This is a genomic window from Burkholderia sp. GbtcB21 (assembly GCF_019091065.1).
In the GTDB taxonomy this organism is placed as follows: domain Bacteria; phylum Pseudomonadota; class Gammaproteobacteria; order Burkholderiales; family Burkholderiaceae; genus Burkholderia; species Burkholderia pyrrocinia_C.
This window is the reverse complement of record NZ_JAGXKA010000002.1, coordinates 1-114,981: the sequence shown is the minus strand read 5'-3', so window position 1 is coordinate 114,981 and position 114,981 is coordinate 1. Positions and strand designations below refer to the sequence as shown.

The 114,981-nt window shown below is 66.6% G+C and carries 101 protein-coding genes, 2 tRNA genes, 1 pseudogene and 1 riboswitch; of the genes and pseudogenes, 63 read left to right on the top strand and 41 right to left on the bottom strand.

The window, feature by feature from the left end; genetic code table 11:
• Positions 1-26: 26 nt before the first annotated feature.
• The 5 genes from KVT39_RS04765 to thiC form a co-directional block, all read right to left on the bottom strand.
• On the bottom strand, positions 27-1,307 hold the full coding sequence (locus tag KVT39_RS04765; RefSeq protein ID WP_034183176.1) for an EAL domain-containing protein: 1,281 nt from the start codon (positions 1,305-1,307) through the stop codon (positions 27-29).
• Between the two features lie 481 nt (positions 1,308-1,788).
• Positions 1,789-2,715 carry a DMT family transporter gene (locus tag KVT39_RS04760; protein WP_034183177.1) on the bottom strand — a complete coding sequence of 309 codons (927 nt, stop codon included), beginning with the start codon at positions 2,713-2,715 and terminating at the stop codon, positions 1,789-1,791.
• Positions 2,716-2,859: 144 nt separating this feature from the next.
• Positions 2,860-3,108 (bottom strand): hypothetical protein, encoded by a 249-nt coding sequence (locus KVT39_RS04755; RefSeq protein WP_034183178.1) that lies wholly within the window; start codon positions 3,106-3,108, stop codon positions 2,860-2,862.
• Positions 3,109-3,314: 206 nt separating this feature from the next.
• On the bottom strand, positions 3,315-3,527 hold the full coding sequence (locus KVT39_RS04750) for a glycine zipper 2TM domain-containing protein (RefSeq protein WP_034183179.1): 213 nt from the start codon (positions 3,525-3,527) through the stop codon (positions 3,315-3,317).
• A gap of 259 nt (positions 3,528-3,786) precedes the next feature.
• Positions 3,787-5,718, bottom strand: a complete 1,932-nt coding sequence (gene thiC, locus KVT39_RS04745) for a phosphomethylpyrimidine synthase ThiC (RefSeq protein ID WP_034183180.1) — start codon at positions 5,716-5,718, stop codon at positions 3,787-3,789.
• A 123-nt stretch (positions 5,719-5,841) separates the two neighbouring features.
• A riboswitch (TPP riboswitch) is annotated at positions 5,842-5,958 on the bottom strand.
• 270 nt (positions 5,959-6,228) lie between these two features.
• Here thiC and KVT39_RS04740 point away from each other — a divergent pair.
• The 3 genes from KVT39_RS04740 (at position 6,229) to KVT39_RS04730 (ending at position 8,100) form a co-directional block, all read left to right on the top strand.
• Entirely contained in the window at positions 6,229-6,480 is a 252-nt protein-coding gene (locus tag KVT39_RS04740) for a pentapeptide MXKDX repeat protein (RefSeq protein ID WP_217588017.1), read from the top strand.
• A gap of 169 nt (positions 6,481-6,649) precedes the next feature.
• Entirely contained in the window at positions 6,650-7,282 is a 633-nt protein-coding gene (locus KVT39_RS04735) for a cytochrome b/b6 domain-containing protein (RefSeq protein ID WP_217588015.1), read from the top strand.
• Between the two features lie 29 nt (positions 7,283-7,311).
• Positions 7,312-8,100 (top strand): molybdopterin-dependent oxidoreductase, encoded by a 789-nt coding sequence (locus tag KVT39_RS04730; RefSeq protein WP_034183183.1) that lies wholly within the window; start codon positions 7,312-7,314, stop codon positions 8,098-8,100.
• Positions 8,101-8,167: 67 nt separating this feature from the next.
• On the opposite strand, the gene KVT39_RS04725 is transcribed toward KVT39_RS04730, so the two are convergent.
• Both KVT39_RS04725 and KVT39_RS04720 read right to left on the bottom strand, forming a co-directional pair.
• Positions 8,168-8,449, bottom strand: a complete 282-nt coding sequence (locus KVT39_RS04725; RefSeq protein ID WP_034183184.1) for a helix-turn-helix domain-containing protein — start codon at positions 8,447-8,449, stop codon at positions 8,168-8,170.
• The gene (locus KVT39_RS04720; protein WP_034183185.1) at positions 8,446-8,799 is read right to left on the bottom strand and encodes a type II toxin-antitoxin system RelE/ParE family toxin; all 354 of its coding nucleotides are present in this window, start codon (positions 8,797-8,799) and stop codon (positions 8,446-8,448) included. The genes KVT39_RS04725 and KVT39_RS04720 overlap by 4 nt, the downstream gene beginning before the upstream one ends.
• A 515-nt stretch (positions 8,800-9,314) precedes the next feature.
• On the opposite strand from KVT39_RS04720, the gene KVT39_RS04715 reads away from it, so the two are divergent.
• On the top strand, positions 9,315-10,487 hold the full coding sequence (locus KVT39_RS04715; protein WP_217588013.1) for an EamA family transporter: 1,173 nt from the start codon (positions 9,315-9,317) through the stop codon (positions 10,485-10,487).
• 21 nt (positions 10,488-10,508) lie between these two features.
• Here the strand turns inward: KVT39_RS04715 and KVT39_RS04710 are convergent, their stop codons facing one another.
• The 7 genes from KVT39_RS04710 to KVT39_RS04680 all read right to left on the bottom strand — a co-directional run bounded on the left by KVT39_RS04710 (position 10,509) and on the right by KVT39_RS04680 (position 17,772).
• Positions 10,509-11,708, bottom strand: a complete 1,200-nt coding sequence (locus tag KVT39_RS04710; protein WP_217588011.1) for an MFS transporter — start codon at positions 11,706-11,708, stop codon at positions 10,509-10,511.
• Between the two features lie 225 nt (positions 11,709-11,933).
• Positions 11,934-12,758, bottom strand: coding sequence for a phosphodiesterase (locus tag KVT39_RS04705; protein WP_217588010.1), 825 nt, complete (start codon positions 12,756-12,758; stop codon positions 11,934-11,936).
• Between the two features lie 86 nt (positions 12,759-12,844).
• The gene (locus tag KVT39_RS04700; protein ID WP_152855269.1) at positions 12,845-13,876 is read right to left on the bottom strand and encodes an ABC transporter ATP-binding protein; all 1,032 of its coding nucleotides are present in this window, start codon (positions 13,874-13,876) and stop codon (positions 12,845-12,847) included.
• Positions 13,877-13,883: 7 nt separating this feature from the next.
• Positions 13,884-14,792, bottom strand: a complete 909-nt coding sequence (locus KVT39_RS04695; protein ID WP_034183189.1) for an ABC transporter permease — start codon at positions 14,790-14,792, stop codon at positions 13,884-13,886.
• Between the two features lie 10 nt (positions 14,793-14,802).
• Positions 14,803-15,627, bottom strand: coding sequence for an ABC transporter permease (locus KVT39_RS04690; protein WP_217588009.1), 825 nt, complete (start codon positions 15,625-15,627; stop codon positions 14,803-14,805).
• A 17-nt stretch (positions 15,628-15,644) separates the two neighbouring features.
• On the bottom strand, positions 15,645-16,673 hold the full coding sequence (locus tag KVT39_RS04685; protein ID WP_072435914.1) for an ABC transporter substrate-binding protein: 1,029 nt from the start codon (positions 16,671-16,673) through the stop codon (positions 15,645-15,647).
• A 73-nt stretch (positions 16,674-16,746) separates the two neighbouring features.
• A complete protein-coding gene (locus KVT39_RS04680) occupies positions 16,747-17,772 on the bottom strand; it encodes a substrate-binding domain-containing protein (protein WP_217588008.1) in 1,026 nt (341 codons plus the stop codon).
• 1,014 nt (positions 17,773-18,786) lie between these two features.
• On the opposite strand from KVT39_RS04680, the gene KVT39_RS04675 reads away from it, so the two are divergent.
• From KVT39_RS04675 to KVT39_RS04640, 8 genes are all read left to right on the top strand, one after another.
• Positions 18,787-20,019, top strand: a complete 1,233-nt coding sequence (locus KVT39_RS04675; RefSeq protein ID WP_105390781.1) for a 3-methyl-2-oxobutanoate dehydrogenase (2-methylpropanoyl-transferring) subunit alpha — start codon at positions 18,787-18,789, stop codon at positions 20,017-20,019.
• Positions 20,020-20,021: 2 nt separating this feature from the next.
• Positions 20,022-21,062 (top strand): alpha-ketoacid dehydrogenase subunit beta, encoded by a 1,041-nt coding sequence (locus KVT39_RS04670; RefSeq protein WP_217588002.1) that lies wholly within the window; start codon positions 20,022-20,024, stop codon positions 21,060-21,062.
• Between the two features lies 1 nt (position 21,063).
• Positions 21,064-22,374 carry a dihydrolipoamide acetyltransferase family protein gene (locus KVT39_RS04665; protein WP_217588001.1) on the top strand — a complete coding sequence of 437 codons (1,311 nt, stop codon included), beginning with the start codon at positions 21,064-21,066 and terminating at the stop codon, positions 22,372-22,374.
• Positions 22,375-22,379: 5 nt separating this feature from the next.
• Positions 22,380-23,771, top strand: a complete 1,392-nt coding sequence (gene lpdA, locus KVT39_RS04660; RefSeq protein ID WP_217588000.1) for a dihydrolipoyl dehydrogenase — start codon at positions 22,380-22,382, stop codon at positions 23,769-23,771.
• A 393-nt stretch (positions 23,772-24,164) separates the two neighbouring features.
• Positions 24,165-24,794: an NAD(P)H-binding protein gene (locus KVT39_RS04655; protein WP_217587999.1), complete on the top strand. Its 630-nt coding sequence runs from the start codon at positions 24,165-24,167 to the stop codon at positions 24,792-24,794.
• Positions 24,795-24,941: 147 nt separating this feature from the next.
• On the top strand, positions 24,942-25,619 hold the full coding sequence (locus KVT39_RS04650; RefSeq protein ID WP_131946836.1) for an SOS response-associated peptidase family protein: 678 nt from the start codon (positions 24,942-24,944) through the stop codon (positions 25,617-25,619).
• A 304-nt stretch (positions 25,620-25,923) separates the two neighbouring features.
• Positions 25,924-27,354, top strand: a complete 1,431-nt coding sequence (locus KVT39_RS04645; protein WP_217587998.1) for a cytosine permease — start codon at positions 25,924-25,926, stop codon at positions 27,352-27,354.
• Positions 27,355-27,515: 161 nt separating this feature from the next.
• Positions 27,516-28,586 (top strand): porin, encoded by a 1,071-nt coding sequence (locus KVT39_RS04640; RefSeq protein ID WP_175750051.1) that lies wholly within the window; start codon positions 27,516-27,518, stop codon positions 28,584-28,586.
• Between the two features lie 56 nt (positions 28,587-28,642).
• Here the strand turns inward: KVT39_RS04640 and KVT39_RS04635 are convergent, their stop codons facing one another.
• Positions 28,643-29,599 (bottom strand): LysR family transcriptional regulator, encoded by a 957-nt coding sequence (locus tag KVT39_RS04635; protein ID WP_034183237.1) that lies wholly within the window; start codon positions 29,597-29,599, stop codon positions 28,643-28,645.
• Positions 29,600-29,791: 192 nt separating this feature from the next.
• Between KVT39_RS04635 and KVT39_RS04630 the strand changes: the two genes are divergently transcribed.
• Genes KVT39_RS04630 through KVT39_RS04620 form a run of 3 tightly spaced genes read left to right on the top strand, consistent with a single transcriptional unit; the run spans position 29,792 to position 33,453 of the window.
• Positions 29,792-31,102 (top strand): MFS transporter, encoded by a 1,311-nt coding sequence (locus KVT39_RS04630; protein WP_217587997.1) that lies wholly within the window; start codon positions 29,792-29,794, stop codon positions 31,100-31,102.
• Between the two features lie 31 nt (positions 31,103-31,133).
• Positions 31,134-32,405: a Zn-dependent hydrolase gene (locus tag KVT39_RS04625; protein WP_217587996.1), complete on the top strand. Its 1,272-nt coding sequence runs from the start codon at positions 31,134-31,136 to the stop codon at positions 32,403-32,405.
• Positions 32,406-32,430: 25 nt separating this feature from the next.
• On the top strand, positions 32,431-33,453 hold the full coding sequence (locus KVT39_RS04620) for a histone deacetylase family protein (protein ID WP_217587994.1): 1,023 nt from the start codon (positions 32,431-32,433) through the stop codon (positions 33,451-33,453).
• A gap of 48 nt (positions 33,454-33,501) precedes the next feature.
• Here the strand turns inward: KVT39_RS04620 and KVT39_RS04615 are convergent, their stop codons facing one another.
• Both KVT39_RS04615 and KVT39_RS04610 read right to left on the bottom strand, forming a co-directional pair.
• Positions 33,502-34,707: an MFS transporter gene (locus tag KVT39_RS04615; RefSeq protein WP_034183241.1), complete on the bottom strand. Its 1,206-nt coding sequence runs from the start codon at positions 34,705-34,707 to the stop codon at positions 33,502-33,504.
• Between the two features lie 753 nt (positions 34,708-35,460).
• Positions 35,461-36,372, bottom strand: a complete 912-nt coding sequence (locus tag KVT39_RS04610) for a LysR family transcriptional regulator (protein ID WP_034183242.1) — start codon at positions 36,370-36,372, stop codon at positions 35,461-35,463.
• A gap of 156 nt (positions 36,373-36,528) precedes the next feature.
• Between KVT39_RS04610 and KVT39_RS04605 the strand changes: the two genes are divergently transcribed.
• On the top strand, positions 36,529-37,449 hold the full coding sequence (locus tag KVT39_RS04605) for a pyridoxal-phosphate dependent enzyme (protein ID WP_217587993.1): 921 nt from the start codon (positions 36,529-36,531) through the stop codon (positions 37,447-37,449).
• A 364-nt stretch (positions 37,450-37,813) separates the two neighbouring features.
• Here the strand turns inward: KVT39_RS04605 and KVT39_RS04600 are convergent, their stop codons facing one another.
• Both KVT39_RS04600 and KVT39_RS04595 read right to left on the bottom strand, forming a co-directional pair.
• Positions 37,814-38,956, bottom strand: coding sequence for a DUF2242 domain-containing protein (locus KVT39_RS04600; RefSeq protein WP_175750083.1), 1,143 nt, complete (start codon positions 38,954-38,956; stop codon positions 37,814-37,816).
• A 228-nt stretch (positions 38,957-39,184) separates the two neighbouring features.
• Entirely contained in the window at positions 39,185-40,078 is an 894-nt protein-coding gene (locus KVT39_RS04595; RefSeq protein ID WP_105390791.1) for a LysR family transcriptional regulator, read from the bottom strand.
• A 108-nt stretch (positions 40,079-40,186) separates the two neighbouring features.
• Between KVT39_RS04595 and KVT39_RS04590 the strand changes: the two genes are divergently transcribed.
• Both KVT39_RS04590 and KVT39_RS04585 read left to right on the top strand, forming a co-directional pair.
• Positions 40,187-40,942 (top strand): TerC family protein, encoded by a 756-nt coding sequence (locus KVT39_RS04590; RefSeq protein ID WP_131946846.1) that lies wholly within the window; start codon positions 40,187-40,189, stop codon positions 40,940-40,942.
• A 91-nt stretch (positions 40,943-41,033) separates the two neighbouring features.
• Positions 41,034-41,345 carry a zf-TFIIB domain-containing protein gene (locus KVT39_RS04585; protein ID WP_034183247.1) on the top strand — a complete coding sequence of 104 codons (312 nt, stop codon included), beginning with the start codon at positions 41,034-41,036 and terminating at the stop codon, positions 41,343-41,345.
• A 117-nt stretch (positions 41,346-41,462) separates the two neighbouring features.
• Here the strand turns inward: KVT39_RS04585 and KVT39_RS04580 are convergent, their stop codons facing one another.
• Complete coding sequence (locus tag KVT39_RS04580) at positions 41,463-41,873, bottom strand: Hsp20/alpha crystallin family protein (protein WP_105393003.1); 411 nt, start codon at positions 41,871-41,873, stop codon at positions 41,463-41,465.
• A 16-nt stretch (positions 41,874-41,889) separates the two neighbouring features.
• Positions 41,890-42,330, bottom strand: coding sequence for an Hsp20/alpha crystallin family protein (locus KVT39_RS04575; protein WP_034183249.1), 441 nt, complete (start codon positions 42,328-42,330; stop codon positions 41,890-41,892).
• 246 nt (positions 42,331-42,576) lie between these two features.
• On the opposite strand from KVT39_RS04575, the gene KVT39_RS04570 reads away from it, so the two are divergent.
• Positions 42,577-43,494 (top strand): 3-hydroxyacyl-CoA dehydrogenase NAD-binding domain-containing protein, encoded by a 918-nt coding sequence (locus tag KVT39_RS04570; protein WP_217587991.1) that lies wholly within the window; start codon positions 42,577-42,579, stop codon positions 43,492-43,494.
• A 54-nt stretch (positions 43,495-43,548) separates the two neighbouring features.
• Here the strand turns inward: KVT39_RS04570 and KVT39_RS04565 are convergent, their stop codons facing one another.
• Together KVT39_RS04565 and KVT39_RS04560 are read right to left on the bottom strand one after the other, a co-directional pair.
• Positions 43,549-43,827 (bottom strand): DUF4148 domain-containing protein, encoded by a 279-nt coding sequence (locus KVT39_RS04565; protein ID WP_129514200.1) that lies wholly within the window; start codon positions 43,825-43,827, stop codon positions 43,549-43,551.
• Positions 43,828-44,002: 175 nt separating this feature from the next.
• Positions 44,003-44,851, bottom strand: coding sequence for a LysR substrate-binding domain-containing protein (locus KVT39_RS04560; protein ID WP_034183252.1), 849 nt, complete (start codon positions 44,849-44,851; stop codon positions 44,003-44,005).
• Between the two features lie 329 nt (positions 44,852-45,180).
• Between KVT39_RS04560 and madL the strand changes: the two genes are divergently transcribed.
• From madL to KVT39_RS04505, 11 genes are all read left to right on the top strand, one after another.
• The gene (gene madL / locus KVT39_RS04555; protein ID WP_034183253.1) at positions 45,181-45,576 is read left to right on the top strand and encodes a malonate transporter subunit MadL; all 396 of its coding nucleotides are present in this window, start codon (positions 45,181-45,183) and stop codon (positions 45,574-45,576) included.
• Positions 45,577-45,587: 11 nt separating this feature from the next.
• Positions 45,588-46,355, top strand: a complete 768-nt coding sequence (gene madM, locus KVT39_RS04550) for a malonate transporter subunit MadM (protein ID WP_034183254.1) — start codon at positions 45,588-45,590, stop codon at positions 46,353-46,355.
• Between the two features lie 132 nt (positions 46,356-46,487).
• On the top strand, positions 46,488-48,134 hold the full coding sequence (mdcA, locus tag KVT39_RS04545) for a malonate decarboxylase subunit alpha (protein ID WP_034183255.1): 1,647 nt from the start codon (positions 46,488-46,490) through the stop codon (positions 48,132-48,134).
• A gap of 10 nt (positions 48,135-48,144) precedes the next feature.
• Positions 48,145-48,459: a malonate decarboxylase acyl carrier protein gene (gene mdcC / locus KVT39_RS04540; RefSeq protein WP_069617090.1), complete on the top strand. Its 315-nt coding sequence runs from the start codon at positions 48,145-48,147 to the stop codon at positions 48,457-48,459.
• A complete protein-coding gene (locus KVT39_RS04535) occupies positions 48,456-49,391 on the top strand; it encodes a biotin-independent malonate decarboxylase subunit beta (RefSeq protein WP_034183257.1) in 936 nt (311 codons plus the stop codon). The genes mdcC and KVT39_RS04535 overlap by 4 nt, the downstream gene beginning before the upstream one ends.
• Complete coding sequence (gene mdcE, locus KVT39_RS04530) at positions 49,378-50,085, top strand: biotin-independent malonate decarboxylase subunit gamma (RefSeq protein WP_217587989.1); 708 nt, start codon at positions 49,378-49,380, stop codon at positions 50,083-50,085. The genes KVT39_RS04535 and mdcE overlap by 14 nt, the downstream gene beginning before the upstream one ends.
• Entirely contained in the window at positions 50,072-50,740 is a 669-nt protein-coding gene (mdcG, locus tag KVT39_RS04525) for a malonate decarboxylase holo-[acyl-carrier-protein] synthase (RefSeq protein ID WP_217587987.1), read from the top strand. Before mdcE ends, mdcG begins: the two co-directional genes overlap by 14 nt.
• On the top strand, positions 50,737-51,603 hold the full coding sequence (mdcB, locus tag KVT39_RS04520) for a triphosphoribosyl-dephospho-CoA synthase MdcB (protein WP_217587985.1): 867 nt from the start codon (positions 50,737-50,739) through the stop codon (positions 51,601-51,603). The genes mdcG and mdcB overlap by 4 nt, the downstream gene beginning before the upstream one ends.
• Positions 51,600-52,532: a malonate decarboxylase subunit epsilon gene (gene mdcH, locus KVT39_RS04515; protein ID WP_175750042.1), complete on the top strand. Its 933-nt coding sequence runs from the start codon at positions 51,600-51,602 to the stop codon at positions 52,530-52,532. Before mdcB ends, mdcH begins: the two co-directional genes overlap by 4 nt.
• Before the next feature lie 117 nt (positions 52,533-52,649).
• On the top strand, positions 52,650-53,171 hold the full coding sequence (locus KVT39_RS04510) for a phospholipase D-like domain-containing protein (protein WP_034183261.1): 522 nt from the start codon (positions 52,650-52,652) through the stop codon (positions 53,169-53,171).
• A 124-nt stretch (positions 53,172-53,295) separates the two neighbouring features.
• Positions 53,296-53,964, top strand: a complete 669-nt coding sequence (locus tag KVT39_RS04505; RefSeq protein ID WP_034183262.1) for a phosphoribosyltransferase — start codon at positions 53,296-53,298, stop codon at positions 53,962-53,964.
• On the opposite strand, the gene KVT39_RS04500 is transcribed toward KVT39_RS04505, so the two are convergent.
• A complete protein-coding gene (locus KVT39_RS04500) occupies positions 53,951-55,174 on the bottom strand; it encodes a polyhydroxyalkanoate depolymerase (protein WP_105392998.1) in 1,224 nt (407 codons plus the stop codon). The genes KVT39_RS04505 and KVT39_RS04500 overlap by 14 nt on opposite strands.
• Before the next feature lie 165 nt (positions 55,175-55,339).
• On the opposite strand from KVT39_RS04500, the gene KVT39_RS04495 reads away from it, so the two are divergent.
• Together KVT39_RS04495 and KVT39_RS04490 are read left to right on the top strand one after the other, a co-directional pair.
• Positions 55,340-55,969, top strand: coding sequence for a glutathione S-transferase family protein (locus KVT39_RS04495; RefSeq protein ID WP_034183264.1), 630 nt, complete (start codon positions 55,340-55,342; stop codon positions 55,967-55,969).
• A 192-nt stretch (positions 55,970-56,161) separates the two neighbouring features.
• Positions 56,162-56,359: a hypothetical protein gene (locus KVT39_RS04490; protein ID WP_034183459.1), complete on the top strand. Its 198-nt coding sequence runs from the start codon at positions 56,162-56,164 to the stop codon at positions 56,357-56,359.
• 109 nt (positions 56,360-56,468) lie between these two features.
• Here the strand turns inward: KVT39_RS04490 and proP are convergent, their stop codons facing one another.
• The gene (proP, locus tag KVT39_RS04485) at positions 56,469-57,953 is read right to left on the bottom strand and encodes a glycine betaine/L-proline transporter ProP (RefSeq protein WP_034183265.1); all 1,485 of its coding nucleotides are present in this window, start codon (positions 57,951-57,953) and stop codon (positions 56,469-56,471) included.
• A 542-nt stretch (positions 57,954-58,495) separates the two neighbouring features.
• Between proP and KVT39_RS04480 the strand changes: the two genes are divergently transcribed.
• A complete protein-coding gene (locus KVT39_RS04480) occupies positions 58,496-58,828 on the top strand; it encodes a YnfA family protein (RefSeq protein WP_034183266.1) in 333 nt (110 codons plus the stop codon).
• 27 nt (positions 58,829-58,855) lie between these two features.
• On the opposite strand, the gene dnaQ is transcribed toward KVT39_RS04480, so the two are convergent.
• The 3 genes from dnaQ to KVT39_RS04465 are packed head-to-tail and all read right to left on the bottom strand — an operon-like array spanning position 58,856 to position 60,881.
• Positions 58,856-59,590 (bottom strand): DNA polymerase III subunit epsilon, encoded by a 735-nt coding sequence (dnaQ, locus tag KVT39_RS04475; RefSeq protein ID WP_105392997.1) that lies wholly within the window; start codon positions 59,588-59,590, stop codon positions 58,856-58,858.
• Between the two features lie 38 nt (positions 59,591-59,628).
• On the bottom strand, positions 59,629-60,072 hold the full coding sequence (rnhA, locus tag KVT39_RS04470) for a ribonuclease HI (protein WP_034183268.1): 444 nt from the start codon (positions 60,070-60,072) through the stop codon (positions 59,629-59,631).
• The gene (locus KVT39_RS04465; protein ID WP_034183269.1) at positions 60,069-60,881 is read right to left on the bottom strand and encodes a class I SAM-dependent methyltransferase; all 813 of its coding nucleotides are present in this window, start codon (positions 60,879-60,881) and stop codon (positions 60,069-60,071) included. The genes rnhA and KVT39_RS04465 overlap by 4 nt, the downstream gene beginning before the upstream one ends.
• Positions 60,882-60,899: 18 nt before the next feature.
• Between KVT39_RS04465 and gloB the strand changes: the two genes are divergently transcribed.
• The 8 genes from gloB to KVT39_RS04425 all read left to right on the top strand — a co-directional run bounded on the left by gloB (position 60,900) and on the right by KVT39_RS04425 (position 71,413).
• Positions 60,900-61,706, top strand: coding sequence for a hydroxyacylglutathione hydrolase (gene gloB / locus KVT39_RS04460; RefSeq protein ID WP_105392996.1), 807 nt, complete (start codon positions 60,900-60,902; stop codon positions 61,704-61,706).
• 151 nt (positions 61,707-61,857) lie between these two features.
• Complete coding sequence (locus tag KVT39_RS04455) at positions 61,858-63,426, top strand: transglycosylase SLT domain-containing protein (RefSeq protein ID WP_034183271.1); 1,569 nt, start codon at positions 61,858-61,860, stop codon at positions 63,424-63,426.
• A 164-nt stretch (positions 63,427-63,590) separates the two neighbouring features.
• On the top strand, positions 63,591-64,808 hold the full coding sequence (locus KVT39_RS04450) for a nitrate/nitrite transporter (RefSeq protein WP_217587984.1): 1,218 nt from the start codon (positions 63,591-63,593) through the stop codon (positions 64,806-64,808).
• 390 nt (positions 64,809-65,198) lie between these two features.
• On the top strand, positions 65,199-66,344 hold the full coding sequence (gene carA / locus KVT39_RS04445) for a glutamine-hydrolyzing carbamoyl-phosphate synthase small subunit (protein WP_072435871.1): 1,146 nt from the start codon (positions 65,199-65,201) through the stop codon (positions 66,342-66,344).
• 37 nt (positions 66,345-66,381) lie between these two features.
• On the top strand, positions 66,382-67,041 hold the full coding sequence (leuE, locus tag KVT39_RS04440) for a leucine efflux protein LeuE (RefSeq protein WP_034183274.1): 660 nt from the start codon (positions 66,382-66,384) through the stop codon (positions 67,039-67,041).
• Between the two features lie 49 nt (positions 67,042-67,090).
• A complete protein-coding gene (gene carB, locus KVT39_RS04435) occupies positions 67,091-70,345 on the top strand; it encodes a carbamoyl-phosphate synthase large subunit (RefSeq protein WP_034183275.1) in 3,255 nt (1,084 codons plus the stop codon).
• A gap of 118 nt (positions 70,346-70,463) precedes the next feature.
• Positions 70,464-70,940: a transcription elongation factor GreA gene (greA, locus tag KVT39_RS04430; RefSeq protein WP_021163362.1), complete on the top strand. Its 477-nt coding sequence runs from the start codon at positions 70,464-70,466 to the stop codon at positions 70,938-70,940.
• A gap of 14 nt (positions 70,941-70,954) precedes the next feature.
• Complete coding sequence (locus KVT39_RS04425) at positions 70,955-71,413, top strand: DUF4149 domain-containing protein (protein WP_006497614.1); 459 nt, start codon at positions 70,955-70,957, stop codon at positions 71,411-71,413.
• Positions 71,414-71,461: 48 nt separating this feature from the next.
• Here the strand turns inward: KVT39_RS04425 and KVT39_RS04420 are convergent, their stop codons facing one another.
• Positions 71,462-71,989 carry a YhbY family RNA-binding protein gene (locus tag KVT39_RS04420; RefSeq protein WP_034183276.1) on the bottom strand — a complete coding sequence of 176 codons (528 nt, stop codon included), beginning with the start codon at positions 71,987-71,989 and terminating at the stop codon, positions 71,462-71,464.
• Positions 71,990-72,182: 193 nt separating this feature from the next.
• Between KVT39_RS04420 and KVT39_RS04415 the strand changes: the two genes are divergently transcribed.
• The 11 genes from KVT39_RS04415 to phoR all read left to right on the top strand — a co-directional run bounded on the left by KVT39_RS04415 (position 72,183) and on the right by phoR (position 84,422).
• Positions 72,183-72,845, top strand: coding sequence for an RlmE family RNA methyltransferase (locus tag KVT39_RS04415; protein ID WP_034183277.1), 663 nt, complete (start codon positions 72,183-72,185; stop codon positions 72,843-72,845).
• A 166-nt stretch (positions 72,846-73,011) separates the two neighbouring features.
• Positions 73,012-74,910: an ATP-dependent zinc metalloprotease FtsH gene (gene ftsH / locus KVT39_RS04410; RefSeq protein ID WP_034183278.1), complete on the top strand. Its 1,899-nt coding sequence runs from the start codon at positions 73,012-73,014 to the stop codon at positions 74,908-74,910.
• 28 nt (positions 74,911-74,938) lie between these two features.
• Positions 74,939-75,880: a dihydropteroate synthase gene (gene folP / locus KVT39_RS04405; RefSeq protein WP_175750036.1), complete on the top strand. Its 942-nt coding sequence runs from the start codon at positions 74,939-74,941 to the stop codon at positions 75,878-75,880.
• A gap of 28 nt (positions 75,881-75,908) precedes the next feature.
• The gene (glmM, locus tag KVT39_RS04400) at positions 75,909-77,264 is read left to right on the top strand and encodes a phosphoglucosamine mutase (protein WP_034183280.1); all 1,356 of its coding nucleotides are present in this window, start codon (positions 75,909-75,911) and stop codon (positions 77,262-77,264) included.
• A 454-nt stretch (positions 77,265-77,718) separates the two neighbouring features.
• A complete protein-coding gene (gene pstS, locus KVT39_RS04395) occupies positions 77,719-78,753 on the top strand; it encodes a phosphate ABC transporter substrate-binding protein PstS (protein ID WP_034183281.1) in 1,035 nt (344 codons plus the stop codon).
• A gap of 94 nt (positions 78,754-78,847) precedes the next feature.
• Positions 78,848-79,834, top strand: a complete 987-nt coding sequence (gene pstC, locus KVT39_RS04390) for a phosphate ABC transporter permease PstC (protein ID WP_034183282.1) — start codon at positions 78,848-78,850, stop codon at positions 79,832-79,834.
• A complete protein-coding gene (gene pstA / locus KVT39_RS04385; protein WP_105392992.1) occupies positions 79,831-80,724 on the top strand; it encodes a phosphate ABC transporter permease PstA in 894 nt (297 codons plus the stop codon). The genes pstC and pstA overlap by 4 nt, the downstream gene beginning before the upstream one ends.
• 15 nt (positions 80,725-80,739) lie before the next feature.
• Complete coding sequence (gene pstB, locus KVT39_RS04380) at positions 80,740-81,588, top strand: phosphate ABC transporter ATP-binding protein PstB (protein ID WP_034183284.1); 849 nt, start codon at positions 80,740-80,742, stop codon at positions 81,586-81,588.
• 18 nt (positions 81,589-81,606) lie between these two features.
• On the top strand, positions 81,607-82,311 hold the full coding sequence (gene phoU, locus KVT39_RS04375; RefSeq protein WP_034183285.1) for a phosphate signaling complex protein PhoU: 705 nt from the start codon (positions 81,607-81,609) through the stop codon (positions 82,309-82,311).
• 32 nt (positions 82,312-82,343) lie between these two features.
• Positions 82,344-83,045 (top strand): phosphate regulon transcriptional regulator PhoB, encoded by a 702-nt coding sequence (phoB, locus tag KVT39_RS04370; protein ID WP_027787869.1) that lies wholly within the window; start codon positions 82,344-82,346, stop codon positions 83,043-83,045.
• A gap of 57 nt (positions 83,046-83,102) precedes the next feature.
• Positions 83,103-84,422 (top strand): phosphate regulon sensor histidine kinase PhoR, encoded by a 1,320-nt coding sequence (gene phoR, locus KVT39_RS04365; protein ID WP_034183286.1) that lies wholly within the window; start codon positions 83,103-83,105, stop codon positions 84,420-84,422.
• 129 nt (positions 84,423-84,551) lie between these two features.
• Here the strand turns inward: phoR and ppk1 are convergent, their stop codons facing one another.
• Entirely contained in the window at positions 84,552-86,615 is a 2,064-nt protein-coding gene (gene ppk1 / locus KVT39_RS04360; RefSeq protein ID WP_034183287.1) for a polyphosphate kinase 1, read from the bottom strand.
• A gap of 279 nt (positions 86,616-86,894) precedes the next feature.
• Between ppk1 and ppx the strand changes: the two genes are divergently transcribed.
• Positions 86,895-88,409 (top strand): exopolyphosphatase, encoded by a 1,515-nt coding sequence (gene ppx / locus KVT39_RS04355; RefSeq protein WP_034183460.1) that lies wholly within the window; start codon positions 86,895-86,897, stop codon positions 88,407-88,409.
• An 89-nt stretch (positions 88,410-88,498) separates the two neighbouring features.
• Here the strand turns inward: ppx and KVT39_RS04350 are convergent, their stop codons facing one another.
• Both KVT39_RS04350 and KVT39_RS04345 read right to left on the bottom strand, forming a co-directional pair.
• The gene (locus KVT39_RS04350; protein ID WP_105393004.1) at positions 88,499-88,933 is read right to left on the bottom strand and encodes a hypothetical protein; all 435 of its coding nucleotides are present in this window, start codon (positions 88,931-88,933) and stop codon (positions 88,499-88,501) included.
• Positions 88,934-89,224: 291 nt separating this feature from the next.
• Positions 89,225-89,301 (bottom strand) — tRNA-Pro (locus KVT39_RS04345).
• Positions 89,302-89,458: 157 nt separating this feature from the next.
• Between KVT39_RS04345 and sixA the strand changes: the two genes are divergently transcribed.
• Positions 89,459-89,920: a phosphohistidine phosphatase SixA gene (sixA, locus tag KVT39_RS04340; RefSeq protein ID WP_034183462.1), complete on the top strand. Its 462-nt coding sequence runs from the start codon at positions 89,459-89,461 to the stop codon at positions 89,918-89,920.
• Positions 89,921-90,090: 170 nt separating this feature from the next.
• Positions 90,091-90,897 carry a GNAT family N-acetyltransferase gene (locus KVT39_RS04335; RefSeq protein ID WP_034183288.1) on the top strand — a complete coding sequence of 269 codons (807 nt, stop codon included), beginning with the start codon at positions 90,091-90,093 and terminating at the stop codon, positions 90,895-90,897.
• Positions 90,898-91,107: 210 nt separating this feature from the next.
• On the opposite strand, the gene KVT39_RS04330 is transcribed toward KVT39_RS04335, so the two are convergent.
• Positions 91,108-91,278, bottom strand: a complete 171-nt coding sequence (locus KVT39_RS04330) for a hypothetical protein (RefSeq protein ID WP_174419115.1) — start codon at positions 91,276-91,278, stop codon at positions 91,108-91,110.
• Positions 91,279-91,414: 136 nt separating this feature from the next.
• Between KVT39_RS04330 and KVT39_RS04325 the strand changes: the two genes are divergently transcribed.
• Positions 91,415-91,591 (top strand): hypothetical protein, encoded by a 177-nt coding sequence (locus tag KVT39_RS04325; protein ID WP_165948090.1) that lies wholly within the window; start codon positions 91,415-91,417, stop codon positions 91,589-91,591.
• Between the two features lie 19 nt (positions 91,592-91,610).
• Here the strand turns inward: KVT39_RS04325 and KVT39_RS04320 are convergent, their stop codons facing one another.
• From KVT39_RS04320 to KVT39_RS04300, 5 genes are all read right to left on the bottom strand, one after another.
• Positions 91,611-92,981: an MATE family efflux transporter gene (locus KVT39_RS04320; RefSeq protein WP_217587981.1), complete on the bottom strand. Its 1,371-nt coding sequence runs from the start codon at positions 92,979-92,981 to the stop codon at positions 91,611-91,613.
• Positions 92,982-92,991: 10 nt separating this feature from the next.
• A complete protein-coding gene (locus KVT39_RS04315) occupies positions 92,992-93,315 on the bottom strand; it encodes a DUF2288 domain-containing protein (RefSeq protein WP_105392990.1) in 324 nt (107 codons plus the stop codon).
• Positions 93,316-93,387: 72 nt separating this feature from the next.
• Entirely contained in the window at positions 93,388-95,007 is a 1,620-nt protein-coding gene (locus KVT39_RS04310; RefSeq protein ID WP_217587980.1) for an acyl-CoA synthetase, read from the bottom strand.
• A gap of 368 nt (positions 95,008-95,375) precedes the next feature.
• Positions 95,376-96,077, bottom strand: a complete 702-nt coding sequence (locus KVT39_RS04305; RefSeq protein ID WP_034183293.1) for a peptidoglycan DD-metalloendopeptidase family protein — start codon at positions 96,075-96,077, stop codon at positions 95,376-95,378.
• 133 nt (positions 96,078-96,210) lie between these two features.
• Complete coding sequence (locus KVT39_RS04300; protein ID WP_217587977.1) at positions 96,211-97,122, bottom strand: aldose epimerase; 912 nt, start codon at positions 97,120-97,122, stop codon at positions 96,211-96,213.
• A 479-nt stretch (positions 97,123-97,601) separates the two neighbouring features.
• Between KVT39_RS04300 and KVT39_RS04295 the strand changes: the two genes are divergently transcribed.
• Positions 97,602-98,432, top strand: coding sequence for an undecaprenyl-diphosphate phosphatase (locus KVT39_RS04295; RefSeq protein ID WP_034183295.1), 831 nt, complete (start codon positions 97,602-97,604; stop codon positions 98,430-98,432).
• 183 nt (positions 98,433-98,615) lie between these two features.
• A tRNA-Arg gene (locus tag KVT39_RS04290) sits at positions 98,616-98,692 on the top strand.
• A 139-nt stretch (positions 98,693-98,831) separates the two neighbouring features.
• Here the strand turns inward: KVT39_RS04290 and KVT39_RS04285 are convergent.
• Positions 98,832-99,614: a hypothetical protein gene (locus KVT39_RS04285; protein ID WP_217587975.1), complete on the bottom strand. Its 783-nt coding sequence runs from the start codon at positions 99,612-99,614 to the stop codon at positions 98,832-98,834.
• Positions 99,615-99,745: 131 nt separating this feature from the next.
• Between KVT39_RS04285 and KVT39_RS04280 the strand changes: the two genes are divergently transcribed.
• Together KVT39_RS04280 and KVT39_RS04275 are read left to right on the top strand one after the other, a co-directional pair.
• Positions 99,746-100,675, top strand: a complete 930-nt coding sequence (locus KVT39_RS04280; protein ID WP_217587972.1) for a hypothetical protein — start codon at positions 99,746-99,748, stop codon at positions 100,673-100,675.
• Positions 100,672-101,124, top strand: coding sequence for a hypothetical protein (locus KVT39_RS04275; RefSeq protein ID WP_217587970.1), 453 nt, complete (start codon positions 100,672-100,674; stop codon positions 101,122-101,124). The genes KVT39_RS04280 and KVT39_RS04275 overlap by 4 nt, the downstream gene beginning before the upstream one ends.
• A gap of 374 nt (positions 101,125-101,498) precedes the next feature.
• Here the strand turns inward: KVT39_RS04275 and KVT39_RS04270 are convergent.
• A protein-coding gene (locus tag KVT39_RS04270) for an IS3 family transposase (RefSeq protein ID WP_217587968.1) occupies positions 101,499-102,598 on the bottom strand; the annotation gives its coding sequence in 2 pieces (ribosomal slippage) (positions 101,499-102,346 and positions 102,346-102,598; 1,101 coding nt in all).
• A 295-nt stretch (positions 102,599-102,893) separates the two neighbouring features.
• On the opposite strand from KVT39_RS04270, the gene KVT39_RS04265 reads away from it, so the two are divergent.
• From KVT39_RS04265 to KVT39_RS04255, 3 genes are read left to right on the top strand one after another with little or no spacing between them, the layout of a single operon-like run.
• Positions 102,894-111,980 (top strand): hemagglutinin repeat-containing protein, encoded by a 9,087-nt coding sequence (locus KVT39_RS04265; RefSeq protein ID WP_217587966.1) that lies wholly within the window; start codon positions 102,894-102,896, stop codon positions 111,978-111,980.
• Positions 111,977-112,447: a hypothetical protein gene (locus KVT39_RS04260; protein ID WP_254640353.1), complete on the top strand. Its 471-nt coding sequence runs from the start codon at positions 111,977-111,979 to the stop codon at positions 112,445-112,447. Before KVT39_RS04265 ends, KVT39_RS04260 begins: the two co-directional genes overlap by 4 nt.
• 58 nt (positions 112,448-112,505) lie before the next feature.
• Entirely contained in the window at positions 112,506-114,266 is a 1,761-nt protein-coding gene (locus KVT39_RS04255) for a ShlB/FhaC/HecB family hemolysin secretion/activation protein (RefSeq protein ID WP_217587964.1), read from the top strand.
• Between the two features lie 290 nt (positions 114,267-114,556).
• Here KVT39_RS04255 and KVT39_RS04250 read toward each other — a convergent pair.
• Positions 114,557-114,981, bottom strand: a pseudogene (locus KVT39_RS04250) (hypothetical protein); the annotation flags it as partial.

Sequence of the window (114,981 nt, the reverse complement as noted above, 5' to 3'; positions counted from 1 at the left end):
CGAACGCCCGCCGCCGCGCCGGCCGGCTAGCGCATCACGGTTCCCGCGCTGTCGAGCACGAAGTCGACGCAGAACACGACGAGCCGGCTCTGCGCGCGGATCGCGACGGCGGCCGTGTAGCAGTCGCGGCCTTCCGTCAGCGAGAAGTGCGGGCCCATCAGCGCGACGCGCCCGGGCGCGGCGATCGCGCGCTGGAAGTACGGGCGGCGCGACCAGTTGCTGTGGGTTTCCGGGAACAGCGGCGACAGGCGGGTGGCGCTCGCCTGGCCGTCGTCGGGGGGCGCGCCGATCGACGGCAGGAACTGCTCGCCGATCTCGTCGGTGACGAACACGCGGCGCGCGGCCGGCACCGCGAACACGCGTTGCGCGGCATCCTGCAGGTTGCCGCTCGCGGAAAACGCGGCTGCGCCCGTGAGCACGAGCCGCTCGATCGCGTCGAAGCCCGGCTGCTCGGCGATGGCCGGCGTGTGCCGGCGCGCGATGAAGCGCTTCCACGCGGCGTCGAGCATCGCGGGCGCGGCCGCGCTCGCGTGCGCGATCGATGTATCGGGCTGGCCGAACTGGAAGCCCTGCACGAAATCGATGTCGGCTTCCATCAGCGCCTGCAGCGCGTCGTCGCTTTCGACGCCCTCGGCAAGCACCATCGCGCCGGCCTGGTGCAGCATCGACACGAGGTGATGCATGATACGGCGGTCGTCGGCCGACCCGGTCGAGCGCTCGACGAGCGAGCGATCGAGCTTGACGATGTCGGGCCGCGCGCGCCACACGCGGTCGAAATTCGAGAATCCCGTGCCGAAATCGTCGATCGCGATCAGGAAGTCGCGATGCTGGATCATGTCGATCGTGCGGGCGAGCGCGGCTTCGTCGCGCGACGGCTGTTCGACGACTTCCAGCACGATGCGGTTCGGCGGCAACCCGAAATGCCGGCACAGCGCCTCGACGAACTCGCGCTGCACGAGGCCCGAGTCGAGCACGCGCGGCGTCACGTTCAGGAACAGCCAGCCGTCGCCGATGCCCTGCGCGACGAAATTGGCCGTGTGCAGGCAGCGCGCGAGCCGGTCGAGCAGCAGCGCATCGGCGTCGGCGCGCGTCTTGTCGAAGAGGGCGGTGGGCGAGACCAGCGCGCCGTTCGCGTCGACGACGCGCAGCAGCGCCTCGTAGCCGACCACGCGCTTGTGCGTGATCGACAGCACGGGCTGGAATACGCTGCGCAGCGTCGTGGTGCGATAGGTGGCGAGCCAGCCGCCGGGCGTCAGCGTGAGGCGTTCGAGCAGGGAATCGAGCGACAGGTCGTGGGCGGGCTTCATGTCAACGGTGCCCGGGGGCGAGCGGCGGGGCGGCAGTGCGCTGCCACACTGAAGCAGTCGCATGCGCAGGCGGACGCGAAAGAACGTGGGGCATCGTGACCGCCTTCTGCGGATGAGTGTTCCGAGTGTAACGGGAATGCGGCGCCGCGCGTATCAGGGAAACTCCACACGCACGCGGTACGCGGCCGCGGCCATGGCGGCGCGCAGCGATGACCGGCGCCGCCCGAGTGCGCGCGGTGCATCACCGCCACGAAGCGAAGGGCGCCGCGCAAGCACATGACAATCCGGTGGCATGGTGCGATGGCATGACCCGTGCGTCGCCGCCGCATGGTGTGCGTGGCGGCGCGGGAAAACCCGCGGCGGGCAGCCCCGCGCGCGGGCGGGCGCGCCGTCGGATGAATGCCGGCGCGCCGGGGGAACCGGTTGCGCTCGGCCGCCGGTGGTCACCGCACGACGGCCGGCAGCGCGCGCGCCCTGATTCTCAGGTTGCTTCGCCGCTACGCGGCCCCAGACCGGGAATCCGCTTGATCACGCCGGTCGCGAGCGCGGTGCCGACGAGCACGATCGCGCAGCCTTCGATCATCACGGCCGACACGTGTTCGTCGAGGAACAGCGCGCCCCACAGCAGGCCGAACACCGGGATCACGAACGTCACGGTAATCGCGCGGGCGGGGCCGACATGCGCGATCAGGTAGAAGAAGATGAAATACGCGATGCCCGTGCATGCGATGCCGAGGCCGAGCACGGCGCCCCATGCGTGCGCGCCGACCGACGCGGCCGGCCAGGTGGCGATCGCGAACGGCAGCAGCAGGACGGTCGAGCCGATCATGCTGCCGGTCGCGTTGACGAGCGGGTCGACGCCGCTGAGCTTGCGCTTCGTGTAATTGGCCGCGATGCCGTACAGCAGCGTCGCGCCGAGCGCCGCGGCGGCGGCAAGCGCCGTCGTGCCGGCGCCCGTGTCGCCGTGCGCATTCGCGATCTGGTTCCACACGAGCGTGATCACGCCGGCAAAACCGATCACGAGGCCGAGCGCGCGCGGCAGCGACAGTTTGTCCTTCAGCCACAGGTAGGCCACGAGCGCGCCCCACAGCGGCGTCGTCGCGTTGATCACCGACGTCAGGCCGGCCGACAGCGTCAGTTCGGCGAACGCGAACAGGCAGAACGGTATGCCCGAGTTCAGCGCGCCGACGACGAACAATGGCCATGCATGACGGCGCAGCCGCGCGCCGAGATCGGCGGGTTTGAAGCGCGTCAGCGCAAAGCCGGTGAGAAACAGCGCACCGATGCCCACGCGCAGTGCCATCAGCGGCGCGACGCCGAAATCGATCACGCCGATCCGGATGAACAGGAACGAAGCGCCCCACAGGGCAGCGAGCACGGTCAGCAGAATGGCGTTCTTGGGTGACATCGAGCGTGAGGGCGAGGGACGGGATGCGGTGAATCTTACACTGCGTTACCACGCCGTCGTTTCACGATTCGATGAAATGGCAAGAAACGGGAAATGCCGCCGGAAGCAGCCGCGGGACTGCCGGCTGCCGGCGGCGTTGCCCGATCAGTGATGGCGCCAGCCGCCGCGTCCGCCGAAGCCGAAATTGAGCGACACCGCCGGTCCCCAATAGCCGCCCCACGCCGGTGCATACGCAGGCGCCGGATAGTAGTAGGCGGGGCCCGGATCGACGTACACGGGCGCCGGCTGCACCGGTGCCGCCGTGTAATAGCCGCCAGGATAATAGCCGTATGGGTAGTAGCAGCCGGCGAGCGTCGTGCAGGCGAGCGCCGCGGCGACGAGGGTCCTGTTCATGATGTTTCTCCGGCGAAGCCGGCAATCGGCAGATGCTTAAGCTTAGGCCGCGCGCCGATGACACGGTGTGCAAAACGGTAACGGATCATTTCCGGCCCGCTGCTGCCCGTGTTGCGGCGCCGCATGCGAAAACGGCGCTTCCGCACCGCGGAAACGCCGCTTGATTGAAATGTTGCGCCGCGTCTGGCAGACCGCGTCCAGCCGTTTTACTTGCCGATCTGGTTGCCGATGATGCCGCCAGCCGCCGCGCCGCCCAGCGTCGACAGCGCGTTGCCGCCGATCGCCGCGCCGGCGACGCCGCCGACACCCGCACCGATTGCCGTGTCGCGCTGGCGTCTCGTCATCGAATCGCAGGCCGACAGGCTTGTCACCGTCGCGACGAGGAGCGCACATACCCCAATACGCCGAATCGATTTCATGATCGTTGTCCTGTGGTTGTGAACGGAAGGCGCGCGACCGGCGGGCGGCCACGCATGTTTTCAATCTACGCGCCGTCCCGCGCCGCTGCTGTAAGGACTTGTTAAGCCTCGCGCGGTTTCGTAATCATTTGTTTCCCCGTGCGCCGGCAGGCACGCGACATGCGCAGGCCACGCGACATGCGTAAAAAAGCCCGCTCGAAAGCGGGCTTCGTGCATCGCGATGCATGTCAGGTGCGGATCGCCGCGTTCGCTCGTTCGCTTATTGACGGTGATAGATCTCGGCGCCGGTCTTGACGAACTCGACCGCCTTCACTTCCATCCCCTTCTTCAGCGCTTCGGTTTCCGACACGCCCTGCTGCGCCGCAAATTCGCGCACGTCCTGCGTGATCTTCATCGAGCAGAAGTGCGGGCCGCACATCGAGCAGAAGTGCGCGACCTTCGCCGAATCCTTCGGCAGCGTTTCGTCGTGGAATTCGCGCGCCTTGTCCGGATCGAGGCCGATGTTGAACTGGTCTTCCCAGCGGAACTCGAAGCGCGCCTTCGACAGCGCGTTGTCGCGCACCTGCGCGCCCGGGTGGCCCTTCGCGAGGTCGGCGGCGTGCGCGGCGAGCTTGTACGTGATGATGCCTTCCTTCACGTCGTCCTTGTTCGGCAGACCGAGGTGCTCCTTCGGCGTCACGTAGCACAGCATCGCGGTGCCGAACCAGCCGATCATCGCGGCGCCGATGCCCGACGTGATGTGGTCGTAGCCCGGTGCGATGTCGGTGGTGAGGGGCCCGAGCGTGTAGAACGGCGCTTCCTTGCACCAGTCGAGCTGGAGATCCATGTTCTCCTTGATCAGCTGCATCGGCACGTGGCCGGGGCCTTCGATCATCACCTGCACGTCGTGCTTCCACGCGATCTGCGTGAGTTCGCCGAGCGTCTTCAGCTCGCCGAGCTGCGCTTCGTCGTTCGCGTCGTAGATCGAGCCGGGACGCAGGCCGTCGCCGAGCGAGAAGCTCACGTCGTACGCCTTCATGATCTCGCAGATCTCTTCGAAGTGTTCGTACAGGAAGCTTTCCTTGTGATGCGCGAGGCACCACTTCGCCATGATCGAGCCGCCGCGCGACACGATGCCGGTCATCCGGTTCGCGGTGAGCGGCACGTACTGCAGGCGCACGCCCGCGTGGATCGTGAAGTAGTCGACGCCTTGCTCGGCCTGTTCGATCAGCGTGTCGCGGAAGATTTCCCAGGTCAGGTCCTCGGCCTTGCCGTTGACCTTTTCGAGCGCCTGGTAGATCGGCACCGTGCCGATCGGCACCGGGCTGTTGCGGATGATCCACTCGCGCGTTTCATGGATGTGCTTGCCGGTCGACAGGTCCATCACCGTGTCGCCGCCCCAGCGGATCGCCCACGTCATCTTGTCGACTTCCTCGCCGATCGACGACGTGACGGCCGAGTTGCCGATGTTCGCGTTGATCTTCACGAGGAAGTTGCGGCCGATGATCATCGGCTCCGATTCCGGGTGGTTGATGTTCGCGGGGATGATCGCGCGGCCGCGCGCGATTTCGTCGCGCACGAACTCGGGCGTGATCTCGGCGAGCGCATTCGCGCCGAATGCGGCAGCACCGAACGCCTGGCCCGGATGCTGGCGGCCCATCATCGCGGCGAGCTTCGCGCCGTTCGGGCCGCTCGACTTCAGACTCTCGATGTATTCGGCACGACGCTGGTTCTCGCGGATCGCGATGTATTCCATTTCCGGCGTGATGATGCCCTGACGCGCATAGTGCATCTGCGTGACGTTCCTGCCGGCCTGCGCGCGGCGCGGGTTGCGGTGCAGGCCCGGGAAACGCAGATCGGCGGTGGCCGGATCGGCCGCGCGCTCGAGGCCGTATCGGCTCGACAGGCCGGGGAGCACTTCGGTGTCGCCGCGCGCTTCGATCCAGCGCTGGCGCAGCGCGGGCAGGCCCGCGCGGATGTCGATCTTCGCTTCCGGATCGGTGTAGGGGCCCGACGTGTCGTACACGTAGATCGGCGGATTCTTTTCGCCGCCGAAGCCGGTCGGTGTGTCGGCCTGCGTGATTTCGCGCATCGGCACGCGGATGTCGGGCTGCGAGCCGGTCACATAGACTTTCCGCGAATTCGGCAGCGGCGCGACGGCAGCAGCATCGACGTGGGCGTCGGCGGACAGAAACTTCGGATTGGCGTTCATGCAATCTCCTGTGTGAGCGCCGGACAGGCGCTGCGGCGCTTGCCCGGAGCCCTTGACGAATGTGGGGCTCGAGCTAAGCAGGAGACGAGGCTTGGTGAGGCGGCGGATTCGTCAGAAGGATGGCGGCGGAATCCGTACGCTTCCCTGCGCTGGCATTATCCAGATCAGGTTCAAAGGGTATTTCTCACCCGCAATGCCGGTTGTTTGACCGAACGCATTGCAGGACCCCCGCGTTAGCAAGGGCACACGATACACCGGCTTTGCGGCGGTTTCAACCGGGCGTACAGTGATTATCCCGGTGCAGTCGCGCTGTGGCGGGCTGCATGGCAGGCGGGTGCGCCGCAACACGCTCGGTTGTCGTTCGGTCCGGCAGCTCGGTCGGCGGCGGATGAGCGGTGCAGCATGGCGGGCTGTCCGGCCGGCACAAAAAAATATTTTCAGATCGGCTGTCATTTCCCGTGACGTCGTCCGTCTATTCGGCTCCTCAAACCCATGTTTCGGAGAGATGTCATGAAAAAAGTACTGATCGCAGCCTGTGTCGCCGGTTTCGCCATGGTCGCAACGGGTGCGTATGCGCAGAACGACGCGATGTCGAAGGAAGGTTCGTCGATGTCGAAGGACGCGATGGGCCACGACGCGATGGCCAAGGACGGCGCGATGAAGAAGGACGCCATGAAGAAGCACGCGATGAAGAAGGACGCGATGTCGCACGACTCGATGGGCAAGCCGAAGTCGGACGACAAGATGGCCCCGTCGAACTGACGGAAACGGACGGAGCGCGGCCGACGCGCGTGTCGTTGCTGCGTGCCGGGACGGCACGCGGTGCCGGCCGACGCGCGGCACGCGCAACGCCGCACGTCAGCGCATGCGTTGCGTGGCCGGTCTTCGGCCCCGTCTCGCGCTCTGTCGCCTCATTCCGGGAGTTTTCATCATGCAAACCGTTCCCGCCACAGGGCGCGCGGCCGCCACGCCGCCCGCGCGCCCGATCCATCCGCTGTGGGTGCGCGCGAGCCACTGGCTCAACGCGCTCGCGGCCGTGCTGATGGCGCTGTCCGGCTGGCGCATCTACGACGCGTCGCCGATCTATCCGCCGTTCACGTTTCCTCACGGCATCACGATCGGCGGCTGGCTCGGCGGCGCGCTGCAATGGCATTTCGCGGCGATGTGGCTGCTCGTCGGCAACGGGCTGTTCTACCTCGCGATGTCGCTTGCGACCGGACGCCTGGTGCGCAAGATGCTGCCCGTCACGCCGGCGTCCGTGTGGCGCGACGTACGCGCCGCGCTCGGCGGGCGGCTGTCGCACGCCGACCTGAGCGTCTACAACGCGGTACAGCGCGCTGCGTACCTGACCGCGATCGTCGATCTCGTCGTGCTGGTGCTGTCGGGGCTCGCGATCTGGAAGTCCGTGCAGTTTCCGCTGCTGCGCGAGTTGTTCGGCGGTTACGACAACGCGCGCATCGTGCATTTCTGGGCGATGTCGCTGCTCGTCGCATTTTTTGTCGTACACGTCGCAATGGCGCTGCTGGTGCCGCGCTCGCTGCTCGCGATGCTGCGCGGCCGCTGACCCGCGAGCCGCGGGCGAAGGAAATCATCATGTCGGAATCCGAAAACAGGCGCGGCCAGCCGCGCTGGACCCTCGACCGGAAGTCGCTCGAACTCGACGTGCGCCGCGAGCTCGAGATGCCGTCGCGGCGGCTTTTCAACCGGCGCGTGCTGACGCTCGGCGGGCTGACGATGCTGACCGGCTGCACACTGCAGGACGATGCGTCGGTCAACACGTTCCTCGAGAAAGTGTCGCGCATGAACGATCGCGTGCAGGCCTGGCTGTTCAGCGGCGACCGGCTCGCACCGACCTACACCGAAGCCGACATCACGCGGCCGTTCCCGTTCAATGCGTACTACGGGATCGACGACGTGCCGCACGTCGATGCGTCGACGTATCGGCTCGTGCTGTCCGGCCGCGTGACGGGCAAGCGCGTGTGGACGCTCGACGAGCTGTATGCGCTGCCGCACGCGGAGCAGATCACGCGGCATATCTGCGTGGAAGGGTGGAGTGCGATCGGCCGCTGGGGCGGCACGCCGTTCGGCGCGTTCCTCGCGCGCGCCGGCGCCGACACGCGCGCGAAATACGTCGGCTTCAAGTGCGCGGACGACTACTACGAGAGCATCGACATGCCGACCGCGCTGCATCCGCAGACGCTGCTCGCGTTCGACTACGACGGCCGCCGGCTGCCGCCGGAATTCGGTTTTCCGATGAAGCTGCGGATGCCGACCAAGCTCGGCTACAAGAACCCGAAGCACATCATGGAAATCTTCGTGACCGATACGTTTCCGGGCGGCTACTGGGTCGATCAGGGATACAACTGGTTCGGCGGATCGTGAGCGGCGCATGGCCCGGCATTGCAGCGCATGCCCGTGCCGCGCTGCATCGCGGCACGGGCGTCATGCGTCATGCGGATGCGCGCACCTGGAGATCGACGCGCAGGCCGACTGCCGCGGCCATGTTCACGAGCGCGTCGAGCCCGAACAGGTTGATCTTGCCGCGCAGCAGATCGGAGACGCGCGGCTGCGTGACGCCCAGCCGTTGCGCAGCCTGGGCCTGATTGAGTTCGAGCTGTGCGATGCGCTGCTTGAGCGCGATCATCAGTTCGGAGCGCAGCTTCATGTTCTCGGCCTCGGCCGGCTGGCCCTCGATTGCGTCCCAGACGTTCGTGTAACGTTCATTGGTCATCGTTTCAACTCCATCATCAGCGTGCGATAACGCCGGGCGGCCAGGTCGATATCAGTTTTGTTCGTGCGTGCCGATTGCTTCCGGAAGCAGTGAAGCACGTAGACGGCATCGGCGAAGGTCGCGACATAGACGATCCGGAACGCGCCGCTCGCATCGCGCAGGCGAATTTCCCGCACGCCGACGCCGACGGTGCGCATCGGCTTCCAGTCGTCGGGCGCCAGGCCGCGCTGCACCTGGTCGATCTGGTGGCCGGCGTCACGCCGCGCGGGCAGCGGAAAGTCGCGAAGATCGTCGAGCGCGCTGCCGACGAACACGACCGGCTTCGGCGGAAGAATGGTTGAATTATACAAAATTTTGTATCGATGGTGCGGGTTTCGAACGGAGGCTGCGGACGGCGCGAGGAGGGTATGCCGACCGTCACGATAAGCGTGAATCGAAGGCCGGCACGCATGATTGGCTGTTCGGCCGATGTCTGGTTCGACCGTTACGGATTGCTACGAATTGCGTGTGGTACCGGCACCGACGCCGGCAATGTGCGCGCATCGCGCATCCGGCCCCGGATTTCAACCGCCCACCTGCCGGCCGAGAATTGTCGCGCCGAAACGTCAGTCCTTATCCTTTCAGACAGGTCTGACGATGCTTTCGAATCCTTGATGCCATAATCCCGAGCGTGCGCAGCCGAAACGGTTGCGCGCGTTTTTTTTTGCCCCTTTGCCGCCGCTTGCCGGTTCTCTTTCGTCGCCGTTCGCACTGCCATGTCGTTCCGCATGTTTGCTCTGCCTTCCCGGTCCCGCCAGGACCGTTTGCCGGCATTGCCGGCGTCTTTCAGCGGAGCACGCAACGCGACGTGCGGGCGGGCTGCACGATGACCCCGCTCGATCGCCTCCTCGATTTCTTCTCCCGCCTTTCGTTCCGGATCCGCCTGCCGCAAAGCCGCGGCGGCCGCGTCGCGCTGGCGCTCGTGTTCATCTATTTCGTCTGGGGTTCGACCTACAGCGGCCTGCATTTCGCGCTGCAGTCGTTCCCGCCGCTGCTGCTGTCGGGGTTGCGCAACCTGCTCGGCGGGATCGGCCTGTTCATCTTCGCGCTGCGGCGCAAGCCCGAATGGCCGACGCTGCTGGAGATCCGCAACTCGGCGATCGTCGGCACGATGCTCGTCGCGCTGTCGTCGGGCACGATCGCGCTCGGGATGCGCACGGTCAGCAGCGGCTCGGCCGCGGTGATGGTGGCCACGGTGCCGCTGTTCGCGACCGTGATCGCGGCGGTGGCCGGGCGGCCGGTGACGAAGGGCGAGTGGGCGGCCGTCGCGCTCGGGATGGTCGGCATCGTCGTGCTGAATTCGGGCGGCGCGGCAGCCGCGAACTCGGCGCTCGGCACGATCTGCGTGCTGGCCGGCGCGCTGTTCTGGGCGGGCGGCGCGCATCTCGCGACGCGGCTCAAGCTGCCGTCCGACCTGTTTTTGTCCACGTCGCTGCAGATCGGCCTCGGCGGGCTGATGTCGACGCTCGTCGCCTGGCTGCTCGGCGAACGCGTCGAGCAGCTGGCCGTCGGGCCCGTGTTCGCGTTTCTGTACCTGATGGTGTTCTGCACGATGGCCGCGTATGTCGCGTACGGCTATCTGATCCGCCACACGAGCCCGATCATCGCGAGCAGCTGCATGTACGTGAACCCGATCGTCGCGGTCGCGCTCGGTGCGCTGCTGCTTGGCGAACCGGTGACGATGGCGACCGTGGTCGCGACCGTCGCGATCCTCGGCAGCGTCGGACTGTCGTTCGTGTTCGATCCGGCGCGCCGGCCCGCGGCACGCGCGGCGGCTGCCGGTTCGCCGGTCGCGGCGGCCGCGTCGACGGCGGACGTTGCGTCCGCACCCGATCAGATCGCGCTGCCGGAAGCGGCGCCCATCCTGGCGCCTTCCGCCGTCCCGCTGGCGGTACCGACGCCGGCTGCCGTGATGGATCCGGCGGTGGTCATGGATCCGGCGCAGGCGTTCGCACCGCCGGCCGCGGGCGAACCGGCGGCACCGCGCGCCGACGCGTGATGCCGGCGCCGCCGGCCGCGCTCAGCCGCGCCGGCCGCCGCGATGGTGGGACCAGCCCGCGAGCGCGGTGAACAGCAGCCCGGCTGCACACATGCCGGTCCAGCCGAACGCGTGCCATGCGGCGACGCCGGCCGACGAGCCGAGCGCGCCGCCGATGAAATAGCACACCATGAACACCGTGTTGACGCGGCTGCGCGCCTCGGGCTTCAGCGCATAGATGCGCGACTGGTTCGAGATCTGCGCGGCCTGCACGCCGACGTCCAGCACGATCACGCCGATCACGAGCCCGACGAGGCTCGAGCCCGACAGCGCGAAGATCACGAACGACAGCGCGAGCAGCGCGATCGCGAGCGAGATGATCGTGCGCGGGCCGCGCGTGTCCGCGAAGCGGCCCGCGTAGGGCGCCGCAAGCGCGCCTGCCGCGCCGACGATCCCGAACAGGCCGGCCGCCTGCGGGCCGAGATGGAACGGCGCGCCGGCGAGCAAGAGCGTGAGCACGGGCCAGAACGCGCTGAACGCCGCGAACAGCGCGGCGCCCGTCAGCGACGCCTCGCGCAGCCCGCGCAGTTCGACCGCCAGATGCCACATCGAGCCGAGCAGCTTGCCGTACGGCAGCGTCGACGTCGGCGAGCTGCGCGGCAGCCGCAGCACGATCACGGCGGCCAGCGCGATGAGCGCCGCAACCGACGCGCCGAACACCGCGCGCCAGCCGAAATACTCGGCGACGAAGCCGGCGGCCGTGCGCGCGAGCAGGATGCCGAGCAGCAGGCCGCTCATCACGGTGCCGACCGCGTGCCCGCGTTCGGCGGGCGGCGCGATCTCGGCCGCGAACGGCACGGCCTGTTGCGCGATGGTCGCGAGCACGCCGATCGCGAGGCTCGCGACGGCGAGCACGGCCAGCGACGGCGCGGCGGCCGCCACGATCAGCGCGACCGACAGGCCGACGATCTGCATCAGGATCAGCCGGCGGCGATCGAAACGGTCGCCGAGCGGCGCGAGCAGGAACATCCCGGCCGCATAGCCGAGCTGGGTGGCGGTCGGCACCGCGCCGATCCACGACGCGCCGTCGGGAAAGGCCGAGCGGAAGCTGTCGAGCAGCGGCTGGTTGTAGTAGATGTTCGCGACGGACACGCCCGCGATCGTCGCGAGCAGCAACAGCAGGCTGCGCGAGTAGTGGGGCGAGGCGGCGTCGGTCGGACGGTCGGTGGAGGCGGTGGACATGGCTGCGCGGGCGAAGTTGGGCGGCGCGGCGCGCGGCGCACGCGTCGGGTGCGCAGGCGGGCCGGGCGCCAGCCGAGGCTGCCGATCATACCGGAGCACCGTGAATCCTGCCGGGCGCGGCGAACCGGCGAACCGGCGAACAGGCGAACAGGCGAACAGGCACAACCGGCACAACCGGCACAACCGGCACAACCGGCCGCCCGTTATCGCACGTCCTTCACGCGTTCAGTCGACCAGTTCCCCCGTCGGCTCATAGAACGGATAAGGCCCGGCGCCTTCGTCCACATACACGTGGTGCGACGTCATCCCCGTATCCGGCGCATAACGATGCACCGCGAACGCCGGCGGTTCGAGCCGGAACGCGGATGGCGCATCGGCCCGCAGGTCGAACGCGACCTGGTGCGCGGGCGCCGGCACGGCCGACGCGAGCGTGCCGCCGAAACGCGTAAACATCGTGCGGTGCACGTGGCCGCACAGCACGCGTTCGACGTTCGGATAAGCACGCAGCAGTGCGTCGAGTTGCGCGGCGGCGGCGGGCGCGAGGCGCAGTGCGTCCATATGGCCGATCCCCGATACGAACGGCGGGTGATGCAGCGCGACGATCACCGGGCGATCGCGTGCGGCGTCGAGCTGCGCGGCGAGCCATTTGAGCCGTGCGTCGCACAGGTCGCCGTGGCTCGCGCCGGGCACCTGCGAATCGAGCGCGAGCACGCGCACCGCGCCGACGTCGAGTGCGTACTGTACGAATTCGCCGTCCTGCAGTTCGGCGCGATCGGCGAACGCGCGGCGCAGCCCGGCGCGGTCGTCGTGATTGCCGATCATCAGGTAGTACGGAATCTCGAGCGGCGCGAGCAGGTTGCGCAGGTTGGCGTATTCGTCGTCGTGGCCGAAGTCGGTCAGGTCGCCGGTGACGAGCACGGCGTCGGGGCGCGGCACGAGCGCGTTCAGCTTCGCGATGCAGCGCGCGAGCGCGGCCGCCGTGTCGACGCGCCGGTACGCGAGCTGGCCCGGCCGCTTGATGTGGAGATCGCTGATTTGAGCTAGCAGCATCGTCGGTTCTCGGAATCGTCTGGTTATTGTGGGTGCGGCGTCATGCGCCGCGGTGGGGCGTGCATCCGTGGTGCATTCGAAGCGCATTACGCGCCGAGCGCGATCAGTCCTTCCGGTGCAATCGTAATGCCGACCGCGGTGCCGTGCGCGAGCGCGATGCGGCCCGGCACGTCGATCACGAGCGCGTCGGGCGCTGCGTGCTCGATCGTGAGCCGCGTGCGCTCGCCGAGGAACGCGCATGCACCGACCGTGCCGCGCAGCGGCGCATGCGCGGGATCGGCGAGCTGTGCATCCTCGGGGCGGAAGAACCACTCGTCGGCGGCATGCGGCGTGACGATCGCGCCGCCCGTCGTCACGAGCGCGCCATCGCGCCATTGTCCGCCAAGCCGGTTCAGCGTGCCGATGAACTGCGCGACCGTGCGGTTGGCCGGCCGGTAATAGATGTCGCGTGGCGTGCCGATCTGTTCGATGCGGCCCGCGCCCATCACGACGATCCGGTCGCCGAGCTCCATCGCTTCGGCCTGGTCGTGCGTCACGTAGACCGTCGTCACGCCGAGTTCGCGCAGCAGCGCATTCATCTCGCGACGCAGCACGTCGCGCAGTTTCGCGTCGAGTGCCGTCAGCGGTTCGTCGAGCAGCAGCACGCGCGGCCGTACCGCGAGCGCGCGCGCCAGCGCGACGCGCTGGCGCTGGCCGCCCGACAACTGATCGATCGGCTTGTCCGCGTGCGCGTCGAGCCGCATCATCGCGAGCAGTTCGTCGACGCGTTCGCGCAGCGCGCGCGGCTCGGTCTTGCGGATCTTGAGCCCGTAGCCGACGTTGCCGCGCACCGTCAGGTTCGGAAACAGCGCGTAGTTCTGGAACACCATGCCGACCTGCCGGCGCTCGATCGGCAGTGCGGTCACGTCGTCGTTGCCGAACGCGATCGTGCCGCCGGCGTCCGGCGTGTCGAGGCCCGCGATCAGGCGCAGCGTCGTCGTCTTGCCGCAGCCCGACGGCCCGAGCAGCACGAGCGTTTCGCCCGCGCCGATCGACAGGTCGAGCGGTTCGAGCACGCGCGTGCCGCGGAACGTCTTCGCGCAGCCGGTCAGGGTGATGGGAGTGGAATCGAGTTTCATAGTTGGTTCAACGAGGGCGGCGCTTGAGTGCACGCGTGCCGGACGGATCGACACCGAGCCATTGCATCGCGACGAGGAGCGGCAGCGTCATCAGCAGGAACAGGATCGTGTATGCGCTGCCGACTTCGAGGCGCAGCGACGCATAGGTATCGGCGAGCCCGACGGGCAGCGTCTTGGTGTCGGGCGTATGCAGCATCCACGTGAGGTTGAATTCGCCGATCGACAGCGTGAGCACCGCGAGCGCGCCCGCGACGATGCCGGGGCGCAGGTTCGGCAGCACGATCGTGACGAAGCGCGTGACGAACGACGCACCGAGGCTGGCCGCGCCTTCCTCGAGCGTGCGCAGGTCGGCGCCGGCCGCGACGGCCGCGACCGCGCGCACCATGAACGGCAGCGTGAACACGACGTGGCCGACGACGATGAACCACAGGCTCATCCGGAACGCGGTGAAGCCGCCGTACACGACCAGCAGCGCGAGCGCCGACGCGAGGCCGGGCAGCGCGACCGGCAGCACGAGCGCTTCCTCGATCGCGCGCGAGATGCGGCTCTTGCTGCGCGCGAGCGCATAGCCGGCCGGCACGCCGACCGCGAGCACGATCGCGAGCGTCGCGAACGCGACGTATAGAGACAGCGCGACCGAGCCGTGATACTGCTGCCACACCTGTTCGAGCCAGCGCAGCGTGAGGCCGCTCGACAGTCCGCGGAAATAGTTGACGGTCAGGCCAGCGAGCACCGACATCACGACGGGCACGATCAGGAACGCGCACAACAGCAGCGTGACGCCCCATTGCAGCGCGGCGATCGCACGCGCGCCCGTGACGCGCGGCGCGCGGCGCGCGACGCCGTTCGCCTGCGCGGGAACGGAAGCGGGAGCGGGCGCCGGAGACGGCGCGGAAGAGCCGGAAAGCGATTGCATGCAGGAATCCTCAGGCCGCGGCGGCGGCGGTGTGGCCGGTGAAGCGGCGCGCGAGCGCGAGCACGGCCCAGGTGACGACGCCGAGCACGATCGACAGGCCGGCCGCCGTCGCGATGTTCGCGTTCAGCGTGAACTCGGTATAGATCGTCATCGGCAGCACGTTCAGGTCGGTGGCCAGCGTGAACGCGGTGCCGAACGCACCCATCGCGGTCGCGAAGCAGATCGCGCCGGCCGCGATCAGGCCGGGCGCAAGCGCGGGCAGCACGATGTCGACGAAGATGCGCCACGGCGACGCGCCGAGCGAGCGCGCGGCTTCCTCGAGCGATGCATCGAGCTTCGATGCGGCCGCGATCACGGTGACGATCACGCGCGGAATCGAGAAGTACAGGTAGCCGACGAACAGGCCCGCGACCGAATACGCGAACACCCACTTGTCGCCGGTGAGCTTCGCGGACAGCATGCCGATCAGCCCCTGGCGCCCGGCGAGCATGATCACCATGAAGCCGACGACGACGCCCGGGAACGCGAGCGGGAACGTGAGGAGCGCGAGCAGCACGCGCTTGCCGCCGAATTCGCGGCGCGCGAGCAGCAGGCCGGAGATCGTCGACAGCGCGAGCGTCGCGAGCGTGACGCCCGCGGACAGCGCGACGGTCTCGCCGAGGCTCTTCATGTAGCGTGCATTGCCGAGCAGCGCCGCATACTGCGAGAAGAACGCGCCGTCGGCGGACACCTGCACGAGCGCCGCCATCGGCAGCAGCCAGAACGCGGCGAACATCGCGAGCGCCGGCGCGACGAGCGCGACGCGCCAGCGCAGCGGGAAAGTCTGATCGAGCATCGGTTGCGTCCTGCTGCTTACTGCATCACCTGCAGGTACTGCTGGCCGAACGCCTGCTGACCGGCCGCCATCTTGCCGAAGTCGACCGGCTTCGCACGTGCGTACTCGCTCGCCGGCAGGAACTTCGCGGCGACATCGGCGCCGAGCGCCTGTGCGCGCACCGGGCGCAGGTACGCGTTGGCCCACAGCTTCTGGCCTTCGTCCGACAGCACGAAGTCGAGCACCTTCCTGCCGTTCGCGTCATGCGGCGCGCCCTTCACGAGGCTCATCACGTACGGCACTGCGATCGTGCCTTCCTTCGGAATCACGAACTCGACGTTCGCGTTGTCCTTGTATTTCGCGCGATACGCGTCGAAGTCGTAATCGAGCAGGATCGGAATCTCGCCGGACAGCACGCGCGCATACGCGGTCTGCTTCGGCACGATCGGCGCGTTCGCCTTCAGCTTGCGGAACCAGTCGAGCGCCGGCTTGAAGTTGTCGACGCTGCCGCCGAGCGCCTGGTTGACGGCCACCGCACCCGCGTAGCCGACGAATGCGCTGGACGGATCGAGATAACCGACCATGCCCTTGTATTCGGGCTTCAGCAGGTCGGCCCACGAGCGCGGCACCGGCTTGCCGTCGAGCGCGTCCTTGTTCACGAAGAAGCCGAGCGTGCCCGAGTGGATCGCGAACCAGTAGCCTTGCGGGTCCTTCAGGTTCGCGGGGATGTCGTTCCAGTGCGCGGGCTTGTACGGCGCGATCACGCCCTTGTCCTTCGCCTGGAATGCCGACGACACGCCGAGGTAGACGACGTCGGCGACGGGGCTCTTCTGCTCGGCGATCAGCTGCGCGATCGACTGGCCCGAGTTCTTGTTGTCGAACGGCACGCGGATGCCGGTCTTCTGCTTGATCGCCGCGATCTGCGCGGCCCAGTCGGCCCATTCGGGCGGGCAGTTGTAGCAGATCGCCGTTTCGTCGGCGTGGGCGGCGGGTGCGCCGGCGAAAAGTGCGGCGCAGGCGAGCGGCGCGGCGAGTGCGCGCAGCAGCGAGGTCAGGCGAAAGGACACGGTGGGTCTCCGGGCGAGTGTGTGGCGCTGGGGTGGTGTGGTGGTCGGCGTGCGTGGTCGCACGCCGGTGCGTTCAGGCCTTGCGCAATTGCAGGTCGGTGGCAGGCGGCGCGACCGTCGCACCGTCGCGCACCGCGTGCGGCAGGATCAGCGACGTGCGTTCGATCGTTGCGCCGCCGATGCATTCGACGAGACGCTGCCATGCGTGGCGGCCGATGTCGCGGTTCGGCGTCGCGACGCTCGCGAGCGGCGGTGCGAGCAGTTCGCCGATCGCGATCCCGTCGAAGCCGAGCACCGACAGGTCGTCCGGGATCGAGAAGCCCGCGCGGCGCAGGCCGCGCATCACGACCATCGCGAGCAGGTCGTTGCTGCAGAAGAGCGCGGTCGGGCGCGTTGCACGCGAGGTCAGATGTGCGAGCACCGCGTCGGGCAGCTCGGGCGCGTTGAAGTCGACTTCGACCGGCGGCAGCGTGGCGACGCCGCTTTCCTCGAGCGCTTGCGCATAACCGAGATGGCGCTGGCGCGCGCGATCCGACGCGGCGAGCGAACCGGCCAGCATCAGCACGCGGCGGTGACCGCGCGCGGTCAGCACCCGCACGCCGTCGTAGGCGGCGCTGCGGTTGTCGACCGACACCGACGGGCGGCGCTGCGTGTCGTTGTGCATCAGCACGTAATGCGGGCCGTCGCGGTCGAGCATGTCGAGCAGCGGGTGCGTGTCCGCGTCGGCGACGGTCAGGATCAGCCCTTCGACGCGCTGCTCGCGCAGCGTCTCGATCGCGTGACGCTCGCGCGCCGCGTCGTACTCGGTCGTCATCAGGATCAGCTTGAAGCCGGCCGCGGTCGCGAGCTCGTCGATGCCTTGCAGGCAGTCGGCGAACACGGGGTTCGACAGCGTCGGCACGACGACGCCGACGAGCCGCGTGCGTTCGCCGCGCAGTTGCCGGCCGAGCGGGCTCGGGCGGAACTGCAGCGTGTCGATCGCGGTGCGGATCGTCTGCAGCGTGGCGGGGCTGACGGTATGCGGTGCGTTGATCGCACGCGAAACGGTGGCGATCGAGAAGCCCGCGAGGGCAGCAACGTCCTTAATGGTCGAGGTCATGAAGTAGCGCGATGTAAACGTTTTCGGCAGGGGGGATTATCGAAAACGTTTGTGACTTCGCGATGACTTGCGCGACGCTTGTTTCGCAACAGGCGCGATACAAACGTCAGACGGTTTGGGGCCGTCGGACAAGGCGGGCTCGATTGTATCGGCGGATGTTGCGGCGCGGGACGAAATCGCGGGCGGTGTCGTATCGGCGCCGATTACACTGGATGAAGGCGTGCGATGCGATGGTGCGTCGAGTGGCGATGGAGCGCGCACGTACGACGCGTCCCAACGCATGTTGCCCGAATAAGGGAACGCATGCGCAAGCAATGGTAGAATCGCGTCCGCCCTCTTGCCGGGGTGATGAAATTGGTAAACATAGCGGACTTAAACGATTGAGTGCCCGGCCGGAAACGGTCGGTGCAGAACCCTTCAAATTCGGCGAAACCCCTGATGCGCGCATCGAGGCAACGCCGAGCCAAGCCTCGCGGCTCCCGCGAGGAAGGTGTAGAGACTAGACGGGGGGCGCCTAAGGCGCACGGGCAGCGGTCACGCCCGCGCGCGACGGCGAAGGCATAGTCCAGCGCACGAACGGCATCGCGCTCGCGACGCCGGCTTCGAAAGAAGCAGTGTGACGAAAATCCGCCGCCTTGATTGGCTTGCCGGTTCAAGTCCGGTCCCCGGCACCACGATCGCTTCCACGCGATTCCATGAAGGCCCGAAAACCCGCGAGAGATCGAACGCTCGCGGGTTTTTTGTTTCTGCGGCGTTGCATCGGATGCGATGACCATGCAACCGACACAGGCGCGCGCGACCGCCACCTGCGACAGGCATACCATCCCGCCATCCCGCGCCTATCATGGCAAATATGCTCACCGCGATCGAGCGGGTTGGTCATCGACGGCCGGCGCGGCATTGCATAGATTTCCAAGGTTGGCGCGCTTATCCGCGCGCCAGCCCGCGCGCAGGCCGGCAACCGGCCGCGCGCGCCTATCAGCGTGAGACACAATCGAGCGTGGAGACGACACGATGAGCCTGTCAGAGCCATTGCGTCTGCATGTGCCGGAGCCCACCGGGCGCCCGGGCTGCAAGACGGACTTTTCCTATCTGCATCTATCGCCGGCCGGCGCGGTCCGCCGCCCGCCGATCGACGTTGCCCCGGCGGACACCGCCAATCTCGCCCGCAGCCTCGTGCGCGTGCTCGACGACAGCGGCAAGGCCCTCGGCCCGTGGGTGCCGGACCTCGACGATGCGCGACTGATCGCCGGGTTGCGCGCGATGCTCAAGACCCGCATTTTCGACGCGCGCATGATGATCGCGCAGCGCCAGAAGAAAATCTCGTTCTACATGCTGAGCCTCGGCGAAGAGGCGATCGGCACCGCGCACGCGATGGCGCTGCGCGACGGCGACATGTGCTTCCCCACCTACCGGCAGCAGAGCATCCTGATCGCGCGCGACGTGCCGCTCGAGCGAATGATCTGCCAGCTGATGTCGAACGAAGGCGACCCGCTCAAAGGGCGCCAGCTCCCCGTGATGTACTCGGACCGCGACGCGGGCTTTTTCTCGATCTCCGGCAATCTCGCGACGCAGTTCATCCAGGCGGTCGGCTGGGGGATGGCGTCGGCGATCAAGGGCGACACGAAGATCGCGTCCGCATGGATTGGCGACGGCGCGACGGCCGAAGCCGACTTCCACACCGCGCTCACGTTCGCGCACGTGTACCGCGCGCCGGTCGTGCTGAACGTCGTCAACAACCAGTGGGCGATCTCGACGTTCCAGGCGATCGCGGGCGGCGAAGGCACGACGTTCGCGGGGCGCGGCGTCGGCTGCGGGATCGCGTCGCTGCGCGTCGACGGCAACGACTTCCTCGCGATCTACGCGGCGTCGAGCTGGGCTGCCGAACGCGCGCGCCGCAATCTCGGCCCGACGCTGATCGAGTGGGTGACCTACCGCGCGGGCGCGCATTCGACGTCGGACGATCCGACCAAGTACCGGCCGAGCGACGACTGGTCTCATTTCCCGCTCGGCGATCCGATCGCCCGCTTCAAGCGCCACCTGATCGTCAAGGGCATCTGGTCGGACAGCGCGCACGACGCGCTGACGGCCGAGCTCGAGGCCGAGGTGATCGCCGCGCAGAAGGAAGCGGAGAAATACGGGTCGCTGGCCGACGACCGGATTCCGTCGCCGGCCTCGATGTTCGACGACGTGTACAAGGAGCTGCCCGCGCATCTGCGCCGTCAGCGCCAGGAACTGGGAGCATGACCATGGCGCACCAAGAGACAGCCACGGCGACGCAGCCGATGACGATGATCCAGGCGCTGCGCTCCGCGATGGACGTGATGCTCGGGCGTGACGGCGACGTGGTCGTGTTCGGGCAGGACGTCGGTTATTTCGGCGGCGTGTTCCGCTGCACCGAAGGACTGCAGAACAAATACGGCAAGTCGCGCGTGTTCGATGCGCCGATCTCGGAAGGCGGGATCGTCGGCGTGGCGGTGGGGATGGGCGCATACGGGCTGCGCCCGGTGTGCGAGATCCAGTTCGCCGACTATTTCTACCCGGCATCCGACCAGATCGTGTCGGAAGGCGCTCGGCTGCGCTATCGCTCGGCCGGCCAGTTCACCGCGCCGATGACGATCCGGATGCCGTGCGGCGGCGGTATCTACGGCGGCCAGACACACAGCCAGAGCCCGGAGGCGATGTTCACGCAGGTGTGCGGGCTGCGCACGGTGATGCCGTCGAATCCGTACGACGCGAAAGGGCTGCTGATCGCGTCGATCGAGAACGACGATCCGGTGATCTTCCTCGAGCCGAAACGGCTGTACAACGGGCCGTTCGACGGCCATCACGAACGGCCCGTCACGTCATGGCTCAAGCATCCGGCGAGCGCGGTGCCCGAGGGCTACTACACGGTGCCGCTCGATAAGGCCGCCGTGGTGCGGCCCGGCAACGACGTGACGGTGCTGACGTACGGCACGACGGTGCACGTGTCGCTCGCCGCGGCCGAGGAAACGGGCATCGACGCGGAGGTGATCGACCTGCGCACGCTGTGGCCGCTCGACCTCGACACGGTCGTCGCGTCGGTGCGCAAGACCGGGCGCTGCGTCGTGGTGCACGAGGCGACGCGCACCTGCGGCTACGGCGCGGAACTGGTGTCGCTGGTCCAGGAACATTGCTTCTACCACCTCGAGGCGCCGGTCGAGCGCACGACGGGCTGGGACACGCCGTATCCGCATGCGCAGGAATGGGCGTACTTTCCGGGCCCGGCCCGGGTCGGCGAAGCGTTGCGACGCGTGATGGAGGCGTGAAATGGGGATTCATGTCATCAAGATGCCGGATATCGGCGAAGGGATCGCCGAGGTCGAGCTGGTGGCCTGGCATGTGGAAGTCGGACAGACGATCACGGAAGACCAGCCGCTCGCCGACGTGATGACGGACAAGGCGGCGGTCGAGATTCCGTCGCCGGTGTCGGGCAAGGTGCTGGAACTTGGCGGCCGGATCGGCGAGATGATGGCGGTCGGCAGCGAGTTGATACGGCTCGAAGTTGAAGGCGATGGCAACCTGAAGGCCGGCGCACCGGTGCGAGAAACAAAGGTGGAAACCGCACCGGTTGCGGCGGCGCCGTCGACGCCGGTCGCCGACGTACCGGCTGCAAGGCCGGCGGCGCCGCGTCATGAGGCCAAACGTGATGCCGCGGAGCCGCATCGTGCGGAACGTGCCGGACTTGCGGCGCTCGCGCCGGGCGAACGGCCGCTCGCGTCGCCGGCCGTGCGTCAGCGCGCATGGGACATGGGCATCGAGCTGCGCTATGTGCGCGGCACGGGTGAAGCCGGGCGGATCCTGCACGCGGACCTCGACGCGTATGCGAAGACGAGCGGCGGTGCGGCGCGTGCGTCGCAAGCGCACGGCTACGAAGAACGCAACGACGAAACCGAAGTGCCGGTGATCGGCCTGCGGCGCGCGATCGCGCGCAAGATGCAGGAAGCGAAGCGCCGCATTCCGCACTTCAGCTATGTCGAGGAAATCGACGTCACCGAGTTCGAATCGTTGCGCGCGGACCTGAACCGCCGCTACGGCGATACGCGCGGCCGGCTCACGCCGCTGCCGCTGCTGATCCGCGCGATGGTGATCGCGCTGCGCGACTTCCCGCAGATCAACGCGCGCTTCGACGACGAAGCGGGCGTCGTCACGCGCTACGGCGCGGTGCACATGGGTGTTGCGACGCAGACGGATGCGGGCCTCACGGTGCCCGTACTGCGTCATGCGGAAGCGCGCGACGTATGGTCGATCTCCGCCGAAATCGCGCGGCTCGCCGATGCGGTGCGCGCGAACCGCGCGCAGCGCGACGAGTTGAGCGGCTCGACGATCACGATCTCGAGCCTCGGCGCGCTCGGCGGCATCGTGTCGACACCGGTCATCAATCATCCCGAAGTCGGCATCGTCGGCGTGAACCGGATCGTCGAGCGACCGATGATTCGCGACGGCGCGGTCGTCGCGCGCAAGATGATGAACCTGTCGTCGTCGTTCGACCATCGCGTCGTCGACGGCGCGGACGCGGCCGAGTTCATCCAGGCCGTGCGCGGGGTGCTCGAACGCCCGGCACTGCTGTTCGTGGAGTGACGCCGATGAAAAACGAACACACCACGCTGCTCGTGATCGGCGGCGGCCCGGGCGGCTATGTCGCCGCGATCCGCGCCGGCCAGCTCGGCATTCCGACCGTGCTGGTCGAGCGCGACCGGCTCGGCGGCACGTGCCTGAACATCGGCTGCATTCCATCGAAGGCGCTGATCCACGTGGCCGATGCGTTCGAACAGGCGTGCGGTCAGGCCGGCGAAGGGGCGCTCGGAATCCGCGTGCGCACGCCCGAGATCGACATCGCGCAAAGCGTCGCGTGGAAGGACGGCATCGTCGACCGGCTGACGCGCGGCGTCGGCGCGCTGCTCAAGAAGAACGGCGTGCGCGTGCTGCACGGCGAAGCGCGCGTGGTCGACGGCAAGACTGTCGACGTCGTCGCCGGCGGCCACACGGCGCGGATCGGTTGCGAGCACCTGTTGCTCGCGACCGGTTCCGAACCGGTCGAACTGCCGTCGATGCCGTTCGGCGGGCGCGTCGTGTCGTCCACCGAGGCGCTGTCGCCCACGACGTTGCCGAAGCGGCTGGTCGTCGTCGGGGCCGGGTATATCGGGCTCGAACTCGGGATCGTCTATCGCAAGCTTGGTGTCGACGTCAGCGTCGTCGAAGCGGCGGAGCGCGTGTTGCCTGCGTACGATGCCGAGCTCGCGAGGCCGGTTGCCGATTCGCTCGCGCGGCTCGGCGTCGGGCTGTGCCTCGGCCACAAGGTGCTCGGGCTCGCGCAGGACGGCGCGGTGCGTGTGCAGGCGGCCGATGGCGCGGAACGGACGCTGCCGGCCGATCGCGTGCTGGTCGCGGTCGGCCGCCGGCCGCGCGTCGACGGCTTCGGGCTCGAAGCGCTGCCGCTCGATCGCAACGGCCGGGCGCTGTGGATCGACGACGAATGCCGGACGTCGATGCGCAACGTGTGGGCGATCGGCGACGTCGCCGGCGAGCCGATGCTCGCGCATCGCGCGATGGCGCAGGGTGAGGTGGTCGCCGAGCTGATTGCCGGCCGGCGCCGCAAGTTCATGCCGGCATCGATCCCGGCCGTGTGCTTCACGGATCCCGAGATCGTGACGGCCGGCTGGTCGCCGGACGACGCCCGCGCGGCCGGCGTCGATTGTCTGAGCGCGTCGTTTCCGTTCGCGGCGAACGGGCGCGCGATGACGCTGCAGGCAACCGAAGGTTTCGTTCGCGTCGTCGCGCGGCGCGACAACCACCTGATCGTCGGCTGGCAGGCCGTCGGGCGCGGCGTGTCGGAGCTGGCTGCGGCGTTCTCGCAGTCGCTGGAGATGGGCGCGCGGCTGGAAGACATCGGCGGCACGATCCATGCGCATCCGACGCTGGGCGAAGCGCTGCAGGAAGCGGCATTGCGTGCGCTGGGGCACGCGTTGCATGTTTGACGCGTCGTTCTGAAACGGAGGCGCCGGTGCGCAATGTGCGCATCGGCGGCTTTCAGGTTGTCGTGCCGTTTGCTGCGAGCTGCGCCGGTTTCTGAGCCGAAGCAAATCCGAATCGGTCGCGCACGGCTTTGGCGACGCAAAAAAGCCCGCGAATGGGCTTTATATCGTTCGTCGCACAAATATCTGATAACCATAATCTTTAATGGTCTGAGATGCGATGGCCCGGAGCCGGCGGCGCGACGCGGCCAGTTCGAGATAGGGCATGAGTGCAGCCTGTAATTTTTAGAGATGGGGGCCGGTTGCCGGCGCCACGTCGGCCGACCATCATGTCGGTAGCCGGAAACCGGGCCGCTCCCGGCCCGCCAACGCAGGCTCCACACGGAAGAACCGGACATGAAACTGCTGCTCGTCGGCGCGACCGGACTCGTCGGGCGCCACGTCCTCGAAGTCGCGCTTGCCGATGCGCGGGTCGATCACGTGGTCGTCCTCGCGCGTAGGCCGTTGTCGCCGCATCCGAAGATGCGCGCACTGGAGGTCGACTTCGATCATCTGCCCGACACGGCCGACTGGTGGCAGGCCGATGCGGTGATCTGCACGCTCGGCACCACGATGCGCGCCGCCGGCTCGCAGGCGGCATTCCGGCGCGTCGATCACGACTATCCGCTCGCGGTCGCGCGGCTCGCGCACCGGCACGGCACGCCGGCCTACGTGCTGAACTCGGCGCTCGGCGCGGATCCGGCGTCGCGCATCTTCTACAACCGCGTCAAGGGCGAGGTCGAACAGGCGCTGGCCGGCGTCGGGTTCGCGTCGCTCACTTATGTGCGGCCGGGCCTGATCGGCGGCAGCCGCGACGAATTCAGGCTCGGCGAGCGGCTGCTGGTGTTCGCGTTGAACATCGCCCGACCCGTGTTGCCGGCGAAGTGGCGCGTGAATCCCGCGTCACGGATTGCGCGCGCACTGGTCGACGCCGCGATCGACGCGCGGCCGGGTGTGCAGGTCGTCGCATCGGATCGGCTCGTCTGAAGCGGCGCGCGCGCATGACGGGATGCGCCGGCCGAATCCCGGCGCATGGTCGATTCGTAAAACCGTTTCGTCATACAAAGCGATAGCGCGCTCGCGGCACGCGCGCTGACCTACGATGGAGACATTGCTTCCATCGTCCTTCGAACCGTGTGCACCCACTACCGCGCCCCCGGTGAAGACCCGGGCATCAGCGAGCTGAAGATCGGCATCGGCGATCTGTACCGCCGCGACCCGTGGGCACCCGACGTGTATCCCGACTACGCGGCGCCGATCGCGCGCGCCGACGGCGACGGCCTCGCGGTCGTGGCGGCCGTGTTCGGCTTCTGGCCGAAATTCATGCAGCCCGAGCGGCTCGACGAGAACGGCCGGAAAAGAAAGAAGCTCGATACGATGAACGCTCGCGCGGAAACGGTCGGTTCGTCGCGGCTCTACGGTAGTGCGTGGCGCAACGGCCAGCGCTGCCTGATTCCGGCGCGGTGGATCTGCGAGCCATGTTACGAAACCGGCCGCAACGTGTGGCAGCGGATCGGCGTCGACGGCTGGCAACCGTACTGTGTCGCCGGCATCTGGCGGCGCTACGAAACCGACGACGGCCGCGAATGCATCGGCATGGCGATGCTCACGGTGAATGCCGACGATCATCCGGTGTTCGCGCGGATGCATCGGCCCGGCGACGAGAAGCGGGGCGTCGTGATCCTGCGGCGCGACGACTACGACGAATGGCTGCATGCGCGCGGCAGCGAAGCCGCGCGGCGCATGCTGAACCTGCTCCCCGCCGGCGACATGGCGGCCGCGCCCGATCAGGCACCGCCCGCGAGCGCCTGACCTTTCATTTTTCCGACGTCCGACTTGCAATCAAATCCGCCGGACGCGTCGCGATCATTCGGACAATTTCCAAAATTTGCCGATTCCGGGTAATCACCGATATCTCGCAAGTTGTATATACAAGATCATCCGCTGGCAATGTCGGCACACGTCGTGCCGCTTGCGCGCCAGCGTGCAAACCGTGCGTGCGTGGCGCATGCCGGCGATCCACGGCGCCCCGCACCCGAAGAGCCGAAAGGGCGGCTCGCAGATTCCTGTCTTGTTCAAACCATTTGCGATCCTGAGTATTTTGGAGATTTCCCCCGTGTCAACGAATTCCAGTGGAAAAGCCGGCGGCCTGATCGAGGTTCGCTCGATCGACTTCATTCCCGATGCCGAACGCCACGGCGGACTGCTGAGCCAGTTCACGCTGTGGCTGTCGGCGAACATGCAGATCACCGCCATCGTCACCGGTGCGCTCGCCGTCGTGCTCGGCGGCGACGTGTTCTGGTCGCTGGTCGCGCTGCTGCTGGGCCAGCTCGTCGGCGGCGCAGTGATGGCGCTGCACGGCGCGCAAGGGCCGCAGCTCGGGCTGCCGCAGATGATCTCGAGCCGCGTGCAGTTCGGCGTGTACGGCGCGATGATCCCGATCGTGCTCGTGTGCCTGATGTATATCGGCTTTTCCGCCAGCGGCTCGGTGCTGGCCGGGCAGGCCGTCGCGCAGCTGCTGCACGTCGACGACGCTGCAGGCATCCTGCTGTTCGCGGCCGTGATCGTCGTGCTGACCGTGTTCGGCTATCGCGCGATCCACTTCGTCGGCCGGATCGCGAGCGTGGTCGGCATCGTCGCGTTCGTCTACATGTTCTCGCAGCTGTTCGCGAACCACGACGTCGGCGCGCTGCTCGCGAACAGGCATTTCTCGCTCGCGAGCTTCCTGCTGTCGATGTCGCTGTCGGCGTCGTGGCAGATCGCGTTCGGCCCGTACGTCGCCGACTATTCGCGCTACCTGCCGCGCTCGACGTCGTCGGTCGCGACGTTTCTTGCGGTCGGCCTGGGCTCGGTGATCGGCGCGCAGGCGGCGATGGTGTTCGGCGTGTTCGCGGCCGCACTGGCCGGCAGCCAGTTCGCGCACCATGAGGTCGCGTATATCGTCGGTCTCGGCTCGACGGGCGCCGTGGCCGCGCTGCTGTACTTCAGCATCGCGTTCGGCAAGGTGACGGTGACGGCGCTCAACGCGTACGGCAGCTTCATGTCGATGGCGACGATCGTCAGCGGCTTTCGCGGCAAGGGCGCGGTATCGTCGAAGAGCCGCCTCGTGTACATCTTCGGGATGATCTGCGTGTCGACGCTGATCGCGCTCGCGGGCCGCCATTCGTTCCTGAAGGAATTCACCGCGTTCATCCTGTTCCTGCTCGCGTTCTTCACGCCGTGGAGCGCGATCAACCTGGTCGACTACTACTGCTTCACGCGCTCGCGCTACGACGTGCCGGCGCTGTCCGATCCGGATGGCCGCTACGGCCGCTGGAACGCGATGGCGATCACGATCTACGTGGTCGGCATCCTCGTGCAGCTGCCGTTCATGTCGACGCACATCTACACGGGGCCGCTCGTCGACGCGCTCGGCGGCACCGACATCTCGTGGATCCTCGGCCTGATCGTGCCGGCCGTGCTGTATTACGTCGGTGCGCGCGCGTCGCGTCGCGTTATCCCCGAACGCCTGATCCTGCCGCTCGAACGCGGCGAAGTTCACCACTGACGACACGTCTCGCGCATCGGGCCGGCCGGCTGCCGGCCTGAGCGGTACGTCGTGCCGGGCGCTGCCTGCGCCGGGCTCTCCTGCACATTCCCTTTCCCGCGATGCCGGTGCGGTGCTACCGCCGTGCCCGGCGTCGTTTCATTCTCGTTCAATAAAATAGTATGACTAAGCAAAAAAAATGCCGCGGGAGCGCTTCCCCGGTGCGGCCGCCGCATGCCGTTCTTCGCATGACGGTCGCGGCCGCGTGCCTTTGCGGCTCGGGCGCCGCGCTCGCGCAGGACGGCGTCACGCTGTACGGCGTGATCGACGAATTCGCGCAATACGTGAATACGGGCAACGGCTATACGGCGGCGATCGGCTCGGGCGGCCAGTGGGGCAGCCGGTTCGGGCTGAAGGGCGGCGAGGAGATCGGCGGCGGGCAGAAAATCGAGTTCGCGCTGGAAAACGGCTTCAACCCGAACGACGGCACGCTGGCGAGTTCGGGCAGCATGTTCAACCGGCAGGCGTGGGTCGGCATCGCGGGGCAGTGGGGCAAGGTGCGCGCGGGCCGGCAGAATTCGCCGCTGTTCAACGACCAGGGCGGGCAGGATGCGTTCGGCGGCGTCACGCAGGCGTCCGGCATGGACAACCTGACCGTGTTCGCGTTCCGCACCAGCAATACGCTGTCGTACCAGAGCCCGGAGATAGCCGGCTTCCAGGGTGGGCTGTATTTCGGGTTCGGCGATGCGGGCGGCGCGCGCTCGGCTGGCTCCAGCCAGCAGTTCGACCTGACCTACGAGCACGGGCCGTTCGCTGCGTTCGTCGCGGGCCAGTGGCTGAAGAACGCGACGGCGACCACGACCGATCGCACGCTCATGGCCGGCGCGTCGTACGCGTTCGGCAACGCAACCGTGTACGGCGGCTTCTCCGCCGTGAAGTGGGCCGACCTCGGGATCGATTCGCGCGTGTACGGGCTGTCGGTCAAATACCAGTTCAACCCGGCGAACTATGTCGCGCTTGGTTACGCGTATCTGCACGACCAGTCGTCGCAGGGCAACAACGCGGACCAGCTCGGGCTGATGTACGAGTACGACCTGTCGAAGCGCACGAGCTTCTATGGCGCGCTGTCGTACCTGCGCAACCGCAACCAGGCCGGCTACACGCTCGCGGGCGCGGCGAACCCCGGCCTGCCGCTCGCGTATCCGGGCGCGAATGCGCGCGGCGTGCAGCTCGGCATCGTGCATCGCTTCTGATGCCGTCGACGCGCCGGGCCGTGTGCGCCCGGCGCTTTCTCCGCGCGCTCGCGCCGCTATTTCCCCAGCCGCTCCGCGAGCGAATAGCGCTGCATGCAGCGCTCCATCGCGTCGAGAAACGCGTGCTCGGCCGCGTTCATCTTGCGGTCGCGATGCCACAGCAGGAACACGTCGACATCGACGAGCCCGTCGTCGGGCGGCAGCCGCCACAGCCGCTGCTGCGCGATGTCGTCGCGCACGATGTGCTCGGGCAGGCAGCCGATCCCGTAGCCCGCGAAGATCAGCCGCCGCACTTCCTCGAGGCTCGGCGACGACGCGACGATGCGCCCCGTGAAGCCCTTCTGGTCGCGGAACACGGTGAGCGGCGACAGGCTGTCGCCGATCTGGTCGCTCGTGAACGACACGAAATTTTCCGCGAGCAGATCGTCCATCCGCAGTTGCGTCTGCCCGAACAGCCGGTGATGGCGGCCGCAGTAGATCGCATAACGCTGGCGCAGGAAGCAGCGCATCTCGAGCTTGTCGTGCGGCGTGCGGCACAGGCCGAGCCCGGCCGTGGCCGTCTTCTGCAGTAGCGACGAAAGAATGTCCGACGAGCGCATCACTTCGATCTGCAGGTCGATGCGCGGATACGCGCGATGGAAGTCCGCGAGGAACTCGTCGTAGACGGGCGATTCGATGCGGCTCACGGTCAGCAGCCGGATCGAACCGGTCAGGTCGGCCGTGCTGTCGTCGATTTCCGTTTCGAGGCGCGAGATGCCGCCGTAGATGTCGCTCGCGATCCGGTATACGGCTTCGCCGGCCGGCGTCGGCGCGAAGTGCGCGCCGCGCCGCTCGATCAGCCGGCGCTCGAGCGCGTCCTCGAGCCGCCGCAATGCCTGGCTCACGGCCGGCTGCGTCACATGCAGGCGCGCGGCCGCGCGGCTCACGCTGCGCTCCTGGATGATCACCAGGTAGGTACGCAGCAGGTTCCAGTCGAGACGGTCGTTCAGGAACGGGGCGAGGTCGGGGCGCATCGGGTCTCCGGGCGAGGCGTCGGGTCGGACATTAGTTGAATTTATACGGTGAATAATAACTTGAAATTTGACTAATGATTTGCGGTCGCCGATAAAGGAGGGGAGCCGCAGCGTGCGGCGCGAGGCCGCCACAGACGGCCGTCACCACGATATTGCGTGTCGCCCGCAACGCGGCGCGCATCAGGAGCCCGCATGACCCAGTCCCTTCCTTCCGCCCGCCAGCCGGGACGCGCCGCGACGGCCGCGTTCATCGGCACGATGATCGAGTGGTACGACTTCTACATCTACGCGACCGCCGCCGCGCTCGTGTTCGGCGAACTCTATTTCCCGTCGCACGACCCGTTCGTCAGCACGATGGCGTCGTTCGCGACGTTCGCGGTCGGCTTCTTCGCGCGGCCGCTCGGCGGCGTCATCTTCGGCCATCTCGGCGACCGTATCGGCCGCAAGAAGGCGCTGATGACGACGCTGATGATGATGGGCGTCGCGACCGTCTGCGTCGGGCTGCTGCCCGACTATTCGAAGGTCGGCGTGCTCGCGCCGGTGCTGCTCGTCGTGCTGCGCATCGTGCAGGGGATCGCGGTCGGCGGCGAATGGGGCGGCGCGGTGCTGATGGCGGGCGAGCATGCACCGCAGGGGCGCCGCACGTTCTTCGCGTCGTTCGCGCAACTCGGCAGCCCGGCCGGGCTGATCCTGTCGCTGATCGCGTTCCGCGCGGTCACGTCGATGGACAAGGCCGACTTCCTCGCATGGGGCTGGCGCCTGCCGTTTCTCGCGAGTTCGGTGCTGCTCGTGGTCGGCCTCCTGATCCGGCTCGGCGTGAACGAGTCGCCGGAATTCGCTCGCATGAAGGAAGCGAACCGCACGGTGAAGCTGCCGGTCGCCGAAGTGTTCCGTTCCGCGTCGGGGCTCGTGCTGCTTTGCATCGGCGCGAACACGATCGGGATCGCGGGCGTCTATTTCACGAACACGTTCATGATCGCGTACACCACGCAGTACGTCGGCGTATCGCGTTCGCTGATCCTCGACAGCCTGTTCGCGGTCGCGATCATCCAGTTCGTCGCGCAGCCGATCGCCGCATGGATCGCCGAGCGGATCGGCGGCGCGCGCTTCCTGAAGCTCGCGGCGCTGCTCGCGATGCTGTCGCCGTATCCGATGTTCATGCTCGTGCAGGGCGGCACGTCCGCGTCGCTCGTCGCGGGCATCGCGCTCGCAGTCGTGTGCATGGCCGGTTTCTATTCGGTGATCGCGGGCTTCGTCAGCGACGTGTTTCCCGCGCATGTGCGCTATTCGGCGATCTCGCTTGCGTACCAGATCTGCGGCGCGATCGCGGGCGGCCTGACGCCGCTCGTCGGCACGTGGCTCGCGCATCGCTTCACGGGTCAGTGGTGGCCGCTCGCGGTGTTCTACACGTGTCTCGCGGGCATCTCGCTGCTCTGCATCGTCGCGCTCGATGCGCGCCGGGCGGCGCAGCCGGCCGCTGCCGAAGCGCTCGGTTCGCATTGAACCATTAAGAACGAATTCATCCGGAGTGCAAATGAAAGACCTGTTGGAAATCGACGGCGCGCGTCTGTGGCAGAGCCTGGCCGACATGGCACGTGTCGGCGCGACGCCGCGCGGCGGCGTGCGGCGCCTCGCGCTCACCGACGACGACCGCCGCGGCCGCGACCTGTTCGCGCAATGGTGCCGCGACGCTGGGATGACGGTGAGCGTCGATGCAGCCGGCAACCTGTTTGCGCGGCGCGACGGCACCGATGCGCAGGCCGCGCCGGTGCTGATCGGCAGCCATCTCGATACGCAGCCCGAAGGCGGCCGCTTCGACGGCGTGTACGGCGTGCTCGCCGCGCTCGAACTCGTGCGCACGCTGAACGACACAGGCGTCGCGACCGACAAGCCGCTGGAAATCGTGTCGTGGACCAACGAGGAAGGCGCGCGCTTCGCGCCGGCGATGCTCGGCTCGGCCGTGTTCACGGGTGCGTTGCCGCTCGACGAGGCGCTCGCGAAGCAGGACGCCGACGGCGTCACGCTCGGCGCGGCACTCGACGCATGCGGCTATCGCGGCACGCGCGCGACGGGCGGCGCGGTCGATGCGTATTTCGAAGCGCATATCGAGCAGGGGCCCGTGCTCGAGGCGAACGGCACGACGATCGGCGTCGTCACGGGCGGGCAGGCGATCCGCTGGCTCGACGTGGCGGTAACGGGCGTCGCCGCGCACGCGGGCACGACGCCGATGCCGTATCGCAAGGACGCGTATTTCGCGAGCGCGCAGATCGCGCTCGAACTCGAACGGATCGTCGCCGGCTACGCGCCGCGCGGGCTCGCGACGATCGGGCAGGTCGGCATCCGCAACGCGTCGCGCAACACCATCGCCGGCGACGTGACGTTCACGGTCGACCTGCGCCATCACGACGACGCCGAAGTCGATGCGATGGAGCGCGACCTGCGCGATGCGTGCGCGCGCATCGCCGCCGCGCGCGGCGTGCAGGTCGCGATCGACACCTGCTGGCGCAGCCCGGCGACGCCGTTCGATCGCGATTGCGTCGAGCTGGTCGCGCAGGCGGCCGCCGCGTTCGGCTACCCGAACGAGCGGATCGTCAGCGGTGCCGGCCACGATGCGATCCTGCTCGCGCGCCGCTTCCCGACCGCGATGGTGTTCATCCCGTGCGTCGACGGCCTGTCGCACAACGAAGCCGAGGATGCGTTGCCCGACGACGTGACGCGCGGCACGAACGTGCTGCTCCATGCGGTGCTGGCGCGCGCCGGCGTCGCCGCGCGCGCCGAAGCGGCGACCACCGCGCACGATGCATGACGCGGCGAACCGACGAGGACGAACGATGAAAACCTATTTCCATCCCGAACAACTGCTGCACCATCCGCGCAGCTACCTGTCGCGCGGGCAGATGCGCGAACCGCAGGAAGTGCCCGAGCGTGCGGCACGGCTCGTCGCGGCGGTGCGCTCGCTCGACTTCGACGTGTGCGAGCCGGCCGACCGCGGCACCGCGCCGATCGCGGCCGTGCATGACATGAACTACCTGCGCTTTCTCGAGGACGCGCACCGCGACTGGAAGCAGATGCCCGACGACTGGGGCGACGAAGTGATGTCGAACGTGTTCGTGCGCGATCCGAACCCGCTGCGCGGCATACTCGCGAAAGCCGCGCGCTACCTCGCCGACGGCAGCTGCCCGGTCGGCGCGAACACGTGGCGCGCCGCGTACTGGTCCGCGCAGGGTGCGCTCGCGGCCGCGGCCGACGTCAACGACGGCGCGCGCGAGGCCTACGCGCTGTGCCGGCCGCCCGGCCATCATGCGCGTCGCGACGCGGCCGGCGGCTTCTGCTACCTGAACAATGCGGCGATTGCCGCACAATCGCTGCTCGGCCGCCATCGGCGCGTCGCGATCCTCGACACCGACATGCATCACGGGCAGGGCGTGCAGGAGATCTTCTACGGTCGCGACGACGTGTTGTATGTATCGATTCATGGCGATCCGACCAACTTCTATCCGGTCGTCGCCGGCTACGAGGAAGAGACGGGCGCGGGGGCGGGCGACGGCTTCAACCTCAACCTGCCGATGCCGCACGGCGCGCCGGAGTCAGCGTTCTTCGAGCGGCTCGATGACGCGCTGCGCGCGCTCGCGCGGTTCGGGCCCGACGCGCTCGTGCTCGCGCTCGGCTTCGACATCTACAAGGACGATCCGCAATCGCAGGTCGCCGTCACGACCGACGGTTTCGGGCGGCTCGGCGGCGCGATCGGTGCGCTCGGGTTGCCGACGGTGATCGTGCAGGAGGGCGGTTATCACCTCGACAGCCTCGACGCGAACGCGCGTGCGTTCTTCGGCGGGTTTGCCGGCGCGCGCTGACGCAGCAGCGCCGGATCGCGTGCGCCGCCGGCGCGGGACGGGTCGCGATTACGAATTCGCGGTGGCCGGTGCGCGGCGGCGCTGCGTCATCTGCAGCACGACGAGCGCGAGTCCGGCCGCGGCGATCAGCCCGCCGACGAGCGGCACGGCCGAGTAGCCGAAGCCGGCCGAAATCGCCGCGCCGCCGGCTGCCGCGCCGACCGCGTTGCCGAGGTTGAACGCGCCGATGTTGACGGCCGACGCGAGGCCCGGCGCTTCGTGTGCCGCACGCATCACGCGCATCTGCAGCGGCGGCACGACCGCGAACGTCGCGATACCCCACACGAGCAGCGTGACCGCGGCGCCGGCATGCGTGCTCGCGAGCAGCGGGAACGCGGCCATCGTCGCGATCAGCAGCAGCAGGAAACCGACCAGCGTACCGTCGAGCGATCGATCGGCCAGGCGGCCGCCCGCGATGTTGCCGATCGAGAAGCCGACGCCGATCAGCACGAGCATCGCGGTCACGAAGCCGGGCGTCGCGCCGGTCAGGTGTTCGAGCGTCGGCGCGACATACGTGTAGAGCGTGAACATCGCACCGGCGCCGAGCACCGTCGTCCCGAGCGCGCCGAGCACGACAGGGCGCGTCAGCACCGACAGCTCGGCGCGCAGGTCGGGCATCCTGCCGGCTTCACCCTTCGGCAACGCGGCGAACAGGCCGGCGATCGCGATCAGGCCGAGGCCCGCGGTCGCCGCGAACGACATGCGCCAGCCGATGATCTGGCCGAGCCAGGTCGCGGCCGGCACGCCGCCGACGTTCGCGATCGTGAGGCCCATGAACATCGTCGCGACCGCGCTGGCCTGCTTGTCGCGCGGCACGAGGCTGGCCGCGACCACCGAGCCGAGCCCGAAGAACGCGCCGTGGTTGAGGCTCGTCACGAGGCGGGCGAGCAGCAGCGTCGTGTAGCCCGGCGCGACGGCCGACAGCAGGTTGCCGATCGTGAAGATCGACATCAGCGCGATCAGTGCCGAGCGGCGCGACCAGCGCGCGAGCAGCAGCGTCATCAGCGGTGCGCCGACCATCACGCCGATCGCATACGCGCTGATCAGCATGCCGGCCTGCGGGATCGACACGTGCACGCCGTCGGCGATCACGGGCAGCAGGCCCATCGGCGAGAACTCGGTCGTGCCGATGCCGAACGCGCCGGCGGCGAGCGCCAGCAGCGGCAGCGCGGCGCTGCCGCCGGGGCGGGAAGGAGAGGAAGTCGTGGCGTTCACGCGATGGGCTCCTGTAATCGAGGGACAACAGCACGGGGGCCGTCGAGGATAGCGCGAAGTGTGCCTGCATTACTTTTGCGGAAAAAGCTGCGTGCGGACGAAATTATCTTGATTCGATGTCAACAATTGGGAGCGCACGAGGCCCGCGGGCGGCGCGCCGGCAGGGCGGGCGAACGAAGATGCGTGTTGCGAAAGGCTTTTCGTCATGCGAAGGGCGTGGCCCCCGGCCGGGGGATCGCGATCCGGTGGTGGCTTGCGGCGGATCGACGCTCGTCGCGCGCGGCGATCCGGGAGCCGGCCGGCGACTGCGCAGCGGCGTGTGACCGGAGGATCGAACGGGGCCTTCATGCGCGGGCGACAACCCGGCGCGGACATCGCGTCGCGGCCGAAAACCCTTTGCCGGCGCGGTGCACGGGCAAAAAAGCCCCGGCCACAGGGGGACCGTGACCGGGGCGGAAACGCATCCTCTCATTGGCACGAGGACTGGATGCGCGCGAAGTATATTTCGGCACATGACAATTCGAAATGTCGTTAAACGGCCGTTTTTGGTGTCAATTTAAAAATGCGGGCGCCGGGACGTCCGTCGTCACCGTTTTAAAGGATCGTTCGCGGGCGCGATGACGCTGCCTGGCGCGTTGCAACGGCTAAAAGGACGATTTGACGGAGGGCGGAATCCGTTCGCCGGCCGACGGCGCGAATCGCGTCGCTCGATCGCTTGCCGCGCGCGCCCGGTATCCGACGCGCGGCGCCCGGTCAATCCGGTTCGCCGGCCGCTTCGCGCACGGCCGCGAGAAACCGTGCGACGACGGGCGACGGTACCGCTGCCGCGCCGTCGAACACGAACTCGATGTCGAAGCGGCTCGCGAGCTCGTCGAGCGCGACGAGCCGGACCGTGCGCGGGCAGGTCGGCGATGCGCTTTCCGGCACGAACGCACAGCCCATCCCGGCCGCGACGAGGCCGATCAGCGTCGGGATGTCGCTGCCGACCTGCGCGATGCGCGGTGTGAAGCCGGCCTGCCGGCACTGTGCCATCAGGAACCGGTGGTGCGCGGCGGAGCGCTGCGCGTCGAACCAGACGAACGGCTCGTTCGCGACGTCGGCCAGCGTGCGCGGTGCGTTGAAGCGGCCGCCGGGCGGCGCGGGCATCGCGAGCACGAAGCGGTCGCTCAGCAGCCGCACGCCCGACAGGTGCGGCGCCTCGTCACGACGCCACGCCATGATCCCGCCATCGAGCTGGCCGCGTACCAGCGCGCTCGCCTGTTCGGCCGACAGCATCGGCGCGATCGACAGCTTCACGTCCGGGCACGCGTCGCGAAACGCCTTGAGCACGTTCGCGACGACGGGCAGCGGCAGGCAGTTCGGCAGCGCGCCGAGCCGCAGTTCGCCGAGTTGGCCGGCCGCGCTGCGCAGCGCGCGTTCGCGGCTGTCCTGCAGCGTTGCGAGCAGGCCGGTCGCATCCCGCAGGAAGCTCGTGCCGGCCGCGGTGAGCGTGACGCCGGTGGTGCGACGGATCAGCAGCGGCGTGCCGATCGCGTCCTCGAGTTCGCGGATCTGCCGCGACAGCGCGGGCTGGACGATGCCGGCCGCGCGGGCGCCGGCCATCACGCTGCCGGCTTGCGCGACGGCCACGAAGTAACGCAGGTGACGCAGTTCGATCTGGCGCATGCGGAGCCCGTTCCGGTTCGTTGATATGCCTGCAAAGCATAGCAAACGCCATTCGATGGTATTGGAAGGCATGGCGAGCGTGCCGTACGATGACCGTCGTTGCCGCACTCGTTCGCGAGTCGCGTGCGTTCCCCCGTTCCGATCGTGTCCCGCCCCATGCCGCTTCACATCCCGACCCCTTATCTCCGCTCGCAAATCGCATCCCGCCGGCTCGGCAGGACCATCCGGCTGAAGCTCGATGCGCTGCAGCCGTCGGGCTCGTTCAAGCTGCGCGGCATCGGCGCCGTCTGCGAAGCGCGGCATGCGGCCGGCGCGAGGCGGTTCGTGTCGTCGTCGGGCGGCAACGCGGGCATTGCGGTCGCGTATTGCGGTCGCGAACTCGGCGTGCCGGTGCTGGTCGTGGTGCCGGAAAGCGCGTCGGCCCGCGCGCGCGAGCTGATCCGCGTCGAGGGCGCGGAGCTGGTCGTGCACGGTGCGAGCTGGGCCGAGGCGAACGCGTTCGCGCAATCGGCCCTCGGCGAGCACGACGCATTCGTGCATCCGTTCGACGACAGCGTGCTGTGGCAGGGCCACGCGACGATGATCGACGAGATGGCGGCCGTCGGCCCGAAGCCCGATGCGGTCGTGCTCGCGGTCGGCGGCGGCGGGCTGCTGTGCGGCGTGCTCGAAGGGCTGGCGCGCAACGGCTGGCACGACGTGCCGGTCGTCGCGGCGGAAACGGAAGGCGCCGACTGCTATGCGCGCTCGGTCGCGCAGGGGCGCCCGGTCGAATTGCCGGCGATCGCGAGCATCGCGACGTCGCTCGGCGCGAAGCGGCCGTGCGACGCGGCGGTCGAATGGGCGACGCGGCACGAGATCCATCCCGTCGTTGTGTCCGATGCGGAAGCGGTGGCCGCGTCGCTGCGGTTCCTGGACGAACACCGGATCGTCGTCGAGCCTGCGTGCGGCGCCGCGCTGGCCGCGCTCGAGCGGCCGGTGCCGGTGCTCGCGTCGGCGTCGGACATCGCCGTGATCGTCTGCGGCGGCGTGACGGCGACCGTCGAGCATCTGCAGACGCTGCGCGCGACGTTGCGGTAAGCAGGGAAGTCGGCACGCAGGTTGGTCGGGTGACGGAAGGACGGTCGTCGATTTCGGCGACCGTCGGGCATCTGCAGACGCTGCGCGCGACGTTGCGGTAAGCGGGGAAGCCGGCACGCCGGTTGGTCGGGTGACGGAAGGGTGGTCGTCAATTTCGGCGACGACGGGCATCGGCTATGCCGCGCTTGCCGCGACGCGTCGACGTCACGTTCCTGTTATCGCAATGGCGAAAACGCAGCCGGCAGGCAGCCGGACGCGCGGAAATTCCTGCGGGGATGAAGGGGATGCGTATCGTCGCGCTGCGCCGGATGCGGCCGGGCGCGACGATACGGACGGCCAGTTGGACGGCCGGTCGGACAGCCAGTCAGTTCGCGGCCGGTGCGCTCGCGCCGGACGGCGCGGATGACGCGACGGGGTCCGCTGCGGCTGGGGCGGGCGTTTTGTCCGCCGGCGTATGCGACGCGCTCGACGGCGCGGATGTCGATGTCGATGCGGATGTTGCGGCCCGAGGCGCCGGCACGGTCGATGCCGGCTTGGCGGCGGCCGGTGCCAAGCCGGCGGGCGTCGATGCTGCGCTGGCAGGCGGCGACGCCGTGCCGGAAGCGGGTGCAGGCGCGGCAGCCGGTGCGGGAGCCGAAACCGGTACGGGAGCCGAAGCCGACGCATGCGCCGAACCGGAAGCTGACGCAGGTGCGGAAGCCGACGCCGTCACCGAACCAGACGCCGCCACCGGCGCGGCCGCGCGCATCGCAGCCGGCGCGACAACGGCCGACGCCGCAGCCGGCACGGCGTTCGCGCCCGACCCGGGCGCGACACCCGGCACCGAAAGCGGCACCGGCGCCGCGGGCGGCGTCGGCACGACCGGCGTCGTCATCTTCAGCGGTTCGCCCTGCGGCGTCGGCGCGGGTTCGGGCAGCGGCGTGACGGCTTCCTTCTCGGCGGCCTTCACGGTGGCGCGGTCGCGGCGGGCCGGGTCGATCTTCAGGAAATGGTCGACGAGATTGAAGAAGCGCTCGTAGAACACGCCGGCCGGAATCGTCTCGCTCGCGGTCTTGACGAGCGCATCGTCGCTCGACCCGATCGGCAGCGACAGCGAGCCGAACACGCTGAGGCCGACGCTGGCCGACGTATTCGACTTCTTCAGCGTGTAGCGGTCCTGCACCGCGTTCACGTATGCAATGCTCGACGAGCCGTCCGCGGTCGCGTCCGCACACACCACGTGAAACTCGATCACGACGTGCATGTCGTTGTTCGGCTGGAAATTCTTGCTGCCGTCGACCGCATCGTTGCGCGACGACGACACCACATAACCCTGGCTCAACAGCGCGCGCCGCGCGGCCTCGCAGGCCGCGTCGGATTTCGAGTGGAACGTATGCGCATACGGGCTGGTCGTCGCGTCGAACTGTTCCTGCTGGTAGATCGGCTTGGGCGGCGACGAGCACGCCGCCAGCACGGCTGCGGCCGCGAGCGCGCACGAAACGGAAAACAGGCGAAATCGGTTGTGCATGGCGTCTTTCAGAAGGCTCGGCGAGATGCCGCGAGGGGTTTGCGCGCGACGCGCGGCAACCGGATGGCGGCCGTCGCGCAGGGGCGGGGCCGGCAATGGGCGCGTGGCAATCTCGGATGGCCGGGGCGTCATTATAGTTTCGTTTGATGTCACGTTCGCTTCGGCGGCTGTTCCCACCCATGACGGTGACGGCTAGCCGTCACCGGCGAGAACGATCGCGAACCGGCGCTAGCCGTCCGGCGACGGCCGCGCGGAAGCCAGCAATCGCGACGTCAGCGGATGATGTTCGCCGCGCCGCGAGCGGATCGCGTGGATTTCCTCGGTCACGTCGCCCGCGCGCCCGAGCCGCCTGAGGCCGCGCAGCAGCGCCGCGTCGTTCGCGCCGAGCTCGCTCAGCGGGAACACGCCGAGGCCGCGCGCCGCGAACACGGCCATCAGCGCGCTGTCCTCGAATTCCCCGGCCACGCGCGGCACGATCCGTTCGCCTTCCAGCCACAGGTCGAGGCGCGCGCGCAGCGCCGAATGCGCGGTCGGCAGCAGCACGGGCAGGTCGGCCAGGCATTGCGGAAAGCGTTGCCGCGCGGCCGGCGTGACGAGCGCCGCGGGGCCATACCAGTCGACCGGCGACGCGACGAGCCGTTCGCTCGTCACGCGCAGGTTCGACCCCGACGGCGCGCCCTGGCCGGCCAGCACGAGATCGAGATGATGCAGCGCGAGTTCCGCGAGCAGCGCATCGTGCTCGCCCTCGTGGCACAGCAGCCGCAGCGTGGGCGTGTCGAGCACGGGCGCGAGGATCGCATGCGCGGCGAGCTTCGAGATGCCGTCCGCGAGGCCGACCGCGAGCCGCACGGTCGGCTGGCTGGCCGCCGCGCGCACTTCGTCCGGAATCAGGCGCCCCATCTCGAAGATGGCCTCCGCGCGTGCATACGCGGCCTGGCCCGCGTCGGTCATCGCGACGCCGCGCCCGGCCGGGCGCAACAACTGGTGCCCGAGCGCTTTCTCGAGCTCGCGCACCTGCGCGCTGATCGTCTGCACGGCCATGTCGAGCCGCCCGGCCGCGCGCGCGAAGCCGCCTTCCTTCACGACGACCCAGAAATAGTACAGATGTCGGAAATTGAGCATCGGATCGAAATTTCGGAAAAACCGAACCTAAAATCAGATTCTCTCTGATTTTTTCGAAGTCCGGGTCGGCATATCATCGGGCTTTCCACTTTCGTATCGGCCCATTTCATGGACTACCTGCTGACGCTTGCCGCCGACCCCGCCGTCTGGGCCGCGCTCCTGACGCTCGTCGTGATGGAAGTCGTGCTCGGCATCGACAACCTGATCTTCATCTCGATCCTCAGCAACAAGCTGCCCGAAGCGCAGCGTGCCCGCACGCAGCGCCTCGGCATCGCGCTCGCTCTGGTGATGCGGCTCGCGCTGCTCGGCAGCGTCGCGTGGATCGCGAGCCTCACCGAACCCGTGTTCACGCTCTTCGACCACGCGTTCTCGTGGCGCGACATGATCCTGCTGTCCGGCGGCCTGTTCCTCGTGTGGAAGGCGACCACCGAGATCCATCACCACGTGTCGCACGACGTTGACGGCGAGGGCGGTTCCGGCGGCGCGGCCGGCCTGACGATGTGGGCCGCGATCGGCCAGATCGTGATGCTCGACATCGTGTTCTCGATCGACAGCATCGTGACCGCGATCGGCATGACCGAGCACGTCCCGATCATGTTCGTCGCGGTGATCGTCGCCGTGTCCGTGATGCTGTTCGCTGCGCAGCCGCTCGCGCGCTTCATCGACCGCAACCCGACCATCGTGATGCTTGCGCTGTCGTTCCTGGTCGTGATCGGCATGACGCTGATCGCCGAAGGCTTCGGTTCGCACGTGCCGAAGGGTTACATCTACGCGGCGATGGCGTTCTCGGCTTTCGTCGAAGGCATGAACATGCTGGCGCGGCGCGCGAAGGCGAAGCGCGCGGCACGGGTGGAAGGCCGCTGAGCCGGCGCGCGGGATGCCGGCCGCCGCAACGGCCGGCTCGTGCGCCTTGATACGGAATTCGTCTGGAATTCGCACGGAAAGGAGAAACGCGATGAAATGTCCTGTCTGCAAGACGCCCGACCTGCTGATGGCCGAGCGCCAGTCGATCGAGATCGACTACTGTCCGACGTGCCGCGGCGTGTGGCTCGATCGCGGCGAACTCGACAAGCTGATCGCCCGCGAGGGCGGCGATGCGCCGGCGCGGCGCGACGAGGCTCCCGCTTCGCGCGACGCCCACGGCCACACCCACGCGCCGCGCGATCGCGATGGCTGGGGGCGCGACGGCCGCTCGCACGACGACCGTCACCGGCACGACGGCCAGCGCCGCCGCAAGTCGATGTTCGACCTGTTCGATTTCGATTGAATCCGCATACGGCGCGCGCGCACGCGTCGCCGGTTGCAAAAAAGCCCCGCCGGGTATCGCGCCCGGCGGGGCTTTTTTATGCGTATCGCAACATGCCGTGCTTCGGCGCGCCGACGCTTACGCGTTGCCTGCCGTCACGTCGATGCGGCGCGGGCGCGTTTCCTCGCGGCGCGGAATCGTCAGCGTCAGCACGCCGTCACGCAGGTTCGCGTCGATCCTCGACGTGTCGAGGTCGGGGCTCAGCACGAAGGTACGCGCATAGCGCAGCGCGCGGACTTCGGCATGCCGTACGCGCAGGTCGGCCGGCGTGTCGATGTGCGTGTCGGCTTCGATCGTCAGCGTGTTGTCGTGCACCTTCACGTCGAGGTTCTCGCGCGGCACGCCGGGCAGGTCGGCCCGCAGCGTGACGCCGAGATTGTTCTCGACGATGTCGACGGCCGGCGTGATCGCGGGCCGTCGCGCGGCTTCCGCGGCAGCCGGGCGGGTAGTGGCGGTGTGGCGTTCGGCCAGGGTCGGGTTCGTGTTCATGTCGGTATCCTGAAGATTACTGAACGGTGATCGCACGCGGCTTCGATGCTTCGCGCCGGCCGACGCGAATCAGCAGGCAGCCGTTTTCGTAACGCGCGCTGACGTTGTCGGCGTCCGCATTCTGCGGCAGCTCGACGACGCGGCGGAACGTGCCGTGAAAGCGCTCCTGCGCATACGTGCGCACGTCGTCGCCTTCGCCGCGCGGCGCCGGTTTGCGCTCGCCGCTGATCGTCAGCAGATCCTTGTCGATCGACACGTCGAAATCGGCCGCGGCCATGCCGGGCGCGAACGCGACGATCTCGATCGCATCGTCGGTGGCGCCGACGTTGAGCGCGGGAAATGCGCCCGGCCGCACCGCACGGATGCCGGACGGGAGCTCGCCGAACAGGTTCGCCACCTGCCGCTGCACGCGGGCGAATTCGTCGAACAGGTCGTGGCCGTTATGGATACCGCTCATGATGGTCCTCCGGAACAGTGAACGCGGGAGACGCGACGGCGCGACGCCTGCGGCGGGCGCGACGGGTGGCTCCACTGGGTCGAAACGGGGGCAGTGCGTTGCATGGAGCACTGCCCGGCAACGCGTAATTAGTGGCCGCCGCAGCGCATTTCAAGAGGGAATCTGCAACTTGCGTCAACGCGTGCCCGTGCGATTCGATGCGACAATCGCCGCGATCTATCTGCAGACCAACGAGACGGGACAACCATGGACATTCGACGCATCGCGATCGTCGGCGCCGGCGTGATCGGCGCGAGCTGGGCCGCTTTCTATCTGACGCAGGGCTTCGACGTCGTCGCGACCGATCCTGCGCCACAGGCCGACGCGCGGCTGCGCGACTCGCTGGCCGCGTTTCTCGGCGAACGGGCCGCCGAACTTTCCGCGCGGCTATCGTTCGACGCCGATCTCTCGCGTGCGCTCGACGGCGTCGACTTCGTGCAGGAGAACGGCCCGGAACGGCTCGACCTGAAGCGCGCGCTGTACCGGCAGATGGACGACGTGCTGCCCGCACACGTGCCGATCGCGTCGAGTTCGTCGGGCCTGAAGATGTCGGACATCCAGACCGCGTGCGCAAAGCATCCGGAACGCTGCCTGATCGCGCATCCGTTCAACCCGCCGCACCTGATTCCGCTCGTCGAGCTGGTCGGCGGCGACGCGACCAGCCAGGACGTGATCGCGCGCGTGAAGGATTTCTACGATGCGCTCGGCAAACAGACGATCGTCCTCAACAAGGAGATGACCGGCCACGTCGCGAACCGGCTCGCGGCCGCGCTGTTCCGCGAGGTGTATCACCTCGTCGGCGAAGGCGTCGTGAGCGTGGCCGATGCGGACAAGGCGGTCGCATGGGGCCCCGGCTTGCGCTGGGGGCTGATGGGGCAGTGCCTGACCTATCACCTCGGCGGCGGCGCGGGCGGGATCGCGCACTTCCTCGAACACCTGTCGGGGCCGATCACGAGCTGGTGGGACGACCTCGGCACGCCTTCGTTCGATCCGGACGTCGACCGCAAGCTGACCGACGAATTGCGCGCGATCCAGGGCGAGCATTCGATGCAGGAGCTGGCGGCCGAGCGCGACCGGCTGCTCGTCGAGTTGATCGACGCGCGGCGCCGCAGCTTCCTGCCCTGACCGCGTCGCAGCGCCGGGTATCGGCCGGGCCGCGATCGGCCGGGCCGCGCTCGACTACTGCTGCGCCGCCGTTTGCGGTGCCTGCGGCGTCTGGGCAAGCCACGCGGGGCTTGCGGCCTGCACGAGTTCGCGGTTGCGCGCGCGCGTCGCGGCGCTCGGCGGATAGTTGCCGTCGTTCGTCGGCAGTTCGCCGTCGAGATAGGCCTGCTTCAACTGGGCGATGACTTCCGCGCGTGTCAGGCCCTGTTCGGGCGCGGCGGCATCGGTCTGGGCAAAGGCGGGGGACAGCAGCGCGGCTGCGGCGGTCGCGACGGCGAATCGCAAGACGTTCATGGTGTGCTCCGATCAAGGGGACGGGACACCGGATGCGCACGGCGGCTTGCCGTGCGTTCCGATGGGTCCCATTGTCGCGAGCGGGTGCTGCGCGGACGATGACGCGTTCCGGGCACAGCTGTCAGTTGCGGGCACGGCCGCGCATGCGTGTCGTCCGCCGTCGCTGCTGTTGCCGCTACAACTCCGCCGCTGCCGTGATCAGCGTGGCTTCCAGCGCGAGCGTCGAGCGCGACGCGGCCGCCGGCCGGTCGATCACGTATTCGAGTTCGCCGAGCTCGGGCAGCCCCGCGTCGAGCCGCGCGAGCCCGGCCGGGATCACGTAGCCGGCGAACGCGCTGACGCCGAGCCCCGCGCTTGCGGCCGCGCGCAGCACCGCGATGCTGCTGCTCACCACCGCGATCCGGTAGGGCCGGCCGATCGCGTCGAGCGTTTCGAGCACGCGGCGCCGCGACACGCTCGGCTCCGGATGCAATGCGAGCGGCAGCACGGCCTCGTGGCCGGTGATCCGCGAATCGGGGCCGGTGCACCAGTACAGCGGCTCGCTGCGGATCACGCGGCCGCGCCGGCTGCCCGCGATGCGCTTTGCGAACACAAGATCGTGCCGGCCTTCGTCGAGCGCGTCGAACAGGTCGCCCGACAGCCCGGTCGAGATCGCCAGTTCGACTTCCGGGTTGCGCTGCACGAAGCTCGCGAGCGCGGACGTCAGGTGCGTCGACGCGAAATCCTCCGACATCGCGAGCCGCACCTTGCCCGACAGCGGCGGCCCGCACACCGACGTGACGGCTTCGTCCATCAGTTCGAGGATGCGCACCGCGTAGCGGAACAGCGCGTCGCCGTGCTGCGACAGGTGCACGTTACGCGTGTCGCGCTCGAACAGCGGCCGGTCGAGCAGCTCCTCGAGGCGGCGGATGTGCTGGCTGACGGTCGACTGCGACAGGTTCACGCGTTCGGACGCGGCGGTGAAGCTGCCGGACTGGGCGACGGCGACGAAGCTGCGCAGCAGCTCGGGCGGTAACGGGCGCATTGCTAAATCCACTGAATCGGTTTCGACAACTTCATAAATGGCCGGATATTGCGGCGCTAGTATCGGATCACGCCCCGGTGCGGCCCGTGTAACGGGACGAACCGGACGCGTGGCCCGCGTCGTGCCGGCGGCTGCTTCGGTCAGTCTACGGCATCCGGCGTCCGGCCCGAAACCGCATCATCCCATCGACCGCCCGAGAACGCGCCCGCACGACGAGCCGCCGGGCCGCGGCGCACCGCCGCAGGAGACAAGTCCGCGCACGGTATCGGCGTGCGGGCCCGCCTCCCGCACGCGTCAGGCGCCCGTCACGAAGAGACTGGAGACGACTCATGATCATCTACGGAACCGCGCTGCTGGCGTTCTGCCACCTGGCCGGACTGTTCCTCGGCGACCTGCTGGGCACGGCCATCGGCGTGAAGACCAACGTCGGCGGGGTCGGCATCGCGATGCTGCTGCTGATCTGCCTGCGCTTGTGGCTGCACCGGCGCGGCTGGCTGCCGAAGGAGACCGAGGCCGGCGTCGGCTTCTGGGGCGCGATGTACATCCCGGTCGTCGTCGCGATGGCCGCGAACCAGAACGTCGTCGCCGCGCTGAAGGGCGGCCCGGTCGCGCTGCTGGCTGCCGTCGGCGCGGTCGCGATCTGCGCATGCTGCATCGCGGTACTGGTGCGCATGGGGCGCGACGACACGGCCTTCGCGGGCGTGCCGCAATTCGAAGAACAGTAACGGAGGCCGCCATGCTGCAGATGCTCGAAAAAGTCGTCGCCCACAACGGGCTCGTCGCGTCGTTCGCGCTGGTCGGCCTGATCATGTGGCTGTCGTCGATTGCGTCCCGCAAGCTCACGTTCGGCCGCGTGCACGGCTCCGCGATCGCGATCGTGATCGGTCTGGCGCTCGCGTATGTCGGCGGCGCGTTCACCGGCGGCGAGAAGGGACTCGCCGACGTGCCGCTGTTCGCGGGCGTCGGCCTGATGGGCGGCGCGATGCTGCGCGATTTCGCGATCGTCGCGACCGCGTTCGAAGTGCAGCCGACCGAGGCGCGCAAGGCCGGGCTCGTCGGTGTCGTGTCGCTGCTGCTCGGCACCGTGCTGCCGTTCATCGTCGGCGCGTGCATCGCGCGCGCGTTCGGCTATACCGACGCGGTCAGCATGACGACGATCGGCGCGGGCGCCGTCACCTACATCGTCGGGCCCGTCACGGGCGCGGCGATCGGTGCGAGCTCCGACGTGATCGCGCTCAGCATCGCGACGGGGCTCGTGAAGGCGATCATCGTGATGGTCGGCACGCCGGTCGCTGCCAACTTCATGGGCCTGAAGACGCCGCGTTCCGCGATGATCTTCGGCGGCCTCGCGGGCACCGTCAGCGGCGTGAGCGCGGGGCTCGCCGCGACCGACCGCCGGCTCGTCCCGTACGGCGCGCTGGTCGCGACGTTCCATACGGGCGTCGGCTGCCTGCTCGGCCCGTCGGTGCTGTTCTTCACGACGCGCGCGCTGGTCGGCGGCTAGGCCCATGCGATGCGGCCCGCACGCGGGCCGCATCCATCGCGGCGACCTCTGAGTCGCATTCGTCAACATCATCAATCGGCGGCGGCGCCAGGCTTAGAATGCCGCTGAACCATCGAAGCGGGAGAACTGTTCATGACGGGATGGAATCACGCGCGGCAGGCGCGCGATGCACGCCTCGCAGCCGGCGCGGCTTACGCGCAAGGCAAGCGGGTCGATGCGCGCGACACCGTGGCGTTGCTCGAAGCGGTGCTGCGGCCCGGCGACCGCGTGTGCCTCGAAGGCGACAACCAGAAGCAGGCCGACCTGCTCGCGACGGCGCTCGCCGACGTCGACAGCGCGAAGGTGCACGACCTGCACATGGTGCAGTCGGGCGTCGTGCTGCCCGAGCATCTCGACGTGTTCGAGCGCGGCATCGCGAAGCGTCTCGACTTCGCGTATTCGGGCCCGCAGTCGCAGCGGATCGCGAAGCTGCTGTTCGGCGGCAAGATCGCGCTCGGCGCGGTGCACACCTATCTCGAGCTGTTCGCGCGCTACTTCATCGACCTCACGCCGCACGTCGCGCTGATCGCCGCGGTCAGCGCCGATCGCGACGGCAACCTGTACACGGGCCCGAACACCGAGGACACGCCGACCGTCGTCGAGGCCACCGCGTTCAAGGACGGCATCGTGATCGCGCAGGTCGACCGCATCGTCGACAAGGTGCCGCGCGTCGACATTCCCGGCGACCGCGTGCATTTCGTCGTCGAGGCCGGCAGGCCGTTCTACGTCGAGCCGCTGTTCACGCGCGATCCGGCCGCGATCACCGAAACGCAGATCCTCACCGCGATGCTCGCGATCAAGGGCATCTACGAGCCGTACGGCATCAAGCGCCTGAACCACGGGATCGGCTTCAATACCGCCGCGATCGAGCTGCTGCTGCCGACCTACGGCGAGAAGCTCGGGCTGAAGGGCAAGGTCTGCACGCACTGGGCGCTCAATCCGCACCCGACGCTGATTCCGGCGATCGAATCGGGCTGGGTCGAGCAGGTCCACTGCTTCGGCTCCGAGGTCGGGATGGACGACTATATCCGCGCGCGCTCCGACGTGTGGTTCACGGGCCCCGACGGGTCGCTGCGCTCGAACCGCGCGTTCTGCCAGACGGCCGGCCTCTATGCGTGCGACATGTTCATCGGCTCGACGCTGCAGATCGATTTGTCCGGCCATTCGTCGACGGTCACGGCCGAGCGGATCGCCGGCTTCGGCGGCGCGCCGAACATGGGCAGCGACGCGCGCGGGCGGCGTCATCCTAGCGAACCGTGGCTGAAGGCCGGCGCGGAAGCCGACCCCGACACGCCGGCGGCGCTGCGGCGCGGCCGCAAGCTCGTCGTGCAGATCGGCGAGACCTTCGGCGACAAGAACGTGCCGATGTTCGTCGAGAAGCTCGATGCGCTGAAGCTCGCCGACAAGCTGCAGCTCGACCTTGCGCCGATCATGGTCTACGGCGACGACGTCACGCACATCGTCACCGAGGAAGGGATCGCGAACCTGCTGATGTGCCGCGACAAGGACGAGCGCGAGCACGCGATCCGCGGCGTCGCCGGTTATACGGAGGTCGGCCGCGGCCGCGACCGGAAAATGGTCGAGCGGCTGCGCGAGCGCGGCGTGATTCGCCGCCCGGAGGATCTCGGCATCGATCCGCTCGACGCCGATCGCCGCTGGCTCGCAGCGCGCTCGATCAAGGATCTCGTGCACTGGTCGGGCGGGCTCTATGCGCCGCCGGCCCGGTTCCGCAACTGGTGAGGAAGAGGGCATGGAACAGTTGAACTATCGCTTCACCGCGCGCGAGCGCGCGAAGGGCGAACGGGCCGCGGCGCTCGTCGGCGTGGTCGCGTCCGGCAATCTCGAAGTGCTCGTCGAGCGCGTGCTGCCGGGCAACGAATGCGAGATCGATATCCGCACCGCGGCCGTCGGCTTCGGCGCGGTGTGGCAGGCCGTCGTATCGGATTTCGTCGAGCGGCGCACGCCGGGCGGCCTGAAGCTGTCGATCAACGACGGCGGCGCGCGGCCCGACATGGTGTCGCTGCGGCTCGCGCAGGCCGTGCGCGCGATCGAGGGAGACGCATGATGACCGACGTGATCCACGACGCGCCGGCGTTCGTCGCGAACGGCACGAGCTGGTACGAAGCGTCGGCGCGGCAGCGCATCGACGGGCTGCTCGACGCGGGCAGTTTCAGCGAATTCCTCGGGCCGGCCGAACGTGTGACGAGCCCGCACCTGCAGCTGTTCGACCTGCCGCAGCAGTTCGACGACGGGATGGTGGTCGGCCACGGCAGGCTCGACGGCCAGCCGGTGTTCGTCGCCGCGCAGGAAGGCCGCTTCATGGGCGGCGCGTTCGGCGAAGTGCACGGTGCGAAGCTCACCGGCTTGCTGCGCGCCGCGCGCGAAGTCGGCAAGCCGGTGCTGATCCTGTTCGATACGGGCGGCGTGCGGCTGCAGGAAGCGAACGCGGGCGAGCTGGCGATCGCCGAGATCATGCGTGCGCTCGTCGATGCGCGCGCGGCCGGCGTGCCGGTGATCGGGCTGATCGGCGGGCGCGCGGGCTGCTACGGCGGCGGCGGGTTGCTCGCCGCGTGCTGTTCGGCGCTCGCGGTGTCGGAGCAGGGGCGCATCAGCGTGTCGGGCCCCGAAGTGATCGAGACGAATCGCGGCGTCGAGGAATTCGACGCGAAGGACCGCGCGCTGATCTGGCGCACGATGGGCGGCAAGCACCGGCGGCTGATCGGCGGTGCGGACCGCTATGTCGCCGATACGCCCGATGCGTTCCGCGCGGCGGCACTCGACCTGATCGGCCGTGCGCCGACGTTCGATGCGGCGATGCTGCGTGCCGAACAGGCGCGCCTCGAGGCGCGTGTCGAGCGGTTCGGCGCATGCAAGGATGCGCTCGACGTATGGCGTGCGCTCGGTGCGGACACGCCCGATGCGATTCCGGGAATGCCGGACGACACATTCGCGACGCTCGCGGATCAATTGCAGGAGAGCCCGCATGACGCTCGATGAAGTTCTGATCTCGCTGTTTCCGAAAGGCCATTCGATCGCGCGCACCGGCGGCCTGCTGACGGGCCACGCGGAACTGGCCGGCACGCGCGTCGACGTGATCGGCGTCGCCGACCGTTTGCCGTTCGGCATCGACGAGGCGCTGACGCTCGCGTCGTGCGTGCTCGACACGATCGCGCGCGGCGGCGGCACGCCGATCCTCGTGCTCGTCGACAGCGACAGCCAGCGGATGAGCAAGCGCGACGAACTGCTCGGCTTGAACGAAGGGCTGTCGCATCTCGCGAAGTGCCTGATGCACGCGGATCTCGCCGGGCACCGGACGATCGGCGTGCTGTACGGCCACACGGCCGCGGGCGCATTCATCGCGACCGCGCTCGCGACGCGCACGCTGCTCGCGGTGCCGGGCGCCGAGCCGGAAGTGATGGACCTGCCGTCGATGTCGCGCGTGACCAAGCTGCCGATCGACGTGCTGAAGGAGATGGCGCGCTCGACGCCCGTGTTCGCGCCCGGGCTCGACAATCTCGTGAAGATGGGCGCCGTCGATGCGGTGCTCGATCCGGCCCGTGCGCTCGACGCGCAGGTCGTCGAATGGCTCGGCAAGCCGGCCGACCGCATCGACCGGCGCGCGGCGCGCGGCCGGCCGGTTGCGGCCGACGTCGCGCGGCGCGTCGAGGAACTCGCGCGTGCCGCACGCTGAGATGCCGCTGCGCCGCCACACGCTCGTCACGCTGACGGCGGCGGGGTGGGGCGCGGCATTCGCGCGCGATCCCGCGCTCGCGGCCGATCCGCTCGTGCGCGCGTGGGCCGAACGCGGCTGGCCGCTGATCGTGCGCCGCGCGTCGCCGGACGAGGCCGATGCCGGCCGCGTGCCGCTCGGCCTGCCGCTGCCGCCTGCCGCGGGCAAGCGGCGCATCGCGCTGAACGTTGCCGCCGACGCGCTCGCGACGGTCGGCCCGCTGCCCGCGCTGGCCGACGTGCTTTCCGCCGCGCCCGATGCGTGGCACGCATCGTTGCGCGAGCTCGATGCGCTCGGCGCGCGCTGCGGCGTGCAGGGCCGCGTGTTCGGCAGTCTCGCGTGGCAGGCGCTGACGGGCGAGCGATACCTGGGCGCGTCGTCCGATCTCGACATCGTGTTTCCGCTGCCGGATGCCGCGTCGCTCGCACCGCTGCTCGACGGCCTCGCGGCGATCGACGCGCGTGCGCCGATGCGCATCGACGGCGAACTGCTGCGCGCCGACGGCGCAGGCGTCAACTGGCGCGAACTGCATGCGCGGCTGCCCGAAGTCGCGGTCAAGACCGCGATCGCCGTCGAATTGATGCCTGCCGGCGCCTTCACCGGAGATGCGCGATGAGCGCATGGGCCGCCTGCCGCGTACCGGCGCCGTCCGCTGCCGAGCGCATCGCCGAGCTGGCCGAGCGCAGCCTCGTGCTCGAGATCGACACCTATCCGAAGCCGGGGCTCGTCAGCCACGTCGACACCGGCAGTCATTCGGACATGGATGCCGCAACGTTCGCGCGCAGCGCCGCCGTGCTGCGGCCGTACTTCGCGGAACTCGCCGACGCGGGCGCGCGCGATGCGGACATGGCCGTGCTGCGCAAGATCGGCCTGCGTGCCGAGCACGCGATGCTTGCGGCGACCGGCGGCGTCAATACGCATCGCGGCGCGATCTTCGGGCTCGGGCTGCTGTGTGCTGCCGCGGGCCGGCGCGCAATGCCGGGGGCCGTGCCGGGCGGAACGACGCTCGGTGCGTTCGTGTCCCGCCGCTGGGGCACCGATATTCTCGGCGGCCCGCGCTTGCCGGACAGCCATGGCGAGCGCGCGAGCCGACGCTACGGCGTCGGCGGCGCGCGTCGCGAAGCGGCCGAAGGTTTCAGGACCGTGTACGCGATCGGGCTGCCCGCGCTGCGCCGTGCGAAGCGCGACCTGCCCGACGATCCGGAAGCCGCGCGCGTCGCCGCGTGCTTCGCGCTGATCGCGGCGCTCGACGATACGAACCTGCTGCACCGGGGCGGGCAGGCCGGCCTCGATTTCGCGCGGGCGACCGCGCGTGCGTTCGTCGCACGCGGCGGTGTGCGCGCCCACGACTGGCGGCTGCGCGCGGTGGCCGCGCATCGTGCGTTCGTTGCGCGCCGGCTGAGTCCGGGCGGCGCGGCCGACCTGCTCGCGATGAGTGTATTCGTCGATGTGCTCGAAGCCGACGGGGACGCGCGATGACGCTGGCGATCCTCTGTTCGGGACAAGGCGCGCAGCGTGCCGACATGTTCGACCTGACGGGCGCGGCGCCGCAGGCCGATGCGTTGTTCGCGCATGCCGGCCGGCTCCTCGGCGACGATCCGCGCGCGTGGGTCCGGCAGGCCGGACCGGACGCGCTGCGCGAGAACCGCGCCGCGCAGATCCTCTGCACCGTCCAGGCGCTTGCGGCGGCCGCGCTGCTCGACGCGGCGTGGCCGCGCCGGCGCTGCGTCGCGGGCTACAGCGTCGGCGAGGTCGCGTCGTGGAGCGTCGCGGGAATGATCGATCCGCATGACGCGCTCGACCTGGCCGACGCACGCGCGCGCGCGATGGATGCGGCGAGCGGCGGCGACGAGCGGATGGCGTTCGTGCGTGGCCTGACGCGCGCGCAGCTTGCGCAGTTGTGCACCGGCCGCGATGCAGCGATCGCGATCGCGAACCCCGGCGACGCATTCGTGGTCGCGGGGCGGCAGGCCGATGTCGATGCGGTGGCCGACGGCGCCGCGCGCGCCGGTGCGCTGCGCGTCGCGCCCGTGTGCGTGCGGATCGCGTCGCACACGCGCCGGCTCGTAGCGGCCGTGCCGGTATTTCGCGCGTCGCTTGCCGACGTGCGGGTGCGCCGGCCGCTGCCCGGCACGCGATTGTTTTCGGGCATCGACGGCGCGTCGGTGCTCGATGTCGATGCGGGCCTCGACAAGCTCGCGCGGCAGATCGCGGAGCCGGTCGAGTGGGCGGCCTGTCTCGCCGCCTGCGTGGAGGCAGGTGCGACCGCGTTTCTCGAACTCGGCCCCGGGCGCGCGCTGGCCGAGATGGCAGGCGGCGCGTATCCCGCGCTGCCGGCGCGCAGCCTCGCGGATTTCCGTTCCGTCGACGGCGTGACGAACTGGCTCGCGCGCGTCGCGGCCGGCTGACCGGCGGCCCGAAAACCGGCCTGAAACACCCCCGCCGGGCATCCGTTCCGTACTGTGTGTTGCGCCGGCGCAGCAGCGTCGCAGGCGGCGCTTGCCACGCGAATTGGCGTCGCTACAATGGCGCCCGCCATGAGACCAGCCGCCTTCTTTTTCGCCGCGCTTTGCTGCGCGGCGAGCGCCCACGCCAGCCGGATTCCGTCCGATGCCGCATCGGTCGGCACGTATTTTTCGTATGACAACGCGGCGGCCGACGCGACCGTCGACCTGATCGAACAGGCGCAGCGCCGCGTACTGCTGGCCGGCTATACCCAGATGCCGCCCGCCGTCGCGAGCGCGCTGCGCGCGGCCCGTGCGCGCGGGATCGAGGTGCGCGTCGTGCTCGTGCGCTCGCCGCGCGCGGGCAGGTACAGCGGCGCAGGCTATCTGAAATCCGCGGGCATCGACGTGGCAATCGATTCGCGGCACGGCGATCCCGCGCCGCGCTTCGTGATCGTCGACGACAGCGTCGCGCTGACGACGCTGTCCGACGGTGCGGCCGCGCACGCCGAGACGGTCAACGTGTTCCAGCGCGCGCCCGAGCTCGCGCAATCCTACGCGCAGTCGTTCTGGCGGCTGTACCGGCAGGCCGGCGGCCTCTGACCCTTTCCTCGGCGTCGTGCACGCCGGTGTGACCCCGCTTGCATCGGCGCCGCCGATGAACCATGCTCGTTGACAGGCGCCGGCGCGCGTTTCGCGCATCCGGCGCAACGGCAGGGAGCCGATCTTGACCGAGTGTTTTGCCGATCGCGCCGATGCGGGCCGCCAACTGGCCGACGCGCTGAGCGACGACTACGCGGGGCGTAGCGACGTCGTCGTGCTCGCGTTGCCGCGCGGCGGCGTGCCCGTCGCGTATCCGGTCGCCTGTGCGCTGCGCGCGCCGCTCGACGTGCTGGTCGTGCGCAAGCTCGGCGTGCCGTGCGAGCCCGAGCTCGCGATGGGCGCGATCGCAACGGGGGGCGCGATGCATCTGCAGCGTTCCGTGATCCGCTCGATGGGCGTGACCGACGCGCAGCTCGCCGACGTGATCGTGCGCGAGACGGCCGAGCTGCAGCGCCGCGAAGCGCTGTATCGCGGCGCTGCGCCGCCGCTGCCGGTCGACGGGCGCATCGTGATCGTCGTCGACGACGGCGTCGCGACCGGCGCGTCGATGCGTGCCGCGCTGCAGGCGCTGCGCGAGCGCCACCCGGCGCGGATCGTGGCGGCCGCGCCGGTCGCGCCGGCGGGCGCGGAGCATGCGTTCGACGGCCTGGCCGACGCGTTCGTCGCGGTATCGCAGCCGCGCCCGTTCTTCGGGATCAGCCAGTTCTACGCGCGCTTCGGGCAAACGAGCGACGACGAGGTGCGTACGTTACTCGACGCGGCCCGCACGCAACGCGGCATCACACCCGCCTGATCCGGCGCGAGCGCGGCCGAGGGCGGCCGGCCTCGGCCAGCGCGAACACGCGCTGCAGCATCGGATGGACATTGCCGAGCCAGCGCGCGCCGGTAAACAACCCGTAGTGATCGCAATCGTCGACATCGACGCGATAGCGCTCGTCGGCCGCGAGGCCGCTGCACATGTCGAGTGCCGCATGCGTCTGGCCGGCGCCCGTGACCGCGTCGCATCGGCCTTCGACGGTCAGCAGCGCGACGCCGCGCAGCGCGCCCGGCTCGACGCGCCGGCCGCCGACGTCCCACGTGCCGTTCGCGAGGCACATCCGCTGGAACACGATGTCGACCGTGTCGAGGAAATATTCGGCCGGCATGTCGAGCAGCGCCGTGTATTCGAGCAGCGCGCGCCGCGCGCCGGCGAGCGCGGCCATGTCGAAGCGCGACGCGGCCAGCGCGTACGCCTCGACCAGCGACATGAAACGCTGCGGATACATCAGCGCGATCTCGCCTTGCTGGAGATAGGTCGGGAACACCTGGCGGCCGTGCCCCGCGAAGCCGGGCGGCACGATGTCGATCAGGTGGCGGCGGCACCAGCCGAGCGAGCGGGTGGCTGCCGCGGTGCCGAGCGCGCTCGGATTCAGGCGGGGGTCGAGCGGGCCGCCGATCAGCGTGATGCTCGCGGGCGGCGCCAGGCCGCGCGCGGCGCGCAGCGCGAGCGCGCCGAGCGCCGGCACGGTCGCCTGGCACACGGCGACGACGTGCAGCGGCCGATCGTCGAGCGCGAGCCCGTCGATGAAGCCGTCGAGCGTCGCGACATACTCGTCGAGCCCGAAGCGGCCCGACGCGAGCGGCACGTCGCGCGCATTGCGCCAGTCGGTCACGCAGACGTCGCCGTCGGCGAGCAGCGTCTCGACGGTTTCCCGCATCATCACGGCCGCGTGCCCGGCGAGCGGCGCGCACAGCAGCACCGTGCGCCGCGCATCGGCGCGCGTGAAGCGCCGCAGGTCGCAGAACGGCGTGTGCGCGGCGACCCGTTCGCCGATGGCGGATCGCCCGAGGTCGAAGCGCGGCGGCCCGGCCGGCTGCCCGAGCAGCGGCTCGAACAGGTCGTCGTAACACGACGACGCGGCTTGCGGCAGCGTCGCCGCGGGCCACGCATCGAACGCGTGCCGCGTCGCCGCGCGCCAGGCGCGCATCCATTCCCGCTGCTGCTCGACGAGGGCATACCACATGGCGAACCTTGGGACGGAAGGGGCGTGAATCTGCATTATGGTCACTGTGGCCGGGTAGCGGGGCGCTGATACGTATCAAGCGGACGCGCGTACGAGCACGCTAGGCGACGGCTCGCGACGCTGCTACAGTCGTCGGTCCCATTCCCCTCAAGCGGAGCGTTTGCGATGAAGCTGATCGGCATGCTGGATTCCCCGTTCGTGCGCCGTGTCGCCATTTCGGCGAAGCTGCTCGACCTGCCGTTCGAACACGAATCGATCTCGGTGTTTCGTCATTTCGAACAGTTCAGGGCGGTCAACCCGGTCGTCAAGGCGCCGACGCTCGTGACCGACGACGGGGCGACGCTGATCGATTCGTCGCTGATCGTCGACTATCTCGATCACCTGGTCGCGCCGGAGCGGCGCCTGCTGCCCGACGCCGCCGACGCGCGGCTGCGCGCGCTCGTGCCGGTCGGTTTCGCGCTGGCGGCGGCCGAGAAGACCGTGCAGGTCGTCTACGAGCAGGCGCTGCGCCCGTCCGACAAGCAGCACGCGCCGTGGATCGAACGCGTGCTGAGCCAGCTCGAGGGCGCGTACGGCGAGCTGGAGCCGCTCGTCGCGGCCGCGAACGGCTGGTTCGGCGGCGCACGCCTGCTGCAGTCCGACGTGACGGTCGCGGTCGCGTGGCGCTTCACGCAGTTCATGGCGGCCGATTACCCGGCGCTCGCGCGAATCGATCCGGCCCGCTATCCGGCGCTCGCCGCGCATTCGGCGCGTGCGGAAGCGCTGCCGGCTTTCGTCGAAACGCCGCTCGTCTAGGCCTGGCGGCCCTTGGCGGCGGGGCGCAAGGCCGCCCCGCGCCGCTGCTTGCCGGCCGCTCGACCGCACCCGGCAAGCCGCCGCCGATTGTTCTCGGTGGCCGACAAGTGACTTCGCATTCGCGCCGTTTATCCGGAAGCGGCCGGTCCCTAGAATCCACTCCATCGAATCACGCATTGCCAGATGGAGCCGATGATGAAAGCCCTGCTCGAATCAAGTCTGTATCACCCGTCCGTCGTGTTGCCGCTTGCCGCGCTGACGCAGTTGATGGTCGAGCGCGATTTCAATCTCGGCCAGGTCGGGCTGATCGTCGCGGCACGCGGCGCACAGGCGGCGGTGTCGCGCTCGCGTGCGCTGATCTTCTGCCGTCACGGCGAAGCGCACGCATGAGGGCGCTCGCGGCCAAAGGATGAAAAAAAGCCCGGCCGGCGCAAGCCGGTCGGGCGGATCGGATTCGATCGGGCCCCGGCTTCGGCCGGGGCTTTTTCATGGGCGACGCTCAGGCGCGTGCGGGCGACACGACGCTGTACATCTCCGAGTCGTCGTCCTCGCGCAGCTGGCGTGCGAGCTGGTGCGCCTCGCGGCGCGTCGCGACGGCCGGCGGCGAGCCCTTCAGGGGCTGGCGCGCGGTTTCCGCGAGCGCGACGACCGACACGATGCCGATCACGGCGGCGCCCATCATGTAGTACGCGGGCATCATCAGGTTGTGCGTCACGTCGACGAGCCATGCGGTAACGAGCGGCGTCGTGCCGCCGAACAGCGATACCGACACGTTGAAGCCGATCGCGAGCGCGCCGTAGCGGATCTCGGTCGGGAACAGCGCCGGCAGCGCCGACGGCATCACGCCGGTGAAGCAGGACAGCAGCACGCCGAGGACCAGCAGGCCGCCGAACACCGACGCCGTGGTGCCCGCATGGATCAGCATCATCGACGGGATCGACAGCACGAGCAGCCCGACACAGCCGGCGAGCATCACCGGCTTGCGGCCGATCCGGTCGGACAGGCGGCCGGCGAAGAGCGTCATCGGCATCATCAGCACCATCACGAGCAGCACCAGCACGAGGCTGTGCGATTCGTCGAAGTGCAGCGTCGACGACATGAAGCTCGGCAGATACGACAGCACCATGTAGTCGGTCACGTTGAAGATCAGCACGAGGCCGACGCACAGCAGCAGCGCACGCCAGTTGCGCATCAGCGTTTCGCGGAAGCGCGCCTTCGGCACGGCCTTGTCCTGCGCTTCGCGCTCTTCGGCCTGGCGCTTGAACGCAGGCGTTTCCTCGAGCTTCATCCGGATGTAGAGGCCGATCAGGCCGAGCGGGCCGGCGATCAGGAACGGCACGCGCCAGCCCCACGACAGCAGCGCTTCCTGCGACAGCGATGTGGTCAGCAGCGCGACGACGCCCGCACCCATCACATAGCCGATCAGCGTGCCGAACTCGAGGAAGCTGCCCATGAAGCCGCGGCGCTTGTCGGTCGAGAATTCGGCGATGAAGGTGGCCGCGCCGCCGTATTCGCCGCCGGTCGAGAAGCCCTGCACGAGGCGCGCGACGAGCAGCAGCACGGGCGCCATGATGCCGATCGATGTATAGCTCGGGATCAGGCCGATCGCGAAGGTGCCGGCGGCCATCATGATCATCGTCGCGGCGAGCACGCGCTGGCGGCCGATGCGGTCGCCGAGCGGGCCGAACACCATGCCGCCGAGCGGGCGCACGAGGAATGCGGCCGCGAACGTGCCGAAGGTCGCGAGCAGCTGCGCGGACGGGCTGCTGGACGGGAAGAACACCTTGCCGAGCGTGACGGCGATATAGCTGTACACACCGAAGTCGAACCATTCCATCGCATTGCCGATGGCCATCGCGCTGACGGCGCGCTTGAGCAGGCTCTGGTCGACGACGGTTATGTCGTCCGCGGCGAGCGGAGCGTCGCCGGACGAAGTGGAGGAAGAAGCAGCGGTCGGGCTGACGTGTGTTGCGGTCAAGGTCATGCACTCCTTTGACTGCGCCGGAACGGGCGGGCCGTCCGACACGGTTTGCCTGCAAGCGCGGTGTCGTGCGCGGCGCGTCGGGGCAGGCCATTAAGCACTTACTGCGCAACGGGCAGCAAAGGGCCGTAAGGGGCTGCTTCGACGCGGGCCCGATGGGCCGTCGCGACAGTGCGCTCATGAAGAATGGGCCGCGTGACGCTGGCGGCAGATGCCGGCGCGGACGGAGGTCCGGCGTTCCGGCAAGCGCCCCGAAAGGGGCAACGAAACGAGAAAAGCGGGCCTGTCGGGCGGGCTTTCCTGTGGGTGCAATTTCGGTCGAAGCGCCGGCCCGCAATGCGCGGACGGACTTCTCTCGAAATCGAATAGACAGAGATTGAATGTTGAAACAGGCGACATGATAGCACGATGACGGATGATCGTGCAAATTGCCGGGAGGCGCCCGTCTGGCGGGGCGTCCGGGGCGGCCTGCTCGGGTATGATCGGCGGCGCGCGGCGGGGCCGTGCAGCGCCCCGGCGACGGGGCCGAATTCACGAGGAACCGGATGACCGAACTGATGAGGATCGCGGCGCTGTTCGCCGCCACCGCACTGGCCGAAATCGTCGGCTGTTACCTGCCGTGGCTCGTGCTGAAGGGCAGCCGGCCGGCCTGGCTGCTGGTGCCGGCTGCGCTGTCGCTCGCGCTGTTCGCGTGGCTGCTGACGCTGCACCCGAGCGCGGCCGGACGTACTTATGCCGCGTACGGCGGCGTGTATATCGCGGTAGCGCTGGTCTGGCTGCGGGTGGTCGACGGTATCGCGCTGACCCGCTGGGATGTGGCCGGCGCGGTGCTCGCGCTCGGCGGGATGGCGGTCATCGCACTGCAGCCGCGCGCGTAGGCGCGGCCGCGGTGCGTGCCGCGTGCGTCAGGCCGTTTCGGCGGCGCCCGCGTCGGCGGACTTGCGCCACACGCACGTGCCCTTGACCGACTTGTCGAGTTCGTCGAGCTGCGCCTGGTGCGCGGCGAGCTCGTCGTCGCTGGCGGTCACCACCTGCAGGTCGAGCGCGGCGAGCGACACGCGCTGGCCGTTCGCCGCGCCGCCGTCGGCGCCCGCGTCGTCGAGCATGTCGATCACGAGGCTGTCCTGGCCGCGCGTCATCGCGAGATACACCTCGGCGAGCAGCTCCGAGTCGAGCAGTGCGCCGTGCAGCGTCCGGTGCGCGTTGCTGATGCCGAAGCGGTCGCACAGCGCGTCGAGCGAGTTGCGCTTGCCGGGGAACATCTGCTTGGCCTGCACGAGCGTGTCGATCACGCCGCCGCAATGTTCGGTGAACGGCGGCAAGTCGAGGCGCGCGAATTCGGCGTCGAGGAAGCCCAGGTCGAACGGCGCGTTGTGGATGATCAGCTCGGCGTCCTTCACGAAGTCGAGGATCTGGCTGGCGACTTCCGCGAACTTCGGCTTGTCGCTGAGGAATTCGGTCGTGAGGCCGTGCACGGCCAGTGCGCCCGGATCGCTGTCGCGCTCGGGGTTCACGTAGAAGTGCAGGTTGTTGCCGGTGAGCCGCCGGTTCAGCAGCTCGACGCAGCCGATTTCGATGAGGCGGTCGCCCGTGCGGGCGTTCAGGCCGGTGGTTTCGGTATCGAGAATGATCTGGCGCATGTCGGGGAAAACGAAGGAAACAGGGGAGTGGCCGGCGTTCAGGCCGTGAGCGATTCGACGCCGCGATTCGCGAGCGCGTCCGCGCGCTCGTTTTCGGGATGGCCCGCATGACCCTTGACCCAGCGCCACTCGATTTCGTGCTGCGCGACGAGCGCGTCGAGCCGCTTCCACAGGTCGGCGTTCTTCACGGGTGTCTTTGCCGCGGTGACCCAGCCTTTCTTCTTCCAGCCGTGGATCCACTCGCTGATGCCTTTCTGCACGTATTGCGAATCGGTGTGCACGATCACCTGGCACGGCCGCTTCAGCGCCTCGAGCGCGGCGATCACGCCCATCAGCTCCATGCGGTTGTTGGTCGTGTTGGGCTCGCCGCCGAACAGCTCCTTTTCACGGTCGCCGTAGCGCATCAGTGCGCCCCAGCCGCCGGGGCCGGGGTTGCCCTTGCAGGCGCCGTCGGTATAGATGTCGATCGTATCGATTGTCATGAATGTTCTTGATGGGTGGTCGGGGAGGCCGCGGGCGTCAGGCCTGGCGCGAGCACGGGTTTTTTCATCTTGATCTGGCCGACGAGGCGCATGCCGCGCACGCGCTTGACGGCCGTCACCATGTAGACGGCGCCGAAGATCGGCCACCAGCGGTCGCCCGCGGCTTCCATGAAGCCGTAGCGGGCCAGCCACTTGTCGGTGACGAGCGGCGGCCGGTAGCAGCCGAAGCGGCCGCGTTCGAGGTCGAAGCCGAGCAGCTTGATCCAGTCCTTTAGCCGGATGAACGCGATCTGGTCGCGCGTGGCCGGCACGAACGGGCGGTTCGCCATGCGCCCGAACGATTGCCGCATGCCCCACAGGCTGAGCGAATTGAAGCCGGTGATCACGAGCTGGCCTTCCGGCATCAGCACGCGCTCGGCCTCGCGCAGCAGGCGGTGCGGGTCGGACGTGAATTCGAGCGTGTGCGGCATCACGATCAGGTCGACGCTTTGCGACTCGAACGGCAGGTCGAGCAGGTCGCACCACGTCGTGCTGCGATCGGCGGGCGCGTGCTCCGGCGCGTGCGCTTCGCGCGCCCACGGATACTGGTACGGCGCGCTCGCGCCGCTCGCCGGATCGAGCACGAGGCCGCGATACGGCATGCGGTTCTCGCGCAGCGCGTCGAGCTGCGGCAGGCCGAGCTGCAGCGCGTGGAACCCGAATACGTCGGACACGATCCGGTCGAGCTGCGCCTGCTCCCAGTCCAGCACGTAGCGGCCGGGAGGCGAGTCGGTCCAGGCGGGCCAGTCTATAATTTGACGATCAGGCATAACGATGGTTGCGCGCCCATGAACGAGCTGGAATACGTGCCGGTGCCGGCATTCGAAGACAACTATATCTGGCTCGTCTCGGACGGCCGCGATGCGATCGCCGTCGATCCGGGTGAAGCCGCGCCGGTGCGCCGGGTTCTTGCCGAACGAGGCTGGCGGTTGACCGCTATTTTACTCACGCACCATCACGCCGACCATGTCGGCGGTGTCGAGGCGCTGCGCAATAGCCAACCGGCCGATGTGCCGCTCACCGTTTACGGCCCTGCGGCCGAGGCGATCGGCGTGGTCACGCGGCCGCTTTCGGGCGGCGATCGCGTGACGCTCGACGCGCCGGCCGTCGCGTTCGACGTGCTCGACGTGCCCGGTCATACGCGCGGCCACATTGCCTATTTCCAGGCGGCCGGGCAGGGCGCCGCGGTGCCGCACGTGTTCTGCGGCGACACGCTGTTCTCGTGCGGCTGCGGCCGCCTGTTCGAAGGCACGCCCGCGCAGATGCTCGCGTCGCTCGACGCGCTCGCGGCGCTGCCGGGCGACACGCGCGTGCATTGCGCACACGAATACACGCTGTCGAACATCCGCTTCGCGCTCGCGTGCGAGCCCGGCAATGCGGCGCTCGCCGCGTGGCGCGACGACGCGCAGGCGCTGCGCGCGCGCGGCGTGCCGACGCTGCCGACGACGATCGCGCACGAGCGCGCGGTGAACCCGTTCATGCGCGCGGACAGCGCCGCCATCCATGCGACGCTCGAGGCCGAGCTTCACGAAACGGTGCCGGATCGTCTGGCGGCGTTTACGCTGATGCGGGAGTGGAAAAACCGGTTCAGATGATGATTTCCGGAGGACTCCAAAGCTCAAGCGGAGTCTGTAAAAATTGCTCCAAATGTAGGATTTCGCTGAGTTTTCGGTGTTTTTATTGACGTGAAGCACGCACTTCCGTAGTATCGCCAGCAATTTCCAGCCGTCGGAAGCCGAGATTTTCATGCGACTTATATTGAGTGCGATGGTGGTCCTGCTACTCGCCGCTTGTGCGAGCCAGGCTCCTGTCGCCAACAACGCCGCCGATCCGCAGGCGGCGTCCAACTACCTCCGTAAATCAGCCACCGCCAAAGAAACTGTCGACGTCGACAAGCAATCCGTCGGCGACCTGACCAGTGCGGACTCCGATCTCTGGGGCCGCATCCGTCGCGGCTTCCAGATGCCCGACCTGCAGAGCGACCTCGTCGACATGCAGACGACCTGGTACACGCAGCGTCCGGATTACGTGCAGCGCATGACCGAGCGCTCGCAGAAGTACCTGTATCACATCGTCGAGGAGCTCGAGGCGCGTCACATGCCGACCGAGCTCGCGCTGCTGCCGTTCATCGAGTCCGCGTTCAACCCGCAGGCGCTGTCGGTCGCGAAGGCGGCCGGCATGTGGCAGTTCATGCCCGGCACGGGCCGCACGTACAACCTGAAGCGCAATATGTGGCAGGACGAACGGCGCGACGTGCTCGCGTCGACGAGCGCCGCGCTCGACTACCTGTCGCGCCTGCATGACATGTTCGGCGACTGGTATCTGGCGCTGGCCGCGTACAACTGGGGCGAGGGCAACGTGCAGCGCGCGATCGCGCGCAACCAGGCGGCCGGCCTGCCGACCGACTACCAGAGCCTGCGGATGCCGAACGAGACGCGCAACTACGTGCCGAAGCTGCAGGCGGTGAAGAACATCATCGCGAGCCCGAAGCAGTACGGCCTGACGCTGCCGGACATCCCGAACCACCCGTATTTCGTGACGGTCACGACGTCGCGCGACATCGACGTCGCGGTCGCCGCGAAGCTCGCGAACCTGTCGCTCGACGAATTCCGCTCGCTGAACCCGTCGTTCTCGAAGCCGGTGATCCTCGGCGCGACCGAACCGCAGATCCTGCTGCCGTTCGACAACGCGTCCGCGTTCGAGAAGAGCCTGAAGGCATACAACGGCCAGCTTTCGACGTGGACCACCTACACGGTCAGCGAACGTGCGCGGCCGGCTGCGATCGCCGAGAAGATCGGCGTGGATGCCGATACGCTGATGTCGGTCAACAAGATTCCGGCCGGCATGCGCCTGAAGCCGGGCTCGACGATCGTCGTGCCGCGCGGCGATGACGACGACGAGGACATCAGCGCCGACGTCGCCGAAAACGGCGCGCTCGCGATGGAGCCGGACGTACCCGACACGCGCAAGATGCTGATCCGCGTGCGCCGCAAGCAGTCGATGGCGGCGATCGCCGGCCGCTACGGCGTGTCGGTCGGCCAGCTCAAGGCGTGGAACCGCACGCACCGCGATCTCGCGATGCCGGGCCAGGCGCTCGTGCTGCACGTGCCGGTCGGCCGCTCGGTGCCGGCGGAACCCGGTCCGGAGCGGATCGCAACGTCGGTCGGCAGTGCGCGCATCGAGCGCGCGAGCCTGGCGGTGGGCGGCAAGTCGCACGGCGCGAAGCGCGGCGCGGCAAAGCCGGCGGCCAAATCGACCAAAGCGGCGAAAGCTGCACCCGCGAAGGCCGCGCCGGCCAAGGGCAAGAAGAAGTAACGCGGCTGCGAAGCGCGGCGGCCGGCCGGTCCGGGCCGCGCGATTGCGCTATCATCCGACGAATTGCAACGAAAACGCCGTCACCGAGGTGACGGCGTTTTCGTTTGTGCGCGGTGCGAGGGTGCCGCGCCGCTTCGGCAGTCTTCATATCACGAGGGGGAGCGATGTCGTCGGTGCAGGTTGGGGTGCTCGCGCTGTTTTCGGTCGGGTATTTCGTGTCGTATGTGTTTCGCGGCGTCAATCTGGGCTTCGCGCCGTTCGTCACGCATGAGCTCGGGTTGTCGGCCGCCGATCTCGGCCTGCTCACCAGTCTCTATTTTCTCGGCTTCGCGGGTGCGCAGATTCCGGCCGGCGTGATGCTCGACCACTTCGGCCCGCGCCGTGTGACGGCCGGCATGCTGCTGTTCGCGGCGGCCGGCGCCGCCGTGTTCGGCGCCGCGCACGGCATCGGCACGATGATGGTCGGCCGGCTGCTGATCGGCGTCGGCGTGTCGGTGTGTCTCGGCGCAGCGTTCAAGGCGCTCGCGCAGCATTTCCCGGTCGGCCGGCTGCCGCTCGTCAACGGCCTCGTGATGGCGGTTGGCGGCCTCGGCGGCGTCGTGGTCGGTTCGCCGCTGACCTGGCTGCTCGGCTGGACGAACTGGCGCGCGATCTGTTTCGGCCTCGCGGTGCTGACGGTGGTCGTCGCGGCCTCGATCGGTTTCGGCGCGCCCGAAGCGAAGCAGGTACGCCACCAGGGCGGGCTCCTCAGCCAGTTCAAGGGCACGTGGCACATCCTGAGCAGCCGCGCGTTCTGGAAGATCTCGTCATTCTCGGTCGTCACGCAGGGCGTGTTCTACGCGATGCAGTCGCTGTGGGTCGGGCCGTACCTGCGCGACGTCGCGGGGTTCGATGCGCCGCATGCCGCGCGCCTCGTGTCGGTGCTCGGCTTCGCGATGATGGCCGGCTGCGTCGGCTTCGGCGCCGCGGCGCGCGTGCTCGAGCGGCGCGGCGTGTCCGTCTACGCATTCTGCGGTGTCGGCATGGCGCTGTTCGTCGCGACGCAGGTCGCGATCGTCGCGCGCATGCCGTTGCCGCCGGCCGTGCTGTGGGCTGCATACGGGATGTTCGGCGGCGTCGGCATCCTGACCTACGCGGTGATGGCCGGGCACTTTCCCGCCCACCTGATCGGCCGCGCGAACACGACCCTCACGCTGGTGATCTTCCTGCTGATCTTTGCGTTCCAGATCGGTGTCGGCGCGGTGCTGTCGCACTGGCCCGCGCTCGACGGCCGTTATCCGGCGGCCGCGCACCTCACCGCATGGGGCGTGCTGCTTGCGCTGCAACTCGCGAGCGCGGTCTGGTACGTGTGGCCCGCGCGCGGCGCTGGCCAAGCGCACTGATCCGGCGGTACGCTGGTAGGTGGGGCGGCTGCGGAAACGGGGCCGCAGCACGTCGAGCGTGCGCCGTTGCGCGTACGCCGTACCGCGCTGCCGGTGGCGGCGCGTGCATGATCGGACGGCCATATCGATTGAAGATAGGGCCATTTTCGGGCTATAATTTGAAAGTTTGTGCTGATCAACCTCGCACCCTAGCGCCTACCTCATTCATCCCGTTCATCCGCCGCACGCCGCCTGCCGGGCGATGCCGCGAAGCCTCGTGCGCCACGCGCCGGGTTCGCGTCTCGACAACGCAGGCCGCGTCCAGCTAGCGACTACGCGCGCCCACGCAGCGCGGCGCTCGCGCGGCAGGGTAAACAGGTCGGCAGCAGGGTGTTCCCCAAGGAGCCTCCCGTGTTGCCGTCTTTTTCTCCCGCCTTGCTTGCACTCGCCGACGGCACGGTCTTTCGTGGTTATTCGATCGGGGCCGAAGGCCATACGATCGGCGAAGTCGTGTTCAATACCGCGATCACCGGCTATCAGGAAATCCTGACTGATCCGAGCTACGCGCGCCAGATCGTCACGCTCACCTACCCGCATATCGGCAACGTCGGCGTCAACGCCGAAGACGTCGAAGCCACGAAAGTCCATGCCGCCGGCCTGATCATCCGTGATCTGCCCACGCTCGCATCGAACTTCCGCATGGACCGCACGCTCGGCGATTACCTGCGCGACGAAGGCGTCGTCGCGATCGCCGGCATCGACACCCGCAAGCTGACCCGCATCCTGCGCGACAAGGGCGCGCAGAACGGCTGCATCCTGGCCGGTTCGGACGACGAGGCGAAGGCGATCGAGCTCGCGCGCTCGTTCCCGGGCCTCGCGGGCATGGATCTCGCGAAGGTCGTGTCGACCACGAAGCCGTTCGAGTGGAAGCAGACCGAATGGCGCCTCGGCAGCGGCTACGGCATGCAGGAAGCGCCGAAGTACCGCGTCGTCGCGTACGATTTCGGCGTCAAGTACAACATCCTGCGCATGCTCGCGGAGCGCGGCTGCCAGGTGACGGTGCTGCCGGCGCAGGCGAGCGCGGCCGATGCGCTCGCGCTGAATCCGGACGGCATCTTCCTGTCGAACGGCCCCGGCGATCCGGAGCCGTGCGATTACGCGATCGCGGCCACGAAGGAATTCATCGAGCGCGGCGTGCCGACCTTCGGCATCTGCCTCGGCCACCAGATCATGGGCCTCGCGGTCGGCGCGAAGACGCTGAAGATGAAAACGGGCCACCACGGCGCGAACCATCCGGTGAAGGATCTCGGCGACGGTCGAGTCGTGATCACGTCGCAGAACCACGGCTTCGCGGTCGATGCGGATTCGCTGCCGGCCAACGCGCGCGTGACGCACGTGTCGCTGTTCGACGGCACGCTGCAGGGCTTCGAGCTGACCGACAAGCCGGCGTTCTGCTTCCAGGGCCACCCGGAAGCGTCGCCGGGCCCGCACGACATCGGCTATCTGTTCGACCGTTTCACCGCGCTGATGGACGCGGCGAAGCAGCGCAACGCCTAACGCAACCGACGCAACCGAAGGACGGGAGATTCGCATCATGTTCGGCCACGCACTCGGCATCACGGATATCTGGACCTACGTGTTCGGCGTGATCTTCATCATCCTGCTGCCGGGGCCGAACTCGATGTACGTGCTGTCGCTCGCGGCGCAGCGCGGCGTGAAGGCCGGCTATCGCGCGGCCTGCGGCGTGTTCGTCGGCGACACGGTGCTGATGGTGCTGTCGGCCGCGGGCGTCGCGTCGCTGCTGAAGGCGAATCCGCTGCTGTTCTCCGTCGTCAAGTACGGCGGCGCCGCGTACCTGCTCTACATCGGCACCGGCATGCTGCGCAGCGCGTGGCAGAAGCTGCGCACGCCGGCGGGCGGGCTTGCCGAGGCGCCGCAGACGGTCGACGGCGAGCGACCGTTCCGCAAGGCGCTGATCGTGAGCCTGCTGAATCCGAAGGCGATCCTGTTCTTCATCTCGTTCTTCATCCAGTTCGTCGACCCGGCATTCCCGCATCCCGCGCTGTCGTTCGTCGTGCTCGGGGCGATCGCGCAAAGCGCGAGCTTCCTGTACCTGAGCACGCTGATCTTCGCGGGGGCGCGGCTCGCCGAGCACTTCCGCCGCCGCCGCAAGCTTGCGGCAGGCGCGGCGAGCAGCGTGGGCGGCCTGTTCATCGGTTTCTCGGTGAAGCTCGCGCTCGCGACCATGAGCTGAGCGCTGCCGGCCGACCCACGACAACGATTACTTATTGAATTCACAAGCCATGCCAAAACGCACAGACATCAAGAGCATCCTCATCATCGGCGCCGGCCCGATCATCATCGGCCAGGCGTGCGAGTTCGACTATTCGGGCGCGCAGGCTTGCAAGGCGTTGCGTGAGGAGGGCTACAAGGTCGTTCTCGTCAACAGCAACCCGGCGACGATCATGACCGACCCGAACACGGCCGACGTGACCTACATCGAGCCGATCACGTGGGAAGTCGTCGCGCGCATCATCGAGAAGGAGCGCCCGGACGCGATCCTGCCGACGATGGGCGGCCAGACCGCGCTGAACTGCGCGCTCGACCTGCATCACCACGGCGTGCTCGAGAAGTTCGGCGTCGAGCTGATCGGCGCGTCGCCGGAAGCGATCGACAAGGCGGAAGACCGCCAGAAGTTCAAGGAAGCGATGACCAAGATCGGTCTCGGCTCCGCGAAGTCGGGCATCGCGCACTCGATGGAAGAGGCGACCAAGGTGCACGCCGAGATCATGGCGGGCACCGGCGGCAGCGGCTACCCGGTCGTGATCCGTCCGTCGTTCACGCTCGGCGGCTCGGGCGGCGGCATCGCGTACAACCGCGAAGAGTTCGAGGAAATCTGCAAGCGCGGTCTCGACCTGTCGCCCACGCGCGAGCTGCTGATCGAGGAATCGCTGCTCGGCTGGAAGGAATACGAGATGGAAGTCGTGCGCGACCGCGCCGACAACTGCATCATCGTCTGCTCGATCGAAAACCTCGACCCGATGGGCGTGCACACCGGCGACTCGATCACGGTCGCACCGGCGCAGACGCTCACCGACAAGGAATACCAGATCCTGCGTAACGCATCGCTCGCGGTGCTGCGCGAGATCGGCGTCGACACGGGCGGTTCGAACGTGCAGTTCTCGATCAACCCGAAGGACGGCCGCATGGTCGTCATCGAAATGAACCCGCGCGTGTCGCGTTCGTCGGCGCTCGCATCGAAGGCGACCGGCTTCCCGATCGCGAAGGTCGCCGCGAAGCTGGCGGTCGGCTACACGCTCGACGAGCTGAAGAACGAAATCACCGGCGGCCAGACGCCGGCGTCGTTCGAGCCGACGATCGACTACGTCGTCACGAAGATCCCGCGCTTCGCGTTCGAGAAGTTCCGTGAAGCCGATTCGCGCCTGACGACGCAGATGAAGTCGGTCGGCGAAGTGATGGCGATCGGCCGCACGTTCCAGGAATCGTTCCAGAAGGCGCTGCGCGGCCTCGAAGTCGGCGTCGACGGTCTCGACGAGAAGTCGACCAACCGCGACGAGATCGCGATCGAGATCCACGAGCCGGGCCCGGACCGCATCTGGTATGTCGGCGATGCATTCCGCATCGGCATGACGGCCCAGGAAATCTTCGCGGAAACCGCGATCGACCCGTGGTTCCTCGAGCAGATCGAGCAGATCATCCTGAAGGAAAAGGCGCTCGCGGGCCGCACGCTCGCGTCGCTGACGTTCGACGAGCTGCGCTACCTGAAGCAGAGCGGCTTCTCCGACCGCCGCCTCGCGAAGCTGCTCGGCGCGACGCCGGAAGACGTCCGCAAGCGTCGCGTCGAGCTGAACGTGCGCCCGGTCTACAAGCGCGTCGACACCTGCGCGGCCGAATTCGCGACGAAAACCGCGTACATGTACTCGACCTACGAGGAAGAGTGCGAGGCGCAGCCGACCACGAACAAGAAGATCATGGTGCTGGGCGGCGGCCCGAACCGGATCGGCCAGGGCATCGAGTTCGACTACTGCTGCGTGCACGCGGCGCTCGCTATGCGCGAGGACGGCTACGAAACGATCATGGTCAACTGCAACCCGGAAACGGTGTCGACCGACTACGACACGTCCGACCGCCTGTACTTCGAGCCGCTGACGCTCGAAGACGTGCTCGAGATCGTCGACAAGGAAAAGCCGGTCGGCGTGATCGTCCAGTACGGCGGCCAGACGCCGCTGAAGCTCGCGCTCGACCTCGAGGCGCACGGCGTGCCGATCGTCGGCACGTCGCCGGACATGATCGACGCGGCCGAAGACCGCGAACGCTTCCAGAAGCTGCTGCAGGACCTCGGCCTGCGCCAGCCGCCGAACCGCACCGCACGCGCCGAAGACGAAGCGCTCAAGCTCGCCGAGGAAATCGGCTATCCGCTGGTCGTGCGCCCGTCGTACGTGCTGGGCGGCCGCGCGATGGAAATCGTCCACGAGCCGCGCGACCTCGAGCGCTACATGCGCGAGGCCGTGAAGGTGTCGAACGATTCGCCGGTGCTGCTCGACCGCTTCCTGAACGACGCGATCGAGTGCGACGTCGACTGTATCTGCGACGGCGAAGCCGTGTTCATCGGCGGCGTGATGGAGCACATCGAGCAGGCGGGCGTCCACTCGGGCGACTCGGCATGCTCGCTGCCGCCGTACTCGCTGTCGAAGGAAACCGTGGCCGAGCTGAAGCGCCAGACGGGCGCGATGGCGAAGGCGCTGAACGTGGTCGGCCTGATGAACGTGCAGTTCGCGATCCAGCAGGTGCCGCAGGCGGACGGCTCGAAGCAGGACATCATCTACGTGCTCGAAGTGAACCCGCGCGCGTCGCGCACGGTGCCGTACGTGTCGAAGGCGACCAGCCTGCCGCTCGCGAAGATCGCGGCGCGCGCGATGGTCGGCCAGAAGCTCGCGCAGCAGGGCGTGACGAAGGAAGTCGAGCCGCCGTACTTCAGCGTGAAGGAAGCCGTGTTCCCGTTCGTCAAGTTCCCGACCGTCGATCCGGTCCTCGGGCCTGAAATGCGTTCGACCGGCGAAGTGATGGGCGTCGGCCAGACGTTCGGCGAAGCGCTGTTCAAGTCGCAGCTCGCGGCCGGTTCGCGCCTGCCGGAGTCGGGCACGGTGCTGCTGACCGTGATGGACGCCGACAAGCCGAAGGCCGTCGAAGTCGCACGCATGCTGCACGACCTCGGCTACCCGATCGTCGCGACCAAGGGCACGGCTGCCGCGATCGAAGCGGCCGGCGTGCCGGTGAAGGTCGTGAACAAGGTGAAGGACGGCCGTCCGCACATCGTCGACATGATCAAGAACGGCGAGATCGCACTCGTGTTCACGACGGTCGACGAGACGCGCCAGGCGATCGCCGATTCGCGTTCGATCCGCATGAGCGCGCAGGCGCACAAGGTCACGTACTACACGACGATGTCGGGCGCGCGCGCGGCCGTCGAAGGCTTGCGCTACCTGAAGGATCTGGAAGTCTATGATTTACAAGGTCTTCACGCTCGCCTAAACTAAGCAGTCAGTTACCTGTCGAAGCAATACGTGCCGCGGTTAAGCGGTGTTTCCGGTTCGCCGGAAACGCGCTTAATCGCGGTGATTTTTTTTAAAGCCGTTTTTAGCGATTGAGCCGTTTATGAGCACCATTCCGTTGACAAAGCGTGGCGCAGAGCAACTGCGCGATGAATTGCAGCGCCTCAAATCCGTCGAGCGGCCGGCCGTGATCAACGCGATCGCGGAGGCCCGCGCACAGGGCGATCTGTCCGAAAACGCCGAATACGATGCCGCGAAGGAAAAGCAGGGCTTCATCGAGGGTCGTATCGCGGAAATCGAATCGAAGCTGTCGGCCGCGCAGGTCATCGATCCCACCGTGCTCGATGCCGAAGGCCGCGTGGTCTTCGCGTCGACGGTCGAACTCGAGGATCTCGAGTCGGGCGACACCGTCAAATACCAGATCGTCGGCGACGACGAAGCCGATATAGATCACGGTCTGATCTCGGTCAGCTCGCCGATCGCGCGCGCACTGATCGGCAAGTCCGAAGGCGACGTCGCGGCCGTGCAGGCGCCGAGCGGCGTGCGCGAATACGAAATCATCTCGGTCAGCTACATCTGAAACGGGGCGACGTGATGCCGCATCGCGTGTTCCGTCTGCTGTCGGCCGTGTGGGTCGGCAGCCTGCTGACGATCGGGTATGCGGTCGCGCCCGTGCTGTTCAAGACGCTGGAGCGGATGACGGCCGGTTCGGTCGCCGCCCAGCTGTTCCGTATCGAGGCGATCCTCGGTGTCGTGTGCGGCGTGCTGCTGCTCGCGTTGTCGAACCAGCAGGTGCGGCGCGGCAGCAGCGAATATCGTCGCGTGCGCTGGATCGTCGCCGCGATGGTCGTGTGCGTGCTGGTCGGGTATTTCGCGCTGCAGCCGTTCATGAACGCGCTGCGGGTGGCCGCGATGGACGCGGGCACCGATATCGCGAATTCGCCGTACGCGAGTCGCTTCGGGATGCTGCACGGCGTCTCGAGCGTGTTCTATCTCGTCGAGAGCGTGCTGGGGCTGATGCTGATCTGGCGTCTGCCGGCGCGCGACGCCTGAGCGCAGCGCGGGCAGTGCGGCACGGTGCGACCGTGCCGCGTACGCGTTTTACTTGTCCTGGAACGGCCGCTTGGTGCTTGCCTGGCGCTTTTTCGCGCGCTTCACGGTGCCGCCCGCCGTCACGCGTTCGTTGCCGCGCACGACGACCTTCGTCGGCTTCGGACGACGCACGGGGCTCGCGTTCGGCGACACCTTGACGACCTTGACCGTGCGCGGTGCGCGGCCTTTCCTGTCGTCGGCGGCTTCGGCCGCGCTCGGCAGCGTGCCGGCGCGACGGCCGCGGGCCGGGGCCGCTGCAGGGGCTTCGGGCTTCCAGATCACCAGCAGCTTGCCGATGTGCTGGATCGGCGCCGCGCTCAGGCGGTCGCAGATCTCGTCGTAGATCGCGATGCGTTCGTCGCGCTCGTCGCCGAACACGCGGATCTTGATCAGCTGGTGCGCGGCGAGGTGCACCTTGATTTCCTTCAGCACGGCGTCGGTCAGCCCTTCGGCGCCGATCAGCACGACGGGCTTGAGCGCATGGGCCTGGGAGCGCAGCGCGGAGCGCTCGGCGGGAGAAAGCGAAAGGGCGGGCATGGAAATGTCGAAATCTAAATAAGGGCACGCGGCCTGAAAAGCGATCGCGGGAAGTTACCGCGTCAGCCGTGCGCCGAAACCACGTAAAATCGCGGCTTGGGCCTGAAAAGGGGCCGCAGCCGCGCGAAGAAGACGCGTATTATCCGCTAAAAGCGCGGCTTCACGAAGCAAATGGCAGCAATCTCTCTCTCGAATGGCAAAAAACCGCTTTAACCAGCACTGGCTGCACGACCACATCAACGACCCGTACGTCAAAATGGCGCAGCGGGAGGGCTATCGCGCGCGTGCCGCGTACAAGCTGAAGGAAATCGACGAGCAGGACAAGCTGGTCCGTCCGGGCCAGGTGATCGTCGATCTCGGCGCGACGCCGGGCAGCTGGAGCCAGTATGCCCGCAACAAGCTCGCGCAGGGCAAGAAGCGCGACACCGAGCGCGAAGGCGGCATCGACGGCACGATCATCGCGCTCGACCTGCTGCCGATGGAGCCGATCGCCGACGTCCACTTCATCCAGGGCGACTTCCGCGAGGACGAAGTGCTCCACCAGCTCGAGGAAGTGCTCGAAGGCCGCGCGGTGGACCTTGTTATTTCGGACATGGCCCCCAACCTCTCCGGTGTGGCCTCGGCGGACGCGGCGCGCATCGAGCATCTCTGCGATCTGGCGCTCGAATTCGCGCAGAACCATCTGAAGCCGGACGGTGCGCTGCTCGTGAAATGCTTTCATGGCAGCGGCTACAGCCAGATCGTCGAGAAATTCAAACAGCAGTTTAAGACCGTCGCGCCGCGCAAGCCCAAGGCGTCCCGCGACAAATCGTCCGAAACGTTCATTTTGGGTCGGCATCTGAAGCATCCGCGCTGATGCGCGGCGGGGTGCCGCAAACGGGCTCCGGCCCTTGCCGGACAAGCGAAGCGCTATCGCGGCGGTTGTCAATGCTTATGGCGAGGGTGGTCGGACTGGATTAGAATGACCGAGGGGCGCCGCAAGGAAAATGTAGGCGCTCGTCTACGAGTGAAGGAGTGGTGCTTTGAACAACAATATGTTTTCGAAGGCAGCGGTGTGGTTAGTGATCGCACTGGTGCTGTTTACGGTGTTCAAGCAGTTCGACAAGCCCCGCGTCCAGGAAGGCGTGTCCTATTCGCAGTTCATGGACGACGCCAAGAACGGCAAGGTCAAGAACGTCATCGTTCAGGGACGCAACCTCACCGTCACTCCGGCTGATGGCCAGAAATACCAGATCGTGTCGCCCGGCGACATCTGGATGGTCGGCGATCTGATGAAGTACGGCGTGCAGGTCAGCGGCAAGGCCGATGACGAGCCGAACGCGCTGATGTCCGCGCTGTACTACCTCGGGCCGACGATCCTGATCATCGTGTTCTGGTTCTACATGATGAGGCAGATGCAGGGCGGCGGCAAAGGCGGCGCCTTCTCGTTCGGCAAGTCGCGAGCGCGGCTGATCGACGAGAACAACAACGCGGTGAACTTCTCCGACGTCGCGGGCTGCGACGAAGCGAAGGAAGAAGTGTCCGAGCTCGTCGACTTCCTGCGCGATCCGCAGAAATTCCAGAAGCTGGGCGGTCGCATTCCGCGCGGCGTGCTGCTCGTCGGCCCGCCGGGTACCGGCAAGACGCTGCTCGCCCGCGCGATCGCGGGTGAAGCGAAGGTGCCGTTCTTCAGCATCTCGGGTTCGGACTTCGTCGAAATGTTCGTCGGCGTCGGCGCGGCCCGTGTGCGCGACATGTTCGAGCAGGCGAAGAAGCATGCGCCGTGCATCGTGTTCATCGACGAAATCGACGCGGTCGGCCGTCATCGCGGCGCCGGCATGGGCGGCGGCAACGACGAACGCGAACAGACGCTGAACCAGATGCTGGTCGAGATGGACGGCTTCGAAGCGAACTCGGGCGTGATCGTGATCGCCGCGACCAACCGTTCCGACGTCCTCGACAAGGCGCTGCTGCGTCCGGGCCGTTTCGACCGCCAGGTCTACGTCGGTCTGCCGGATATCCGCGGCCGCGAGCAGATCATGCGCGTGCACCTGCGCAAGGTACCGATCGCGAACGACGTCGATGCGGCCGTCATCGCACGCGGCACGCCGGGCTTCTCGGGCGCCGATCTCGCGAACCTCGTGAACGAGGCTGCGCTGTTCGCCGCACGCCGCGGCAAGCGCATCGTCGAGATGCAGGATTTCGAGGACGCGAAGGACAAGATCTTCATGGGTCCGGAGCGCAAGTCGGCCGTGATCCGCGAGGAAGCGAAGCGCGCGACCGCTTACCACGAGTCGGGCCACGCGGTGGTCGCGAAGCTGCTGCCGAAGGCCGACCCGGTGCACAAGGTCACGATCATCCCGCGCGGCCGTGCGCTGGGCGTCACGTGGCAGTTGCCGGAGCATGACAACGAGACGTACTCGAAGGACTACCTGCTGGACCGCCTCGCGATCCTGTTCGGTGGCCGGGTGGCGGAAGAGCTGTTCATGAATCTCGTCAGCACCGGCGCATCGGACGACTTCAACAAGGCAACGCAGACGGCGCGCGCGATGGTGGCACGCTTCGGCATGACCGATGCGCTCGGGCCGATGGTCTACGTCGACGACGAGAACGATGCGTCGCCGTTCGGCCGCGGCTTCACGCGCACGATCTCGGAAGCGACGCAGCAGAAGGTCGATTCGGAAATCCGCCGCGTGCTCGACGATCAGTACAACCTCGCACGCCGCCTGCTCGAAGAGAACCGCGACAAGGTCGAAGCGATGACGGCCGCGCTGATGGAGTGGGAGACGATCGACGCCGATCAGATCAACGACATCATGGAAGGCCGTCCGCCGCGTTCGCCGAAGAGCTCGCCGGCCGTCGGCGGCGATTCGTCGGGCGGTGGCAGCAGCGCCGAGGTCAAGCCCGGCAACGCGCCGGCGCCTGCTTCGCCGGCGGCATAACCTCCGCTTTAGCACCGTTCACGGGCTGGTGTGGCTTCACACCGGCCCGTTTTGCATTCAACCACGCCAGTCGCTCGTGTCCGATTCCGCTGTTACTCCATCCATTCCCGCGCCGCTCCAGTGCGGCCGCTTCGCACTGACGTTCGAGCGCCCGCTCGTGATGGGCATTCTCAACGCCACGCCCGATTCGTTCTCCGACGGCGGCCGCTTCCTCGCGCGCGACGATGCGCTGCGCCAGGCCGAGCGCATGATCGCCGAAGGCGCGGACCTTCTCGATATCGGCGGCGAATCGACGCGCCCCGGCGCGCCGCCCGTACCGCTCGACGAGGAACTCGCGCGCGTGATCCCGCTCGTCGAGGCGCTGCGGCCGCTGAACGTGCCGCTGTCGATCGACACCTACAAGCCGGCCGTGATGCGTGCGGCGCTGGCCGCCGGCGCGGACCTGATCAACGACATCTGGGGGTTCCGCCAGCCGGGCGCGATCGACGCGGTGCGCGACGGCAACTGCGGGCTGTGCGCGATGCACATGCTCGGCGAGCCGCAGACGATGCAGGTCGGCGAGCCCGACTACGGCGACGTCGTGACCGACGTGCGCGAGTTTCTCGCCGCGCGCGCGCAGGCACTGTGCGACGCGGGCATTGCGCCGGAGCGGATCTGCGTGGATCCCGGCTTCGGGTTCGGCAAGGCGGTCGTCGACGACAACTATGCGCTGCTGGCCGCGTTGCCGGACACGGCGCCTGCGCGGCCCGACGGGCGCGCTTATCCGATTCTCGCGGGCATGTCGCGAAAGTCGATGCTCGGCGCGGTGATCGGCGGCAAACCGCCGATGGAGCGCGTCGCGGCGAGCGTGGCGGCCGCGTTGTGCGCGGTCGAGCGCGGTGCGGCGATCGTGCGCGTCCACGACGTCGCGGCGACGGTCGATGCGCTGAAAGTCTGGAATGCCGTGCGCGTAGCCGCGCGGCAACGATAAGTCAGAAGACGAAGGAGGAAGATTCGCTATGGGACGTCGATATTTCGGCACGGACGGCATTCGCGGCACGGTGGGCGAGGCGCCCATCACGCCGGATTTCGTATTGCGCCTCGGCTACGCGGCCGGCAAGGTGCTGGCCAGTTCGGCCGACGTCGCGGCAGGCTCGCGTCCGACGGTACTGATCGGCAAGGACACGCGCGTGTCGGGCTACATGCTCGAAGCCGCGCTCGAGGCCGGCTTCTCGGCGGCCGGGGTCGACGTGATGCTGGCCGGCCCGATGCCGACGCCGGGCGTCGCATATCTGACGCGTGCGCTGCGCCTGTCGGCCGGCGTCGTGATCAGCGCGTCGCACAACCCGTATCACGACAACGGGATCAAGTTTTTCTCCGCTGACGGCAACAAGCTGCCCGATGACACCGAAGCCGCGATCGAAGCGTGGCTCGACAAACCGCTCGAGTGCGCGTCGTCCGACGGCCTCGGCAAGGCGCGCCGCCTCGACGACGCGGCCGGCCGCTACATCGAGTTCTGCAAGAGCACGTTCCCGGCCGCGTTCGACCTGCGCGGGCTGAAGCTCGTGGTCGATTGCGCGCACGGTGCCGCGTACCAGGTCGCGCCGCACGTGTTCCACGAGCTCGGCGCGGACGTGATCCCGATCGGCGTCGCGCCGAACGGCTTCAACATCAACGACGGCGTCGGCGCGACCGCGCCCGACGCGCTGGTGCGCGCGGTGCGGGCGAACCACGCCGATCTCGGCATTGCGCTCGACGGCGATGCGGACCGCCTGCAGGTCGTCGATGCGACCGGGCGCCTGTACAACGGCGACGAGCTCCTCTACGTGCTCGTGAAGGACCGGATCGCGACCGACGGCAAGGTCGAAGGCGCGGTCGGCACGCTGATGACGAACCTCGCCGTCGAAGTCGCGCTGCAGCGCGAGGGCGTGAAGTTCGTCCGCGCGGCGGTCGGCGACCGCTACGTGCTCGAGCAATTGCGCGAGCATGGCTGGCAGCTCGGCGCGGAGGGCTCGGGCCACATCCTGTCGCTCGACCGGCATTCGACCGGCGACGGCATCGTGTCGGCGTTGCTCGTGCTGGCCGCGCTGAAGCGCAGCGGCCGAACGCTTGCGCAGATGCTCGATGGCGTCACGCTGTTTCCGCAGAAGCTGATCAATGTGCGGATGAAGCCGGGCGCCGACTGGAAGGGCAGCACGTCGATCCGCGCCGCGATCGACGCAGCCGAGGCCGCACTCGCCGGCAGCGGCCGCGTGCTGATCCGCGCATCCGGCACCGAGCCCGTGCTGCGCGTGATGGTCGAAGCGCAGCAGGCAGCCGATGCAGTCCGCCATGCGGAGACGATCGCCGACGCAGTGCGCGCGGCGACGACCTGACGCACGATAGCGGCGCGGGGCGGTCCTGCCGCCCGCGCGCCGGTTCTCCGGTGAATCGGCATGCGGCGCCTTCGGGCGCCGCAATTTCGTCAGACGCAAAGGTTTGCGCTACCTATAGTGTGTCGCGTCGATCAACGCATCGCCTGACTGAAGATATCTTCCGCCCCCTGATATCGCGCCCACCGCGGGCAGGGGCTTCCCGTCCCGCCGACGCTGCGCTACGATCCGCCGGCGAACCCGAAAAAACGGGTGTCCGCCCCGTCCTCGCCAGGCAGGCAATTCTTGCCGCCTCTGCCGTTCCGGTGCCCGCAGGCGCCGCCCGCGCCGCACCCGATACTCCCTTTCAACCAGTCATGTTACTGTCACGCCAGTTTCATCGATTGTCACATTACCGTCATGAGGAGCCCCTAACCTTCGCGGTGCCGTAGTCATCCGCTCACACACTGGAGGTCTCATGAAATTGATGCAAACCGCGATTGCCGGCCTGGCTGGCGCGCTTTTCGCCGTTGCCGCGCAAGCTGCCGACATCACGGGCGCAGGCAGCACGTTCGCGATGCCGATCTATACGAAATGGGCTGCCGACTACCAGCAGTCCGGCGGTGCGAAGGTCAACTACCAGGGTATCGGTTCGTCGGGCGGCCTGAAGCAGATCAACGCGAAGACGGTCGATTTTGCCGGTTCGGACGCTCCGCTGAAGGATGAAGAGCTTGCGAAGGAAGGCCTGTTCCAGTTCCCGACGGTGGTCGGCGGCGTGGTGCCGGTCGTCAACGTGCCGGGCGTGAAGGCCGGTGAACTGACGCTGTCGGGCCCGGTGCTCGGCGACATCTACCTCGGCAAGATCAAGAAGTGGAACGACCCGGCGATCGCCGCGCTGAACCCGAAGGTCAAGCTGCCGGATACGGACATCGCGGTCGTTCGCCGTGCTGACGGCTCGGGCACCAGCTTCATCTGGACGAACTACCTGTCGAAGGTCAGCGACGAGTGGAAGTCGAAGATCGGCGAAGGCACGACGGTCAACTGGCCGACGGGCACGGGCGGCAAGGGCAACGACGGCGTTGCGGCCTTCGTGCAGCGCCTGCCGGGCGCGATCGGCTACGTCGAGTGGGCGTACGCGAAGAAGAACAACATGACCTACACCGCGCTGAAGAACTCGACGGGCACGGTGGTCGAGCCGAAGACGGAAACGTTCAAGGCCGCTGCTGCGGGCGCGAACTGGTCGAAGTCGTTCTACCAGATCCTGACGAACCAGCCGGGCAAGGAAGCATGGCCGGTCGTCGGCGCGACGTTCGTGCTGCTGCACGCGAAGCAGGACAAGCCGGAGCAGGGCGCGGAAACGCTGAAGTTCTTCAGCTGGGCGTTCAAGAACGGCGAGAAGGCTGCGGACAGCCTCGACTACATTTCGCTGCCGGCGACGGTCGAGACGGAAATCCGCAAGCAGTGGAAGACGAAGGTGACGGACGCATCGGGCAAGCCGGTCGCCGCCGAGTAAGCATTGCAGCGGTTCACTGCCCGGCCGCGCCGGTCGGGCAGTGTGTGCGGTAAAGCCGGGCGTTACGGCGCCCGGCGATCAAAAGCAGGCACCCATGTCTGATATTTCATACACGTCCTCCCGATCGCCCGGCAGTGCACAGCAGCGCGCGCCGAGCCGCCTCGGCGACGTTCTGTTCGGCGGCCTCGCACGGATTGCCGCGATCGTGACCCTGCTGCTGCTGGGCGGGATCATCGTTTCCCTTATCATTGCGTCGATGCCGACCATCCAGAAGTTCGGCCTCGGCTTCCTGTGGCAATCCGAGTGGGATCCCAACTCGGACATCTACGGCGCACTCGTGCCGATCTACGGCACGATCGTGACGTCGGTCATTGCGCTCGTCATCGCGGTGCCCGTCAGCTTCGGCATCGCACTGTTCCTCACCGAGCTGTCGCCCGTGTGGCTGCGCCGCCCGCTCGGCATCGCGATCGAGCTGCTCGCCGCGATTCCGTCGATCGTGTACGGCATGTGGGGGCTGCTCGTGTTCGCGCCGATCTTCGCCGAATACTTCCAGAAGCCGCTCGGCCATCTGCTCAAGGACGTGTGGGTGCTCGGGCCGCTGACGTCCGGCCCGCCGATCGGCATCGGCATCCTCGCGGCCGGCGTGATTCTCGCGATCATGGTCATCCCGTACATCGCGTCGGTGATGCGCGACGTGTTCGAGGTCACGCCCGTGCTGCTGAAGGAATCGGCATACGGGATCGGCTGCACGACCTGGGAAGTGATGTGGAAGGTCGTGCTGCCCTATACGAAGACCGGCGTGATCGGCGGCGTGATGCTCGGCCTCGGTCGTGCACTCGGCGAAACGATGGCCGTGACGTTCGTGATCGGCAACACGAACCTGCTCGACAGCGTGTCGCTGTTCGCGCCGGGCAACAGCATCACGTCGGCGCTCGCGAACGAATTCGCGGAAGCGCAGCCGGGGCTGCATACGTCCGCGCTGATGGAACTGGGCCTGATCCTGTTCGTGATCACGTTCATCGTGCTGTCCATCTCCAAACTGCTGCTGCTTCGTCTCGAGAAGGGAGAGGGCAAGAAATGAGCGAGCCCATCATGAATTTCCCGGGGCCGGACGGCGCCGTGCTCGAAGCGATGCGCGAGCGCCTGCAGCGCAAGCGCAAGGCCGTCAACGCGATCGCGCTCGCCGCATCGCTCGGCGCCATGGCGTTCGGCCTGCTGTGGCTCGTGTGGATCCTGTACACGACGCTGCACCTCGGTATCGGCGGCCTGTCGCTGCAGCTGTTCACCGAATCGACGCCGGCACCGAACACCGAAGGCGGCGGTCTCGCGAATGCGATCGTCGGCAGCCTGCTGCTGTGCGGTTTCGGCACGCTGGTCGGCACGCCGATCGGCATCCTTGCGGGCGTCTATCTCGCCGAATACGGCCAGAAGAACCTGCTGGCGAGCACGATCCGCTTCATCAACGACATCCTGCTGTCCGCGCCGTCGATCGTCATCGGCCTGTTCGTGTACGCGCTCGTCGTCGCGAAGTCGGGGCGCTTCTCGGGCTGGGCCGGCGTGATCGCGCTCGCGCTGCTGCAGATCCCGATCGTGATCCGCACGACCGAGAACATGCTGAAGCTCGTGCCGAACGCGCTGCGCGAAGCAGCCTTCGCGCTCGGCACGCCGAAGTGGCGAATGGTGCTGAAGATCACGCTGCGCGCGTCGGTGGGCGGCATCATCACGGGCGTGCTGCTCGCGGTCGCGCGGATCGCCGGCGAAACCGCGCCGCTGCTGTTCACCGCGCTGTCGAACCAGTTCTTCTCGTGGGACATGAGCCAGCCGATGGCGAACCTGCCCGTGACGATCTACAAGTTCGCGATGAGCCCGTTCGCGGAATGGCAGTCGCTCGCATGGGCGGGCGTGTTCCTGATTACGCTCGGGGTGCTCGGACTCAACATCCTGGCGCGCTCGGTCTTCTCGAAAAAGTAACGGCGGAGCAATCCGATGAATATGGCAGAGAGCCACCTGAATCCCGTCGAGCGCACCGCAGCGCCCGTCGGCACGCACGACGCGGCGAACGATCGCCCGCTCGCGCCGCTGAACGCGAAGATCGAGGTCAACAACCTCAACTTCTTCTACAGCAAGTTCCATGCGCTGAAGAACATCAACCTGCGCATTCCCGAAGGGAAGGTGACGGCGTTCATCGGCCCGTCGGGCTGCGGCAAGTCGACGCTGCTGCGCACGTTCAACAAGATGTTCGCGCTCTATCCGGAGCAGCGCGCCGAAGGCGAAATCCTGATGGACGGCGAGAACCTGCTGACGACGAAGCGCGACATCTCGCTGCTGCGCGCGCGCATCGGCATGGTGTTCCAGAAGCCGACCCCGTTCCCGATGTCGATCTACGACAACATCGCGTTCGGCGTGAAGATGTTCGAAAAGCTCACGCGCTCGGAAATGGACGACCGCGTCGAGTGGGCGCTCACGAAGGCCGCGCTGTGGAACGAAGTGAAGGACAAGCTGGGCCAGAGCGGCTACGGCCTGTCGGGCGGCCAGCAGCAGCGTCTTTGCATCGCGCGCGGCATCGCGATCCGTCCGGAAGTGCTGCTGCTCGACGAACCGTGCTCGGCGCTCGACCCGATCTCGACGGGTCGCATCGAGGAACTGATCGCGGAGCTGAAGAGCGACTACACGGTCGTGATCGTCACGCACAACATGCAGCAGGCCGCACGCTGCTCGGATTACACGGCCTACATGTACCTGGGCGAGCTGATCGAGTTCGGTGAAACCGAAAAGATCTTCATCAAGCCGGTACGCAAGGAAACGGAAGACTACATCACCGGCCGCTTCGGTTGATGACGGAGAACAACAGCCATGTCGGATAAACATCTGTCGAGCCAGTTCGACGCGGACCTGAATGCCGTGTCGTCGAAAGTGCTGGAAATGGGCGGGCTCGTCGAGTCGCAGATCGTCGGCGCGATGCACGCACTCAACGAATTCGATCGCGATGCGGCCGAGAAGGTGATCGCGGCCGAGGAAACGCTGAACGCGATGGAAGTCGACATCGACCAGGAATGCGGCAACATCATCGCGCGGAGGCAGCCTGCCGCGCGCGACCTGCGTCTTTTGATGTCGATTTCGAAAACGATTACGAACCTCGAGCGCGCCGGCGACGAGGCCGAGAAGATCGCGAAGCGCGTGCGCCGCCTGGTCGACGAGCCGGCCGCGCGCGCGGTCAACATCGCCGAGATCAAGGTGTCGGGCGAGATGGCCGTGACGATCCTGCGCCGCGCGCTCGACGCGTTTGCGCGCCTCGATACGGTGGCCGCTGCGCAGATCGTCAAGGACGACAAGGAAATCGACATGGAATTCCGCGCGTTCGTGCGCAAGCTCGTGTCGTACATGCAGGAAGATCCGCGCACGATCTCGGTCGGCCTCGATTACCTGTTCATCGCGAAGGCGATCGAACGGATCGGCGACCACGCGAAGAACATCGCCGAATTCATCATCTACATCGTGAAGGGCACGGACGTGCGGCACCAGCCGCGCGACACGCTCGACCGCGAAGCCAACAGTTAACGCGACAACGTACAGGAAGAAAAGAGGTGCCGATGCCCAGCAACATTCTCGTCGTTGAAGATGAGCCCGCGATTTCCGAACTGATCTCGGTGAATCTCCAGCACGCCGGTCATTGCCCGATCCGCGCGTACAACGCCGAACAGGCGCAGAACCTGATCAGCGACGTGCTGCCCGATCTCGTGCTGCTCGACTGGATGCTGCCGGGCAAGTCCGGTATCGCGTTCGCGCGCGACCTGCGCAACAACGAACGGACCAAACACATCCCGATCATCATGCTGACCGCGCGCGGCGACGAGCAGGACAAGGTGCTCGGCCTCGAGATCGGTGCGGACGACTACGTAACGAAGCCGTTCTCGCCGAAGGAACTGATGGCGCGCATCAAGGCCGTGCTGCGCCGTCGTGCGCCGCAGCTGACCGAGGACGTCGTGTCGATCAACGGGCTGCGTCTCGATCCGGCCACGCATCGCGTCGCCGCGCATGCGGAAGGCAGCGAGATCAAGCTCGATCTCGGCCCGACCGAATTCCGCCTGCTGCATTTCTTCATGACGCATCCGGAGCGCGTGCACAGCCGCACGCAACTGCTCGACCAGGTGTGGGGCGACCACGTGTTCGTCGAAGAGCGAACCGTCGACGTGCACATCAAACGATTGCGAGCGGCCTTGAAACCGGCCGGCTGCGATGCGATGATCGAGACCGTGCGCGGCAGCGGCTACCGGCTCGCGAAGCACGCGTAACGTATCCGGACATGCCGTGTGCCACGGCATGCCGTTCATTCTTTCGGACGCTGAATCATGAACATCATCTGGGCGCGCTTTCTGGTGTCGCTCGTGTTGCTCGTGCTGATCGGCGTATTGGTCGGCGTCTTTGCCGGCCCGACCGCGGGCCTCGTGTTCGTGGCCGTGATGCTGATCGCGCAGGGCTTTTTCAGCACTTTCCATACGCAGCGTCTGTGGCGGTTGCTCGATGCGCCCGTCTACGGCGAAGTGCCGAGCGCGCCGGGCATCTGGGGCGAGATCTACTACCGTCTGCACAAGCTCGCGAAGCAGTGGCATGCGCAGGTGCGGCAGGTCGAACAGCAGCATTCGCGCTTCATCCAGGCGATCCAGGCCTCGCCGAACGGCGTCGCGATGCTCGACGACCACGACCAGATCGAGTGGTGCAACGCGATCGCCGAGGTTCATTTCGGTCTCGATGCGAAGCGCGACCTGCGCCAGCACATCACGAACCTGGTGCGTCATCCCGAGTTCGTCCGCTACCTGAACGCGCAGCATTATGACGAGACGCTCGTGATGCGCGGCATGGGCGGCGCGCGGCAGAACGTGCTGGCCGTGCAGGTGTTTCCGTACGGCGAGAACCGCAAGCTGCTGCTCACGCAGGACATCACCGAGCTCGAGCGTACCGACGCGATGCGGCGCGACTTCGTCGCGAACGTGTCGCACGAATTGAAGACGCCGCTCACCGTGCTGTCCGGCTTCCTCGAGACGATGCGCGAGCTGCCGCTGAACGAGGAAGACCGCGCGCGTTATCTCGAGATGATGGAGCAGCAGGCGTCGCGGATGCGGCACATCGTCACCGACCTGCTGGTGCTCGCGAAGCTGGAAGGCGAGAGCAAGCCGCCGGTCGATCGCGCGATCGACATGCGCGCCGTGTTCGACCATCTGAAGGAGGATGCGCAGACGCTGTCGAACGGGCATCACGACATCGCGTTCTCGATCGACGAGACGCTCGGCGTCACGGGTGCGCAGACGGAGTTGTTCAGCGCGTTCGCGAATCTCGTCACGAATGCGATCCGCTATACGCCGGACGGCGGCAAGATCGTCGTGTCGTGGCGGCGCGAGGGTGCGCAGGGCGTGTTTTCCGTCACGGACAGCGGCTTCGGCATTCCGGCCGCCGACCTGCCGCGGCTGACCGAGCGCTTCTATCGCGTCGACCGCAGCCGCTCGCGCGATACGGGCGGCACGGGGCTCGGGCTCGCGATCGTCAAGCACGTGCTGCAGCGGCACGATGCGCACCTGTACGTGCAAAGCGAGGAAGGGCGCGGCAGCACGTTCACCGCGCGGTTCCCGGGCTCGCGCATCATCGCGATCCGGCCGGCCACGTACGAGGCATGACCGCGTAACGGCATCCGTCGCTCGTTCGGCGAGGGGCGGCACGCCAGACAAGAAAAAAGCGCAGCCCGCGTATGTGAGCTGCGCTTTTTCATTGGCCGTGCGGCGCGCGATTCGCGCCGCACGGCAGGATCACGAGCAGAACTTCGCGAGCAACCCGAGCTGCGCGTTGCGGATCGTCTTGCCTGCGCGACGCCGGCGGTAGTGACCGTCGCTGAGCATCTGCCAGGCCGACTGGTTGTCGCCGAGGCACACCGACAGGCCTTCGGCGATCACGCGCCGCTTGAGCCTGCGCTCGCGGATCGGGAACGCGACTTCGACGCGGCGGAACAGGTTGCGGTCCATCCAGTCGGCGCTCGACAGATAGACGTCCTCGGCACCGCCCGCGTGGAAATAGTAGATCCGGTGGTGCTCGAGGAAGCGGCCGACGATCGAGCGCACCGTGATGTTTTCCGACAGCCCCGGCACGCCGGGCTGCAGCGCGCAGACGCCGCGCACGATCAGGTCGACCTTCACGCCGGCCTGCGACGCTTCGTACAGCGCGGCGATCACCGTCGGCTCCAGCAGCGCGTTCATTTTCGCGACGACGCGCGCGCGCTTGCCGGCACGCGCATTGTCGATCTCTGCGCGGATCGATTCGATGATGCGCGGATGCAGCGTGAACGGCGACTGCCACAGCTCGTGCAGCGTGAGTTCGCCGCCGATCCCGGTCAGTTGCTGGAATACGTGATGGACGTCCTCGCAGATCTTCTGGTCGGCCGTCATCAGCCCGAAGTCGGTGTAGAGGCGCGCCGTGCGCGGGTGGTAGTTGCCGGTGCCGAGGTGCACGTAGCGGCGCAGCGTCGCCTTGCCGGCCTGCACGACACGCCGCACGATCAGCATCATCTTCGCGTGGCACTTGTGACCGACCACGCCGTACACGACGTGCGCGCCGACGGCTTCGAGCTGCGACGCCCAGTTGATGTTGGTTTCCTCGTCGAAGCGCGCGAGCAGCTCGACGACGACGGTCACTTCCTTGCCGTTGCGCGCGGCTTCCATCAGCGCGTCCATCAGCGGCGAATCGGTGCCGGTGCGGTAGATCGTCTGCTTGATCGCGACGACGCTCGGATCCTTCGCGGCCTGCTGCAGCAGTTCGAGCACGGGCTGGAAGCTCTCGTACGGATGATGCAGCAGGATGTCGCCGTCGTCGATCGCATCGAACATCGTCGGCGCGTTCGCGATCGCGGGCGGGGTCGATGCGGTGAACGGCGCGAACTTCAGGTCGGGGCGGTCGACGAGATCGGGAATCTGCATCAGGCGCACGAGGTTCACGGAACCGGCCACGCGATAGCAGTCCTTGTCGCGGAGTTCGCTTTCCTCGAGCAGCCGCCGCACGATGTGCTGCGGCGTGTCGGCCGACACCTCGAGGCGCACCGCATTGCCGAGGTGGCGCGCGGGCAGTTCGCCCTGCAGCGCGACGCGCAGGTTCGTGATTTCGTCCTCGTCGACGAACAGCTCGCTGTTGCGCGTGATGCGGAACTGGTTGCAGCTCTTCACGACGAGTTGCGGGAAGAGTTCGCCGACGAAGCGCTGCATGAACGAGCTCAACAGCACGAAGCCGTGCTCGAAGCCCGACAGCGCGTGCGGCATGCGCACGACGCGCGGCAGCGCGCGCGGCGCCTGCACGATGCCCATCACGGCCTGGCGGCCGAACGCGTCGCGGCCTTCGAGCTCGACGACGAAGTTCAGGCTCTTGTTCAGCACGCGCGGGAACGGGTGGGCCGGATCGAGGCCGATCGGCGTCAGCACGGGCAGCAGTTCGTCGAGGAAGTAGTGTCGCGCCCATTCGAGCTGCGCGTCGTTCCACGAGTCGGTCGCATGGAAGTAGATGCCTTCCTGTTCGAGCGCGGGCAGCACGGTTTCGTGCAGCATCGTGTACTGTCGATGGACGAGCCGTTGCGCGCGTTCGACGACGAGATCGTAAGCATGCTGTAACGACATGCCGTCGGGCGTCAGCGCGCCGGGGTTGTCGCGGATCTGCTCCTGAAGGCCGGCCATCCGGACTTCGAAGAATTCGTCGAGGTTGCTGCTGGTGATGCAGATGAAGCGGAGGCGCTCGAGCAACGGAACTTGCGGATCGGCTGCCTGGGCCAGCACGCGCTCGTTGAAACCGAGGATGCCGAGTTCACGATTGAGAAGCGGGTAGCGGACGGACATCGGCAGAGTAGGGGGTGATTCAGGCGATGATTCGAAAGGACGCTCGGAAACTCTCACGGTACGATGACGTGCTGATGACAATAATGGTCTTATATCGGCAAATTCTACGCCCTAACCGATTCGTCGCATAAATGTTTCGGGCATATACACTTGAGCAGTGTGCATGCCCGTGAAGCGTGGCAATGGCAAGCGTTCCACGCTTAAAATGTCGCCTTTGATTGATCGCCCTGGGTTGCCGGACCGGCTGCCGTGGGCGAACGCGCACGGAGCCCCAATCTGATGGTTACAACCCCCCACTTGCTGGCTGCCGTGGATCTCGGCTCGAACAGCTTCCGGCTGATCGTCGGTCGCGTCGAGGAAACGTCGGCGGGCAGCCAGATCTATCCCGTCGATGCGCTGCGCGAGCCGGTTCGGCTGGCTGCGGGCCTGTCGAGCGACAAGATGCTCGATCGCGCGTCGCAGGAGCGTGGCTGGGAGGCGCTCAAGCGGTTCGGCGAGCGCCTGCGCGATTTCCATCCGGATCGTGTGCGCGCGGTGGCGACCAACACGCTGCGCGTCGCGAAGAATTCGGCCGAATTTCTCGGCGAGGCCGAAGCGGCGCTCGGTTTCCCGATCGAAGTGATCGCGGGCCGCGAGGAAGCGCGGCTAATCTATGCGGGCGCCGCGCACTCGGTGCCGGCGAGCGCCGGCAAGCGGCTCGTCGTCGACATCGGCGGCGGCTCGACCGAATTCATCATTGGCTCGCACTACACGCCGATCGTGATGGAGAGTCTCTATATCGGCTGCGTGAGCCACAGCCGCACCTTCTTTCCGGCCGGCAACGTCGACGAATACACGATGCGGCAGGCCGAACTCGCGGCCAAGCGTGAGATCCAGATCATTTCGAGCGAGTACAAGAAGGCCGGGTGGGACCAGGCGATCGGTTCGTCCGGCACCGCGCGTGCACTCGCGGAGCTCGTCGAGGCGAACGGCTTCAACGATCCGGGCATCACGCACGGCATTTCGCGCGGCGGCCTCGAGCGGCTGAAGCGCGCGCTGATCAAGTCGGAGAACGTCAACCGGCTGAAGCTGGTCGCGCTGAAGCCCGACCGCGTGCCGGTGCTCGCGGGCGGCCTCGCGATCATGCTCGCGGTGTTCGAGGAGCTCGGCGTCGATTATGTCGATACGACCGACGGTGCGCTGCGTCTCGGTGTGCTGTACGACCTGCTCGGCCGGACGCAACACGAAGACATGCGTGCGGTGACCGTCGAGGGCTTTACGCGCCGCTACGGCGTCGATCGTGCGCAGGCCGAGCGGATCGGCGCGCTCGCGGCGCGTTTCTACGACGAACTCGACGAAGCCGACGACGAAGCGCGCGAGGAAGGCCGGATGTTCCTCGGCTGGGCGGCCGCATTGCACGAGATCGGCCTGTCGATCTCGCACAGCTCCTATCACAAGCATTCGGCCTATATCGCGAGCAACGCGGACATGCCGGGCTTTTCGCGCACCGACCAGGCGCGGCTCGCCGCGCTCGTGCTCGGTCACGCGGGCAAGCTCGGCAAACTGTCGCAGGCGCGCGACGTCGAGTGGCCGCTGCTGTTCTGCTTGCGGCTCGCGGCGCTGCTGTGCCGGCGCCGGACCGATGCGGGGCTGCCGGACATTTCCGTTTCGCAGATGAAGAAGGGCGGGTATGAAGTGCGCCTGCCGAGCGCGTGGGTCGAGCAGAACCCGTTGACCGACTACAGCCTCAGCCAGGAGGCTGCCGAGTGGGAGAAGGTCGGTATCCCGTATCGCGTGGTGTATACCGGCGCGTAACAGGCCGATAGCGGGGCCCGGACGGGCTCTCGGGCGGGGGCGTGCGGTTGCGGCCCTCAGACGTGCCGCATGATCGTTCTGACGCCTGCTCAATCCGACGAGCAGACGATCGCGGTCAGGAACGGGAACGCCTGTTTGACGGTCGCGTCGCTGCCGGCCTTGCGCACGGCTTCCTCCACCGCGCCCTTCGTGCCGCGCACCACGACGCCGTAGGCCCAGTCGCCGATCGGCGTGCCGTCGCCCGGACGGAAGATCGGGTCGTTCGCCTGGTAACCGAGCACGACATAGACGCCGAAGCCGTACGCCGTCAGCGAGCGGTTCGTGCGGAACGCGTTGACCGAGTTCGATTCGACGTGCATCGGCTCCGACTGGATGTCGCCGGCGGCAAGCAGCGGCGCGACGAACTTGTGGCCGGTCGAATGGCAGTCGAGCGCGTCGTCGAGCGCCTTGGCGGACGCGGTGCCGGAGGTCGCGAGCGCGAGCAGCGATGCGCAAAGGGCGATCTTGAGAATGTTGTTTTTCATGCGCAGATGCGGGTTGTTCACGCGCATTATCGCGTGTTCCCGGAAGTGCCGTGCGCGGGCTGCTTGTGCGCGTCGGCAGCCTGCTGACTTGCGGTCGCGATCTGCTGCCTGCGGGTGAAGCGATGCGCCGTGAGCGCCGGGATACGGCAGGGGCCAATGCGTTGCGCCCGGACGCCCCCATTGATCCCTACAATGAACCGGATTACCGCGAGCCGGGAAGCTCGGCGACTGGTTCGAGGACCCAGAAACGGAAAAGGGGCTACGGTATTAACCGTAACCCCTTGATTCCTTTGGTCGGAGCGATAGGATTCGAACCTACGACCCTCTGATCCCAAATCAGATGCGCTACCAGGCTGCGCTACGCTCCGACGAGCCAAAGATTGTATCGTCTAATTACTGATTCGGTCAATCGCGATATGCGGGTAAATGCCGCGGCGGTGAACTGGCCACGATTTGCGACAATTCGTACGATGATCGGCCGGCCCGCACATGTGCGGGGCCGCTTGCCGACGCAAGGAAAACATCATGATGAACCTGATCCTGTGGCGCCACGCCGAAGCCGAAGACTACGCGGCGAGCGATCTCGCGCGCCAGTTGACCGTTCGTGGCCGCAAGGACGCGCAGGCGATGGCCAAATGGCTGCGTGGCCGGCTCGAGTCGAACGCCGTGATCCTCGCGAGCCCGGCGGCCCGCACCGTGCAGACCGTCGAGGCGCTGACCGACCAGTACCGGACCGTCGACGTGCTCGCGCCGGGCGGCGATGTCGACGACGTGCTGGCGGCGGCCGGCTGGCCGGAAGGCATCGCGCCGACGGTCGTGATCGTCGGGCACCAGCCGACGCTCGGCAGCGTCGCCGCGCAACTGATCGCCGGCAGCGACGACAGCTGGAGCGTCAAGAAGGGCGGAATCGTGTGGCTCGCGAGCCGCACGCGTGACGGCGGCCGGCAGGCCGTGCTGCGGGCAGTATTGACGCCGGAACTGGTGTAAAGCAGGCCTGACGGGGATCAACGGGATTCATCATACGGCTTCGCAAGCTTTCTGCTAAAGTCAATTCGGCGACACGTCATTGAAAGGACACGGTCGTGCCACATAACGGTCACGGCCGATTACTACATTGGCGGGCATGTCGCCTTATTCCTTACGACCAGGAAAGCCTAATGCGAGAACTGCCGACGCCTACGCTCCCCTTTGCCTCGCTGCCCCTCGACACGTCGCGGCGGCACCTGCCGCGCGCTGCTGAAACCGTTACATCGGAGTACCGCCTGCGTGCCGCGTGGGCCCGCACGGAAGACGAACTGCGCGAAGCGCAGCGTCTGCGTTACAGCGTGTTCGCCGAAGAGATGGGCGCGCAGGTCAGCGGCCCCTCCGGTCTCGACGTCGATCCGTTCGATGCGTACTGCGACCACCTGCTGGTTCGCGATCTCGATACGCTGAAGGTGGTCGGCACGTATCGCGTGCTGCCGCCGCACGAGGCGGCACGTGTCGGCCGCCTGTACGCCGAAGGCGAATTCGACCTGTCGCGCCTCACGCACCTGCGCGGCAAGATGGTCGAGGTCGGCCGCTCGTGCGTGCACAGCGACTACCGCAGCGGCGCCGTCATCATGGCGCTGTGGGGTGGCCTCGGCGCGTACATGATGCAGAACGGCTACGAGACGATGCTCGGCTGCGCGAGCGTGTCGATGGCCGACGGCGGCCACTATGCTGCGAACCTGTACCAGTCGCTGCCGGCGAACTCGCTGACGGCACCCGAGTACCGCGCGTTCCCGCACACGGCATTGCCGGTCGACGAACTGCAGACGGGCGTCGCCGTGGCGCCGCCGCCGCTGATCAAGGGCTACCTGCGTCTCGGCGCGAAGATCTGCGGCGCGCCGGCCTGGGATCCCGATTTCAACTGCGCGGATTTCCTGACGCTGTTCCGCCTGTCCGACATCAACGCGCGCTACGCCCGCCACTTCCTGGGCTGAGCCATCCGAATCGCGGCGCGCCCGTCCCGGGCGTGCACGAGCAAACGCCGTCGCGCGGCAGCCTGCCGCGCGACGGCGTTCGTGTATTCGGTCAACGTGTGTGTATCCGGCCCTGTTAATTTCGACGATGCGCGGTTCCTGCCGTGCCACGGGATGGCACGTTCGCGAGCGGCCCGGGTTCGACACGGGCCGGACGGCGGGGCGGCTCGCTTAGTGCTTGCGCCGCCAGTCGAGCAGGTGGTGTTCCGCCATCCAGTGGTGGATCATCCCTTCGCCGTCATGGCTGCGCTTGTATTCGCGCGCCTCGAAGTACGACAGCGCGGCCAGCACCATCAGGCCGATGAACAGGCCGATCAGGCCCGCAATTTCCTCAGACGACATGGCAGCCTCCTTTCCACGGCACAGCGCCATGCGTACATAGTAGGTCATGCGCGGCGCGACCCCGAAACCGGATTTCCGCTAGACTCGGCGCGGTCCTGGCGCGCGATGGGCGCGCCGATTTCCGGAGCCATACCCGATGACCCGTTTCATGCTGGCCGTGCTGGCCGCAGCACTTCTCGCCGGCTGCACCAGCGACCCTCGTCAGGCCCGCCGCGGCCACCCGCCGGAAGATCCGGCCGACTATCACGGCGTGCCGACCGACATGACGCCGCCTTCGATGCTCGACGCGCCGCCGCCGAAGCCCGTGCAGTAACGGTCGGCCTGGGCGGCCGTCAGGCGCGTGCGGCGTGCGCGTCGGCGCCGATGCGCCGCAACAGCCCCGGCAGGTAGCGCGCGAGCGTCGCGCCGCGCGCGGCCATGAACAGCAGCAGTGCGAACCAGAGGCCGTGATTGCCGAATGTGCCGACGGCGGCGAGCGTGGCCGCGATGAAGATCGAGAACGACACGACCATCGCGCGCATCAGCGATTGCGTCTGCGTGGCGCCGATGAACACGCCGTCGAGCAGAAAGCCCCAGACGGACACGATCGGCGAGATCGCGGCCCACGGCAGGTAGCGCAGCGCGACCGCGCGGATCTCGGCCTGATCGGTCAGCCGCGCGACGATCCAGCCGCCGCCGGCCCAGTAAACGAGCGCGAACAGCAGCGCGCCGAGCGTCGACCAGAACAGCGTGACGCGCACGGCTTGCCGGAATGCGCGGCGGTCGCGCGCGCCGGCCGCCGCGCCGACGAGCGCCTCGGCCGCATGCGCGAAGCCGTCGAGGCCGTACGCCATGAAGGTCTGGAAATTCAGCAGCAGCGCGTTCGCCGCGAGCGTCGCGTCGCCCTGTTTCGCGCCGAGGTGCGCGAACCAGCCGAATGCGCCGAGCAGGCACAGCGTGCGCAGGAAGATGTCGCGATTGAGCGCGATCAGCCGCTTGAGCGCCGCGCGGTCGGCGAGCGCACGCGCGGCGATTGGCCCGAGGCCGCGCGGCCGTAGCCGCCACAGCATCCACGCGCCGAGCGCGAAGCCGCACGCGTCCGCGGTGGCGGTCGCGGCGCCGATGCCGGCGATGCCCCAGCCGAAGCCATACACGTAGAGCAGCACGGCGCCGATGTTCACCGCATTGATGAACACCTGCGCGACCAGCGCGAGCCGGACGCGCTGCACGCCGAGCAGGTAGCCGAGCACGACGTAGTTCGCGAGCGCGAACGGCGCGCTCCAGATCCGCGCGTGGCTGTATGAAAGCGCCGTCGCGCGGACGGCATCGCTGCCGCCGAGCGCGGTCAGCGCGAACGACAGCAGCGGCACCTGCAGCGCGAGCACCGCGGCACCGAGCGCGAATGCGACGATCAACGCGCGCAGCAGGTTCAGGCGGATGCCGGCATCATCGCCGGCGCCGTGCGCCTGTGCGACGAGGCCGGTCGTCCCCATCCGCAGGAAGCCGAAGCCCCAGAACACGAAATTGAAGAACAGCCCGCCGAGCGCGACGCCGCCGAGATACTGCGCGCCGTCGAGGTGGCCGGCGACGGCCGTGTCGACGGCGCCGAGGATCGGCTGGGTCAGGTTCGCCAGGACGATCGGGAAGGCGAGCGCGAGGACGCGCCGGTGCGTGACGGTGGCCGAACCCGTGCCGGCCCCGTGCGGTAACGCGGATTCGGACATGGCGGACGCGTCAGGCGCGTTCCTGCACGCAGACCCATGGCGACACGACGACCGCCCACAGCTCCGGGTTGCGCGCCGCGTAGTCGGCCGCGGTTTCGGCCGGCATGCGTGCGACGAGGCCGGCAGACAGCCAGCGCGTGACCTGTTCGGTTTCGTCGCCGGCGATCGCTTCCGCGACGCTGACGAGATCGAGGTCGCGCGCGACGGACAGCAGCTTGCCCTGCGCGAAGAAGCGCTCGAGATCGCACCAGTCGATCTTGGCGGTCTCGCCGAGGAGTTTGGCGTAGAGCGGGCTGTGCGACGCGCCCGCGGCGGATTGGCGTTCAGAGGACATCGGTTTTTTGGAAAGACTGCGTGGCGCCACTATAAACCATCCGGCCGGCGGCCCGAGCGGGGGGGCGGGCGGCTACGCGTCGCGCAGCGCGCGGCGCACGATCTTGCCGGTCGCGGTCATCGGCAGGCTGTCGACGAACGCGATCGCGCGCGGATACTCGTGCGCGGCGAGGCGTGTGCGTACATGTGCCTGCAATGCGCTGGCGAGCGCATCGTCGCCGACGTGGCCGGGGTTCAGCACGACGAACGCCTTGACGATCTCGGTGCGCGTCGCGTCGGGTACGCCCACGACGGCCGCCATTCGCACCGCCGGATGCGTGAGCAGGCAGTCCTCGATCGGGCCCGGGCCGATCCGGTAGCCGGCGCTCGTGATCACGTCGTCGTCGCGGCCGACGAAGCGCACGAAGCCGTCGGTGTCGATTACGCCCGTATCGCCGGTGAGCAGGTAGTCGCCCGCGAACTTGTCGCGGGTCGCGCCGGGATTGCGCCAGTATTCGACGAACATCACCGGGTCGGGGCGGCGCACCGCGATGCGGCCTTCGACGCCGGGCGGCAGCGGCGTGCCGTCCGCGTCGACGATCGCTACCACGTGACCGGGCACCGCCTTGCCGATCGCGCCCGGTTGCGCATCGAACAGCGCCGCACACGACGACAGCACCATGTTGCATTCGGTCTGCCCGTAGAACTCGTTGATCGTCACGCCGAGCGCGTCGCGTCCCCAGGCCGTCAGCTCGGTGCCGAGCGATTCCCCGCCGCTCGCGACCGATTTCAGCGACAGCGCGTAGCGTTCGCGTGGTGCCGCGACGGTACGCATGAGCTTCAGCGCGGTGGGCGGCAAGAATGCATGGGTCACGCCGTGCCGTGCCATCAGCGCGAACGCCGCGTCGCCGTCGAATTTCTCGAAGCGGCGGGCGAGCACGGGCACGCCGTGATGCCAGGACGGCAGCAGCACGTCGAGCAGGCCGCCGATCCACGCCCAGTCGGCGGGCGTCCAGAACAGGCGCGCATCGCGCGGGAAGCATTGCTGCGACATCTCGACGCCCGGCAGGTGGCCCAGCAGCACGCGATGCGCGTGCAGTGCGCCTTTCGGTTTGCCGGTCGTGCCGGACGTATAGATGATCACCGCCGGATCGTCGGCGGCCGTATCGGCCGGTTCGAAGTCGGGCGTTTCGGCGGCCAGCGCCGCGTCGTAGCGCAGCACGCCCGGCGCGTCGGGCGCATCGTCGCCGACGCAGTAGACGGTATGCAGTGCCGGCAGTTGCGCACGCAGCGGCGCGATTTTCGCGTAGCCGGCCGCGTCGGTGACGAGCGCGGATGCTTCGCTGTTCGCGAGCCGGTATTCGAGCGCATCGACGCCGAACAGCGTAAAGAGCGGCACCGCGATCGCGCCGAGCTTGTATGCGGCGAGATGCGCGATGGCCGTTTCGGGGCCCTGCGCGAGAAAGATGCCGATCCGGTCGCCGCGTCGCAGGCCGGCGCGCGCAAAGCTGTTCGCGAGCCGGTTAGAAGCATTCCTCAGGTCGTCGAACGTGAGTCGAATCACGTCGCCTTGCGCGGTTTCGTGGATCAGCGCGAGGCGCCCGCTGCCGTCGGCCCATTTGTCGCAGACGTCCACGCCGATGTTGTAGCGGGCCGGAACGGCCCAGCCGAAGCGGGAGAGCAGGTCGTCGTAGCGGTCGGCGGCGGGCAGCATCGCTTAGTCTCCTGGGTGTCGAACGTGGCGTCGGGCGAACGGATTACATCAGGGTTTCATGTAGACGAATCGACAATGGTGACTGCTGATAGGGAATGTTCGGGCTCGTCCGATAGTCACGGCTCAGTGCACGATTCCACAATGACGCATAAGATCACGACACAACAGTGATAGGACCATGGATTTGCTTCTGATTGCTGCGGGGTTCAGCCTGATCGGAATCGGCGCGTTGGTGGCGTTTGCCCGTCACGTCGATCCGCTGTCCGGCCGGTTTACCGGCCGTCTGCGCAAGCGCTGATTCGACCTTCCCGATTTTGCCCGAGACGGCACGCGATGCGCATCGGCATCGCGCGCCGGCTGTCGCGCGCTCAGCGCGCGGGCAGGTAGCGTGACGGATCGATCGAGCGACCGCCGTAGCGCAACTCGAAATGCAGCGCGACGCGATCGCTGTCGCTGTTGCCCATCTCCGCGATCGACTGCCCCTGCGTGACCGACTGGCCTTCCTTCACCAGCAGCGCGCGGTTGTGCGCGTATGCGGTCAGGTAGTCGGCGTTGTGCTTCAGGATGATCAGGTTGCCGTAGCCGCGCAGCCCGTTCCCCGCATAGACCACGACGCCCGGCGCAGCCGCGATCACCGGCGTGCCCGGCGAGTTCGCGATGTCGATACCCTTGGATTTCGAGCCGTCGAACGTGCGGACCACATTGCCGGCCGCCGGCCAGACCAGCGAAATGCTCGTGGCCGGCTTGACGGCCGATTCGACCGGCGCGGAAGGCGCGGGGCGGGCGCGACCCGCGCTGCCGGTGCCGGTGGTCGACGGCGTCGATGCGGTGGTCGTGCCGGGCGGCGGCGCGACGCGCAGCACCTGGCCGACTTCGATCGCATCGGGGTTCGTCATCTGGTTCCAGCGCACGATGTTCTGCACCGACGTGCGGTTGTCGCGCGCGATCTTGTAGAGCGTATCGCCGCGCTCGACGCGATAGAACCCGGGGCCGACAGGCGCGGAGCCGCACGCGACGAGCAGGGCGGCGCAGGCGGCTGCGAAGAGTCGCTTCGTTGTTGTTCCGAACATTGAACCTCGCAAGACCCTGCCGCGCACGACGCGGCAGGCAACTCAAAACGTCCGATTTTAACGGGTTCGACCCGCGCACCGCAGTTTGGGGCCTTGGTCGAGGTCATCGCGCGCCGTTTCGGCGCGCCCGTTGTCAGCCTGCGAGCGGGATCACGCGAATCCGCAGCGTGGCCGATTCGGTCGCGCCGGGCGCGAGCATGCGCAGCCCGAGGCCGTTGTGGATCGCATCCGGCAGGCCGAGCCACGGCTCGACGCAGTAGAAGTCCGAATCCGGCTTTTCGGTCCAGGTCGTGACCGCGTACCACGGGATCGAGCCCGGCACGTCGAGCGCGATCTCGATCGTACGGCCGCGGCCCGGCATCACGATGCGAACCGGCGCGGACGGCTTACCGTCGAGGCAGTGGAAGCGATCGAGGATGTCCGGATCGTCGAGGCGGTAACGCGTTTCACCGGGTTCGAGCGGGCTGATCGAGCCGTCTGCGCGTTGCTGGCAGATGCGAGTCGGCGGCAGCTCGAGTGTCGTGTCGGCACGTTCGCCGTGCGGCAACGCGAAATAGAAGTGGTGGCCCGCGTAGTAGGGCAGCGGTGTATCGCCGCGATTGGTCGTCGTGAGCGCGACTTCGAGCGTATGCGCGTCGGCCAGCCGGTAGGTCGTTTCGAACCGGAAATCGAACGGGTAGCTCGCGCGCAGCGCATCGTTCGCGTCGAGCGTCATCGACAAGGCGGCGCCGTCGGCCGACGGATGCGCGGCGAACGGCAGGTCGCGCGCGAAGCCGTGCATCGGCAGGTCGCGGACCACGCCGGCGGCGTCGCGCCAGCGGCCGAGTTCGCCGTCGACGCGGTGGCGGCCGAGGAACGGGAACAGCAGCGGATTGCCGCCTCGCACGCGCGCGAGGTTGCTCCAGTCGGCCGTTTCCGGCCAGAAGATGACTGGTTCGCCGTCGACGTGCCATGACAGCAGGCGGCCGCCGAATTGCGGGGCGACCCGGACGAGCGACGGGCCGGCGTGAAGTTCGTGAATGTCGTGTTGCTGGAAGATCGGCATGGCGAATCGGGTTGGGCGGGTGGACGGGACACGGCGCGCTCCATTATCGGGCCGCGGCGGGTCGGGGAAAACCCTTCTCGGGAAATTGCGAGTTTTTAACACTGCCAACGGTCTGGATAATGCGTCTAAACCGGTGATGTTGCCGGGTCATGACACTTCGTGGAGGGGGCCATGGATCTGGCAATGGCAATGGGACTCGCACTGTTCGGCATGTTCACCGGCAGCACGGTATTATTTTTCTATCAGCTCGGCCGCTGACGGCAATTCCTGCCGGAGTCGAAAGGCCCGCCATGCAAATGGCGGGCTTTTTGCTTTCTGTGCGCTTACAAATTGCAAGCGTTTGTGTGCATTGCCGCAATATCCGGCCAAATGCCTTGGCGCAGTAATCCTGGCTCGGCATAATCGGGGCGCGTTTTTTCGGACGCGCATTGCGTCGTCCGTCTTTCTTCCCGCTTAATCTCCACTAAAAGGACCGACGCGTGAGTCTCTGGTTTCTGGTATTCCTGAGCGTCCTGCAGGGCGTCACCGAACTCTTCCCCGTCAGCAGCCTTGGCCATACGCTGCTCGTGCCGGCGCTGTTCGGCATGCATATCGACAAGCACGCGCCGCAACTGCTGCCGTTCCTCGTCGCGCTCCATCTCGGCACCGCGCTGGCGCTGCTGTGGTACTTCCGCGCGCGCTGGGTCGCGCTGATCGGCGGTTTCTTCGCGCAGCTCGGCGGCCGCAAGAACGACGACGGGCACCTGATGTGGGCACTGATCATCGGCACGATCCCGACCGGCATCGTCGGGCTGCTCCTCGAGAAGCGCATCGAACGCGTGTTTCACGACCTGCGGATCGTCGCGATCGCGCTGATCGTGAACGGCGTGCTGCTGTGGCTCGGCGATCGCATCCAGCGCAGTCGCGCGCATCAGGCGCCCGAGAAGATGACGTTCAAGCAGGCGTTCTTCGTGGGCCTCGCGCAGATCGGCGCGCTGATTCCGGGCTTCTCGCGCAGCGGGCTGACGATGATCGCCGGCAATGTCGCCGGGTTGACGGCCGAGAAGGCGGCGGAGTTCTCGTTCCTGCTCGGCACGCCGATCATCTTCGCGGCGGGCGTGCTCGAACTGCCGAAGCTGTTCCATGCGCGCGACCAGCTCGCCGATGCGCTGCTCGGCGGCGTGCTGACGGCGATCGCCGCGTACCTGAGCGTGCGGTTCCTGATGCGCTATTTCGAAGGGCGCGGCCGGCTCGCGTCGTTCGGCGTGTATTGCGTGATCGCCGGCGTGTTCTGTCTCGGCTGGTTCATGCTGCATCCGCAGCCGGTTTGATGCCGCGATGGCCGGTCTCGCGTGATGTGACGCGATGATCGGGTATAATTTCGGGCTCGGTTCATGCCGGGCCCGTTTTGTTTCGGGGCGTTGAGTTGGGTGGTGCTGTTGCCGCTGTCGTTGCCGTTACTCAAAACCCCGCGCCAAATGCGGTCCGCGTCAGGCCGTGTCTTTTCTCCTCGACCGCCCTTAGCTCAGTCGGATAGAGCAACGGCCTTCTAAGCCGTAGGTCACACGTTCGAATCGTGTAGGGCGGGCCAGAACTTCCTGAAAGATCAACGAGTTGCGAATTGGGCGCACTGCTGGGTTGCACTTCGATCAGCACGCGGAACTGCACTCGCTGTGCTCGGAGTGTGCTCGCATTCTAACGGTCATCCCAGCCTCCCCCCAAGCGATGATTCATGCACGAGTGATGGCGGGATAGACCCACACGTGCCGCTCGACGTTATCGAAGAAGATACCAGCGCCTGTGTTGTAGTCTTCCGTTAGCTTTCTAAGTTGTTCTGCATCGCTTTCAAACACTGTGAAACTGTAGCGCTGCGCGATATTCACTCGCGTCAGTGTCGTGGCTACCTTTAGAGTCAATACATATTGCCCAGGTAGCCAGCGGGCGTTACTGCGGTTGAAGAGCTCAATCAGCGGCGTGACTACAGCATCATCCGCCAGTACGCCTCGGTTGTCCCCGGACGGCCGGGCTTGCAGCTTTTGGTTTATGTTTGCTCTGAGCGCATATTCGAGTTGACGATATTGCTGCTCATTCTCTCGTGACCACAAAGCGAGGAAATTCGTGATGTTGGCCCATTCGCTGTGTGAACTGAGGGTAAACGGGGTGAAGAGTAGCGCCAGCGCTGGTGTCGCCTGTAGGTAGGTTCGCGCTGGCAGTACATATTCCACACCACCGTCCTTGCTGATCGATGCGGTTATCGATGAAATACGAACGTCTCTACCACCAACATTTCTGACGATAAAGTGCGCTTGGAGAATCGGGTTGCCTACCTTGTGGGATAGCGCGATCCGGTCGTACAACTCAAGCTCTAACTTCGGCGGTCGCAGCCAGCGCCACAGAAGCGGCCCGACAGAAAAGGCCAGCGCCACGAACGCGACGGCGAAACTCCAGAATGTCCAATCGCGGTAGAACGGGACTGCGGAGACTGCGCTGGCGACGGCAGCAGGTTCGGGCATGTTCCCCTCCGGGAATGTGCTTGTTCTGAACTTTCACCATCATACCCACGAGGCCACGGGGACGAGTAGGTCGGGTTCAAATTTGCCCGGCTCATCCAGTGTGGCACTGTTGCGAACGATGGATAACAACGGTGCGCGGCGACGCCGGCAGTCGCTTTTCGACCCGCTGGCAAAGAACCGGCACAACCGGCGACGCGCCGATGTATGATGATTCGTGCTGCGTAAACGACGGCGAAACGTTAATACGGGGACGTGCGAAACGCATGGCAAGCTCTGATACCAAGACTCAACTCACCATTGAACAGATCGAAACCCGGCTTGCGGCGCTTCGACCGGGGCAGGTCAATCCCGGCCATTGGGCGCTAGTTGCCCAAAATGCGGAGACATGGGCAAAAGAAGTTTCGGTCGGGCCGTTTTGGTCTGAGGCGGAGAGGCGATTGTCCCACTGGCGCACAGAGTACCGGCAGGTACATGGTGGCGATCTGCTAGGACACATCGGTGGATTGCCGCCATTTCAGTCAAAGTCTGAGTTGAGCATTAAGGACAAAGTGATTCGCCGTTGCAAGGGGGATTTGGAGAAGGCGGTAATGCTCTTCCCCGAAAGTCGTCCGGCTGTGCCACAAATGTCCGACCTCGTGAGAACGCGAGTTCAGTGTCGTTATATTGACGGAGTCGAATTCCTTGCGACGAAGTTTGTCGAATTGGCAAAGGAGTTGGGTCACGAGTGCGAACGTGATAGACAGGGCAAGCTGGAGGGTTATTTTGCCCAGCACGTCACGGTTAAATACGATGTCTTATATCGAGTGTTAGGGCACCCTCAAGCCTGCACCGTTTCGATTGAAATCCAAGTGGCGTCCGAACTGGCGACTCGCATGTGGGACGCCACTCATGGCTTGTACGAGATCGACAGAAGTGATGACGACGCGCCTCGTCCGCAGGAATGGCAGTGGCAGCCAAGCGACCCAAGATTTATCTCCAATCAATTGGGACACATGATGCATCTTGCTGATGGCTTGCTCGTCCATTTGCGCAATGTGTCGAAGGTAGGGCAAAAGAAATGACCACGATAGACGAACAACTTAACGCATTGACACAGTTCATGCCGTTGGAGGAATTGCGCGGACGAATTGCTGCTGCGGCTGCGTGGCTGGGGCGAGACGCAGAATTGCTAATTCCAAGTACGTCGATTGGAGCAGACGGCGTTATTTTGTCATCGATTGTTCTCATAGCCGGTGACATGATCGCAGAGATTAATCTTAAAGGTCGCTACGACAACTTCGATCTGATGAAGTTGGTGGTCTTCAACATCCGAGTAACGTTAGATGTACATGAGGTGGCTGCTGGTGAGGGAGTGATTGCCAAATACCACATCGCGACAGTCGCGCTTCAGCATACATCGAGTACGGGATTCGGCACTTTGCTAACCTACGCTGGGGTAGAGCCGCCAAACCAGTGGCTCAATTCAGTGAAGGCAGCATTCCCTGTCGGGCGGCTGGCTATGCCAACGTGAGCGGATGGCCCGTGTTGTGCCCAAGGCCAGCATCACGTTCCGCCGTCCATTGGCAGACTGAACTTTGCTGCGCTTATCTGCGCGGACTCACGCCGCCCGCTCGCGCTTGCGTTCCCCCCGTGCACCGGTGTGCATGTTTCTCTAGCGGAGGCCGGCAGCGGGTGGTGGTTTCGCAGTTTATTCAGTCGCCGGTGGCCGGTCTTCGTCCGCCACTCTGCCTTTTGCCCGCAGCAGCTTCAATACCGACTCTCGGTCATCGTAGAAGTCTTCGAGAACGCGCTGGGCATATTGTCGGGCGGCGGCAACGTCGTCCGCGCTCACGGGTTCCCAAGCTTCGTGAAGCACGTTGACCTGAGACGGAATTTTGTGACCAATCAGGCAGTGAGTCTCGTGTCGATATTATCGGAATCCAGCCAGGCTCGACGGACCGTAGCGGGAGGTTGATAGCGATGTGCGCTATGGGGCCGGCGCTCGTTGTAGAACTGCCGCCAGCGTTCGATGAGCACCTTGGCCTCGGCGCGGCTGCGGAACCATTCCCGGTTCAGCAATTCGTCGCGCAGCTTGCCGTTGAAGCTCTCGACGAACCCGTTTTGCCACGGACTGCCGGGCGCGATGAAGGCCGGGCCGATTTCAGCATCTCGCAGCCAGCGCATGACCTTGGCAGCGGTAAATTCGGCGCCGTTGTCCGACCGAACGAATGCGGGCTTGCCGTACAGCCGCATCAGTCGCGACAGCGTCAGAATCACATCCTGCGACCGCAGGCTGGCGCCGACCTCGATCGCCAGGCACTCGCGGGTGTATTCGTCGATCACGCAAAGCATCTTCAACGCCCGCCCATCCACCAGTTGATCGTGCACAAAGTCGTAACTCCATACCGAATTGGGTTGTGTCGCACCGGGCAGGCGAATGTCGTTGCCACAACGACGACGGCGAGGACGCCGCCGCGGAATGTTGAGCTGCAAGGCTCGCCACATTCGCCGCACGCGCGATTCGCCCAGCGCCAGCCAAGCCGACATCCGCCGGTAGCCGAAGCGCGGCACTTCCTGAGCGGCCGCGATCAGTCGCTCGCCCAGGCTCCGATCCTTCTCCGGTTGCTTGAGCGTATAGGTTGCCACCCGGCGACTCAGCCCCAGGTAGCAACATGCCTTGCGTTGCGAGAGCCCCCGCCGAGTCAGGACTTCCAGCGCTTCGCGCCGGCCCGTCGGGGTGCTCATTTTTTTCGGCTGAATTCCTTCAGGCCGTCGATCACCAGCATCTGCTCGGCGATCAGGCGCTTGAGCCGATCGTTCTCCGATTCCAGCTCCTTAAGTCGACGCGCGTCAGCCACGTCCATCCCGCCGAACTTGTTGCGCCAACGATAGAAGGTCTGTTCCGAGATGTTGTGGCGCTTGCACAGATCCTTCACCGGCTCATCCCGGCTCTCGGCCTCTCGCAAGATGCGGATGATCTGCTCGTCGGTAAATCGCTTCTTCATCGAGTTCTCCTTGCCTCTAGGATAAAAGAGAACTCACTTGCCAAATGGCTACAAGAAACGCCTCAGGTCATTTCGACCAGGGGGAGAGGGGAAATTGAGGTGGTCGATATATTTTCGAGATATCGCGATTTGACCTGTTGAAGTTGACAGGTCCGCTTAACAAACGTCTCGCTGCCACCACAATTTGACAGTCTTTAACCCGCATCGAGAAGGCGGAAGACAGCTTCTACGAGACAATGTGATGGTCCGTTGATCCGTAGTGCGCCGTGGCGCGATTTGCGAGTAGACCAGAACCATGAACAAAAATAACTACCGACTGGTATTCAGTCGCGTCCGGGGCATGCTGATTGCCGTCGAAGAAACTGCCAGCGCGTCAGGCAACGCTGGCCGAGGCGAAGTTGTGTCAGCAGCTTGGGTACCACATGTGTTCGCACGATTCGCACTGCGCCATGCGGCATTTGCGGTACTGGTCGCAGCCGGTGCAACGCCCATGTGGGCAAATGCCCAGATCGTGGGTGGCGGCGCGCACGCGCCTTCGGTGATTCAGACGCAAAATGGATTGCCGCAAGTTAATATTAATAAGCCCGGAAGTGCAGGCGTATCTTTAAATACCTATAATCAATTCGACGTACAAAAATCCGGCGCGATACTTAATAACTCGCCCACAATCGTCAACACGCAGCAAGCGGGCATGATCAACGGCAACCCGAATTTTGGGCCGAACGACGCCGCACGGATCATCGTCAACCAGGTCAACAGCAATAATCCAAGCTCGATTCGCGGCTTTGTCGAGGTGGCTGGCCAGAAAGCCGAAGTCATCATCAGCAATCCGGCTGGATTGCAAATTGACGGCGGCGGCTTCATTAATACGTCACGCGCCGTTCTGACGACTGGCGTGCCGTATTACGGTGCGGACGGTTCCGTGGCCGGTTTCAACGTCAATCGCGGGCTTGTCACGGTATCCGGATCGGGCCTGAATGCGGCAAATATCGATCAGGTCGACATCATCGCGCGCGCGGTTCAGGCGAATGCGGCCATTTATGCGAAAAATCTGAACGTAATCGCGGGTTCGAATCAAGTTAATCACGACACGCTTTCGGCGACGCCGATTCAGGGCGATGGCGCGGCCCCGGCGGTTGCGATCGACGTGGGCCAGCTCGGCGGTATGTATGCCAACCGTATTTTTCTGGTGAGCTCCGGGAGCGCTGTCGGTGTCCAAAATGCCGGCACGCTTTCGGCGGACGCGGCCGGTATGACGCTCACGACCGACGGGCGCTTGGTGCAGTCCGGCAAGATCAGCGCGCTTGGCAACGTCGCGGTGTCAGCCGGCGGCGGCATTGACAACAACGGCACGACCTACAGCCAGCAATCCGTGTCGATGAGTACCGGCGCGGACATGACGAATACCGGCACGCTCGCCGCGCAACACAACGTTGGCGTGAATGCTGGTTCGCTGAATTCGACCGGCGCAATCGGCGCGGGTGTCGACAGCAACGGCACCGTCACGCAAGCCGGTGACCTGCAAGTGACGACGACGGGTCAATTGAGCGCGACCGGCCAGAACATCGCAGGCGGTAACACAACCTTGCGCGGCTACGGCGTCAATCTGGCCGGCAGCAAGACGGCGACGAACGGTACGCTGGATGTGAACGCGACAGCGGGTGATATCAACCTGTCGAACGCGACGACGAGCGCACAGGGCGCATTGAACGCGACCGCAGCAGGCGCGATCGTCAACGACCACGGCAGCCTGTCCAGCCAAAGCGGTGCCACGCTAACGGCGGGCAGCCTGTCGAACCAAGGCGGCACGGTGTCGGCACAAGGTCCGTTGACGGTACGCACGTCCGGCGCGATCTCGAATCAGGCCGGCACGCTGGTATCGCAGAACACCGCCGACGTGGAAGGCGGCGCGGTCAACAATCAGCAAGGCATCTTCCAAAGCGCCGGCCAAATGAAGGTGGTCGCGGCTTCGCTTCAGAATTCCGCCGGGCGCGTCACGTCCCTGAACAGCGCTGGCCTGTCCATCACGACGAGCGGCCAATTGACGAACGCAGCGGGCACGACCGCGAACGGTGCGCAAGGCGGCGTGATCGGTGGTGATGGGGCTGTCACGGTTCAGGCCGGAAGCATCGCCAACCAAGGATCGATCAGCGCCGCTACCGATTTGAATGTCGGTGCGCAGTCCATCGACAACGGTAGCGGGTCACTGACGGCCGGTCAGAACGCATCGATCGATGCCGGCGCGCACCTGGCTAACGCAGCCGGCAGCATTTCTGCCGGCGCGTTGGCAAACGTTCGCGCGACCAATCTGGACAACAGTTCAGGTTCGATTCAGGGAAGCCAGTTGTCGTTGACGGCGACCGATCTTGGGAACCGCTCAGGTGCGATCACGCAGACTGGCACGAACCCGACCACGATCGCCGTTTCCGGCACGCTCGACAATAGTTCGGGCACCGTGCACACCAACAGCGCCGATTTGGGCCTGACGCCTGCGACGCTGATTAACGACCACGGCAAAATCGCGCATGCCGGCAGCGGGACGCTGACCATCGGGACCGGCGCGCTGTCGAACCAAGGCGGTTCTATCGCGACTAATGGCGCGCTGGCACTGACCGCTGCCGCCGTGTCGAATCAAGCCGGCACCCTGTCCGCGCAGCGACAAGCCACGCTCGGCGTTCAGTCGCTCGACAACAGCGCGTCCGGCTACATCGGTGCCGATAGCGTCACGATCAAATCCCAAGGGGCGATCAACAACAAAACCGGTGCCATCGAGTCGAACCACGCCCTGACGGTCTCGGCCGATAGCTTGGTGAACGATGGTGGTGCCGTTAAGGCGCTCGGCACGGATGCGCTGTCCGTCACGACGACGAACGCGCTGACGAACACGGCAGGCGGCACGATCGGCGGCAACGGTGACGTGTCGGTTTCGAGCGGCACGGTCGACAATTCGAACGGTTCTTTGCTGGCAGCACAATCGCTGTCGGTGCAATCGAACGGCCAGCTCGGGAATGCGGCAGGCTTGATTCAATCGAACGGTAACCTCAAGGTCAGCGCACAAGGAGCGGTGCTCAATAGCGGCGGGCAAATCGAGGCGAACGGTGCAACGGCAACGCTTCAACTGTCCGGGGCAAGCATTGATAACAGCGACGGGCGGATTGTAAATATCGGCACGGGCGCGACGACAATCGACGGCGGAGCATCGATCACGAACACCGATGCGTCCGGCAAAGCCGGCGCTGGCACGATCGGCGGCAACGGCGATGTGACGCTGACCGCGCAAACCCTCACGAACGCGCAAGGCGGTCAGACGCTGGCCGGCCACGACCTGACGTTGAACGTCGCCAGCAACGCGAACAATGCAGGCGGCGTGCTGTCGGCCGCGAACAACCTGACGCTGAACGGCGCGAACGCTGCGCTGTCGAACCAGAACGGATCTGTGCGAGCAAACGGCGTGCTGTCGTTGACGGCTGCATCGATTGACGACACGTCCGGCAAGATTGGTAATGACGCCGGCAGCGGCGGCAGCGTGTCGATTCAGACCGGCGCATTGTCGAATCAGGGCGGCGCGATCGGTAGCGATCAAGACTTGACGCTTAACACCGGTACGTTGTCCGGTGACGGTTCCATCATCGCGGGTCGCAACGGCTCAATCACGCTTGCGAGCGATTACACGCAGACGGCGGCGAACAAGCTTCACGCAAACGGCAACCTGAATTTCACGACGTCGGGCAAGCTGACGAATCAAGGCGTGCTGGATGCCAATGGCGCGCTCACGGTGAATGCGGCGAACGTCGATAACCAGAGCGGCGCGGATTTGAATTCTGCGAACACGACGGTCAACGCGAACGGTGGCACGATCGACAACGCTGGTCGTATAGAAGGCGATTCGGTCACGACCAACAGCTCGACGTTGAACAACACGGGCACCGTGATCGGTGCCAACGTGACGGCGAACGCGGCAACGATCACGAATACCGGTGCCGCCGCCGTCTTCGCCGCCGCCAACCAATTGAATCTGTACGCGACGAATCAGTTGTCGAATACGGGCGGCGCGAACCTGTTCAGCGTCGGCGACATCAATATCGCGGCGAATGGTCAGCGCGACGCTAACGGGTTGCTCGCCAACCGTACGCAGAACGTGCTGAACGATCAATCCACGATCGAAGCACAAGGCAACGTAGAGCTTGCAGCCGGCACGTTCACCAATTCGCGCCCCGCGCCGACGGTCACGACTGAAACGACCGGGACGACCACCTCGCACCAAACCAAGCGCCAGAAATACATCGTGTGCGCGACGATGAACGCGGACCCGAACGGTGGCTGCTCGCAGGCGATGTGGGTGAACGGCTATAAAACTGCGCTCACTTCAAGCTATAGCCCTTCGCAGGTTGTATCGGAAACGTCGGGACCGAACGCGACCGACAAGGTGCTGGTCGTGAACGTGAACGGCAAGCAGCAGACGATTTACTACAACACGCTGACGACCAACGCAGACGGGTCGGTGACGGTCAACTATTGGGACGCATACGACCCGCACATTAACTACGTCCCGGATACGGAATACAAGACGCGCAGCGACGGTCACAACGGCTATCAGCGCGTCGAAATCTGGCGCGATACCACGTCCACGACTCAGCAAGACACGGTAACGAGCCAGGCGCAGCAAGCGCAGCTCGTCGCGGGCGGCAGTATCACGATGGCGAACGTCGGCACAATCAATAACGACTACAGCGCGATCACGGCCGGCAAGTCGATTCAAATCGGCAGCACGCAGCAAAACGGGTCCGTCGGTAGCGGCAGTTATGGCGGCACTGTCGTGAACAACGTCGGTCGGACTCTGTATCAATACCAGACCGACAATATCGTGTCGATGTACGCGTGGAACGAAGACACGACGCAGGATCGCGGCACGATCGTTGAACCGACCGTTGTCCAGACACCGGTTGCGATCGGCGGCACGGGCGGCACGATCATCGCGAATCAGTCGGTCAACATCAACGCACAGAGCGTCAACAACCAGAACGTCGCCGCGCAGAATTCATCGACCGGTGCGACGGGCGGCACGCTCGGCAGCAATTCGGCCAATCAGGGTGTATCCGGTAGCACGCTGAACAAGGTCGGCGCGGCCAGCGGCTCGACAACGGTCCCCGCACTGCAATCGGTCGCGAGCGCAACCGGTGCATTGTCGATCACGCTGCCGACGAGCGGCATGTACTCGATTCATTCCGCGCCGGGGCAACCGTATTTGATCGTCACCGATCCGCGGTTGACGAGCTACACGAATTTCATTTCGAGCGACTACATGCTCGGCCAGTTGAATCTGAACCCGGCGAGCATCGAGAAGCGCTTGGGCGACGGAATGTATGAACAGCAGATGGTGCGCAACCAGATTACCCAGCTCACCGGGCGCACGTTCCTGCCGGGTTACGCGAGCGCCGAAGACGAATATCGGGCGCTGATGACGAACGGCGCGAACTACGCGAAGTCATTCGGTTTGGTGCCCGGCATGGCACTGACCGCCGCGCAAATGGATGCACTGACGAGCGATATTGTTTGGCTCGTTGACCAGACCGTGACCCTGCCCGATGGCAGCACGACGCACGTGTTGGCCCCGGTCGTCTACATGTCGCAAACCCATGCGAACGACCTGCAACCGACCGGTGCCTTGATCGCGGCCGATGACGTTGAAATTCATACGACCGGCAGCACGACGAATACGGGCGTCATCAAGGGCGGCACGAAGACGGTACTCACCGCGACCGATATCCTGAACCGTGGCGGCACGATTTCGAGTAGCAGCACGAACGGCACGACAGTCGTATCGGCCAGCAACGATGTGGTGAACTCGTCGGGGATGATCACCGGCAATCGGGTCGCCGTCAGCGCCGGTCGCGATATCGTCAACACGACGCTGGTTGATGCAGTGGGCGCGACCGATGCATCGGGTGCTAGCAAGGCCAGTACAAGCTTGATCGGCCAGCAAGGCACGATCGCGGCGACGGGCGACCTGTCCGTTCAGGCCGGTCGCGACCTCGCGCTTCACGGTGCAAATCTGTCGGCTGGCGGCGATGCGCTGGTAACGGCGGGCCGGGATATCAACGTCGATACGGTTCAGTCCACGACGAACCAGTCGATGTATCTCAATGACCAGCATCATTGGGAAGAATCCACGACGAAGAACGTCACGAGCGGCATCAGCGCAGGCGGCAGCCTGGGGATGCAAAGCGGCAACGATACGACGCTCAAGGGCGCGACGGTGACCGCCGGTGAGGATTTGTCGGTGCTCGCAGGAGGCAACCTGACGGCGACGACCGTCACGGATACCGCGAAGCTCGATAACGTCGCGGCGGACAGCAAAACGCGCAAAGAAGTCGATCACGACTACGACGAGCGCGCCGTCGGGACGCAATTCACGGCGGGCGGCAACGCGACGCTCGCGGCAGCGAGCACCGACGCGTCGAAAGGTAACGTGACGCTCACGGGTTCGTCCCTCACTGCGGGCATGACGAACGGTGTTGAGAACGCCACCGGTGCGGCGAACATTGTTGCAACGGGCAACGTCACGGTGAACGAAGCGCGGGAGGAACACGATAGGTACCAGTCGGTGCAGGTCCAGCGCGGCAGCTTCGTCAGCAGCACGAAGACCGATTCGATGACGGACACGCATGCGAACGTCGGCGTCGGCAGTACGGTTTCGGGTAACACCGTCAACATTCAGTCGGGCCACGACCTGACAGTTCAAGGCAGCACGGTCGTTGGTACAAACGACGTGAGTCTTGCGGCAGCGAACAACGTCAATATCACGACGTCCAAGGATACGGTCACGCAGGACAGCTACTATCACGAAACGCATTCGGGTATCGGCACAAGCGGCCTGAGCGTGAGTATCGGCACGCAGAAGAAAAATGATACGGACCATGCTTCGTCCGTCACGAACAACGCGAGCACGATTGGTTCGCTTAATGGCGATCTGACTATCAAGGCGGGCGATACGTTACACGTGACGGGCAGCGACCTGATTGCTGGAAAGAACCTGACCGGTACGGCCGCGAACGTCGTGATCGATTCGGCGACGGATACCAGCAACAAGACGCATAGCGAAACGACCAGTAGCAGCGGCGTTACGCTCGGCCTGTCGGGTAGCATCGGTGACGCGATCAACGGTGCGTATCAGCAGGCGCAGGCGGCAAAGAGCGGTGCCGGCGACAGCCGTGCAACAGCCCTACACGCGATTGCGGCGGCGGGCGATGCTGCTATCGGCGTTGCGAGTGTCACCGGTGGCGCGCTTGCAGGGAAAGGAACACCAAGCATCGGCGTCCAAGTCAGCGTCGGATCGAGCCACAGCCGACTCGACACCTCGGAAAACCAGACGACGCAGCGCGGATCGAGCGTGACGGCCGGCGGCACCACTTCCCTGATTGCGACGGGCAACGGTACGCCGGGCAGCGGCAATATCACCGTGGCGGGTTCGAACGTGTCGGGCAACGATGTGTTGCTGGCCGCAAAGAATCAGATTGACCTGCAGAACACCACGAACACCGATTCAACGCGCAGCTCGAATTCGTCGTCAAGCGCGAGCGTCGGCGTATCGATCGGTTCGAATGGGATCGGGGTTTCGGCATCGATGTCGCGAGCGCACGGCGACGGCAACAGTGACGCTGCGATGCAGAACAATTCGCACGTGACGGGTGCGAACAGCGTGACGCTTGTCAGCGGTGGCGATACGAACGTGATCGGGTCGAACGTGAACGGCGGCACGGTGACGGCAAGCGTGGGCGGCAACCTGAACGTTCAGAGCGTACAGGACACGACATATAGCACGGCGCATCAAAGCAGCGCGGGCGGCGGTGTCAGCGTTAGCACGATGGGTGGCGGAAGCGCGAGTTTCAGCGCGCAGAACGGCCATGCGGACGGCAACTATGCGGGCGTGAACGAACAGGCTGGCATTCAAGCCGGCAGCGGCGGTTTCGATGTCACCGTCAAGGGTAATACCGACCTGAAAGGTGCATATATCGGCAGCACGGCCGATGCGTCGAAGAACACATTGACGACGGGTTCGCTGACTTACAGCGATATCGAAAATCACTCGCACTACGCGGCGGACAGCAACGGGTTCAGTGCGGGGGCAGGCGTTGGTGTAACCGGCAAGGCAATCGGACCGGGATCGGTCAGCGGTGCGGGCGGCGTGACTCCGATGATGTCGCAATCGGACAGCGGTAGCGAGAATGCGACCACGCGTAGCGGTGTCAGCGCGGGCACGATCAACGTAACAAATCCGGCGGGCCAGACGCAGGATGTGGCGAACCTGAATCGCGACACGTCGAACTTGAACGGAACGGTATCGAAAACGCCGGACGTGCAAAATCTGCTGGATAAGCAGGCCGACGTGATGAACGCAGCGCAAGCTGCAGGTCAGGTCGTCGCGCAAGGCATCGGCTCTTACGCGGACATGAAGCATGCGGAAGCTCAACGCGCGGCTGATGCGGCCGGACTCGCTGGCGATAAGACGGCGCAGGCTGCCTATCAAGCCGAAGCCGATTCATGGGACGAAGGCGGAACTAACCGAGTTTATCTGCATATTGCAGGCGGAGCGCTCATTGGCGGCTTGGGCGGGGGTGGAGTCGGGAGCGCGGCGCAGGGGGCGGCTGGTGCAGGATTGGCAGCGTTGCTGGCCGATCAGACGGCGCAGGCCGCAAAAGAGGTGGCAGGCGCGACGGATTCGACACTTGCCGGGAAGGTGTCTGGCAACTTGCTCGTCGGTGCGCTAGGCTGGCTGGTCGGTGGAACAGCAGGCGCAGCCACTGCTTCGAATGTCAACCTGTATAACCAATGGAACCACACCGATACCGACACGCTTGAAGAGGCCAGTGGACAAGGCACGTCCCGCAAGAAAACGACGGCGCTCGATTTGGTCTTGCAGAGTATAGCCAATGGACTGAACGCGGTTATTGGTATTGGTGGTGGCAAGCCGCCTACCGCGAGTCCGGGGTTGGTGTTGGTCGGTGAGGCAGGGGCGGGTGGAAAGACGCTTCAGCCGGGGGGCGCGGGCCTTGGGCTGGATACGGCCACGCTTGCTAAAAATGGGCAGTCGTCGGGGGCTGGCGACTCCAACACGCCTATGTTGGGCGCTGACGGCGCGCAGTTCGCTAGCAAGACCATATGGAAGGGGGATGGCAAGGAGCGAATTGACGTGGAGAATCCGAACCCGGGGCAACGCCCGGGCCAGATACACTATCAAGACAATCAAGGAAACAAGTATCTTTACGATCCAAGTACGAATTCGTTCCCTGACGCACCGAACTCAGTTAACAAGCTGTTGAACGATCCGAGCTTCAATTCGGCAATTCAGAAAGGACTCAACAAATATCTCGGAGGTAAATGATGAAAATTAATCGACCGATGAAGGATGCCCTGGGTGAAGCGCGACTGAACTGTCCGCTCATCCCGTCGTTAAAGAGCATCGCAGATAGTGGATTCGAACTGCGTGACGAGTGTTATCTCTTGCGCGCCCTATTGGGATCAACAAATGTGACGCGCGGTAACTTTCCCGATCGCACTGGCTATGAATGCTTCGTCAATTCTTTGCACGTCGAAGACTACGACTCGGAGTTGCCACTTGCGCAGGCTGTCCTGCTTGTGAGGGACGTGTTTGCGATTTGGAACACGATGCAACGAATGCCACAACTCACCGCTGTCGTAAGTGCCGATGAATTTAGTGTTGTGACAAAATTTCATGTTCGCCGCCCCGGGGAGCAATGGTTAAGCGATAACATCGATGGTTACGATGATCCAGTTATGTCGATTGACTCAAACGAGGACGTTATTTCTCAAATTGCGGCGATTCGGTGAGTGGATACGTCGCGAAATGTAGTGCTGTAACCTATCTGTGGGCGTTGCCCGTCTGACAATGAAAACAATCAATCGGCTAGCGGTACTACCGCTCACATCGCTTATATCTCTTGCAGTGCACGCACAGCAAGCACCGACGCCTGCTGACCAAGCCGCCGCTGCACGCGCGAACGCGGAACAGGATCGACAGGCGCAGCAGCAACGCGACGCGCAGCAGCGTGACGCCTCGTTACGCGCCCCTTCCGTGCGGTCGGAAGGGCCACGCGCTGAAACGTATCCGCCGTTGCCGAGCGAACAGCCGTGTTTCCGTATCGAACGCTTTGCGCTCGACGTACCGGATTCGCTGCCCGACACTGCGAAGTCGGCCGGGGCCTCGGCACTGCCGATGGATCGCTTCGCCTTCGCTCGCGAATGGCTCGCCCACTACGCGGGCCAGTGCGTCGGCAAACAAGGTGTTGATACGATCGTCAAGGCGTTGTCTCGCGAAATCTTGGCGCGCGGCTACATCACAACGCGCGTGTTGCTGCCGGAGCAGGATTTGGCGACCGGCACGCTGAAGCTTGCGTTGATTCCGGGCGTGATTCGGCACGTCCGTTTCGCCGACGAGATATTGCGCGGCACGTGGAAGACCGCTTTCCCGACCGGTGACGGCGAAGTGCTGAACCTCCGCGACCTTGAGCAAGGTCTGGAGCAAATGAAGCGCGTCAGCAGTCAGGACGTGTCGATGCAAATAGTTCCCGCTGGCCAACCGGGCGAAAGCGATGTGGTGCTGGATGTGAAGCGCGGCAAGCCGTGGACCGTCGTCGCATCGATTGACAATTCAGGCACACGCGCAACCGGCAAACTGCAGGGCAATCTGTCGATCGGCATCGACAACCCGCTTGGCTTGAACGACGTGTTTAACGTTGGTGTCAGTCAAGACCTCGAATTTGGCGACAAGCGCCTTGGTTCGCACGGTTGGAACGGCTTCTATTCGATTCCGTGGGGCTACTGGACTGCCACGATTGCGGCGTACACGAACACCTACTACCAACAGATTGCCGGCGTGAACCAGACGTTCGTTGCGAGCGGCAATTCGAAGACGCTGGATTTCAAACTGGCCCGTGTGCTGCTGCGCAGCCAAAACGACGTGTTCGGTGGATACGTCCGGTTGTCGCGTCGCTTCGGTGAAAGCTTCATCGAAGATACGGAAATCACGCAGCAACGCCGCAACAACACGGTTATCGAACTCGGGCTGACCGATCGTCACTTTTTCGACGGCGCGCAGTTCGACGGTACGCTCGCCTATCGTCAGGGTGTCGGCGGACTCGGTGCGCGGGACGATATACTCGCGGCCGGCGGTGGCCCAACCTACCGCTACAGAATGGCGGTGCTGGATGCGAATTTGTCGGTACCGTTCGCGATCGCCAAGCAACCGTTCCGCTACGTGACCAGCATTCACGGTCAGTACACGGGAAATACGCTGTACTACATCGATGACCTGACCATCGGCAGCCGCTACACGGTGCGCGGCTTCGATGGTGAAACGATGTTGGCGGCAGCGCGTGGCCTCTATTGGCGCAACGAACTGCAAATGCCTATCGGGCAGACCGGACAAGCGATTTATGCCGGACTGGATTACGGCCGTGTATGGGGACCGCAGCCGGTTGTGTTGGTCGGAACGCAGTTGGCCGGTGCAGTGATTGGCGTGAAGGGTAGTGTCGCGACGCGGTTGGGGGCCTACGGGTACGATCTGTTCGCCGGCACGCCCGTGTACAAGCCATCGGGGTTCCCGACTGCGCGCGTCACGATTGGATTTCAGTTGACGGCTCAGTTTTGAGGGGTGCGAGACAGAGCGTCGGTGAGGGAGCAAGTGCCGCTGCGGTAGCTGCGACAGCCGAGACTGCTGCGCGTCGTTGCTTCACCAGACCCGACGTCGTCGAGCATAGCGGACGACCGTTATCGCAAGGCACGTCGTCGCTCCATAGCGTGCGACCGAATTGCTTGTTTGCGATGGCTAACGAGCACTGGTGCAAGGAGATGATTGGGCAGGGGACTACAGGCGCCGCCCTCAAGCTCACGGAGCTCAGGGGCAGGTGGCAAGCATCGGATCTGTCTCACCGCAAGCAGCTATACAGGGACGAGGTCGTTCTCGTTCAATGAGGCAGGACCGTCGAGTTCTTCCAGGTCCATTTCCGCTCTTCGTGTCCCGGCAGCGGTCAGTTTGAAGTTCCTGGCTCGGGTGGAGTGTTCCGTGAGAAATCCTGCCTGACTGAGCAGGTACAGCGCATGTAGCAGAATGTCATGCATCTCGATGGCCCGGGTCAGCTTGCGGCCCCGAGACTGATTGCGTTCAAGGCCGTCATCACCCATTAGAATCCTGTAGCGGTCTTTGACGGGCCGCCCCGCGCTGTAGTCTTCTTCGCAACGTTCCCGCGCAACATCGAAATGCAGATTGATGACATGTTCGCTGATGAGTGAACCGCCCCGAGTTTTGTGGAGGCTCCAACTCTTGAGAGAATGGAGCCATGAACAAGAAGCCAAGCAAGTTTTCC

Bases quoted from the DNA above. Each gene is read 5' to 3' on its own strand.
- carB (WP_034183275.1), top strand. From the start codon at position 67,091: ATGCCAAAACGCACAGACATCAAGAGCATCCTCATCATCGGCGCCGGC.
- KVT39_RS04420 (WP_034183276.1), bottom strand. From the start codon at position 71,989: ATGCCCGCCCTTTCGCTTTCTCCCGCCGAGCGCTCCGCGCTGCGCTCC.
- mdcA (WP_034183255.1), top strand. From the start codon at position 46,488: ATGACGGGATGGAATCACGCGCGGCAGGCGCGCGATGCACGCCTCGCA.
- KVT39_RS04635 (WP_034183237.1), bottom strand. From the start codon at position 29,599: ATGCGCCCCGACCTCGCCCCGTTCCTGAACGACCGTCTCGACTGGAAC.
- KVT39_RS04760 (WP_034183177.1), bottom strand. From the start codon at position 2,715: ATGTCACCCAAGAACGCCATTCTGCTGACCGTGCTCGCTGCCCTGTGG.
- KVT39_RS04710 (WP_217588011.1), bottom strand. From the start codon at position 11,708: ATGTCCACCGCCTCCACCGACCGTCCGACCGACGCCGCCTCGCCCCAC.
- KVT39_RS04665 (WP_217588001.1), top strand. From the start codon at position 21,064: ATGGGGATTCATGTCATCAAGATGCCGGATATCGGCGAAGGGATCGCC.
- KVT39_RS04510 (WP_034183261.1), top strand. From the start codon at position 52,650: ATGGCGCCCGCCATGAGACCAGCCGCCTTCTTTTTCGCCGCGCTTTGC.
- KVT39_RS04755 (WP_034183178.1), bottom strand. From the start codon at position 3,108: ATGAACAGGACCCTCGTCGCCGCGGCGCTCGCCTGCACGACGCTCGCC.
- KVT39_RS04565 (WP_129514200.1), bottom strand. From the start codon at position 43,827: ATGAACGTCTTGCGATTCGCCGTCGCGACCGCCGCAGCCGCGCTGCTG.
- gloB (WP_105392996.1), top strand. From the start codon at position 60,900: ATGAACGAGCTGGAATACGTGCCGGTGCCGGCATTCGAAGACAACTAT.
- KVT39_RS04490 (WP_034183459.1), top strand. From the start codon at position 56,162: ATGATGAAAGCCCTGCTCGAATCAAGTCTGTATCACCCGTCCGTCGTG.
- KVT39_RS04640 (WP_175750051.1), top strand. From the start codon at position 27,516: ATGACTAAGCAAAAAAAATGCCGCGGGAGCGCTTCCCCGGTGCGGCCG.
- phoU (WP_034183285.1), top strand. From the start codon at position 81,607: ATGTCGGATAAACATCTGTCGAGCCAGTTCGACGCGGACCTGAATGCC.
- KVT39_RS04750 (WP_034183179.1), bottom strand. From the start codon at position 3,527: ATGAAATCGATTCGGCGTATTGGGGTATGTGCGCTCCTCGTCGCGACG.
- KVT39_RS04415 (WP_034183277.1), top strand. From the start codon at position 72,183: ATGGCAAAAAACCGCTTTAACCAGCACTGGCTGCACGACCACATCAAC.
- KVT39_RS04570 (WP_217587991.1), top strand. From the start codon at position 42,577: ATGGACATTCGACGCATCGCGATCGTCGGCGCCGGCGTGATCGGCGCG.
- phoB (WP_027787869.1), top strand. From the start codon at position 82,344: ATGCCCAGCAACATTCTCGTCGTTGAAGATGAGCCCGCGATTTCCGAA.
- KVT39_RS04705 (WP_217588010.1), bottom strand. From the start codon at position 12,758: ATGCTGCTAGCTCAAATCAGCGATCTCCACATCAAGCGGCCGGGCCAG.
- KVT39_RS04690 (WP_217588009.1), bottom strand. From the start codon at position 15,627: ATGCTCGATCAGACTTTCCCGCTGCGCTGGCGCGTCGCGCTCGTCGCG.
- pstS (WP_034183281.1), top strand. From the start codon at position 77,719: ATGAAATTGATGCAAACCGCGATTGCCGGCCTGGCTGGCGCGCTTTTC.
- dnaQ (WP_105392997.1), bottom strand. From the start codon at position 59,590: ATGCGCCAGATCATTCTCGATACCGAAACCACCGGCCTGAACGCCCGC.
- thiC (WP_034183180.1), bottom strand. From the start codon at position 5,718: ATGAACGCCAATCCGAAGTTTCTGTCCGCCGACGCCCACGTCGATGCT.
- sixA (WP_034183462.1), top strand. From the start codon at position 89,459: ATGATGAACCTGATCCTGTGGCGCCACGCCGAAGCCGAAGACTACGCG.
- KVT39_RS04740 (WP_217588017.1), top strand. From the start codon at position 6,229: ATGAAAAAAGTACTGATCGCAGCCTGTGTCGCCGGTTTCGCCATGGTC.
- KVT39_RS04610 (WP_034183242.1), bottom strand. From the start codon at position 36,372: ATGCGCCAGATCGAACTGCGTCACCTGCGTTACTTCGTGGCCGTCGCG.
- KVT39_RS04715 (WP_217588013.1), top strand. From the start codon at position 9,315: ATGACCCCGCTCGATCGCCTCCTCGATTTCTTCTCCCGCCTTTCGTTC.
- phoR (WP_034183286.1), top strand. From the start codon at position 83,103: ATGAACATCATCTGGGCGCGCTTTCTGGTGTCGCTCGTGTTGCTCGTG.
- KVT39_RS04765 (WP_034183176.1), bottom strand. From the start codon at position 1,307: ATGAAGCCCGCCCACGACCTGTCGCTCGATTCCCTGCTCGAACGCCTC.
- KVT39_RS04260 (WP_254640353.1), top strand. From the start codon at position 111,977: ATGATGAAAATTAATCGACCGATGAAGGATGCCCTGGGTGAAGCGCGA.
- madL (WP_034183253.1), top strand. From the start codon at position 45,181: ATGATCATCTACGGAACCGCGCTGCTGGCGTTCTGCCACCTGGCCGGA.
- KVT39_RS04725 (WP_034183184.1), bottom strand. From the start codon at position 8,449: ATGACCAATGAACGTTACACGAACGTCTGGGACGCAATCGAGGGCCAG.
- greA (WP_021163362.1), top strand. From the start codon at position 70,464: ATGAGCACCATTCCGTTGACAAAGCGTGGCGCAGAGCAACTGCGCGAT.
- KVT39_RS04455 (WP_034183271.1), top strand. From the start codon at position 61,858: ATGCGACTTATATTGAGTGCGATGGTGGTCCTGCTACTCGCCGCTTGT.
- KVT39_RS04500 (WP_105392998.1), bottom strand. From the start codon at position 55,174: ATGTGGTATGCCCTCGTCGAGCAGCAGCGGGAATGGATGCGCGCCTGG.
- KVT39_RS04590 (WP_131946846.1), top strand. From the start codon at position 40,187: ATGGACTACCTGCTGACGCTTGCCGCCGACCCCGCCGTCTGGGCCGCG.
- KVT39_RS04655 (WP_217587999.1), top strand. From the start codon at position 24,165: ATGAAACTGCTGCTCGTCGGCGCGACCGGACTCGTCGGGCGCCACGTC.
- madM (WP_034183254.1), top strand. From the start codon at position 45,588: ATGCTGCAGATGCTCGAAAAAGTCGTCGCCCACAACGGGCTCGTCGCG.
- KVT39_RS04275 (WP_217587970.1), top strand. From the start codon at position 100,672: ATGACCACGATAGACGAACAACTTAACGCATTGACACAGTTCATGCCG.
- proP (WP_034183265.1), bottom strand. From the start codon at position 57,953: ATGACCTTGACCGCAACACACGTCAGCCCGACCGCTGCTTCTTCCTCC.
- pstB (WP_034183284.1), top strand. From the start codon at position 80,740: ATGAATATGGCAGAGAGCCACCTGAATCCCGTCGAGCGCACCGCAGCG.
- KVT39_RS04320 (WP_217587981.1), bottom strand. From the start codon at position 92,981: ATGTCCGAATCCGCGTTACCGCACGGGGCCGGCACGGGTTCGGCCACC.
- KVT39_RS04315 (WP_105392990.1), bottom strand. From the start codon at position 93,315: ATGTCCTCTGAACGCCAATCCGCCGCGGGCGCGTCGCACAGCCCGCTC.
- KVT39_RS04585 (WP_034183247.1), top strand. From the start codon at position 41,034: ATGAAATGTCCTGTCTGCAAGACGCCCGACCTGCTGATGGCCGAGCGC.
- mdcB (WP_217587985.1), top strand. From the start codon at position 50,737: ATGAGCGCATGGGCCGCCTGCCGCGTACCGGCGCCGTCCGCTGCCGAG.
- KVT39_RS04560 (WP_034183252.1), bottom strand. From the start codon at position 44,851: ATGCGCCCGTTACCGCCCGAGCTGCTGCGCAGCTTCGTCGCCGTCGCC.
- mdcC (WP_069617090.1), top strand. From the start codon at position 48,145: ATGGAACAGTTGAACTATCGCTTCACCGCGCGCGAGCGCGCGAAGGGC.
- KVT39_RS04695 (WP_034183189.1), bottom strand. From the start codon at position 14,792: ATGCAATCGCTTTCCGGCTCTTCCGCGCCGTCTCCGGCGCCCGCTCCC.
- KVT39_RS04450 (WP_217587984.1), top strand. From the start codon at position 63,591: ATGTCGTCGGTGCAGGTTGGGGTGCTCGCGCTGTTTTCGGTCGGGTAT.
- KVT39_RS04310 (WP_217587980.1), bottom strand. From the start codon at position 95,007: ATGCTGCCCGCCGCCGACCGCTACGACGACCTGCTCTCCCGCTTCGGC.
- mdcH (WP_175750042.1), top strand. From the start codon at position 51,600: ATGACGCTGGCGATCCTCTGTTCGGGACAAGGCGCGCAGCGTGCCGAC.
- pstC (WP_034183282.1), top strand. From the start codon at position 78,848: ATGTCTGATATTTCATACACGTCCTCCCGATCGCCCGGCAGTGCACAG.
- KVT39_RS04625 (WP_217587996.1), top strand. From the start codon at position 31,134: ATGAAAGACCTGTTGGAAATCGACGGCGCGCGTCTGTGGCAGAGCCTG.
- KVT39_RS04535 (WP_034183257.1), top strand. From the start codon at position 48,456: ATGATGACCGACGTGATCCACGACGCGCCGGCGTTCGTCGCGAACGGC.
- KVT39_RS04730 (WP_034183183.1), top strand. From the start codon at position 7,312: ATGTCGGAATCCGAAAACAGGCGCGGCCAGCCGCGCTGGACCCTCGAC.
- KVT39_RS04680 (WP_217588008.1), bottom strand. From the start codon at position 17,772: ATGACCTCGACCATTAAGGACGTTGCTGCCCTCGCGGGCTTCTCGATC.
- KVT39_RS04255 (WP_217587964.1), top strand. From the start codon at position 112,506: ATGAAAACAATCAATCGGCTAGCGGTACTACCGCTCACATCGCTTATA.
- KVT39_RS04605 (WP_217587993.1), top strand. From the start codon at position 36,529: ATGCCGCTTCACATCCCGACCCCTTATCTCCGCTCGCAAATCGCATCC.
- KVT39_RS04300 (WP_217587977.1), bottom strand. From the start codon at position 97,122: ATGCCGATCTTCCAGCAACACGACATTCACGAACTTCACGCCGGCCCG.
- KVT39_RS04330 (WP_174419115.1), bottom strand. From the start codon at position 91,278: ATGTCGTCTGAGGAAATTGCGGGCCTGATCGGCCTGTTCATCGGCCTG.
- KVT39_RS04495 (WP_034183264.1), top strand. From the start codon at position 55,340: ATGAAGCTGATCGGCATGCTGGATTCCCCGTTCGTGCGCCGTGTCGCC.
- KVT39_RS04675 (WP_105390781.1), top strand. From the start codon at position 18,787: ATGAGCCTGTCAGAGCCATTGCGTCTGCATGTGCCGGAGCCCACCGGG.
- KVT39_RS04575 (WP_034183249.1), bottom strand. From the start codon at position 42,330: ATGAGCGGTATCCATAACGGCCACGACCTGTTCGACGAATTCGCCCGC.
- mdcE (WP_217587989.1), top strand. From the start codon at position 49,378: ATGACGCTCGATGAAGTTCTGATCTCGCTGTTTCCGAAAGGCCATTCG.
- KVT39_RS04335 (WP_034183288.1), top strand. From the start codon at position 90,091: ATGCGAGAACTGCCGACGCCTACGCTCCCCTTTGCCTCGCTGCCCCTC.
- KVT39_RS04620 (WP_217587994.1), top strand. From the start codon at position 32,431: ATGAAAACCTATTTCCATCCCGAACAACTGCTGCACCATCCGCGCAGC.
- leuE (WP_034183274.1), top strand. From the start codon at position 66,382: ATGTTCGGCCACGCACTCGGCATCACGGATATCTGGACCTACGTGTTC.
- KVT39_RS04285 (WP_217587975.1), bottom strand. From the start codon at position 99,614: ATGCCCGAACCTGCTGCCGTCGCCAGCGCAGTCTCCGCAGTCCCGTTC.
- KVT39_RS04700 (WP_152855269.1), bottom strand. From the start codon at position 13,876: ATGAAACTCGATTCCACTCCCATCACCCTGACCGGCTGCGCGAAGACG.
- pstA (WP_105392992.1), top strand. From the start codon at position 79,831: ATGAGCGAGCCCATCATGAATTTCCCGGGGCCGGACGGCGCCGTGCTC.
- KVT39_RS04480 (WP_034183266.1), top strand. From the start codon at position 58,496: ATGACCGAACTGATGAGGATCGCGGCGCTGTTCGCCGCCACCGCACTG.
- KVT39_RS04595 (WP_105390791.1), bottom strand. From the start codon at position 40,078: ATGCTCAATTTCCGACATCTGTACTATTTCTGGGTCGTCGTGAAGGAA.
- KVT39_RS04425 (WP_006497614.1), top strand. From the start codon at position 70,955: ATGCCGCATCGCGTGTTCCGTCTGCTGTCGGCCGTGTGGGTCGGCAGC.
- KVT39_RS04580 (WP_105393003.1), bottom strand. From the start codon at position 41,873: ATGAACACGAACCCGACCCTGGCCGAACGCCACACCGCCACTACCCGC.
- ppk1 (WP_034183287.1), bottom strand. From the start codon at position 86,615: ATGTCCGTCCGCTACCCGCTTCTCAATCGTGAACTCGGCATCCTCGGT.
- KVT39_RS04305 (WP_034183293.1), bottom strand. From the start codon at position 96,077: ATGTTCGGAACAACAACGAAGCGACTCTTCGCAGCCGCCTGCGCCGCC.
- KVT39_RS04265 (WP_217587966.1), top strand. From the start codon at position 102,894: ATGAACAAAAATAACTACCGACTGGTATTCAGTCGCGTCCGGGGCATG.
- KVT39_RS04735 (WP_217588015.1), top strand. From the start codon at position 6,650: ATGCAAACCGTTCCCGCCACAGGGCGCGCGGCCGCCACGCCGCCCGCG.
- KVT39_RS04325 (WP_165948090.1), top strand. From the start codon at position 91,415: ATGACCCGTTTCATGCTGGCCGTGCTGGCCGCAGCACTTCTCGCCGGC.
- ppx (WP_034183460.1), top strand. From the start codon at position 86,895: ATGGTTACAACCCCCCACTTGCTGGCTGCCGTGGATCTCGGCTCGAAC.
- KVT39_RS04465 (WP_034183269.1), bottom strand. From the start codon at position 60,881: ATGCCTGATCGTCAAATTATAGACTGGCCCGCCTGGACCGACTCGCCT.
- lpdA (WP_217588000.1), top strand. From the start codon at position 22,380: ATGAAAAACGAACACACCACGCTGCTCGTGATCGGCGGCGGCCCGGGC.
- rnhA (WP_034183268.1), bottom strand. From the start codon at position 60,072: ATGACAATCGATACGATCGACATCTATACCGACGGCGCCTGCAAGGGC.
- KVT39_RS04670 (WP_217588002.1), top strand. From the start codon at position 20,022: ATGGCGCACCAAGAGACAGCCACGGCGACGCAGCCGATGACGATGATC.
- KVT39_RS04350 (WP_105393004.1), bottom strand. From the start codon at position 88,933: ATGAAAAACAACATTCTCAAGATCGCCCTTTGCGCATCGCTGCTCGCG.
- KVT39_RS04600 (WP_175750083.1), bottom strand. From the start codon at position 38,956: ATGCACAACCGATTTCGCCTGTTTTCCGTTTCGTGCGCGCTCGCGGCC.
- KVT39_RS04630 (WP_217587997.1), top strand. From the start codon at position 29,792: ATGACCCAGTCCCTTCCTTCCGCCCGCCAGCCGGGACGCGCCGCGACG.
- glmM (WP_034183280.1), top strand. From the start codon at position 75,909: ATGGGACGTCGATATTTCGGCACGGACGGCATTCGCGGCACGGTGGGC.